The following is a 115,343-nucleotide window of genomic DNA, read 5'->3' on the forward strand; positions in this document are numbered from 1 at the left end:
AACCTGAAACCTGAAACCTGAAACCTGAAACCTGAAACCTGAAACCTGAAACCTGAAACCTGAAACCTGAAACCTGAAACCTGAAACCTGAAACCAAATTCCTTACCAGCTTCCGCCAGAACCGCCGCCAGAGAAACCGCCTCCGCCAAATCCGCCTCCGAAGCCACCGCCTCCGCCACCAAAGCCACCGCCTGATGAACCGCCGAAGCCTCCAAAACCACCACTGCTGCGTCCTAAATTACTCAAAATAATCGCATCCAGAAGACTTGGTCCTCCGCCACTATTTCCAGAATTTCCTCCGCCGCCACGTTTGTTTCTAGACAACAAAATTAATACAATTACCACAATTACAATAAAAGGAAAGATAGGAAAATCTTTTCCTTTACTTTGTTGTTTGCGTTCGCCTTTGTATTTTCCTTTAAAAACATCAATTATAGCTGAGGTTCCTTTATCAAGACCGTTATAATAGCTTCCGGCTTTAAATTCAGGAATGATGATATTTCTTGTGATTTCTCCTCCAATACCAGCTGTTAAACGATCTTCTAAACCGTAACCTGGCGAAATCCAGATTCTTCTTTCGTCTTTAGCCAACAAAATTAAAACCCCATTATCATCTTTAGCTGTTCCTCCAATTCCCCATTGTTGTGCCCATTTAGGAGTAAGAATACCAATATCTTCACCTTTAAGGCTTTCAATCGTAATTACAACAATCTGAGTAGTAGTCGAATCAGAATAACGGATTAGTTTTTCTTCTAATTGTGATTTTTCGCCAGCGCTCAAAACATTTGCATAATCATAAACCGAAGTCTGAAAACTAGGTTTTTCCGGAATTGTAAATTGGGCAAAAATACTTGTAAAAGTAAAAAAGGCAATTAACAGAAAGGATAATCGAAAAATTCCTTTAGAATTTGTGGTATTAGTAGTGGAAAATTTCATTAGTTATCCTTTAGAGATTTCGTTTGATAATTCATTTGTGTCGCCTTCAGACCAAGGAAAATATTTTTTTAATTGTTCTCCGGCACACAAAATACCATCAACTATTCCCTGTTTAAAATTACCGAATTTAAATTGAGCGGTCATTTTATCTTTGGTAATATCCCAAAAATCAGAAGCAACCAAATCGTTAATACCTTTGTCGCCGCAAATAATAAAATTTTTATCCTTTACAGCAAAATAGAATAAAACGCCATTTTTAAGATGGGTTTGATCCATTTTTAATTCATGAAAAACTTCTAAAGCCCTATCAAAATGGACTTTAGAAGTTGTACTTTCTATGTGAACTCTAATTTCGCCAGAAGTATTATTTTCAGCCATACAAATAGCATCAACAATTTCTTGTTCTTCTTGTTTAGTTAAAAAATCTTCTACTTGTGACATACAATTATTTTAGAGTTTAGATTTTAGAATTTAGATTGGCTTTGAATCTAAATCAGAAATCAAAAATATTGAATTTATTAGAATTTTACTTCAACTGGTTTATCAGCACCTGTAGAAGCTTCAAAATATGGTTTTTCTTTGTATTTTCCTAAGAACCAGTTGTTCGGAATTGCTAAAATGTATCCGTTGTATTCTTGTACAGATTCGTTAAAACGAGTTCTTGCCGTCAGGATTTGATTTTCTGTACTTGCCAATTCATCTTGTAATTTCAAGAAATTCTCGTTTGCTTTTAATGTTGGATATTGCTCCACAGAAACCAATAATCTTGATAAAGAAGAAGAAACACCGCTTTGAGCCTGATTGAATTGATTTAATTGCTCAGGAGTTACATTACTTGGATCAATTGTTACAGAAGTAGCTTTTGCACGCGCTTCGATAACGGCAGTCAAAGTAGATTTTTCAAAATCTGCAGCACCTTTTACAGTATTTACTAAATTCCCGATAAGGTCATTACGTCTTTGGTAAGCAGTTTGTACATTTCCCCATTCTTTGTTAACAGCCTGGCTGTATTTTAATCCATTGTTTTTAATTCCAATAGACCAGAAAGCAATAATAGCAATTAAGACTACAATAATTCCTACGGGGATTAACCATTTTTTCATATTTGTTGAGATTTAAGTTGGTTTTTAATTTTGAGAATATGTTATAATTCGTTTTTAATTTCGTTTAATTGTGTTTTTATGGTCTCTAATTTACGTATTATTTCGAATTTATCTAATGTTTTCTTCTGACCTTCTTTTAAATGCGTTTTGGCACCATCGAGCGTAAAACCTCTTTCCTTAACCAGATGATAAATCAATTGCAGATTTGTAATATCTTCCGGCGTAAACATTCTGTTGCCTTTGGCGTTTTTTTTAGGTTTTAGAATATCAAATTCGCTGTCCCAAAACCGAATCAATGATGCATTGACATTAAAAGCTTTGGCAACTTCGCCAATACTATAATATCTTTTATCCTTTGAAAGCTCAATATGCATGATTTGTTTTTTTCTATTTTATTCAAAAATAATACTTTTTACAGTATTAATCTAATGACTGGTTTTCTTGGTTGGCTAAATGTGATATTGCCACATATTCTGCAGCCGAAATATTTCCGTAATAAAAATTCAACGGATTTACGACTTTTCCGTCTTTATGAACTTCGTAATGACAATGCGGTCCTTCAGATCTTCCTGTACTTCCAACATACCCAATCACGTCGCCACGTTTGACACGTTGACCGGGTCTGCAATTGTATTTGCTCAAATGTGCATACAAACTCTCATATCCAAAACCATGCCTGATCACCACATGGTTTCCAAACCCTGACGCTGCGGCATCTGCTCTGTCAACAACGCCATCGCCGGTGGCATAAACAGGCGTGCCGGTGTTGGCACTAAAATCCATTCCGTTATGCATTTTTCGCACTTTCGTGAAAGGATCAGTTCTGTATCCAAATCCGGAAGCCATTCGTTTTAAATTTTCATTTCGAACAGGCTGAATTGCCGGAATCGCAAGCAATAAATTCTTTTTTGTACTCGCCAATTTCAAAATCTCATCTAATGATTTAGATTGAATTGCCAGTTGTTTATAAAGTTTATCAATTCGTTTTGTAGTTTTATATACCAGCTGCGAATTGTTGTAACCTTCTAATTTCGAATATCTTTTAGGATCTTTAAAACCTGCTTTTCGAATAGAATCAGGAATCTCGGATTTATTAAAATAAACTCTGTATATATTATTGTCACGATCTTCCAATGCTTCGGCAACATCATCCATCTCGTCCATTTTTTTATTCAAAATGTCATATTGTAATTTCAAATTCTCGATTTCACGTGCCTGTAGACGATCTTTTGGAGTTTCAAAATAAGGGGTGTTGATTAAAAGCACAAAAACTAAAAATCCAAACAATGCCGAAGCCAGCAAAAACAATAAACCATAACCAATTTTGATTCTTTTTCTGGTTTTTATTTTTGTATAAGCCAGATTTTCTGAGTCGTAATAATATTTTACTTTCGCCATATTTTAAAATACGCTATTTTTGCACCTTGTAAAATGAATTAGTCGGATAAAATTGAAAATGTTTCAGTTCCAGACGACTTTTTTACAAGAACATAGGTTAATTAGATAATTGGGGTAATTAGATAATTAGATAATGCGCAAAATAAGGAATTTATTGTTTTAAACGATTAGTTTTTTATTATCGATTTCGAAATTAATATATTATCAAAATTCACAAATTATCTAATTGTCTAATTATCAAATTGACACATTAAAACAGACACATTTTCTAATTTAAATATGAAATCACAAGACGTACGTAAACAATTTTTAGACTTTTTTAAGAGCAACGGACACTTAATCGTTCCATCTGCTCCAATCGTGCTTAAAGACGATCCAACCCTTATGTTCAATAACTCTGGAATGGCCCAGTTTAAAGAATATTTCTTAGGAAACGGAACACCAAAAAGTCCAAGAATAGCCGATACACAAAAATGTCTTCGTGTTTCTGGAAAACATAATGATCTTGAAGATGTAGGTTTTGATACCTATCACCATACGATGTTCGAAATGCTGGGTAACTGGTCTTTTGGAGATTATTTCAAAAAAGAAGCAATCAACTGGGCTTGGCAATTATTGACAGAAGTTTATAAAATTCCTAAAGAAAATCTTTATGTTTCTGTTTTTGAAGGAAGTAAAGAAGATAATGTTCCGTTTGACCAAGAAGCTTGGGATATCTGGAAAACTTTAATCGACGAAGACAGAATTATCCTTGGAAACAAAAAAGATAATTTCTGGGAAATGGGAGACCAAGGACCATGCGGACCTTGTTCTGAAATTCACGTTGATTTACGTCCGGAAGCTGAAAAAGCTTTAGTTTCAGGAAAGAGTTTAGTGAATAACGATCACCCGCAAGTAGTTGAAATCTGGAATAATGTATTCATGGAATTCAACCGTAAAGCAGATGGTTCTTTAGAAAAACTTCCTGCACAACACGTAGATACCGGAATGGGATTTGAGCGTTTGTGTATGGCTTTACAAGGAAAAACATCTAATTATGATACCGATGTTTTTACACCGCTTATTGAAAAAATAGAACAAATTACAGGTTTAAAATACACGCCTGATGAAGTTAAAAACATCAGCGAAGAACAAAATAAAACCAACATCGCGATTCGTGTTGTGGTAGATCACGTTCGTGCGGTTGCTTTTGCAATTGCAGACGGACAATTACCATCTAATACTGGAGCTGGTTATGTAATTCGTAGAATCTTGCGTCGTGCTATTCGTTACGGATTTACTTTTTTAGGTACAAAAGAACCTTTTATCAATAAATTGGTAGAAGTTTTGGCAAACCAAATGGGAGAATTTTTCCCAGAGATCAAATCACAACAACAATTGGTTACGAATGTAATTCGTGAAGAAGAAGCTTCTTTCTTAAGAACTTTGGATCAAGGTTTACAATTATTGGATAACGTAATTGCAGAAACTAAAGGACAAGAAGTTTTGGGCGCTAAAGTTTTTGAATTATATGATACTTTCGGATTTCCAAAAGATTTAACGGCTTTGATTCTAAAAGAAAAAGGATTCTCTTATAATGAAGAAGAATTTGAAGTTGAATTACAAAAGCAAAAAGCACGTTCTCGCGCTGCTTCTGAAGTTTCTACAGAAGACTGGAAAGTTTTGATTCCCGGAAATGTGGAAACATTTGTTGGTTATGATAAAACGAATAACGAAGTAAAAATTACCCGTATCAGAAAAGTAGATTCTAAAAAAGATGGTATTTTGTACCAAATCGTTTTGGACAATACACCGTTTTACCCAGAAGGAGGAGGACAAGTTGGAGATAAAGGAACATTGGTTTCTGCAAATGAGACAATCGAAATTATCGATACGAAAAAAGAAAACAACTTAATTCTGCATTTCGCAAAACAACTTCCTGAAAATATAGAAGCAGGTTTTGTAGCAAAAGTAAATACCGATTTAAGAACATCAACTTCTAAAAATCACTCGGCTACGCACTTGATGCATTTGGCTTTAAGAAACATTTTAGGAACACACGTGGAGCAAAAAGGTTCATTAGTAAATCCAAATTATTTACGTTTTGACTTTTCTCATTTTAGTAAAGTTTCTGACGAAGAAATTAAACAAGTTGAGGCTTCTGTAAATGCGCAGATTGAAGCGCAATTGCAATTGGTAGAACACAGGAATATTCCAATTAAAGAAGCTTTAGATAAAGGCGCAATGGCTTTATTTGGAGAAAAATATGGAGATAATGTTCGTATGATCGAATTTGGTGACAGTAAAGAATTATGTGGAGGTATTCACGTAAAAAACACTGCTGAAATCTGGCATTTCAAAATTATTTCTGAAGGTGCTGTTGCAGCTGGAATTCGTCGTATCGAAGCAATTACCGGAGATGCAGTGAAAAACTTCTACGTAAATCAGGAAAATACTTTAGCAGAAATAAAAGAAACACTTAAAAATCCACAGGATATTTTAAAATCGGTTGCTTCTCTTCAGGATGATAATGCAAAACTGAAAAAACAAATTGAGCAATTGCTTAAAGAAAAAGTAGGTGCATTAAAATCTGAATTAGAAAAAGATTTCACAGAAGTAAACGGTGTAAATTTCCTTGCAAAACAAGTTGATTTAAGCATGGCTTCGACGAAAGATTTGGCTTCTGCTTTAGGAAGTTCAAAACCAGATTCGTTTGTGTTTTTAGCTTCTGTAGAGGATGGTCAGCCTAATATTCACTGTTATATTGCTAAAGAATTAGTTGCAGCTAAAAGCTTAAATGCCAATGCAGTAATTAAAGAACTAGGAAAATACATTGATGGAAATGGAGGAGGACAGCCTTTCTTCGCTTCTGGAAAAGGTAAAAATGCTGGAGGAATTGCTGAGGCTCTTTCTAAAGCTATTGATTTTGTGAAGTAATTTTTTTAATCTCGCAAAGACGCAAAGACGCAAAGGCGCAAAGTTTTTTAAGCTTTTGCGCCTTTTTTAAGCTTTATAAAATTATATTTGTAAGTTTTTACTTTAATTTTTTTAAGAATGAGCGAGAATGAAATTTCTGCTATTGTAGTAGATGTTTGTTATAAAATACATGTGAAACTTGGACCAGGATTATTAGAATCTGTTTATGAAGCTATTTTATATCATGAGTTAACCAAAAGAGGATTGAGTGTAGAAAGACAAAAAACATTGCCTGTAGTTTGGGATCAAATAAATTTGGATATCGGTTTTAGAGCTGATTTAATAGTTGAAAATAAAGTAATTTTAGAAATAAAATCAATTGAACAACTCACAGACATTCGTGCCAAACAAGTTTTAACTTATCTCAAAATAACAAAAATGAAATTAGGTTTATTGATTAATTTTAATGTTCCAATCATTAAATTGGGTATAAAAAGAGTAGTAAGTAATCTCTAAAAAAACTTTTAAAAAAAAAGAGTCGCAAAGCTAAAAAAAACTTTGCGACTCTGCGTCTTTGCGAGATTAAAAAAGAAAACTTCTACTTACGCTCCCCAATCTGCTGACGCCACATAGCGTAATACAAACCTCTCTCAACAATTAAATCTTCATGTTTACCTTGCTCGATAATTTTACCTTGCTCTAAAACAAAAATTCGATCAGCATGCATAACAGTTGATAAACGGTGTGCGATTAAAACCGTGATTCTGTTTTTATCAGAGATATTTCGAATAGTAGCATTAATTTCTTCTTCAGTGATAGAATCTAAAGCAGAAGTAGCTTCATCAAAAATCAATAAGTTTGGATTCCTTAAGATCGCTCTTGCGATAGATAAGCGTTGTTTTTCTCCACCAGAAACTTTAATTCCGCCTTCACCGATTGTGGTGTTTAGACCATCTTCGGCACGTTTTAAAAGTTTCTCACAAGAAGCTCTTTTTAAAGCATCATATAAATCTTCGTCGGTTGCATTTGGTTTTACAAACAATAAATTTTCGCGGATCGTTCCAGAGAATAATTGTGCATCCTGGGTTACAAAACCTAATTGTTTTCTTAAATCTAGTAAATCAATTTCGGTTGAATCAATTTCATTATAAAAAACCTGACCTTCTGCCGGAACATATAATCCAACTAATAATTTTACTAAAGTTGTTTTTCCGGAACCAGACGGGCCGACAAAAGCAACAGTTTGTCCTTGTTTAATTTCGAAGTTAATATTCTCGACAGCTTTAAATTTTGCTGTTTTATGTTGAAAACTCACATTAGAAAAAAGCAAAGATTGAATTGCTCCAACATGTTTTGGATTTGTAGGGCGAAATTCTTTTGGAGCATTTAATAAAACTCTGAAATTTTCCATAGAAACTTTAGTTTCATTCAATGCAATAATAAAGTTTCCTAATTCCTGTAAAGGGCCAAAAATGAAGAAAGTAAAGAATACCATCGTCAATAAATCTCCGACAATAATTTTTCCTCCAAACAAGAAATAATACAAAGTAAAAACGACACAAGTTCTTAAAAAGTGAACGGTTGTCCCTTGTATAAAACTTAAACTTCGGATGAAACGGATTTTCTCCAATTCAAGATGAAGGATTTTAAACGTATTTAAATTCAAACGTTTTTCTTCCTGATAGGTTAAACCAAGACTTTTTACAAGTTCGATGTTTCTTAAACTTTCGGTTGTAGAACCTGCCAATGCATTCGTTTGATTGACAATTTTCTTAGAAACGATTTTTATCTTTTTACCCAAATAAGAACTAACCAAAGCAATAATTGGCGCTGTAATTAAAAAGATTACTGAAATCCTGTAATCAATTCTCGAAACGTAGAGAATTACAAATACAAACCCAATAATAGTTTGAAAAATCAAAGAAATCGAAAGTGTAATTAATTTTTCTGAATCAGAACGTACTTTGGTTAATTTGCTTAATGTTTCGCCGCTTCGTTGATCTTCAAATTCGGCGTAAGGTAAATCAAGGGATTTTTTAATACCGTCTGTATACATTTGTGCACCAGTTCTCTGAATGACAATGTTGGTAAAATAATCCTGAAAGTTTTTGGTAATTCTGGAAATCATGGCAGCACCAAGAGAAAGTCCAAGCCAAAATGATAAAGATTTGATAAATCCAGCTGCATTTCCTTCATATTTATGCAGTCCTACACCGCAATCCTGCATTAATTTACCGGTAATAATAGAGTCTGATAAGCTGAAACAGATGTTAATAGTAGCCATAATCAAAGCAAAAAACAATAGCATTTTGTGTTTGATTATATAAGAATATAGTAATTTCATAAGTGATTTTAAAAAAATGGAAGATGCAAAAGTAAGCAATTGTTTTAGTTTGTGAATTAGTTTTTAGTTATTAAAAATGTAAATTTTTTGCAAGTAGAATTAAAGCAGTATTTTTTGTATTTCTGTACTATTTTGTTTGTCAATAATGCATTAAAAAGGGCTTAAATTATTTACTATTTGTGTCAATGTGGAATCCCGTAAGGTTTTCATATAAGGTTGTATTACGTTTGCGGTAATAACAAATATCATTAAAAATGAAAAAAATTTTATGCCTTTTTGGAGCTTTGACTCTATTATTAACATCTTGTTCAAGTGATGATTCTTCTTCAAGTTCTGATCTTGTTTTGCTTAAAAAAACAGTTATCACAAGTCCCGAAGGTGATAAAGCTACTATTAACTATAAATATGATGGTAATAAAATAGTAAGTGCAATAGATGATTCTGGATTCTTCAATCTGAATTATACTTATACTGGAGATTTAATTACAAAAATTGATTTCAAACTTCCTAATGGAAAATCAGAGCAAGTAAATACTTTTACATACACTGCTGATGGAAAACTATCAACTTTTGTAAGAGTTGAATATGAAGTAGAGGATGGAAATTCAGTATTAAGAGGCTATAAAGAAGTTTATACTTATAATACTGATGGTACAATTTCAGTAAAAGGATATTCAGGAAATGATATTTCTCAAACTATTGCTTCTGGAACAGGTACAGTTAAATTTGTAAATGGCGAAGTAAGTGAAATTACCAGCACTAATTCACCAACTCATAAGTATACGTATGACACTAAAAATAATCCTGCGAAAAATATTTTAGGAATGGATAAGATTGCATTTGCTGACGGAGAAGGAAATGGAATTAAATTTAACATTTTAACAGATACAGCAGGAAGCAGTATGTGGACAAACAGTACTTTTACTTATAATGATCAAGGATACCCAACTAAAGAAGTTGATAAGGGAACTGAAAGTTTAGGTACTAGTGAGTATTTTTACTAGTATTTAAATTTAATTATAAGTCATATTTACTTCTGTCTTAACAGAATTGATTATTTCTATAAAACAAACTACCCAAATAAAGCATTTTACTTATGCTATATTTGGGTTTTTTGTTTCTAAAAAATAAACGAAATTTGTGTAAAACTATACACAATGCAATTCAGAACTCAAATTCCAATTTCAGTAAGTAAAAGCCCAATCGATTATAATTCGAAAATACTTTCTATTGGTTCTTGTTTTGCAGAAAATATGGCGGATAAATTCGATTATTTTAAGTTTCAGAATGAAACCAATCCATTCGGAATTATTTTTAATCCGGTTTCGATAGAGAAATTATTTGACAGAATCTGCAACGAGAAATTGTTTGAAGAAAAAGATGTTTTCTTTCACAACGAGCGTTGGCAAAGTTTTGAAGCGCATTCCGATTTAAGTAATCCGGATAGACAAGAATTTCTGGAAACGCTCAATAAAGCAGTTACAGAAACCAACAAACAGCTAAAAGAAGCAACACATATTATTATCACTTACGGAACTTCCTGGATTTACAGAAATTTAGAAAGCGAAGAAATTGTTGCCAATTGCCATAAAGTACCTCAAAAGCAATTTTCAAAAGAATTATTATCAGCTGAGGTTATAGAGAAAAGCATTCAAAATACAATCCAATTAATTCAGGGTTTAAATCCTGAAATCAACTTTATTTTTACGGTTTCGCCTGTGCGTCATATAAAAGATGGTTTCGTAGAAAATCAGTTAAGCAAATCACATCTTTTTACAGCACTGCATTCCAATCTAAAATCTATCCCGACGCTTCGGGACAACAATCTAAAATCAGAATATTTTCCTTCTTACGAAATCATGATGGACGAACTTCGCGATTATCGTTTTTATGCCGAAGATATGCTGCATCCCAACCCAATTGCGATAGATTATATCTGGAAGCTTTTCAGCGAAAATTTCATTTCAGAAGATGCCGTTTCTGTAATGAAAGAAATAGATGAAATTCAAAAAAGCCTTCGTCACAGAAGTTTCAATCCTGAATCTGAACAGCACCAAAAATTCCTTGCCAAACTACAGCAAAAGATTAATCTTTTAAAAGAAAAACAACCTCATATTACATTCTAAAAGCTCAACAAGTCGTTTAAAAAACACTGTCTAAATTTTGCTTTTTCAAAAGTAAGAAATTAACTATTTAACAGTGAATTTTAGAATAATTGCAAATAATTATGTAAATTGTTAAGATTAAAATTTTACAATTTTGTAAGATGTCTAATCCCAGCTTTTTCCAAAGCAATTAATCTAATGTGTTTTGTTGACGTATGAATAAGAAAACCACTCATTTTCTAAAAAAAACATTACGTGTACTGCTTTGGTGCGTGGTTTCAGTAGTCTCACTTTTACTTCTTCTTACCGTTTTAATCCAAATACCGTCAATTCAGAATTTCGCTAAAGATAAGGCGATAACGTACCTTCATAACAAAATAAAAACCAAAGTTGCATTAGACAAAATTCTGATCAAATTTCCAAAAGACGTAGTTCTGGAAGGTTTCTATTTTGAAGATCAAAAAAAAGACACCTTGCTGGCTGGTAAACGTTTAGTGGTCGATGTTGATTTGTTTAAACTCGTTAGCAGTGAACTCGAAATCAATTCTGTTTCTTTAGAAGACACAAAAGCTAATATTTCCAGAAATAAAAACGGCGTTTTCAATTTTGATTACATCATAAAAGCATTCGAATCTAAAGAACCAAAAAAGGAAGATCCGGACAGCAAACCTTTTAAAATATCCGTCGTAAAAGTCAATCTGGACAATATCAAATTCAATTTTAAAGACAATTATTCTAAAAATGATATTCGTGTAAATCTGACTCATTTTGATACTAAATTCAAAACATTTGATTTGGACAAAATGGATTTTAATATTCCGAATATTACTCTAGACGGACTTAAATTGGTTTTAAATCAAGATGTTGTAGAACAAATTGCAGTCGTTTCTGTAAAAACCGTTGATACTATTTCAAAACGAAAAGACTTCAAACTAAAACTAGGCAAAATCGCTTTGTCTAAAATCAATATTTTATATGATAACAAAGATTCCAGATTAGATTCTGGAATACAATTAGGAAACTTAAATCTAACAGTAAATGAAATCGATCTTAATAAACAGCTTTTGGATTTTGATACTTTTCAAGTTAAAAATCTTAAAGGAAATCTACGTTTGGGTGCAAAAGATAAGCAGATCAATGCACCAAACCTCGACAGCACAGCAATAAAACAAACAGGCTGGAAAGTAAAACTCAACGATGTTGATCTGGAAAATATCGCGTTTAAATTTGATGATATGCAGTCAAAACCTGTTGTAAAAGGAATTGATTACAAACATCTTGATTTGAATAAATTCAATTTTGAAGCCGAAAAATTATATTACGGAAATGACACCATTTCTGGAAATATAAAAACTTTAACGGTAAACGATAAAAGCGGTTTGCAAATTCAATCTCTGAAAACGGACTTCTTTTACGGTCCAAAAAATGCGTATCTGAATAATTTGTATTTAAGAACACCGCAAACACTGGTTCAAAATCAGATTAAAGCCGGATATCCATCAATTGCATCACTTTCTAAAAACATCGAAAACCTTTCGATAGACGCCAATTTAAAACAATCTAAAATTGGATTTAAAGATATTTTGCTTTTTGTGCCAACATTGCAAAACCAAAATCCATTTAAAAGCAATCCAAATGCAATCGTGTATTTGAATACGCGAGTTAATGGAAAAGTAAGCGATTTGAATATTCCGCAATTTGAAATGAGTGGTATCGGTGCTACAAAAGTGGCCCTTTCGGGGAAAATTAAAGGCTTGCCAGATGCTAAAAAATCCTATTTTGATTTAGACATCAAAAAACTTTCAACTACATCAAAAGACATCAATACGTTTGTGCCGGCGGGAACAATTCCGAAAAACATTCAATTGCCTTCTCAAATAAATTTGACCGGAAAATTTAAAGGTTCGCTTCAGAATTTCAAAACGAATCTGGCTTTAAACAGCAATTTTGGAAATGCAAAAGTGGATGGAATGTTTGATCAGCGCGTAAAAAAACGGGAAGTTTATGATGCTTCTGTTTATCTTTTGGATTTTGATTTAGGACGATTAATCAAAAACGATTCGATCGGAAAAATTACGCTTAAAGCGAAAGTAAAAGGAAAAGGTTTAGACCCAAAAACGGCTGACGCAGCAATTGATGGCTTGGTTCAGAAAGCCGTTTTTAATCGATATACGTATAGAGATTTAGCCTTAAAAGGAAATATAGAAAATGGTTCGTTTGCCGTAAAATCCGGAATGAAAGATCCAAACCTAAATTTTGATCTAACAGCAAGTGGCGACACAAAAGACAAATATCCGAGCATAAAATTAAAATTGAATCTGGATATTGCCGATTTAGAAAAACTAAACCTTCATGCCGGTCCAATGAAATTACGCGGAAATATTGACGCAGATATTGCCAACAGTAATCCTGATTTTCTAAACGGAAAAGTATTTTTGTCTAATATTCAAATCTTGCAAAAAGAAGAACCAATTGTTTTAGATTCGATTAGAGTTTTGGCTTTTGCCAATAAAGACAGCAACAGTATTAAAATTTCGTCTCAATTTTTGAAAGCCGAAGTTGTTGGAAAATACAAATTGACAACACTTACTAATTCAATTAAAAAATCAATTTCTAAATATATTGATCTTCATACTCCAAAAGTAAATAACGAGTCAGACGAACAGCGATTAGCTTTTACATTAAAAGTAGATAATGATCCAATACTTTTTAAATTGGTTCCAAAACTTACAGGTTTAGAGCCTTTTACCATTACTGGAAAATACAACAACAAAACAGATTCATTAGAAGTAAAAGGAGAAATCCCGAGAATTGTCTATGCAGATAATACGATTTCTGATGCCAAAATTAATATCGAAGCAAAAGAAAATGCGCTGGAATATTTGGTTTCTGTTGCCACGATAGAAAGCGGTTCGCTAAAAATTCCGTTTACCAGTTTATCAGGAAAAGTAGAAAATAACATTTTGACTTACGCGCTTGAAGTTCAGGATGCGAAGAAAAAACAACAATATTATATTGCCGGAAATTTAGCAAGCGAAAATGCCAAAAACATCTTTAAAATTGATGCCCAAACTTTTGTACTTAATTATGATCAATGGAACATTGATCCCGAAAATGCAGTAGAGTTTGGAGGAAAAAGACTTTATATCAATAAATTTTATTTGGATAATGCGGGGAATCAATTAAAAATTCAATCTCAGGGAACTCAGGATAATGCGCCTTTGCAAGTTGATTTTGTGAATTTCAAAATTGAAACCATTCTGAATATCGTCAAGAAAGACAAACTATTAATGCAAGGATTAATAAATGGTTCGGCATTGGTAGAAAACGTGATGACAAAACCCACTTTTACCTCTGATTTAAAAATTGATGATTTTACTTTTAAAGGAGAAAAAGTCGGCGATCTTGAAGTAAAAGTCGATAACAAAACCAATAATACACTCGCAGCAAATGTAAAATTAAGCGACGAAGGAAATGATGTAAACCTTACCGGAGATTATAAATTAGATGCCGGAACTTTTGATTTTGATGTCGCTATTAATAAACTGAACATCAAAAGTATTCAAGGTTTTAGCATGGATAATATTACCGAAGGAAGCGGTTACTTATCAGGAAATTTTAAACTTACAGGAAATACTGCAGCGCCAAAAATTAACGGAGAATTAAACTTTAACGATGCTGCATTTAGAGTTACACAGCTTAATTCTTATTTTAAAATCAAGAAAGAAAAAATCAGTTTTAATAACGAAAGCATTTCGTTTGATAAATTCTCGCTTTTAGACGAAAATGACAATGAATTGTTTGTAGACGGAGATATTAAATCAACTGATTTTAAAAATTTCAATTTCGATTTATTAGTTCAGGCAAATGATTTTAGAGCCATAAATTCTAAAGCAAAAGACAATGATTTGTTCTACGGAGATTTATTTCTGGACACCAAATTAAACATTAAAGGAAATCTTGACAGTCCGGTTATCGACGGAACAATTAAAATCAATAAAGAAACCAAATTTACCGTTGTTTTGCCTCAGTCAGATCCATCGATTGCAGACAGAGAAGGAATTGTAGAGTTTGTTGATGAAGATAATATGTATCTGAAACAAACTGTTGCAATGAAAGAAAAACTCAACCAATCGGAGTTGAAAGGTATGAATGTAAATGTTGGAATTACGATTGATAAAGAAGCAGAACTGAATTTGATTATTGATAAAGGAAACGGTGATTACCTAAGATTAAAAGGTGAAGCTGAACTTGTGGGAGGAATTGATCAGTCTGGTAAAACGACTTTGGTTGGTAAATATCTGTTTGATGAAGGTGCGTATGAAATGAATTTCAACGGAATTAAAAGAAAATTCGAACTTCAAAAAGGAAGTTTTATTACCTGGAATGGCGAGCCGACAATGGCAAATGTAAATATTACTGCAATTTATAGAGTAAACACGGCGCCGATAGATTTGTTGGGAAATCAATTAGGAACTGATGATCAGTCTAAAAGAAATACATACAAACAAAAACTTCCGTTTCAGACTTTATTAAAAATGAACGGAGAATTGATGAAGCCTCAAATTTCATTCGGCATTAATTTGCCAGACGGAAATTACGACGTTTCGTCTGATATTGTAGAACTTACACAAACCAAATTAAAACAGCTGGAACAAGATCCAGATGAAATGAATAAACAGGTTTTTGCCCTTTTATTATTAGGCAGATTTGTGGGTGAAAATCCGTTTGCTAGCGAAAGCGGTGGTACTAATGCAGAATCTCTGGCAAGAGCAAGTGTAAGTAAAATTCTTTCGCAGCAATTGAATAATCTTGCCAGCGAATTGATTACTGGTTTTGAAGTCAATTTTGATTTGGAATCTACTGAAGATTACACTTCTGGCGCTATGGAAAACAGAACCGATCTAAATGTTGCGGTTTCAAAAAGATTGCTGGATGACAGGCTTAAAGTAACCGTAGGAAGCAGTTTTGGAGTGGAAGGACAAGACCGCGCCAACGAAGAAAGCACTAATATTGCCGGCGACGTCGCACTGGATTATCAGCTTACAAAAGACGGCAGATATGTGGTAAGAGCTTATAGAAAAAATCAATATCAGGTTGCGGTAGAAGGTCAGGTAGTAGAAACCGGAGTAGCGTTTGTTATCACGATGAGTTACAATAAATTCAGAGAACTTTTTCATCGTTCCGAACAAGAAAAACAATTGATTAAAGAAGAAAAACTTCGTAAGCAAAAACAGAAACAAAAAGAAAAAGAAGATAAAGAAAAAAAGGAAAATCAACCGGAAAATGAAATTAAAGGAAATGAACAAAAAACATAATCATATAGAAACCCAATATGTAAAGTATTTTGTACTGCTGTCCTTATTTTTTGTTTTTGGATGCAGCAATACCAAATATCTTCCGGAAGGTGAATTATTATATACAGGCGGTTCTGTAACCGTAAAAGATTCTGTTATAAAAAAGAAAGACAGAAAAGCATTAGAAACCGAAATGGAAGGTTTACTGCGTCCAAAACCCAATAAAAAAATCCTCGGATTAAGACCAAAATTATGGATTTATAATATTGCCGGCGAACCCAAAAAAGAAAAAGGGTTTAGATATTGGCTTCGAAATAAAGTAGGAGAAGAGCCAGTGCTTTTTAGCAAAGTAGATTTAGATTATAACGCCTCAGTATTAAGAAATTTTGCAGAAAACCGCGGCTATTTTAAAACTCGCGTAAGTGCAGATTCTACGGTAAGAAATAAGAGAGTTACGGCAGAATATACCGTTACACCAAAAAAGCAATACATTATAAAAAGTGTGACTTTTCCAGACGATTCGCTAAAAATGTCTAAAATAATTGCCCGATCAAGCCGACGCAGTTTATTAAAAGTGGGAAAACCTTATGATCTGGAACTCATAAAAGCAGAAAGAGAACGTATTGACGCCAGACTAAAAGAAAAAGGATATTTTTATTTTAATCCGGATTACATTCTGGCAAAAGTGGACAGCAGCAAAGGCGATCATGAAGTTAAAATCAGATTGGTCATAAAAGACGAAGCCCCAGTAAAAGCTTTGACGGCTTATAAAATTGATAAAATCTTTGTTTATCCTAATTATTCATTGTCCAACGACAGTGTGGTTTACAGAAAAAAAGACATTACACAATACAATGATTTTACGATTATTGATACGGCAGATACTTTTAAGCCAAGGATTTTTGACAGAACTATTTATTTTAAAAAAGGCGATTTATACAACAGAAAAGATCATAATCTTACCTTAAACCGATTTGTAAATCTGGGAACATTTAGTTTTGTAAAAAACGAATTTAAACCCTCAGACAGCATTCCAAAAACTTTAGATGCGTATTATTATCTTACGTTACTCCCTAAAAAGTTTATTAGAGTTGAGGTTTTGGGTAAAACCAACTCGGCGAGTTATACCGGTTCTGAAATTAATCTGAATTGGAATAACAGAAACTTTTTTAGAGGAGCAGAATTGTTTACAGCCTCTATTTTTGGCGGTGCTGATTTTCAATTGGGCGGTGAAAATAAAGGGAAAAACATTTATAAACTCGGAGCAGAAACCAGTTTAACCTGGCCAAGATTTATAGTGCCTTTTTTTCATATTCAAGGAAACAGCGAGTTTGTGCCCAGAACCAAAGCCACTTTACGTTATGAATATCAAAAACGAACAGAATTGTATGCGTTGAATTCGTTTAATGCCTCATTTGGTTATTTATGGAAAGAAAACGTTCGTAAAGAACATCAATTAAATGTAATTGATATCACTTATGTAAGCCCAAATAACGTAACGCCGGAATATCAGGAAGATATTTTAGAAGATCCTGCTTTAGGAAAAGTGATCGAAAAACAATTGATTTTTGGTCCAACGTATTCTTACACGTTTACTAATACAATGCAGAAGCGTAAAAAAAATACGTTCTATTTTAATGGAGAATTGGATCTCGCCGGAAATATAACTGGTTTAGTAACAGGTGCAAACGTGGATAAAGGTAAAGAAAAGACAATATTTGATGTTCCGTTTAGTCAATACGTAAAAATTAAAACTGATTTTAGGCATTATTTAAAATTAGGAAAAGAAAGCGAATTGGCGAGCAGGGTAATAGTTGGTATAGGATATGCGTACGGAAATTCGAGTACGCTGCCAGCATCAAAACAATTTGTGGTAGGAGGAACCAATAGTATCCGTGCGTTTAGAGCGAGAACTTTAGGGCCAGGTAGTTATGTGATTCCGCCATCGACGAACTTAAATTATACACCAGATCAATCGGCAGATTTAAAGCTTGAATTTAATACAGAATACAGGGCAAAACTTTTTAGTATTGTACGAGGCGCATTGTTTGTAGATGCCGGAAATATTTGGCTTCTAAATGCCGACCCAAATAAGCCTGGAGCCGAAATCACAAAAGATTTTATGAAACAGCTTGCCGTTGGTGCAGGTGCAGGTTTACGTTTTGATTTGTCATTTCTAGTCTTAAGAACCGATTTAGCATTTCCGCTTAGAGATCCTTCACTTCCAGATGGACAAAGGTGGGTAATTGATAAAATTAATTTCGGAAGCGGCCCGTGGAGAAAAGACAATCTAATTTTGAATATTGCGATTGGATATCCGTTCTAGTTTTTTTGCGATGTTCTTTTGCAACGATTGCACAAATTTCCTCGGATTTTTTTGTTTGTATTATTTCTAATTTCAAAAATAAAATTCGAGAAATTGCATTTTAGATAAAATAAATTAGTGTTAATTAGTGCAATTCGTGGCAAAAAAAGAAATATTTAGTGGCAAACAAAACTAAAAAAATAACTAATTTGGTCTAAATATTTTAGAAGAATGCAAAATTTAATTAAAAGAGTTATAGGGGTAGGAATCATTGTTTTAGTCATAATTTTGGCTTTCAAATATTGTCAGTTCAAAAAAGACGACGATTCTACAATCGATTATAATACCAATTTAATTCAGCAGCAAATCTTAAATGTTGGAAAATTGGTTGTCACCGAAGGACATTTCTCTGAAGTAATCACGTATAAAAATCAACAGAAATATTTAATGGATATGATTTCTTTTGAGAAAAAAGCGCTGATCGTCGTAAATGCCGATGTTACCGTTGCCTACGACCTTCATCAAATGAAATACGATATTGACGAAAAAAACAAAACAATCACCATTCTAAATATTCCAAAAGAAGAAATAAAAATCAATCCTGATATTCAGTTTTACGACGTAGAACAAAGTAAACTAAATCCTTTTACAGGAGATGATTACAATAAAATCAACAAATCTGTAAAAGCAAATCTTGCCAAGAAAATCGAAAAATCTTCTCTTAAAACCAATGCCCAAAACAGATTAATCAGCGAATTGTCTAAGATTTTAATTTTGACAAATTCAATGGGTTGGAAATTGCAATACAATGGAAAAACAATTGAGTCTGATAAGGATTTTTCTAATGATTTGAAGCTTTAAGTAGAGGTTCAAAGGCTCAAAGTAACAAAGCGACAAAGGTTTTTTGCCAATCTTAGTCATTGCGAGGAACAGATTGCATATTAATATATTTATTATCCAATAATAATATACTCATAGTATTGTCATTTCGACGAAAGGAGAAATCACACTAGAAACTCCATATAGTATCATGTCAATCTTTATAGATATACGAGTGTGATTTCTCCTTTCGTCGAAATGACAAAAAAAGCGAGAATCACCTAAATCTGCCAAATCTGCGAGAAACAAAAAAACTTAACGTTTAGTGTCTTTGTGGCAAAACATCATCAAAAATCAAATCCAAACCGCCAGAAATCAAATGCGCGATTTCAGGACGTTTAGACTTCAATACATCCAAATGATTTAAAACTTCCTGCAATAATTGAGTTTCATTAGAATCTTTCAGAAGTTCTGCAATTTCTACAGAAAGCAACCAATCATTAGAATGCTTTTCTTTTAGTTTTTCAAAAACATTTTTAAGTTCAGTTTTAGAGTCTTTATTTTCTCTAATTAAACGAACAGTTTGGTAAAGAACTTCCAAATCATCACGTTCATCAGAATGTTTTGCTTTTATAGTGGTCGTTTTCGGTACATTATTAATCAAATCAAAACTGTTTACATCAGCTGGACCAGAAAATGCCGAAACGACTTTTTTACCAATGGCCATATCGTAATTTCCCCATTCGGGTTTAAACAAAATTTCGTCGCCATGCATAACGGTACAATTTCTAAAACTAATTAGAATAATTTCTCCGTGAAGATTTCTGGAACCCGTAATAATTTCACCTTCAACAATAATATTACCTTCAAATTCCAATTTTACAGTTTCATTTTCAACAATACTATAAGCCTGCAAATCCATCGGACTCATATCTTCAATCGCAAGATTAAAACCTTTCAATTTCCCAATCGGACTTCCAAAACCGTCAGGATGTGTTAAAGTTCCGTGACCAACCAATTCTTTTTCTCGGTACGATAATGCCGTTTTTCCAGTTGCCTGAATATAAACTGGTTTGCCTTCTTCTTCAATCACTTTCGTGAAAACTCCAGAAATCTGCAGACCCGTACTCAATTCAATAGTTCCTAAAGCATTGGACTGAATTAATTTTTTAATTCCGGAAATTCCGCCAGTTCGCAACGCCATTTTATTAGCAAATTCTTCTAAGATCAAACTTAAATGAGAAAAAGTAGGCGTAACATAAAGTTGAGGTTGTAATTGCGTAATATCAAAATTTTGGTTTGCTGCCGAAATATCATAAGGGATTTTCTTCACATTATCCGTCATACACCACGCACTTTCTCCAATTGAAGAAAGTAATCCAGCACCGTAAATTTTAGGATTTTCAACCGTTCCAATCAAACCGTATTCAACTGTCCACCAATGTAGGTTTCTAATTTGGGCCATTTCAGACAATTCGCCCATATTGTTTTGTAAATCAGCAACAGCTTTTTCGGCTTCATCAATTTTTTCCTGAGGCGTATCTTCGGCTTCTTTCAAAATAGAAAGCAGTCGAATCGCTTCGTACATCTGATAATCTTTATGAGAAGAAATCGCTTTACAGCCAATTTCGCCAAAACGACGCAGATATTCAGCATATTCAGGATTAGCTATAATAGGAGCGTGGCCGGCACCTTCGTGAATAATATCCGGAGCGGGTGTATATTCGATATGTTCTAACTGACGAATATCAGAAGCAATAACCAGAACATTATAAGCCTGAAATTCCATAAAAGCATTGGGCGGAATAAACCCGTCAACTGCAACCGCAGCCCAGCCAATTTCGGTCAGGATTCGGTTCATGCCGTACATACTTGGAATCGAGTTAACTTCAATTCCGGTTTTTTTCAATCCATCCAAATACGAATGATGCGCTACTTTAGATAAATAATCAACATTTTTACGCATTACATAGCGCCAAACCGCTTGATTTATTGGCGTATAATCGCTGTAATCCTGAGGTTTGATAAATTGCTTTAAATGCTTCGGAAGTCTTTCTAATAACGGATTAGTTTCAATATTTGGATTCATTTCGAAAACGTTGTAGATTAAAATGTAAAATTACGAATTTACAAGTCGATTTTTCATCAAACATCACAAAATTTTTATTCTAAAGTATCTTTTATTGCGTTATCTGTGATTTTTTATGCAATCATTATATAATTCTGCGGATATAATTTTGTAGGAAAATATATCAATTATTTGTTTAAAAGTACTATATTAGCTAAATACATAGGATTTGTTATACAAATTAATACTTTTTATTATGGCAAAAAAACACGTAGTAGTACAAGGTGCAACCCTTAAATGTCAGTTTAGTGTAGCACCACAAACAGATATTTTAAAAGTCTTGACCCAAAAAAAACATTTTGCAAATGATCACGAAAGCGAAAGTAAACTCATTGCAACTAGTAAAGAAATTGGTCAGACATTAGAGAAGAATACTTTTGGGAAATGTAAAAAACAACCATCAGGAAATGATTATTTGCCATGTGTGGTACAAATTACAAAGTGGAGTAATTTTTATGAAAAAGTCACTTTATCTAATAATGGCAAAATATTGCTTGAAGATAGTAAAGCAACGTGTCCAATGGGAACAACAGATTGCATCAGTATTACAAAAAATGGACAAAAAGCAGAATTAACTAAAACTCATTTTATGAAAGCCAATCCAATGATAAGTAATATTATTAATCCATTAGTGGATATATCTGAATTTAAAAACGAGTTAAACGGAGTACCTGAAGTTGAAAAATAAATAATTATGAGTTTTTATATAAAAGGAGATACAAGACCTGTACTAGGTAAAAATGTTTATACATTAATGTCAACAATTGACCCCCACGTAAAGAAAAAAATTGAACTTTATATTGATCCAAATGCAAATAATACACCAAAAGTAGATCTCTCAAGAATTGTAAAACAACGTTGGGAATTGCTAAAAAAAGGGAAGCAAATCTTAGATTTAGGAAATGATGGAGGAGTTACTTTTAACCAGAGCAGTTTAGGAATAGAATATACAATAAAAGTATTTTTTACAGATGCATTTGGTATATCCAGCAGTACTACACTAGATTTAATTCCTATAGCAGGAAAGCCAAGTATTCAAAATCTTAAATGGCAAGATGAATATTACGAAGATTTAAACGGTAGAGCAATTGCGTATCTGGATAATGTGCGTTTATATATTCATACACTCAACATTCCTGTAGGCGATACACTTGAAGTAACTATTTGGGAAGACGAAGGTCTTGATGGTCATGATAAAAAATCCAGAAATATGGGGACTTGTAAAACAACCCGAGTTGATAGATACGGAAAATCAGAACTGTTTTTTAATAATTTAAAATTGTATCAAAAAATACTTAATGATAAGGATTATATTAATGAAGACATGCATGAGTTTTATGCTGAAGTTAAGTACAAAGGCAAAATTGATGTAATTGAAGATAAAATACAGCTTAAAGTTTTTAACAATTTGGTAAAGAGAGTCGAAAGGCCAAAGAGCAATAGCCCAATGGTTGTTCATATTCCTGACAAACTTAAAAAGCCAGAAAATAAAAAAGGTGTAAAAGTGAATATAAATGTATTTTTTGACGGAACATTAAATAACTCCAATAATACAGATGCAAGATTAGTTTATGAAAAAAAGAAAAAAGGACTCCCATTAACTCCTAAAGAAACAAAAGCTGCAGAAGCGTATAAAAAGAATAAAGAAAATGGCAGTAGTTATGATAATTACTACTCAAATATTGCCATTTTACATCAAATGAATATTGCAGATAATAAAAACAAAGAAATAAAAATATACTTAGAAGGCGAAGGAACGGAAGATTATCAAGTTGATGATACTGATGGTTATGCTTTTGGCAGCGGAAAAACAGGAATTCCCGCAAAAGTGAATAAGGCTTTTGTGAAAATTAAAAATGATATTGAAAAACTAACCGAAAAGAAAATTATAACAGAAAAAGAGTTCATAAAAGAAATAGAGTTAACCGTTTTTGGTTTTAGCCGTGGTGCTGCTGCAGCTCGCCATTTTATTGCGCTTAAATATAAAATACAGGATAAATACGATATAGAATCGTCTAATTTTTCTGTGAAATTTGCAGGTTTATTCGATACTGTTTCGTCTTATCATGATGCGCATAGTTTGGTGACTGGAGCAGTTAACAAAGATTTTGAGAATGATGTCGATGAGTTAAAATTAAAAATGGAAGGCGTTAAGAAGGTCTTTCATCTTACAGCTGCAGATGAGTATAGAGAAAACTTTTCCCTCACTACCATAGAACATTCAATTGCAGCAGGAGTTGGTTATGAGTTAGAAATTCCAGGAGCACACAGTGATGTAGGCGGAGGTTATGGCGAGATAGAAAACGAAACACGGTATTTTAGAGATGAACCCGATTTTAAAAATATCCAAAAAGTTTTACTGGAACAAGGATGGTACACACCAGAACAGCTTAATTACCCAATGAAAAGTGAACAAGCCGGAAAACCTTACGGAGGCACTCGCACAGGCATACCAAACAGTTACCAGTATATTGGGCTGGTTATCATGGTAAAAATGGCGGAGAAACACGGTTTAAACTTTGATAAAACGCTGATAGAAGGAAGTAAAGATGCTATTTATAGAGTGCCTGATGATTTAGTTTTCGCGAAGGAAAATTTAATAAACTATGCTTTAAAAAATGATGGCGCACATAGTTTAAAAGCTACAATTCGGGAAGAGCATCTAAAACCGATCCGCAATAAATACCTCCACCGTTCAACCTCAAACGCTTTAGGTAAAGGAGGACGATATAAAGATGGTAAACCTTATAGAAAACCCATAAAAGGTTAACAGAATATGAAAAAATACAGAAAAATAATAATGGTAGTGCTCTTAATAATTGTTTTGGGCTGTAAAAAACAAGAAAAAGATATGTTTGTAAAAATAGAAAAATTTGAATGGAGTTCGGCAGTAAGCGCCGATGAGTGTTATCCTATGAGAGTAATTAATGGCAGTTTTATACTATCAGACAGTACTAGTGTCTGGATACCAAGCAGAGAAATTCTTAGAGGGACTTGGGGGTTTAGCAACAGTTCTTATGTAGTGGGAGAGGATAATAAAAAAGTACCAGAAAGTATGGAGATAACCTGGTTCTCTTATACCGAGAATAAATTTTATACGGGAGATTTTGAGTTACCTCAAAAAAAGATCTATGAAATATTTAAGAAAGATTATGGCACCTCTTTTTATCCTGATGGCGAAGAGTATAAAAAAGCATATAATACTCTCGAAGTTGGAATTGCCCCACTTGGCATGATAACAGTTTGGATGGGAGGTAGTGCGGGTTATAAAGAAATAGGGACCTATCAAGCACACGAAACTTTTGATGAAGACTGGAACGATTTTAGTAAAAATCTTGACCGCAAAAGTGTTATGAAATCCTACTACAATGATTTTTTACCTTTTGTTCAGAAAGAAATAGATGATAATAAAATAAGCAATACATATTTTAAAAATCTTCTTAAGAGATATCATTATACTATTGGCACCAATAATCCGGACTTTAAAATTTACGATTTTGATATTCCTTTTCTTAATGGTGAAGTAATAGATAAAAGTAATGCAGGTCTAGAGTTTTTGACAGATATAGTATATGGCAAAGGTATCCCAAAGACAATGGCAATTTTTATTAAAGACCGATTCAACAGAAAATTAGAAGTTAGAATCTGGGTTGATTTGTTGGATGGTAAAACGGTTGATGAAAATGATCATCTAAAAGATCCAATGGAAGAACGTGTTTTTAATAATCAATTGATGAATCGTTTCGAATCATTTTTTGAGAAAAATAAAAATGTCGAGCTGTATATAAAATTTGATAAAGAAATTAAAAAAAGTAATATTAATAAACCCGTTTATTGTGGTAAAGTTTGTTTGAAGTCACCAACAAATGAACTTAAAATTCCAAACTCAAAAGTTGAGGTTTATGATGCGCAATAAATTAACTTATTAAGTGCTAATTCTCGATGCTAATAAATCGAGAATTAGTTATCATAAGATTATTACTTTTCAGCATTCCTAAAATATTCAATTTTATGGCTGAACATAAACGCCATATTTGTAGCACGCATTTTCGCCTCTTCAGTAATTGGCCCGACAAATTGAGCATCTATTGTAGTATTAAAAATACTTATCCAACGGTCAAAATGAGTTTGATCTACCGGTAATTGTTTGTGTGGCGGAAAAGGTGTTCCTGAGTAAGCACGAACATCGAATAAAATAGTCTGCCAGAAATTGTACATTTTTTGCAAATGCGGTTCCCAGCGGTCTTGTAATTTATCATTAAAAATAGGACCAATAAGATCGTCTTTTCTAACATTACCATAAAAACTGTTGACCATTTGTTTTATATCTTCTATAGTTGAAATATCGTGAAGTTCCATTCTCGTTTGTATTTTTAAATCCTTTACAAAAGTACGATATAACTCGTCTGCTGTTTTCTGATATTTATCATTTAATGATTTTTTCTGATCTTTTTTTGTTTGTATATAAGGTGCTAAAGGATGTTTTTGAAAGCAATTTGAATACCTCGTCAAGTAGTATGTTTTTTTGAGTTTTGTAAGGGTTGTGTTTTTTATTTATTTTATTGATAATCAATATTTTGTATTTTGTTATGATAAGCTTTTGTAAGGTTTTAAAGCAATTTTGATGTGTATTTGTAAGGTTAATAAAATGTTATATAATTAATATTTAACATAAATTTGATTGTTATTAATAAAATTAATCTTAAAAACAAAGAAAAATTAAATTATCAAAAACTTAAAAACTATGCACAAAATTACCCCAAAAACCACAAAAAGAATAAAATTAATCATAATGATGCAAATCATTATGCTGACTTTATTTATTACTAAAACAAATGCGCAAACTGTTACACCTTGGATAACATCAAGCGATCAGAGCAAACTATTGCAGCAACAATCTACTGTAAGTTTTGGTACAAATTCAGGAACCAATCCGTCAACTGTAACAGTTAATCCATCAACTACTTATCAAACAATGGATGGTTTTGGTTACACACTTACCGAAGGAAGCTGCGAAGTCATATCAGGAATGGCAGCTACACAGCAAAATCAATTATTAAATGATTTATACAATCCGACAACAGGATTAAATGCCAATGTTGTTCGTATTAGTATTGGTGCTTCAGATTTAAGCAGTTCTTCTTATAGTTACAACGAAACTTCCGGGGATACTAATATGAATAATTTTAGCCTTAACGGGCCGGACTTAACGTATTTAATTCCGATTATCAAAAAGATAAAACTAATTAATCCTAACATCAAAATATTGGCAACACCTTGGTCGCCACCGCGTTGGATGAAAACTAATAATTCTTGGTTTGGCGGTTCTTTGCAGACACAATATTATGCTGCGTATGCCAAATATTTTGTAAAATATTTTGATGCAATGGCTGCGCAGGGTATTTCAATTTGGGGAATCACGCCGCAAAACGAACCCGAAAATCCAAATAATGAGCCAAGTATGCTAATGAATTCTACAGAGCAAAAGAATTTCATTAATCAACAACTTGGTCCACAAATGGCAGCAGCAGGTTACGGAGGAATAAAAATCATTGCTTTTGATCATAATTGTGATAATCCTGATTATCCAATTGATGTTCTTAACAATAGTTCTTATGTAGATGGCGCTGCATTTCACTTGTATTTAGGAAATATTTCGAATATGTCAGTAGTAAAAACGGCAACCAATAAAAACGTCTATTTTACAGAACAATATACAGGTTCAGGCGGTAGTTTTGGCGGCGATTTTGGCTGGCACATGCAAAATGTTGTTATCGGAAGTACCAACAATTGGGCTAAAACAGTTCTAGAATGGAATGCTGCAAACAATTCTAGTATTGGGCCGCATACACCAGGTGGCTGTAACACTTGTTTAGGAGCCGTAACAGTTACCAGTAGTACAAGTTATACTAAAAATGTAGCGTATTATATTATAGGGCAAATTTCGAAATTTGTAAAACCAGGCGCACAAAGAATTGGTTCTTCAAGCACAAGCGGCAGTATTCTTTCTGTTGGATTTAAAAATCCTGACGGATCAATTGCTCTTTTGGTTTATAACACAAGCGGATCATCAAATACAATTAAGATTGTTTCAGGATCATCAGCTTTTAATTATGCCGTTCCTGCAAATGCTGCGGTAACTTTCAATTGGACAACAAGTGCTCCGGTAGCCGTTACAGGAGTTACTATGAGTCCGACTTCTGCATCAATTGCAGCTGGATCAAGCACACAGTTAACAGCAACAGTTGCTCCGAGTAATGCCACAAATAAAAATGTAAACTGGAGTAGCAGCAACACAGCCGTTGCAACAGTAAACGGTTCTGGATTGGTTACAGGAATTGCTGCAGGAACAGCCGTAATTACGGTAACAACTGCAGACGGAAACAAAACCGCAACAAGTACTATTACGGTTACAGGATCAGCAGCAACTTTTCCGGGATATTATAATATAATTTCAAGAAACAGTAATAAAGGTTTAGATGTTGCCGATAATTCTACGACAAGCGGAGGAAGAATTCAGCAATATGATATTACAAACGGAGGCGGAAGCAATCAGCGTTGGAAGTTTGTTTCTGCCGGAAGCGGTAATTTTTATATCGTAGTAAAATCGACTCAAATGTATCTGGCGACAGAAAATAACGGTACTGGAGATGGTGTAAAAGTGGTGCAGCGAACAGCTGGAACTTCAAACGAATTTAAATGGACGGTTACAAGTCTTGGCGGAGGTTATTATAAAATTATAAATGTAAACAGCGGAAAATCACTTGATGTTGAGAATGTTTCTACAGTAAACGGAGCCAATATTCAGGTTTGGGCTTACACAGGAGGATTGAATCAGCAATGGCAGTTGGTGCAGGTTGAAACTTCTGCAACTGGAAAAAAAGTTGCTGTAAATACAATAGAAACACCACAAGAAGAGAAACTAGTTATTTATTCAAGTGATAATACGATTAAAGTAAATAGTAATTATTCGACTTATGCTCAGGCAGAATTATATTCATTATCAGGTCAGGTTTTGGCTAAAAAAGAATTTGATTTTTCGAATAATCAAACCAATGAAATTGATATTTCTGCATTGGCGAAAGGAATTTATATCGTAAAAGTTATCGATGAAAAAGGAGTTCACACACAAAAAATTATAAAATAATTAATTTGTAATTCACGTTGGTTTTAAAAGCTGTCTGAGATTTTTCAGACAGCTTTTTTGTTTCCTGCAAGGTTTCCAAAACCTTGTAGGTATTATTCTTTGTAGACTCAAATACCTACAAGGTTTTGGAAACCTTGCAGGAGTTAAACATCTTATAATAGTCAAATTCAGGTTTTAAATTAACCAATCAGCTGCGTAAACAAATCCTGATTATCATTGAGATATTGAAATTCAAAACCATTTTGTGTCATGTTTATTTTGATAGCCATAATATCATCTTTATTTTTCAACTCTAAACCAACCACTACAGAACCTACTTCGCGGTTGTTTTTTTTATGAAACTGAAAATACGTAATGTCATCATCGGGACCTAAAATATTATTTACAAATTCTTTTAAAGCGCCCGGACGTTGCGGAAACTGAATCATAAAATAATGCATCAAACCTTCATAAAGTAAAGAACGTTCCTTTATTTCGGCAGTTCTTTCGATATCATTATTGCTGCCACTCACAACGCAGACAACGGTTTTACCTTTTATTTTATCTTTATAAAGATCTAAAGCTGCAATTGTCAATGCGCCGGCAGGTTCTACAACCATTGCTTCTTCATTATACAATCTCAAAATTGTGGTGCAGACTTTTCCTTCGGGAACGAGAATTATATCTTCCAGATTTTGTTTGCAGATTTCAAAAGTCATATCGCCGACTTGTTTTACAGCGGCGCCGTCTACAAATTTATCAATGGTTTTTAGGGCTGTATTTTTATTTTCTTCAATAGAAGTTTTCATCGAAGGCGCGCCTTTTGGTTCAACGCCAATTATTTTAGTATTCGGACTCAAATGTTTAAAAACTTCCGATAATCCAGAAGCCAGTCCGCCGCCGCCAATCGGAACAAAAACATAATCAATAGGTGCTGCATAAGTTTCTAGAATTTCTAAACCAACAGTTCCCTGACCGGCAATTACTTTTAAATCATCAAAAGGATGCACAAATGTTTTGTGATTTTTAATGGCATCTGCTGTTGCCGAAGCATAAGCATCATCAAAAGTATCTCCGGTAAGAACAATTTCAACAAAAGATTTTCCGAACAATTGTACTTGTTTTACTTTTTGTTTCGGAGTTGTTTTGGGCATATAAATTTTGCCGTTTATCTGAAGTAAATTACAGGAATAAGCAACGCCCTGCGCATGATTTCCGGCACTGGCACAAACAATTCCGTTAGCTTTTTCTTTTTCAGTCAAAGATGAAATTTTGTTGTAAGCACCTCTAATTTTGTATGATCTTACAATTTGTAAATCTTCTCTTTTTAATAAAATAGTTGCTCCAAATTCATCCGAGAGATTCAAATTTTGAGTAAGCGGGGTAGCAGCAACTACGTTTTCTAAATGTTTTTTGGCGGCGAGTACTTCGTTGAATAATTCCATAATGGTTGTTTTTGTTTTTTTGCCACGAATTACACGAATTGCACTAATTTTTTTAGCTCAAACAAAGGAAAAAATTCGAGTAATTGTGTAATTCGTGGCGACTTAAAAATAAAAAACCTCCCAGTTTTGGGAGGTTTCATAAATTGTATGTTTACTTATTTATATAACACCTCGCCATTATTGCGTAATTGCAATAATGCTGATAATAGCGATAATAATGTTATTAAAATTCGTCATTTTTTCTTGTTTGAAAAACAAATGTACTTAAAATTATTTTTTTACAGGCGGATATTGCGCTAAAATTTTAGTTACAAACTCATTAACTTTTTCGTCTTTTTTATCAACGTTTTTAGTTAAGTTTCCGATTCCTTCACCTTGCCAAATCATTTCTTTCTTTTTAGCATCGATTAAATCAATGTATAAAGTTCCTTCTGTAGAAGTAGAAACAGAAGTCTGATTTCCATACATCATGTAAGGATTCCAACCCCAGCCCCAGCCGTAACCCCAGCCAGCGCTAAATTGATTTACATTTACCTGTTCTCTCGATTTAGTAAAAATGTTTACTAATAAATCCGGGTTTTCACTTTTAGTAAAACCTTTGGCTTGCATTTGCTCATCTATGGCACGTAAAATACGTCTTTTATCCAAATCAGAAATTTCGACCTTATCAATTCCGGGCTTAAAAAAAGCATAAGTCTTATAAGGCGCAAAATCTACGTTTTTATCGTAATCAGAATAAACACTAACGGTACTACATGAGGCTAGTATTAAAAGCAAAAAAACTGGGACTAATTTGAATGTTTTCATATTTATAAATATTAATTGTTCTCGTTTTATTAAAAAACTAAAGCAAACTTTCATCCACAAAATTGGGCAAAGTTACCTTTAATAAAGGCTGAACTTCCATTGCACGTTTTATAGCAAAAACAGCACCTTCATTTCGAGCCCAGCTTCGTCTTGAAATTCCGTTGTTAACATCCCAAAAAAGCATTGATGCTAAACGGTTTGAAGCCTCTTTAGAACCATCAAGAACCATACCAAATCCACCGTTTATAACCTCTCCCCAGCCAACGCCGCCACCGTTATGGATTGATACCCAGGTAGCTCCTCTAAAACTGTCCCCAATTACGTTCTGAATCGCCATATCAGCCGTAAAACGGGAGCCATCATAGATATTTGAAGTTTCTCTGTACGGAGAATCCGTTCCCGAAACATCATGATGATCGCGACCTAAAACCACAGCGCCAATTTCGCCTTTAGCAATCGCCTGATTAAAAGCTTCTGCGATCTTAACGCGACCTTCGGCATCAGCATATAAAATGCGTGCCTGAGAACCCACAACCAGTTTGTTTTCCTGCGCGCCTTTTATCCATTTAATGTTATCCTGCATTTGCTGCTGAATTTCGTCTGGAGCGGTTTTCGCCATTTCTTCTAAAACCTGAGAAGCAATTGCATCAGTCTTTACTAAATCTTCCGGTTTTCCAGAAGTACAAACCCAACGGAAAGGCCCAAATCCATAATCAAAACACATTGGTCCCATAATATCCTGCACGTAACTCGGATATTTAAAATCGATATTATTTTCGGACATTACATCAGCTCCTGCACGTGAAGCTTCTAATAAAAAAGCATTTCCGTAATCAAAAAAGTACGTTCCTTTTGCCGTATGTTTGTTAATTGCATCGGCATGACGACGTAAGGTTTCCTGAACTTTTTCTTTGAATAATTCCGGGTTATTGGCCATCATCTCGTTAGCTTCTTCAAAGGAAATTCCAACCGGATAATAACCGCCCGCCCACGGATTATGAAGCGAAGTCTGATCTGAACCTAAATCAATTTTGATATTTTCCTTATCGAAACATTCCCAAACGTCAACAACATTTCCTAAATAGGCGATAGAAACCGTTTCTTTTTTGGCTTTCGCCGAATTGACTCTGGCAACCAATTCTTCTGTTGAAGTTACAATTTCGTTAATCCAGCCTTGTTCGTGGCGGATTTTAGTAATCTTCGGATTTACTTCGGCACAAACCGTAATACAGCCTGCTATATTTCCGGCTTTTGGCTGTGCGCCAGACATGCCGCCAAGTCCAGAAGTTACGAATAAATTGCCTTCGGGATTTAGTTTTATTTTTCTAAAACCATTCAAAACTGTAATGGTAGTTCCGTGTACAATTCCCTGTGGGCCAATGTACATATAACTTCCCGCTGTCATTTGTCCGTATTGCGAAACGCCCAAAGCATTCATTTTTTCCCAATCGTCGGGTTTAGAATAATTCGGAATTACCATTCCGTTTGTTACTACAACTCTTGGTGCTTCTTTATGCGAAGGAAATAATCCCATCGGATGTCCAGAATACATGGTTAAAGTCTGCTCGTCTGTCATTTCAGACAAATATTGCATCGTCAATAAATATTGCGCCCAGTTCTGAAAAACCGCACCATTTCCGCCATAGGTAATCAATTCGTGCGGATGTTGTGCCACAGCATAATCCAGATTGTTTTGAATCATGTGCATAATCGCTTTTGCCTGCAAAGATTTTCCCGGATATTCGTCAATTGGTCTCGCGTACATTCTGTAATCCGGACGAAGACGATACATATAAATGCGACCGTATTTTTCTAATTCTTCCGAAAATTCAACAATTAATTCGGCGTGATGTTGAGGTTCAAAATAACGTAAAGCATTTTTTAAAGCCAGTTTTTTTTCTTCTGCGGAAAGAATTTCTTTTCGTTTTGGCGCGTGGTTTATTGCCAAATCGTATGCTTTTTTTGGAGGTAATATAGAAGGAATTCCTTGTTGTATTTCTTGTTGAAAGGTCATTTTTTTAAAGATGCTGAGTTGCTAAGGTCCTAAGCTGCTAAGATATTTCAGTTAGATTAACAACAGATTAATTTTTTTGTTCTTTGGTTCAAATGCGACCAAAATTTTAATTTATGCAATTTGAATTTAAAATTTATTTAAATTATCTAATTTTCAAATTGTCACATTTTCTAATTAAAGCAACTAAGGATAACGAATATCCGACCTATGATAAGATTTGTGGATTTTAATCCTAAATTTTCTTGAGCGAATATCCATGTATATTTTAGATTTCTGATTTTAGACTTTAGATTGAATTGGAATTTGATTTTAAAAATTATCTAATTTTCAAATGGCCACATTATCTAATTTTCTTTATTTCTCCCGTTTGTTTATCATATCCGTACGGACAATGACGACAGCCGCTTTTACAGCAGTAACCACGTTTAAGATGGTGTTTTTCGGTAAAACATTTATAACCTTCGGGCGTATAATAAAAATCTTCGCCTTCGATTAATTTATTTTCATTACTTTGTTCTTTCATAAACCTGTTTTGTGGCATTGTTTTGGTTTTAATTAAAAAATAACAATCTTGAGATTGGATTTTAATGAAAAACAAACAATTTTGCCTTTACAAATTTATAAATTTTACAGTAAATGTTTCTGATTGTTGCTAAATATTTAATTCCGAAAGGTTATCGTGGCATGACGGTTTATCCCTTTATTTTAATTAAATATTATAAAGACCAGGTAAATGCTGTTTTTTTAAATCATGAAAAAATACATTTACGCCAACAGTTAGAAATGCTTATTCTTCCTTTTTTTATTTGTTATTTTCTGGAATTTTTAATTCGTTTTATTCAATATAAAAACAAAGATTTAGCTTATCGAAACATCAGTTTTGAAAGAGAAGCTTATGCCAATGAAACTGACTTTAATTATTTAAAAAATCGTTCCTTTTTTCAATCTTGGAATTATTTAACTTTAAAACAAAAATAGATTTTGAACCAAGAAATTCATATCGATTTTCCTAATACTATTTCTTTATCCATAAAACGAGAAGACTTGATTCATCCGTTTGTTTCGGGAAATAAATTTAGAAAACTAAAATACAATTTACTTCAGGCGAAAGCCGAAAATCAAGAAACAGTACTGACTTTTGGAGGTGCATTTTCTAATCATATTGCCGCGGTCGCTTATGCAGGAAAAGAGCAGGGTTTTAAAACTATCGGAATTATTCGCGGGGAAGAACTTTTGGATAAAATTGAAGAAAACCCAACGTTAAAATTTGCTCAGGAAAACGGAATGCAATTCGTGTTTGTTTCGAGAGAAGATTATCGACTTAAAAACGAAATTTCATTTATAGAAGATTTAAAACAGAAATTTGGTAATTTTTATTTGGTACCCGAAGGTGGTACAAATGAATTGGCTGTAAAAGGCTGTGAAGAAATCTTAACAGAAGAAGATGCAGATTTTAATTACGTTTGCTGTGCTGTAGGAACTGGAGGTACAATTTCGGGTTTGATAAATAGTGCTTTTCCAAATCAGAAAGTTTTAGGGTTTCCAGCGTTAAAAGGTGACTTTTTAAAGGATGAAATTCGTATTTTTGCAAAAAAAGATAACTGGGATTTAATTTCTGACTATCATTTTGGAGGTTATGGGAAGATAAATTTAGAATTAATTGAATTTATCAATACTTTTTTAGAAGAAAATAAAGTGCCTTTAGATCCAGTTTATACAGGAAAGATGGTTTTTGGCGTTATAGATTTAATTCATAAAAATTATTTTCCTGCGCATTCAAAAATTTTACTCATTCACACCGGCGGCTTACAAGGTATTGACGGAATGAATTTAAAATTGAAGCAGAAGAAATTACCAATACTAAAAAAGAATGTTTAAAAAAATATCGATACTTTTCGCCATCGCAGTGTTAGCAAGCTGTTCTTCCAGTAAGCCTGCAATCGCGACGACTAAAAAAGCGGCAGCAGTTCAAACCAGAACGGCTTCGACAAAAAGAGGCACTCCCGTTAAGCCAATCGGCAAAAATTATCCTTCTACAAATAATACAACTGAGGTTATTCAATCTACTTCAAAAACAGTTGTAACCAGCGATTTAATTAATAATTATGTGTTGCAGTTTAAAGATATTGCAATGAGTAATATGCAGAAATACGGTATTCCGGCAAGTATTATTTTGGCGCAGGGCATTTTAGAATCGGGCGCGGGAAGAGGAGATTTGGCGGTAGAAGCCAATAATCATTTCGGAATAAAATGTCATGCGGATTGGTTAGGAGAAAGCGTTCGTCATGACGATGATTCTTCTCAGGAATGTTTTAGAAAATATCCAGAAGCTTCAGAATCATACAGAGATCACGCTTTATTTTTGGTTGGGAAGAAAAGATACGCGACTTTGTTTACTTACGAAAAAGACGATTATAAGGCGTGGTCAAAAGGTTTGCGTGCAGCAGGTTATGCAACAGATCCTAATTATCCCGATAAATTAATCAGTTATATTGAGCGCTATAATCTGCATCAATACGATTGTCAGGTTACAGGAAAAACCTATGTAGCAATTAATAAAACGGCTCCGATAAGAAATTCATCTTCTACGCCGACATCAAATACAAAAACAAATTCGAACTCAAATTCAAATGATCCTTCTTTGTATGAAGTTCAAAAAGGAGATACTTTGTATTCAATTTCGAAAAAGTTTAATGTATTGGTTGATGATTTAAAACAAAAGAATAATCTTTCGGATAATGCAATTTCGATTGGTCAAAAATTAAAAGTAAAATAGTTTTCAGTTAGAAATAAATCTAAAATCTGAACTCTAAAATCTAAAATAAAAACAATGTTATATAAAAGAAGTAGTCAGCTTTTTGCTGAAGCAGAAAAAGTAATTCCGGGAGGAGTAAATTCGCCAGTTCGTGCTTTTAAAGCCGTTGGAGGAACTCCGATTTTTGTAAAAAGCGCTAAAGGTGCTTATTTGTATGACGAAGACGGAAACAAATTAATTGATTACATCAATTCTTGGGGACCAATGGTTTTGGGTCACGCATTTCAACCTGTTGTTGATGCAGTAATTGAAAAAGCAAAACTGGGAACTTCATTTGGAATGCCGACAGAATTGGAAACTGAAATTGCTGCGTTAGCAGTTTCAATGGTTCCGAATATTGATAAAATTCGTTTTGTAAATTCAGGAACAGAAGCTTGTATGAGCGCAATTCGTCTGGCGAGAGGTTTTACAAAAAGAGATAAAATTATAAAATTTGCAGGCTGTTACCACGGACATTCGGATTCGTTTTTGATTCAGGCTGGGAGCGGGGCCGTAACTTTTGGTTCTCCAAACAGTCCAGGTGTTACCAGCGGCACTGCAAAAGATACTTTGTTAGCTAAATACAATGATTTAGAGAATGTAAAAACGCTAATCGAAGCGAATCAAAATGAAATTTCGGCTATTATTATTGAGCCAGTTGCCGGAAATATGGGCTGTATTCCGCCTCAAAAAGGTTTCTTGCAAGGTTTAAGAGATTTGTGTTCTGCAAACGGAATTTTATTGATTTTTGATGAGGTTATGACGGGTTTCCGTTTGGCAAAAGGAGGAGTTCAGGAATTATATAATATTAATGCTGATATCGTGACTTTTGGAAAAGTAATCGGAGGCGGACTTCCGGTTGGTGCTTTTGCTGCGCGCGAAGAAATCATGAATTATTTAGCACCGCTTGGTCCAGTTTATCAAGCCGGAACATTATCTGGAAATCCTTTGGCAATGGCTGCAGGATTGGCAATGTTGCAAGCTTTAAACAATGACGCAGCAATTTTTACACGCTTAGAAGAAAAAACAGCTTATTTAGAAGCTGGAATTGACCGAGTGCTAAAAGCCAATAATGTTGTATTTACAATCAATAGAGTAGGTTCTATGATTTCTGTACATTTTGATGCAAATCCTGTTACTGATTTTCAAACGGCTGCAAAAGGAGATAATGAAACGTTCAAAAAATTCTTCCACGGATTATTAAACGAAGGTGTTTACATTGCGCCATCTGCTTATGAAACTTGGTTTATTACAGATGCATTGTCTTATGAAGATTTGGATTTTACAATTAATGCGATCGACAAAGTTTCCAAAACATTTTAATAACAAAAAAGAGGCTTTAAAGCCTCTTTTTTTTGATCTCAATTACATTTTATCTTTTCGGTGATCTTTCATTTTGTCTTTGTGCTCTTTCTGAATTGCTGTCCATTTTTTATATTGATCTGCATTCAGAATAGCTTTCATTTTAGCATCATTTGCTTTATGATCTTCTTCCATTTGTTTCTTCATGGCATCTTTTTCAGCATCTGTAGGCTTTGTGTCTTTTCTGCTTTTTTTCAGCATTGCCATTTTAGTACTTCTGTCAGATAAAAGTTCACTCACTTTTTTTTGCTGATCCGCATTTAAGTTTAACTCAGTTGTTAGTTTTTGCAAATGCGCTGCATCACGTTCTTGAGGTGTTTTAAAATCACCTCTGTGATGATTTTTTCCTTTATGATCATGATCTTTTTTAAGCGCTGTCCATTTTGTATATTGGTCAGCATTCAGGATTGCTTTTACTTTTGCATCGTTAGCTGTTTTTTCGGCTTCCATTTGTTTTTTAAAAGCTTCTCTTTCTTCTGCAGTAGGTTTTGTTTTACTGTCTTTTCTGGCATCTCTAAATTTTTCGGCTTTCGCACTTCTTTCTGCCAAGAGCTGTTTAAATTGTTCCTGTTGCTTTTTATCCAAATTCAATTCAGAAGTCAGCTTTTGCAAATGTTTCTCGTTACGTTGCTCAGGAGTTAGTTTTTCTTTTTGATCCTTACCAGTTTTCTGATTGATGTCTTGTGCAAAACTTACTATTCCAACAAATAATAAGACTGCAATAAATATCTTTTTCATAATTAGTTATTTTTAAAGTTTATATCAATTAGACTTCAAAGAGTTTGCTAAGTTTAATTGAATTGTCAGGTTTGTCTTTTATTTAACAGAAAGTATTAAGAAAAACATAATGTGTTTAAAATAAAAAAGAGGCTTAAAAAGCCTCTTCTATATTATTGATTTTCATCTCTGCGATCTTTCATTCGATCCATCATCTTGTCCTTTTTTTCTTGCTGTAAAGTTTTCCATTTTGTGTATTGGTCTGCTTTTAAGATCGATTTCATTTTAGTGTCGTTTGCCGCTACTTCATCTTCCATTTGTTTTTTAACAGCCGCTCTTTCTTCAGCAGTAGGTTTTACATTGCTGTCTTTTTTTGCTTTACGTTCTTCTCTAAGTTTTTCTGCTTTAGCGCTTCTGTCAGCCAAAAGCTGTTTTACCTGAGCTTGTTGATTAGCATCCAGACTTAATTCTGAAGTTAGTTTTTTTAATTGTCTTTCATTACGTTCTTCAGGCGTCATTCTCTCTTTTTGTGGTCTTGCAGGCGGATCTGCATCTTGAGCAAAACTTGCTGCACCAACCAATAACATAGCTGCGATAATTAATTTTTTCATGATTTATTTTTTTTAAGGTTATATCAATTAGACTGTAGGAAATTCATTTGGTTTAATTGACGGAAATAAATGTTGTTTTAATTAACAAATTGAAAATCATTAATCAAACGGATAATTAGATTGTCAGAATTTATCAGTAAATTTATATTAACGAATAAATAACTAATAATATTATGGGTTTGGACGCATCTTTAACTGGAAATAAAATTGCTTTTTTTTCGACTCAGCCTTATGATAAAACTTTCTTTAATAAATACAATGAGTTTGGTTTTGAATTGGATTTTTTTGAAACCCAGCTTAATCCGCAAACCGTAACTTTGATTCAGGATTGTGCTATTGTTTGTGTTTTTGTAAATGATATTGTAAATGAAGCTGTGATAAAACAATTGGCAGAAAAGCAAGTTAAAATTATTGCTTTGCGTTGTGCAGGTTTCAATAATGTAGATTTAGAGGCTGCGAAAAAATACAATATTAAAGTTTGTCGTGTTCCTGCGTATTCGCCTCAAGCGGTTGCAGAACATGCAATGGCCATGATTTTGACTTTAAACAGAAAAACACACAAAGCTTATAATAGGGTTAGAGAACAAAATTTTTCTTTACACGGATTGTTAGGTTTTGATTTATTCGGAAAAACTATCGGAATCATCGGAACTGGAAATATTGGTAAAGCTTTCGCTAAAATCGCTTTAGGTTTTGGATGTAAAGTTTTGGCTTACGACATTGTAACGAATCAGGAAATGGAGAAAGACGGCGTTGTTTTTACCGATTTAAATACAATTTTTAAAGAAAGTGATATTATTTCGCTGCATTGTCCATTAAACGATCAAACGAAACATATAATCAATAAAAGTTCAATCGATTTGATGAAAGATAATGTTATGATCATCAACACAAGCCGTGGCGGATTAATAGAAACTCCTTGCGTTATTGAAGGTTTAAAAGAAGGCAAAATTGGTTATCTCGGAATCGATGTTTACGAGCAGGAAGAGAAATTGTTTTTTAGAGATCTTTCGGCAGATATTATTCAGGATGATAACATTCAACGATTAATGAGTTTTCCGAATGTTTTGGTTACGGCCCATCAGGCATTTTTTACGAATGAAGCTTTGACACAGATTGCTTTGGTAACGTATAATAATATCAAAGAGCTTTTAACTCAAAATAATATCGAAAACAAAGCCGCTTTACTTGTTTAGAAATTAAAAATAGAAACTATGAGAAATATTATTTTAATTGCATTTGTAATTCTATCCGTGTATTCCTGTCAGAAGAAAGATCCTGCAGTCAAAAAAAATATCATTAAAGCCATTATCGAAGATACATTAACCAAAACAGCAGCTGGAACCGCAGATGTAAGTGATGCTCCGGCAAAAGATGATAAAGTGGTTAATATGATTAGGAAACAGCTTTTGATTTTACTTCAAAAAGACGTGCCGGCTATGACAAAAGAAGATCGCTTTTTTTACTACGATGCTGTTGACTTAAATAATGATAAAAAAGACGAATATGTTGTTGGTTTCACTAATTCTTATTTTTGCGGAAGCGGAGGTTGTTCGGGCTACATTTTAAATAATGACGGAAGTGTAATAAGCAATTTCACTGTAACAGAATTTCCAATTTTAATTGCACCGAGTTCTTCAGAAAAATTCCAGGATCTTTTGTTTTCAAGTAAAGGAAAATTTCATTTAATGAAAATGAAAAATGGGAAATATCCGCCAAACCCATCTGTTCAGGAAATTTGGAAAGAAAAAATTCCTGAAAAAGCATTTAAGATTTTAGATATTTATAAAGAGAAATATGAGAAGTTTTCGTTTTAGAATTAAAATACAAAACCCGACAGGTTTTAAAGGTTGTCGGGTTTGAAAATTAAAATTGTTCTTTTAAAATTTTGAAAAGTTTTTTAGGATTTTGACGATTGTCCCAAAAAGCCATTACTATAAACTCACTTTCGGTTACTTTGTAAAAAATATTATAGTGTCCTAATGTTGAGGTACGTATATCAATAAAACTTGTTTTTATATAAATTTCAGGATTGTTAACTAAAAACTGTACTCTTTCTGCAATTTCGATAATTAGTTTTTTCGAGTAGGTTGCAGATTTATTTCTTTTAGTCCAATATATTAATATTTTTCTTCTTTGATTAACAGCAGTTTTTGTCCAGATTATTTTGAAAGCCATTCTAAATCTTCTTTATCTAAATCTTCTTGGGAAATAACTCTTCCATATTTTAAATCCTCTTCGCTTTCTTGCAGCATATCAATTTCATATTGTTCCAATTGATAGACTTTAGATGTATCAGCATTTTTTAATATGCTTCTTATTTTTTCAAGTAAACTTATATCTTCAATGTTTTTTAACTTGTCAAATATTTCTAGTTTTATTTCTAAAGCACCCATAATAATGTAATTTGAATTATCAAAGGTATGTAATTAAAATAAAAAACCCGACAGGTTTTTAAAACCTGTCGGGTTTGAAATATTATAAACTCAATTTTTAGAATTTGGAATTTCTAAAATTGGATTTTTTTAACTTACCCCACCAATTCAACAAATTTAAACTCGCCATCAACAGCAACTTTAGTCAAACCGTGTTTAGATAAGTTTTTCATAGAAGCATCCCATTTTTTACCGCTTAAGTTAGCAGCAACTTTAAGCTGGGCCAATTCCATTTTATTTTCGTTAGCTTTTAATAAAGTAATAATTATTTTCTCTTCATCAGACAATTCAATCTGAGAAAGTTTTTTCTCCGGACGCATTTGTGGGAACAATAAAACTTCCTGAATAGAAGCGTTGTTCGTTAAATACATAATCAAACGGTCCATTCCAATTCCCATTCCAGAAGTTGGAGGCATACCGTATTCAAGAGCTCTTAAGAAATCCTCATCGATAATTCCGTTAGCTTCGTCATCACCTTTTGCAGCCAAACGCATTTGATCTTCAAAACGCTCTCTTTGATCAATTGGGTCATTCAATTCAGAATAAGCATTTGCAATTTCTTTACCACAAACCATTAATTCAAAACGTTCTGTCAATTCTGGATTGTCGCGGTGTTCTTTACAAAGTGGCGACATTTCTTTTGGATAATCAGTAATAAAAGTTGGCTGAATATAATTTCCTTCACATTTAGCTCCAAAAATTTCATCAATCAATTTTCCTTTACCCATTGTTTTGTCAACCTCAATTCCCATTCCTCTGGCAGCTTCAAACAATTCTTCTTCTGTTTTTCCAGAAATGTCAAAACCAGTAAAATGTTTAATAGAATCTGTCATTGTAACGCGTGCATAAGGCGCTTTAAAGTTGATTTGGTGCTCACCAAAAGTAACTTCGCTAGTTCCATTTACAGCAATAGCACAATGCTCTAGCAAACCTTCAGCAAATTCCATCATCCAGTTGTAGTCTTTGTAGGCTACATATATTTCCATTGCGGTAAATTCAGGATTATGCGTTCTGTCCATACCTTCGTTACGGAAGTTTTTAGAGAACTCATAAACACCTTCAAATCCACCAACAATTAATCTTTTTAAATACAATTCATTCGCAATACGCATGTAAAGCGGAATATCTAGCGAATTATGGTGCGTAATAAACGGACGTGCAGAAGCTCCACCAGGAATGGATTGCAAAACTGGAGTTTCTACTTCAATATAACCAGCATCATTAAAATAACCACGCATAGCATTAAACAACTTCGTACGTTTAAGGAAAGTTTCTTTAACGTGTTGATTTACTGTTAAATCTACATAACGCATTCTGTAACGTAATTCAGCGTCATTAAAAGCATCGTGAATATTTCCTTCTTCATCTACTTTTGGTAAAGGAAGCGGACGTAAAGTTTTACTCAAGAAAGTAAAACCACTCACGCGAATACATTTTGCACCAACTTGTGTGGTAAACAATTCACCTTCAATACCAATAAAATCTCCTAAATCGGTTAATTTTTTGAATACTTGGTTGTATAAAGTTTTGTCGTCACCTTCGCATAAAACATCACGATTCACGTACAATTGAATACGTCCTTCGCTGTCCTGCAATTCGGCAAAACAAGCTTTTCCCTGATCACGAACACTCATCAAACGTCCGGCAACGATCACCTTCTTACCTTCTTCAAACGTTTCCTTTATCTGTTTTGAAGTATGATTTACAGGAAAAAGATTTGCTGGATAAGGATTGATTCCTAAGTTGCGTAAGTTTTGAAGTTTTTCTCTTCGAATGATTTCTTGTTCAGATAAGGCCATTATATACTGTTTTTTAAGAGCGCAAAGATAGTTAAATTTGAAAAAACGGCAATTTCTTCATTTGAAAATAATTATAGTTTTTTCAGGGACAGAAAATTCTCAGTATTTTAGCAATTCAAATTTGAGAATCTTCAAAAATATCAATGAAAAAAATAATACTATTTCTGCCTTTCTTTTTTCTTATTAGCTGTCAAATCACAGAAACAATTCATCTAAATTCAGATGGCAGTGGCAATATTGAAGTTAGTGCGCTTCGGGACGAAAACAGTTATTTGCAATTGGCTCACGGAGAATATTCAAAAGAAGAAATATTTAGGGATAGTAGCTATGTTTTTAATGATTATATAACGAAATATGCTGTAAATTTCTCAAAACTTCCTGCATCAGAAAAAGCTATTTTCAATAAATACAAAAATGTAAAATGGCATATAAAAGAGAGTTCGTTTGAGAAAGAATTCAGATGCGAGTTTGAACAGGATTTTATTAACGCAGCGTCAATTCCAGATTTATACAAAACCGAAGAATATGCAGGTGACTTGAAACATAATTATGCATTAAGCGCAGAAGATCATTGTTTTAATATGAGCTATTTTTTTGATGGAACAGTTTTTAAAAGAATTGTAAAAATTACTGACACTGAAGAACTAAAGAAAAAGAGAAAACAAATTGAAGAGTTTAGAAAGCAGATTTCTGGATTTAAATTACTGCATACACTTACTCTGGAATATCATTTTCCCAGGAATATAAAATCTGTTTCTAATGAAAAAGCAATTATGAGCTCAGACAAGCAATCGCTTAAATTGATTTTACAGCTTTTAGATTGTCAGCAAAATCCTGAAATTGGTAATCTTGAAGTGATTTTAGAATAAATATTTAAACTAAAGCTTTTTTACACTTGGCGGTGTCCAATTCCCGTTAAGTATTTCTTGTTTAGGCCAATAAACTCTCAATAATAAATTAAAATCTCCTTTTGGAGACGGCAGCCAATTGGTTTCTTTGCTTTTTTCTGGTGTATTTTTTTGAATGTAAATATCTACAGATCCATCTGCATTGGTTTTTAAATTGCTTCGGTCTCCCAATGTATATCGATTGATATTGTTACTGATAAAATAACCCTCGGGATCATACATTGTGAGCGACCAAAATGCATTAGCCGGCGGTGTTTTACCTTTTTCAAAATGCAATACGTATTTATTTGCGCCATTTAATTTTTTTCCTTCATTATCAAAAAAACAGGAGGGGTAAATTGCATCTTCCCGCAAATTTGCACCGAGACCAAAATAAGCAGTAGAAGCTCTGCTATAATAATCAGTTCCATAACTACCAATTATTTTGCGACCAAGATTCCATCCATTTATTAATTTGTTTGTGATTGATTTTTCTTTACTAAAAGTTTCAAAAACCTGATTCGGAATTTCGTGTATAGCTGTTTTTACTTGTGGTGAAAAAACCTTTAAATCAAATCTTTTTCCCGCTCCAATTCCTAAAGAAGCAAATTTTTCTAAGGTTTTTTTCTCATTTTCAGGAGGAGAATTTTTAGCAAGTAAATCATTTACAAGGTTAAAATATTCTTCAACAGGCATACTTTTTACTAATTGATTCGGATCTCCTTTCGGCATTTCAAATGAGGATGCTTTTGGAGTTATTACATTAGATTTCTTTTCCCAAACACTTAATGAAATAATTTTATATTGCTGTTGTAAAGGAATGACATTTTTTATGCCGTCTTCTTTGCTATTAACTTGTGTTCTTCCAATAATCCAAACCGTATTGGTAGGAGAAGAAATTTGTTTTGAGTTGTCTGGAATTTTGCCTTTCCAGTCCGGACCGTTAATAAAAAGATTTATAGCTTTATTTCCTGTAGTTCTGGTTCCTGGCGAAGAAAATACATTAGAATAAGCATCCATTATTGGCATCATATAATAGCGTCCATGTGTATCAGGAAGTGATAAAATAATAGGTTCTGCAGACAAATCAAGCCATGCAATAGAATAATAAGTGTCTGCATTTGGTCGAACAACATTTTTAAAATTGGCATCTGGAAAATCAGAATTATGTCTAAATTGATTAACAGGTTTGTAATTTTTTCCTGCATCTGGATGTGTCATTTGTCTACGTGTAATATCCATCAAAACCATTGGAAGGCCGTACAAATAAGCTTCTTTTGCAGTTTCTGCAACTGTTGTATCAACCGCTGTTTTTATATCAGTATTATTGTCTTGATTTTTTTTGCAGCTTATCGTAAGAAATAATAGTAAAATCAAAGAAATTTTATACCAGTTCATAATAAGTTATTTTAAAATTTAATGTGTTTTATCGGTACTGTCCATCTCAGTGCTTAGTTCATTTTTAAATTTAATGCGTTCACCTGCAATTCTTTTTTGATATCCTTCACGGTCTATCCATGCTTTAATACCTTCGGCTGCGGCACGATTTCTTTTGTTTTCAAAATCAAAAAAATCTGTATGACAGGAAAGCCAAATATCCGGTTTCAGCATTTCAAGTTTATTCAAAGTGCTTCGGTAATTATTTTCAATCCCTGCGTATGAAGGATTTTTTACAAGTCTGTAGCCCGGATTAATGCTGGTTCCGTCAGGAAAAACCACATTGTATTTTTGTCCGTCTATCATAATATCTGTAACCCAGGTTGTATCTCCTTTAGTGTGTCCCGGCGTGAGATAAGCAGTCATGATTATTTCTCCTAATTTTATCGTATCTCCGTTATGGAGAATTTTATCAGCTTTTACAGGATCAAACCAGAATTCTGGTATTTTTCCGTAATGAAAATCAGTTTTGCCACCACTTTCCAATAGTTCTTTTTCTTCGCTCATTATTGGAGTTTTAGCTCCTGATATTTTTTTTAAATAAGCATGCCCGCCAGCATGATCGCTATGAGCATGACCTGATAAAATGTATTTAATATCAGAAGGCTTAAAGCCTAATTTTTTTATAGAAGATTCAATCATTGGACCAGAGCCGGGCATACCTGTATATAATAAAATAAGCCCCTTGCTAGTAGAAATTAAATAAGAGCCAAGTCCTTTTGTACCTACAAAATAAATTGGACCGGCAATTTGTAAAGGCTCGGCAGGTTCAGTCCACTTTAATGTTTTAGAAGCTAAATTCAAAAACATAACGGGATTTTTGGCAAGAGAATCACGTGTCTGGGCATTTGAATTTATCCAAAAACAAAAAAAAGTTAGCAATAGCAGCATTTTTTTGTGAGTAAATTTTAAAATGATATTCATAATGATATTTTTAAGTTGAAGAATTAGTTTAGGCAGCAACGAAATATCAGATTATGGCGTAGAAAGTTGTATAAAATTAAATATTTTTATTTAAAGTTTTGATTTTTAATGAATTGTATTTTTTGTGATTTGTTTTTGAAATGTATTCATTAAAAAAATGAGCAATTCACAATTCAAAATAGTCTTCGTATCTTTGATAAAAATAATCCACGATGAAATTATATAAATTACTTAGTTTTTCTTTTTTATTAGCTACACTTACAAGCTGCACTTTCACAGAAAATATCAATATAAACGATAACGGAACAGGAAATTTCTCTGTAGATATGGATGGTTCTTCTTTAATGGCAATGGCAGGCGACCAAATTGGCAATCAAATGGGAACTGCTGCAAAAAAAGATATCGATTCTACTTTTACTTTCAAACAATTATTTGAAGACAAAAAAGACAGTATCGCTAAGCTTTCTCCAGAATCTCAAAAAGAACTTAAAAAAATAGAAAACTTTGTAGTGCACACTAAAATGAGTGCTGAAAAAAAAGAATTTGTAATGAATCTTGCTACAGATTTTAAAAATGTAAATGAATTGCAGGATGTTTTACAAACATTGAGCACTTTTCAGAAATTAGAAAAAGGTGGCGGTGCATCGCCTTTTGGAAATAATTTTGGTGATAATAACAGCAAATTAAGTTATACTTATAACGGAAAGAAATTTACGCGTACAGCAGTAATCGATCAGCAAAAACTGGCTCAAAAAGCAAAAGACAGTAGTGCAGATATGTCTAAGATGATTTTTGCTTCGTCTACTTATGTTTTAAAATATCATTTCCCGAAAAAGATCAAAAAAGTATCCAATCCAAATGCTTTGTTTAGCGAGGATAGAAAAACAATTACAATTCAATACCCTTTTACGGATTATATGGAGAATCCGGACAAACTCAACTTTGAAGTAGAGTTTGAAAAATAATAAAAATGAATAAAACAATTCAACTTCAGGATTTAGGTCAAAAAGATTATAAAGAAACTTGGGAATATCAAGAAGAGCTTTTTAAGGACATTGTTGATCTAAAAATAAAAAACAGAAGAGAGGAACTTGATTTAGCAACTCCAAATTACCTCATTTTTGTAGAGCATCCGCATGTTTATACTTTGGGTAAAAGCGGTGATTTTGAAAACCTGCTTTTAAACGAAAAACAACTTGAGGCCAAAGGAGCAACTTTCTATAAAATTAATAGAGGCGGCGATATTACGTATCACGGACCCGGACAAATTGTGGGTTATCCGATTTTAGATTTAGAAAATTTCTTTAAAGATATTCATAAATACCTTCGCTTTCTCGAAGAATCTGTTATTCTAACATTGGCAGAATATGGTTTAGAATGTGGCAGAAGTGAAGGAGAAACAGGCGTTTGGCTTGGTGTTGGCACCCCGTTTGCCCGCAAAATTTGTGCACTTGGTGTACGCGCTTCACGCTGGGTAACGATGCACGGATTTGCCTTAAATGTAAATGTAGATTTAGGTTATTTTGATAATATAATTCCGTGTGGAATTCGCGGAAAAAGCGTTACTTCTTTACAGGTAGAATTAGGTGTCGAAAAAGTAGATGAAGAAGAAGTGAAAACTAAAATCTTAAAACATATGACTGCTTTGTTTGAAGCCGAATTTGTTATGTAATAATTTATTTTAGAAAGAAAATAGAATGAAAAATTCTGAAGGAAATAACGATTACAGAATTGCTGTTCCTTCAGAATTTGAAACTGTTTTTTCTCATTTTTATTTTGCCGAAAATAAAACCGATTTTCCGATCACGAAAACTTTACTGCCCAGTTTTCAGACTATTCTTGTTTTTAATTTTGGAGCAGAAGCTTTTTTAAAATCACAGCAAAACAACATTCTTAAAGCTGAAAAATGTCTTGTTTTAGGACCGATAAAACAGGCTTTTGATTACACTTTAAAGCCAAATGCTGCAATTCTGGTGGCTAATTTTAAAGAAGATGCTTTTTACAGGTTTTTTGGGAATGCACTTTTAACACATTCGCTTCCCATTCATACGGATGCATTAATTCCCGAAAATTGTTTTACGACTTTATGGGAAGAATTAAAAGAGATTCCAGACAATAAACAGCGTGTCGATTATATATTAAAATTCTGTAAACCTTATTTGCGGGAACAAAATAAGATTACAACACTTTTGGCTGATTTTAAGGATGAAGCTTTAAATCCTATAAAAGCAATTGCTTCTTCGACCAATCAAACAGAAAGAAATATTCAGCTTAACCAAAAGAAGTTTTTTGGTTATACCATTAAAGAAGTCAATCGATACGAACGCTTTCTAAAAGCAGTAGAATTGATCCAGAAAAGTGCTGTTGCAACAGAAAAAATAGATTGGATTGCTATTGTTGACGTTTGTGGTTATTACGATCAGAGTCAGCTTATTCACGATTTTAAATATTATATGAATATCTCGCCAACCAAATTTTTAAAATTTCAGAGTGATATCTGTGGTTTTAAAACAGCGTAAATTTCAGATTTCGTTTTCTTACAATTCTACCTTATTGATGCGTTTTACATTTGTCATGTTCAATCTTTAAAAATAGAAACATGAAAAATTTAATTGTTTACGCACATCCAAATTCAAGTAGTTTAAATCATTTCTTCAAAGAAACTATTCTGGAAAGCCTTAAAAAATCTGGACAAGAAGTTGAGGTTCGGGATTTATATCAGCTTAATTTTAACCCCGTTTTTTCTTTGGAAGATATGAATGGACAGCGAATGGGAAAAGTGGCTCAGGAAATACAAACGGAACAGGACTTTATTACATGGGCAGATCGAATAATTTTTGTTTACCCAATTTGGTGGACGGGAATGCCGGCAATTATGAAGGGATATATTGATCGTGTTTTTAGTTACGGATTTGCTTATCGATATGATCAGGGAATTCAAAAAGGTTTGCTGGCAGGAAAAAAAGCTATTATTGTAAATTCTCACGGAAAATCGAATGCTGAATATGAAGCAATTGGTTTAGACAGAGCTTTGGCTTTAACATCTGATACCGGAATTTTTAATTATTGCGGTTTTGAAATTCAAAAGCATTTTTATTTTGATAAAGCCGACAGGGCTTCTTCTGAAAGCATTATTGATTGGGAAAAGCAACTTAAGACTGTTTTTAAACTTACAGATGATGTGTCTGTTTTTGGATAGAAATTTATTTTTGAAAAAGATTATTGCAGAAAACGTAAAAATGATTTTTTTAAAAGGTCTGATTTTAAATTGATAGCAAATTAAAGAATTATGTTGATTTTATAGTGTTTTTATGCTAAATTTGGTTTTATACTTTAATATAAGCTTTTAACTAAATTTAAACTGAATAACTTATGAGAAAAATCTACTTACTCTGCTTCCTTTTTATGCTTAATGGTCTTTTTGCTCAAAAGAAGGATAAATTATACCCAATTTCAGTTTATGAAAAAGTATGGCTGGAACACGGTAGCGATGCGAGACTAAAATTGATAAAAACGATTTGGTTAGACGATAGTACTTTTGAAGATCCTTCTGCATCTATAAAAGGAGCTGTGGCATTAAATAATGTTATTAATGAATTTTATAAAAAATTCCCAGACGCTGTATTGACATCTGGGGCAAAAATAGTAAAAGACAATTATGTGAGCTGGGATTGGAAAATTGTCGATTCTAAAAACAAACTTATAATGGCAGGGCGTGATTTTGCGAGATTGAATGGTAAAGGCCAGGTTAGTAAAATTATTGGTTTTTGGGATACTGCAGCATTAACGGCTGTTCCTGAAGTCGATGTTTTAAAAACTCTTGAAGCTGATAATTTTAAAGTTGTGGCAAAATATTATGAATGTCTCTTTAAAACCAGAGATTTTGATACAATGGCAACTTTAATTGAAGACGGCGCAATTTATAATCAGGCTGTAGGTTTGCCGTACGGAGGAACTTATACCGGTTTTAGCGAATGGACCAAAATGTATGCAAAATCAAGTGAGTTTTTTGATTTGCAAATAGAAAAAGAACCTGTTTATTTTAGTGATGCTTCTAAAAATGAAGTGATTATTTATTTCACTATAAATTGTAAAGCCAAAAAATCAGGAAAATCAATGTCGATGCCAATTTCTGAACATTTTGATTTAAAGAATGGAAAGATTACGGCTATTCGACCATTTTATTTTGATACAAAACAATTTGCGGAATTTTTGAAAAGCAAAAAGTAGAAGAAATTCTCTTTAAAACAAAAAAGACTTATCACATTGATAAGTCTTTTTTGTTTTAAAGATCCAAGCTTAACTGCTCAGGCAGAAGTCTGAAAGTCATTCTATGATAAATCGTACTGCCGTATTTTCTAATCGCATCCCGATGTTCTTTGGTTGGATAACCTTTGTTTTGTTTCCAATTGTACATCGGAAATTCTTCATGAATTTTATCCATATATTCATCCCGATAGGTTTTTGCCAAAACTGAAGCTGCAGCAATACTTAAATATTTAGAATCTCCTTTTATTATGCTTTGATTCGGAATCGATTTTAATAATTCTATTTCAGTTAAAGAAAATTGTTTTCCAAAAGTGTTTTTTAAACCCAATTTTGCATTTAATGCACGATTTCCATCTACAATAATAAATTCTGGCTTCTGATTTAATTTTAAAATACATTCCTGCATTCCTTTCATAGAAGCGTTCAGGATATTTATTTCGTCAATTTCATTCGGATGTAAATGAGTAACAGAAAAGCAAACCGCATGCTGTTCTATAATAGGTTTTAGTTGTCCCCTAATTTTTTCTGATAACTGTTTACTGTCATTTAATGCTTCATTATGAAAATCAGCAGGTAAAATTACGGCCGCTGCAGTTACAGGTCCGGCAAGACAGCCACGACCAGCTTCATCAGTGCCAGTTTCAAAAGCGAATCCAGAGAAATTTCTTTCGAGCATTTTATAATTTTTTCGAAAGGCAAATATATTGCAAATTTTTCAACATCTTATTTTTTGTTTTTTGATGAATATTGTTGGTTTTGTCAAAACCTTAAAATTGATATTGATTTTAACGATCTTCATAAAAGTTGCTACGTTTTTTTATAGGATTAATTAAATTATAACTAAATATGTTAAAATAGAGTTAATTTTAACAATGCAATGAAATACATAAAAATCATATTTTAAGGAATTCTCTCGTTATAAATGAATATTATTTATCTTTTTAGGAGCTACATTAAAATATCATTAAAAAATTAAATTAAATTTAAGTTAAAAATAGTTTGGAGTTTTAAGAAATAATTAAGATGTTTGTCGCATACTAATTCAAAATAAATTAAAATGAAATTAAAATTACAATGGATTTGTACGCTATTATTGGCGTTGTCTATGCAGTTTTCTTTTGCTCAAGAGAAAACTGTTTCCGGAAAGGTGTCTGACCAAACAGGCGTTATTCCAGGAGTAAATGTTGTTGTTAAAGGAAGTAAGGTAAGTACTTATACTGATTTTGACGGGAGCTACTCAATAAAAGCAAAAACGGGAGATGTTTTAGTTTTTACATACGTAGGTATGAGTAACAAACAAGTAACTGTTGGAGCTTCAAATAGTTTAAATGTAACTTTAGAATCTGAGGCACAATTAATGAACGAGGTAGTTGTTGTTGGTTACGGTGTTCAGAAAAGAAAAGAAGTAACCGGTTCTATTTCTAAAATTGCAGGAAAAGACATATCAAATTTGGTGACTCCAAGTTTTGAAGGTGTTCTTGCTGGTAGAGCAACAGGTGTTCAGGTTTTGACTAACACAGGTATTATCGGATCTGCTCCAAAAATTAGAATTAGAGGTATTTCATCTATTTCTGGAAGTACAGAGCCTTTAATTGTTGTTGATGGTATTCCTATTTATTCAGGAGATATCGGAGGAGTTTCTGCTACAAATGGTTTAGCAGACATCAATCCAGAAGATATTGAGTCTTTTGACGTTTTAAAAGATGGTGCTGCAACAGCTATTTATGGATCTAGAGCTGCAAATGGTGTAATTTTGATTACTACTAAAAGCGGTAAAAAAGGTACTTTAAAAGTAACTTATTCAAGTGTTTTTGGTGTTGCTAGTGCAGCTAAAAAATATGATTTACTTCAAACTCCTGATTTTATTACTATTTCTAATGAAAAAAGAACAAATGCAGGACAAACTCCATGGGCTATTGGAAATACATTCAATACAGATTGGCAAAGTGCTGTTTTAAGAAATGCTCCTCAAATGACGCATAATCTTAATTTTAGCGGAGGTTCAGAAAAAACAAAATACTATTTGTCTTTAGGTATGTCTGATTTAGACGGTATCAACTTGGCAAATGATATGAAAAAATATTCTGTAAGAGCTAATATCGATCAGGATGTAAACAAATGGTTAAGTGTTGGTACTAATGTTAATATCAGCAGAACAGAATATAATGGTTTGAATATCAATGCAAGTGGTTTATCTGGTAATATCTTTAATACTATTAGACAATTACCAAACACACCAATTTATGATGCTGCTGATCCAACAGGTTATAATCTTTCACCAAATAATGCAAACGTTGGTCAATGGGATAATACAGATCCTGCAGGAGATAATATTACAAATATTATTTACGTTCTTGATCATAATAAATATAAGTCAACTACAACAAGACTTATTGTAAGTGCATTTGCTAATGCAAAAATTACATCAGACTTAAGTTATAAATTACAAGTAAGTGGTGATAATGCTATGACAGATGGTTATCAATATTGGAATCCAATACATGGTGACGGACGTGGAACAAATGGATATTTATACCAAGATAATACAAATCTTTTGAGATGGAACTGGCAAAATATTTTGAATTACAAACATACTTTTGCTGAAGATCACAATATTGGTTTAACAGGTGTTGCTGAATATCAAAAATCTAGAAGCAAAAACTTCTGGGGTACAGGAACAGATATCTTAAGTGATTTCTTTGATGAGAATTTAGTAACAGGTACTTATAGTACTAAAGATTCTGGTGGTGGTGCTTCAGAAAAAGGAATTATTTCATATTTAGGTCGTTTTACTTACAACTATAAAGAGAAATATTTTGTACAAGCTTCTCTTAGACGTGATGGAATTTCACAATTTGAGAAAGATGTTAGATATCATAACTTCCCTGGAGTTTCTGCAGGTTGGACAGTTTCTAAAGAAAGTTTTATGGAAGGAATCAGTAATACTGTTTCTGACTTGAAATTGAGAGGTTCTTATTCAGAAGTAGGTAACGTTGATGTATTAAATCAAGCAGCTTACCCTTCAAAAGGTCTTACAGTTGGTTCTCCTTACGGTAACTTAAATGGAATTGGATATTACCAATTTGGTAATGATCAATTACAATGGGAAACAAGTAATAAAGTTGATTTTGGTTTAGATTTAGGTCTTTTCAATAACCGTTTAACTTTAGCATTTGATTATTATAAAAATGATATTGATGGAATCGTTTTAGCAGCTCCAGTTGCTCCATCTTTAGGTATTCCGAATAGTATTATCAACTCTAACGTTGGTAAAATGAACAACAAAGGATATGAATTTGCTGTAAGCTTTAAAGCAATAAATACTGCAAACTTTTCATGGGATGTTTCTTCTAACTTAACACTTACTAAAAACGTAGTTACTGGTTTGGTTAATGGACAAGACATTACAGGTGGTTCATCTGCTTTTGGAACTAGTGCTGATATTACTAACATTGCTCCAAATATTATTATCAGACAAGGTGAATCTATCAACTCTTTATACGGATACGAATATTGGGGTGTTAACAAAGCAAATGGTAACCCAGTTTACTACAAAGCAGATGGTACTTTAGTACAAGGAAGAAATCTACCTACAGCAGCTTATTTTGTATTTGATCCTAGCAATCCAACAGATATGAGTAAATCTGCTACTTTGGCAGCTTCTGATAAAAAAGTTTTAGGTAATACTTTACCAACTTACTTCGGATCATTTACTTCTAATATGAAATACAAAAACATTGATTTAGGTTTCATGTTTAGATTTAGTGGAGGAAATAAAATTTTCAATGCTACAAGAAGAGAGTTAATGAACCAAAACTTTAACAATAACGGTACTGAAATCTTAGGAAGATGGCAAAGTGTTGATAATCCTGGAGACGGATGGACACCAAGATTATACGCAAGTTCTAATACTTTTACTAACCTTTCTGGAAGTGCTAGTACTCGTTTTGTTGAAAAAGGAGATTTTATTTCACTTGATAATATTAGTTTAGGTTATACATTGCCTAAAATGTTAATGGATAAAATGGGTGTGGATAACTTTAGAATCTTTGCTCAGGCACAAAATATCTGGTTAATTTCTGATTACAAAGGTATTAATCCTGAAATGGAAACAAATGGAGTAGATATTAATGGTACTCCACGTTCAAAAGTGATCTCAATGGGAATAAATGTAAGTTTATAAAAAAAACATATGAAAAATTTAATAAAAACAATTTTACTTTCTGTAGCTGTACTCGGGATGAGTTCATGTACAGAGGACAAAATACTGGATTTAAATCCAATAAACAATATTTCTGACGCAGCTGCTTTTTCAACTCCTGCTTACATAGCAGCATACATGAATGGTGTTTATAACGCAGCAGCAATCGGACAATATAATGCAGCATCTACAAGTCCAAATGGTGGTAGAGGTTATATTTGGGGAGCAGCCTTCGTAGAACAAGGAGAAGCTAGAGGAGAAGATGTTGTTAATATGGCTACTTTTTACCAATTAACATACACAGCTACTTACGATCCAACAACTGCTAATAACGTTTATTACTGGGTTGATGGTTACAGATTAATTGGTAGATGTAACCTTATGATCGAAGGTGTAAATGATGCCGTTTCTAAAGGTATTATTACTCAGGCTGTTGCTAATGATTATATTGGACAAGCTAAGTTTTTAAGAGCAATTACTCATTTTGAAATACTAACCAATTTTGCACGACCATACAACTTTACTGCTGGTGGAACACATCCTGGTATTCCATACAGAGAAGTAGGTGTTAATACAGTAGCTGAAATTACATCTGAAGCTGCAAAACCAAGAAATACTGTTGCTGAATGTTATGCAAAAGTTTTGGCTGATTTAACAGATGCTGAAAATTTAATTACTACAAAATTAACTGCAAAAGCTTCAAAAGGCGCTGCAATTGCTTTCAAAACGAGAGTTTATCTTCAAAAAAGAGACTGGGCAAACGTAATTGCTGAAGGGACTAAATTAAATGGACTTTACAAGTTAACAGAAGATCCAGCTGCACCGTTTGTATTGGCTAATAATTTAACTAATACGGAGTCTATTTTCTCTATCCAGCATTCTGCAACATCTAACCCTCAGGTAAATGCTGCATTAGCAAGTGTTTTGAAAAACAGAGCTTTAGTTGCAATTAGTCCAATTTTATGGAGAGATCCAAGCTGGTTGGCAGATGATAAACGTAGAGAAGATGGAAAAATGATCTACACTGCTGCTGGAATAAAATATACTAACAAGTATACAGACGTTACAAATATGTCTGACGCTGCACCAGTAATTAGATATGCTGAAGTAGTATTGAATATGGCAGAAGCTCAAGCTCGTTTGTCAAACTTACCTGCTGCTTTAACTTTATTAAACTCTGTTAGAAATAGATCTTTAGCTACTCCTGCGACTCAGGCTTACACAGCTGCTTCTTTTACTACAGATGCTGCTATGGTTGCTGCTATTCTTAAAGAAAGAAGAATTGAGTTTTTACAAGAAGGCCGTAGATGGGCAGATATTCACAGATTACAAGGAGATCCAATAGCTTCTGTTGCTATTAACGGAATTCCTGCAAAAGTTGCTAATGCAACTCCTAATAAAGATGCATATGTATTAGGAAATGGTTTTGTTGTTACTACACCAGTTGCTGCTATTCCAAGTACTGACTATAGATTCTTATGGCCAATACCACAAGTAGAAATGAATACTAATCCAGGTTTAGGACAAAATCCAGACTGGTAGGAAAATAAATATTTTGATTTTTTTAAAACCCCTTGATCACTTTTCTGATTGGGGGGTTTTTGCTTAAATAGGTTTGTTGTAAAAAACTTCTGCACACTGCCAATTTGTTTTTTATTTATACGTTTATATAATTTACCTTTGCTTCATTAAATTGACAGAATAATATCTATATATAATCCAGACAAATGAGAATACTCTTTTTTTTATATCTATTAGTTGTACCAGCATTTTTGTTTTCTCAAGAAAAAAATACTTCTAAAAGTAATTTAGATATGAATACTAAGTATAATAGTATAACAGATACAATAAAAAAGAAAAAAACAAAAATTGCAACGATAGATCAGTATCAGATTATTACACTGGAACACGATACTACTTATGTAGATACTTCATTAACACTAAAAAGTGCCTACAAGCAAAATCACATTAGAAGAGATGAGTTCGGGCTTTTACCATTCTCTAATATTGGTCAGCCATACAATACATTGCAATACAGTTTAAATAGTTTTTCACCATATCCCGAAATTGGTTTTAATGCAAAACATTTTAATTTTATAGAAGCAGATCAAGTTCGATATTATTCTGTAGCAACTCCTTTAACTGAACTATTTTTTAATACAACAATCAACAAAGGACAAAATGTAGATTCGTTTATAACATTAAATGTTTCAAAAAATCTTAATTTTTCTATCGCTTACAGAGGTTTGCGTTCAGAAGGAGATTATATTAATCAATTAGTAAGTTCAGGAAGTTTTAGATTTACAACAAGTTATGCTACTACAAGTAAACGATATGTTTTAAATGCACATTATGTAGGTCAGGATAATATGAACGAAGAAAATGGCGGTATTACAGATCCGGGATTTTTTGAAGGTGACAATAAAGATTATAAAAACCGTCAGAGATTACAAGTATATCTAACAGATGCAGAATCAACATTAAAAGGAAAACGCTTATTTTTTGATCATGCCTTTAGAATAAATCCTACAGCTGGAAATAACAATCTATATATCAATCATCAATTAAACTATGAGTATAAAACATACGAGTACAAACAGCCTACCGTAACTTCTATAATAAACAATAAACAGATACAGCGTTTTGGCGAATCATATGTAACAAATAACATAAGTGATAAAACAAGATTCGAAAAATTATACAATAAAGTTGGACTTGCGTATGAAAATTCTCTTTTAGGAAAGTTTAATTTTTTTATTGATGATTATAGATCAAACTACGAATACAATCGTATTATCGTATATGAAGATAACTCAACAACCCCATCGCATTTATACCAACAGATTAATAATTTTGGAGGACAATATGAATATCAAAAAAATAAATGGAACGGTCGTTTCTTATACACAAGATCAATTACCAAGCAATCTCTTTCTGATTTAGATGCAAAACTAAGATACAATTATAGCGACAAAATCAAATTTGATTTTAGATACAGAAACATAAACAAATTGCCAAACTACAACTATAACCTGTACCAAAGCAGCTGGGTATCTTATAATTGGTCTCATAATTATAAAAACGAAAAAATCAATTTGATAAGTGCAGATATTTCTACACCTTGGGTAAATCTTCAGGCTCAATATACAGTTCTAAAAGATCATTTATATTTTAGCGATGTTTCTAGCGCGACACAGAGACAAAAAGACAGCTTAATTCAAATAATAAAACCAGAACAATATGGTAACGTTATTAATTATTTAGAAATAAAAGCAAACAAAGAATTCAAATTCGGGAAATTTGCGTTGGATAATACCCTTTTATACCAAAAAGTAGATCAAACAGATTTAATTTTAAATGTACCGGATTTTGTAACCAGAAATACATTTTATTATTCAGGGCACTTTTTTAAGAAAGCCTTATTTATGCAGAGTGGTATTACATTTAATTATTTTACAAAATATTATGCCAACGGATATAATCCTGTTATTGGAGAGTTTTTTGTTCAAAATCCTGAAATTGCTCAAAAAATTGGAAATTTTGCTACTTTCGACTTTTTTGTAAATGCAAGAATACGCCAAACGCGATTTTATTTAAAAGCAGAACATCTTAACGCCGCTTTTTCAAAAAGCAATTATTACTCGGCGCCTGATAATCCTTATCGTGATTTTGTTATCCGATTTGGTTTAGTTTGGAATTTCTTCCAATAAATCAAGTTCAAATTCATTTTAAAACCAAATATTAAACTTAAATAAAAATGGACTTTTCAAAGAATATTTTAGAAACAATAGGTAATACACCTTTAGTAAAACTCAACAAAATTGTTGCTGAAATCGATGCATTAGTATTGGCAAAAGTCGAAACATTTAATCCTGGAAATTCTGTAAAAGACAGAATGGCCGTAAAAATGATTGAAGATGCAGAGGCTGACGGGCGATTAAAACCGGGTGGAACTATTATTGAAGGAACTTCTGGAAATACCGGAATGGGACTTGCACTTGTAGCTATTATCAAAGGATACAAATTGATTTGTGTAATCTCTGATAAACAATCAAAAGAAAAGATGGATATTTTGCGTGCCGTTGGTGCCAAAGTAGTAGTTTGTCCAACAGATGTTGAGCCAACAGATCCTCGTTCATATTATTCAGTTTCAAAGCGTTTAGCAGAAGAAACTCCCAATTCCTGGTATGTAAACCAATACGATAATATGTCCAATTCTTTGGCGCATTACGAGCAGACCGGACCAGAAATCTGGAAGCAGACAGATGGTAAAATCACTCATTTTGTAGTTGGAGTAGGAACAGGAGGAACTATTTCTGGAGTTGGAAAATATTTAAAAGAGCAAAACCCAAACATTAAAATCTGGGGAATTGACACCTATGGTTCAGTCTTTAAAAAATACCACGAAACTGGAATTTTTGATGAAAACGAAATCTATTCTTATATCACAGAAGGAATTGGAGAAGACATTCTTCCTAAAAATGTAGATTTTTCTCTAATTGATGGATTTACCAAAGTAACAGATAAAGACGCCGCGGTTTACACTAGAAAAATTGCACTTGAAGAAGCTATTTTTGTTGGAAATTCTGCCGGTGCATGTATAAAAGGATTATTACAGCTAAAAGAACATTTTAAGCCAGATGACGTCGTAGTAGTATTATTTCACGATTCTGGAAGCCGTTATGTAGGTAAAATGTTTAATGACGATTGGATGCGTGAGCGCGGTTTCTTAGACGAAAACGTTACCAAAGCCGAAGATGTAATTAAAGATCATATTGATAAACAATTAATAGTAGTTCGTACAGAAGAATTAGTTTCGCACGCCATCGAGCGTATGCGTAAATATAAGATTTCGCAGATTCCGGTTGTAGATATCAACGGATTTGTGGGTTCTGTAGATGAAACAGATTTGTTTAGAAGTTATGTTGCCGATAAAAATGTTGCCGAAAAACCAATTAAAGAAGTAATGGGCAAGCCATTCCCGATTGTAAAATTAGCAACACCAATAGAAGAAGTATCTAAGTTATTTACTAAAGAAAATGATGCTGTTTTGGTTGATTTAGAAAACGGAAATCATCACATTATAACCAAATATGATATTATCGGAGCGATAAAATAAGAGCATAATAAAAACGCTATAATCCATAAATCTGATTTTGTATAAATTAGATTTATGGATTTTTTTAGCTTTAGAAAATATATAAAAAATGAATTTTACTGCCATAGATTTTGAAACTGCAACCGCTTATCATCCATGTTCTGTTGGTATTGTTACGGTACAAGACGGAATAATTGTAGATGAATTTGTTACGCTGATAAAACCGCCAAATAACGAATACAATTCTTTTACGATTCGTGTACATGGTATTTATCCGAGAGATACTGCAAATGCCAAAACATTTTTACAAGTCTATCCCGAAATAGAAAGAAGGCTAAAAAACAGAGTAGTTGTAGCGCATAACGAAAGTTTCGATCGAAATGTTTTAATGAAATCAATGGCGCTGCATGGTTTGCAATATGAAGATTTGAATATTGCTCCGAAATGGGAATGCACCGTTAAAATTTATAAATCAAAAGGATTTAAGCCAACTAAATTGAGTGACTGTTGCCGCGAAATGAATATTAAACTGAATCATCACGAAGCACTTTCGGATGCCCGGGCTTGTGCAAAATTATATTTGTTGAAATAAAACAATTACAAATTTGTAAGATTAGTATTATTTTTCTTAATTTAGTTTTTGTAAAAAAAATATAAAAACTAAATGAAAGAAGACTTTCTTCATTATCTCTGGAGATTCAAGAAGTTTGAAACTTTAAATTTAAGAACAACCCAAGAAGAGCAGATTACGATTATAAAAACAGGTGATTATTTAGGACTTGCCGGACCAGATTTTTTTAATGCTCAAATTATAATCGGTGATCAAAAATGGGCAGGAAATGTAGAAATTCATTTAAAATCTTCTGATTGGTATTTACATGGACATGAAAAAGATGTAGCGTACGAGAATGTAATTTTGCATGTAGTTTGGGAAAATGATACGGCTATTTTTAGAGAAAATAATACAGAAATTCCTGTTTTGGTTTTAAAAGATTATGTTTCATCCGATACATTATCAAATTACAATTCATTAGCATCTCCAAAATCTTGGATATTCTGCGAAAAACAAATTGTACAAACAGACGAATTTGTCTTTAAAAACTGGTTGGAAAGATTGTTTTTTGAACGTTTAGAACGAAAATCAAAATTCATCTACGATTTATTACAAGAAACAAATTCAGATTGGGAAGCAGTTTTGTTTTGCTTACTGGCAAAGAATTTTGGTTTAAACACCAATGGAAATTCTTTTTTGCAAATTGCTAAATCCATTCCGTTTTCAATAATAAGAAAAGAAAGTTTTGAAGCAGAAAACCTCGAAGCTTTATTGTTTGGAAATGCAGGTTTATTAAACACAGACAAAGAAGATGTTTATTTTAAAGATTTAAAAATCAGATATTTTTATCTTTTGCATAAATATCAATTAGAAAAAATAATTGTAGAGCCAGTTCAGTTTTTTAAACATCGTCCCGATAATTTCCCAACAATAAGACTCTCTCAATTAGCAGGATTGTATAAAAAACATCAAAATTTATTTTCTAAAATTATCGCATTAAAATCTGTAAAAGAAGTTTACCAGATATTGTCAGTTACAGCAAGTGAGTATTGGCAGAATCATTATCAGTTTGATAAAGAAAGTGCTAAAAAAGCAAAAACATTATCAAAATCATTTATAGATTTAGTGATTTTGAATACAATAATTCCAATACAATTTGCTTATGCCGAAAGAATGGGAGAATCTAATTTTGAAGATTTAATTAGTTTTATGAATGAAGTCCCGCCAGAGAAAAATTCGATCATTGATAAATTTGAGTCTTTTGGTATAATTCCTGACAATGCATTTGGAACACAAACTTTAATACAGCTAAAAAATGAATACTGTAATCAAAAAGCATGTTTGAAATGCGCAATAGGAATGGAATTGCTAAAAAATAATTAGATAATTAAGCATTAAAAAATTTTGTAATTTTGTCTAAAATCTAAAATTAAAAATATGTCTGCCATTCTAAAACTAAAATTCTTCTTTGAAAAATACGGATTTCATGTTTCGTCTCGATTAGCAGATAAACTAGGAATGCGCGTTACGAGCGTACGACTGTTTTTTATATACATATCTTTTGTAACCGCTGGTTTAGGATTTGGAGTTTATTTGACTTTGGCATTTTGGATACGTCTAAAAGATTTAATCCGTGCCAAACGCACTTCTGTATTTGATTTATAAAGTTATTTTAAAGCATAAAAAAAAGGATTATAAAGTTTCAAACTCTATAATCCTTTTTTCATTTATAAGAAATACTATTTTTCCGGATTGTTTAATTTACTGTTTTTCTTTCCGTAAACAAAGTAAATAATAATACCTAAAGCCATCCAGATTACAAGTCTAGCCCAGCTTTCGTTTGGTAATGAATACATTAATGCCAAACAGATTACAATACCAGCTACAGGTACAAACGGAACTAAAGGAGTTCTAAAAGCTCTTGGAGCATCTGGCATTTTTTTACGCATAACCATAACACCAATACAAACTAAAACAAACGCTAATAAAGTTCCGATACTTACCATATGTCCTAAATCACTAACAGGAACAAGACCAGCAAATATACTTACGAACACTAAAAAGAATAAATTAGTTTTCCAAGGAGTACGGAATTTTGGGTGGATTGAGCTGAAAAATGGAGGTAATAAACCATCTTTACTCATCGTGTAAAATACACGGCTTTGCCCCATAAGCATTACTAACATTACAGAAGTATAACCAGCTAAAATTGCTATAATTAAACCAGTTTGTAAAAAGTCATAACCTGTAACTGCAAAAGCAGTAGCAGCAGGTTTTGCATCTCCTGCAAATTTATAATAAGGTACAAGTCCCGTCATAACGTGAGAGAACAATACATATAATATAGTACAAATAACTAATGAACCTAAAATACCAATTGGCATTCCTTTTTGCGGATTTTTTGCCTCTTGTGCTGCAGTAGAAACCGCATCAAAACCAATAAAAGCAAAAAATACAGTACCAGCTCCAGCAGCAATTCCAGACCATCCAAATTTACCAAAAACACCAGTGTTTTCAGGAATATAAGGCACATAGTTTGTTGGGTCAATAAATTTCCATCCTAAAACAATAAAGATGATAACTACCGCAACTTTTACTACAACTAATATATTGTTTATTGTTGCAGATTCTTTTGTACCCTTAATTAATAATAAAGAAAGTAAAGAAACAATGAAGATTGCAGGTAAGTTAACAATTCCGCCATTGATTACAGTTCCATTACTTAAAGTTAAGGTTTCCCAGGGCGAACATATTAACGAGGGAGGAAGATGAATATTAAATTTTGCAAGTAATTCTAATAAATACCGCGACCAGCTCACACCCACAGTTGCGGCTCCTAATGCATATTCTAAAACTAAATCCCAACCGATAATCCAAGCCATAAATTCTCCCATAGTGGCATAAGAATAAGTGTAGGCACTACCGGCAACAGGTATCATTGAAGCAAATTCAGCATAACATAGACCTGCAAATGCGCAGCCTACAGCGGCTAAAATAAAAGAAATTGTAACTGCTGGACCTGCATGGTCTGCAGCGGCAATTCCGGTTAGCGAAAATAGTCCCGCTCCAATAATTGCTCCAACTCCAAGTGCAACAAGCGAACGTGAAGATAAGGTTCTTTTTAGTCCTTTTTCAGATTCGGATGCTTCACCAAGCAATACCGAAAGAGGTTTAGTTTTCCAAATTGACATACTATAATATTGGTTTATTGTTATTAAGTTCCAAATGTATTGTTTTTTATAAATAATAAAAACAATTATCATGTTTTAAGTTATAAAATATTTAATTTATTTGTACAACTCGTAATAAAGCTTTTACAGGAAGTAGAATTCATTAATTTAATTGCTATTTAGTAACAGAATAAATAATCTTTCAGAACTCGTGTTTTTACTATTTTTCTGAATAATTCAGTATTTTTTCTCTTAATTTATATTTTTAAATCAAAACAGAAATTTTATTAAACAATGAGTTTTAGAAAAGCAGCGATGTATTTTAAATTTACAAAGCAGCAACGTACCGGGATTTTTTTACTGTTCATCATTATTATTGTATTACAGGCAGTTTACTTTTTTGCTGATTTTAATCCGCCCGTAAAATCTTTCCCTGAAAAAGAACAATGGATGGCTTTACAGTCCGAAATTGATGCAGCAAAATCGGAAAAGAATAATGAGAAACATAAAGTTTATACCTTTAATCCAAACTTTATTTCTGATTATAAAGGATATAAACTCGGAATGTCTGTTCAGGAAATCGATCGGCTTCTGGCATTTCGCAAAGAAAATAAGTATGTAAGCTCTGCCGAAGAGTTTCAACAGGTAACAAAGATTTCTGATTCTTTGTTAAAGGAAATATCTCCTTTATTTAAATTCCCAGATTGGATTAATAATAAGAAGGAGTTTGTAAATTATAAAAAAGACTATAAAGATTACAAAGATTATAAAAACGCATCCAGTCAAACCTTTGCTAAAAAAGAAAAAACCGCATTGCTTGACATTAATCAGGCGACACAGGAGGATTTAGTTAAAATATACGGAATAGGTGAAGCCTTGTCATCACGTATATTAAAGCAAAAAGAGATTTTAGGAGGATTTGTTTCAATGGAACAATTAGCTGAAGTTTGGGGACTTTCGCCAGAAGTTATTTATAAATTAAGCTCCCATTTTAAAATTTATGAAGTGCCGGGCTTTAAAAAAATCCTAATAAATGATGCGTCATTAAAAGAGTTGTCTCAATTTCCCTACTTCAAATATGCATTGGCAAAACAGATCATAACCTATAGAAGTATGAATGGAGAATTTAAAAATATTGAGGAATTATCAAAAATTAAAGGTTTTCCTGTTGAAAAAGCAAAAATAATTAGTTTATATTTGGAGTTCTAAAAACTATACAATGAATTTTGATTACAATGAAATGCAATCAATGATTGCTCAATCTATAAAAGACTTCGCCGAAAAAAATATTAAACCTTATATAATGGAGTGGGATGAAGCTCAGGTTTTCCCAATTTCGTTATTTAAAAAACTAGGCGAGATGGGATTTATGGGAGTCTTAGTACCTGAAGAATATGGCGGATCTGGATTAGGATACCATGAATATATTACAGTAATTGAAGAAATATCTAAAGTAGATCCTTCTATTGGTTTATCCGTTGCGGCTCATAATTCACTATGTACCAATCATATTTTGACTTTCGGAAACGAAGAACAAAAGAAAAAATGGCTTCCAAAATTAGCAACAGCAGAACATATAGGAGCTTGGGGGTTAACAGAACATAATACAGGTTCTGATGCAGGAGGAATGAATACAACAGCAGTTAAAGATGGCGATTTCTGGATCGTAAATGGAGCAAAAAACTTTATTACACACGCTATTTCTGGAGATGTTGCAGTTGTAATTGTTAGAACCGGAGAGAAAGGTGATTCTAAAGGAATGACCGCTTTTGTTTTTGAAAAAGGCATGCCGGGATTTTCATCAGGAAAAAAAGAAAATAAACTAGGAATGCGAGCCAGCGAAACCGCAGAGTTGGTTTTTGATAATTGCCGTGTTCCGGATGCAAATAGGTTAGGAGAAGTTGGCCAGGGTTTTATTCAGGCAATGAAAATCTTAGATGGAGGAAGAATTTCTATCGGAGCATTATCATTGGGAATTTCAAAAGGAGCTTATGAAGCAGCATTAAAATATTCTAAAGAAAGATATCAGTTTGGACAGCCAATTAGCAGTTTTCAGGGAATTTCATTTAAATTAGCAGATATGGCTACAGAAATTGAAGCTTCAGAATTGCTCCTGCATAAAGCAGCTTTCTTAAAACAACAGCATAAACCTGTAACAACAAGCGGAGCAATGGCTAAAATGTATGCTTCAGAAGTTTGTGTAAAAGTTGCAAATGAAGCAGTTCAGATACATGGAGGTTACGGATATACAAAAGATTTTCCTGTAGAAAAATTTTACAGAGATTCTAAATTATGTACAATTGGAGAAGGAACTACCGAAATTCAGAAATTAGTTATTTCTAGAAATTTATTAAAAGAATAAAGAAAATAGAATAAAGAGTATAGATAATAGAATAAAGAATTGTTTTAAAGATCTAATATCTATATTCTATTATCTATACTCTTTATTCTTTCTCAAAAAAATATATAATTTATAACTCATAACTCATAATTAATAATTACATTTGCAACCTTAACGAGAGGAGGTGTCAATATTATGTTAATTATACCAATTAAAGACGGAGAAAATATCGATAGAGCATTAAAGCGCTATAAAAGAAAATTTGATAAAACAGGAACTGTTCGTCAATTAAGAGCACGTACTGCTTTTATTAAGCCTTCTGTAATCAAAAGAGCTCAAATTCAAAAAGCTGCTTACATTCAAAACATGAGAGATGGTTTAGAAAGTTAGTATTTAGCTTTTCAAAAATAATTACCGTTAGTCATCAAGAAATTATAACTTTGATGCTAACGGTTTTTTTATGTCTAATTTTGAAGTTTATAATTATCCTTAAATATAACTAGGTTTTTTGCGTTGTATTAATTAAAGTAAATATTTGTATTTTATGGAATCAAATAAAGAAGCATTTCGTAATTATTTGCAACTGGAAAAAAAATATTCTGTTCATACTGTACATGCTTATTTAAAAGATATCGAATTTTTTGAAGAATTTAATAAAGCTCATTTTGAACAAGAAAATATTGATAAAGCAAATTATAGTCAAATTAGAAGTTGGATTGTTTCGTTAGTAGATCAGGATGTTGCTAATGTTTCGGTAAATAGAAAAATGGCATCCTTAAAAGCGTTTTATAAATTCCTTTTAAAAATAAAACAAATAGAAGTAAATCCAATGCTGAAGCATAAAGCTTTGAAAACTCCTAAGATTGTTCAGATTCCATTTTCTGAAAAAGAACTTACAGATTTAATGCAGGAAGTTAGTAGTCCTGTTGGATTTGAGCAAATCAGGGATAAGTTAATTATTGAATTGTTTTATACGACAGGTATTCGAAGAGCAGAGCTGGTAAATTTAATGATATATAATGTTGATATATCTTCTAGTGTAATTAAGGTTTTAGGAAAGAGAAATAAAGAACGTATAATTCCGGTACTGCCAATTGTTTTAGAGCAGTTCAGTTTGTATTTGAATGAAAGGGCTTCTGTAGAAAGTATCGTTGACGAGAGTTATTTTTTTATTTCAAAAAAAGGGTTAAAATTGAGCGAATCTTTTGTGTATCGATTAATAAATTCATACTTTAGTAGGGTCTCTGAAAAGGTAAAAAAAAGTCCACATGTTCTAAGGCATACTTTTGCGACTCACTTATTAAATAACGGAGCAGATTTAAATTCAGTTAAAGAATTATTGGGACATTCTAGTTTGGCGTCAACACAAGTTTATACGCATAATAGTTTAGCAGAGCTGAAAAAGGTATATGTTAATGCACATCCAAGAAATAAACAGTAATTCTTAAATGTTTAACCCTAAAATTTGTATTATGAAGGTAGATGTTCATGCAGTTAACTTTACTGTTGACAGAAAATTGGTAGATTTTATTCAGGTAAGAATGGATAAACTAGAAAAATATTACGATCGAGTTGTTTCGGCAGATGTTTTTTTAAAAGCTGAGAGAACTAGTGATAAAGAGAATAAGGCAGTAGAGATAAAGATTAATGTCCCGGGAGATGATTTTTTGGTTAAGAAACAATGTAAAACTTTTGAAGAAGCAGTTGAACTTTCTGCAGAATCTTTAGAGCGTTTACTTGTAAAAAGGAAAGAAAAAATAAGAGCACACATATAATTGAAATTTTTTTCAAAAAATGTTTTGATTCAAAGATAAAATAGCTACATTTGCAGTCCGTTAGAAATAGCGGACTTTTTTAATGTAATTGCCAGCGTAGCTCAGTTGGCTAGAGCAGCTGATTTGTAATCAGCAGGTCGTGGGTTCGAGTCCCTCCGCCGGCTCTAAAATTTCAAATGCGATTTGAAATTGTTCATGCAATTATTGATAAAAAAAATATTTATGATAAGAAAAATGTTTTTAGAATTTAATCTAAAATCTACAATTTGAAATCGTAAATTATTTCGGGGAGATACTCAAGCGGCCAACGAGGGCAGACTGTAAATCTGCTGTGTGAACTTCGCAGGTTCGAATCCTGCTCTCCCCACAAAAAAAGGAAGTTAAGATTTTGGATTGTAGATTTTAGATTTAAAAAAATCTGAATCGAAATTCAAAAATCTAAAATCAAAACTCTCTGCCGACTTAGCTCAGGGGTAGAGTGCTTCCTTGGTAAGGAAGAGGTCACGGGTTCAATTCCCGTAGTTGGCTCAAGTAAGTAGGAAATTGAAAATTAATATATAACTAAGATTAAAAATTAAGTAAAATGGCAAAGGAGAATTTTAATCGTTCCAAACCGCACTTAAACATAGGTACAATTGGACACGTGGATCACGGAAAAACTACATTAACTGCAGCAATTACAAAAGTATTGTCTGATGCTGGTTACTGTCAAGCAAAATCGTTTGATCAAATCGATAACGCTCCAGAGGAGAAAGAAAGAGGTATTACTATTAATACGTCACACGTAGAGTATGAAACAGCTAACCGTCACTACGCTCACGTTGACTGTCCAGGTCACGCGGATTACGTAAAGAACATGGTTACTGGTGCTGCTCAAATGGACGGAGCTATCTTAGTAGTTGCTGCTACAGATGGTCCAATGCCACAAACTCGTGAGCACATCCTTTTAGGTCGTCAAGTTGGTATTCCAAGAATCGTTGTTTTCATGAACAAAGTGGATATGGTTGATGATGCTGAATTGTTAGAGCTTGTTGAAATGGAAATTAGAGATTTATTATCTTTCTACGAATATGATGGAGATAATGGTCCTGTTGTTCAAGGTTCTGCTTTAGGAGGATTGAATAATGATCCTGCTTGGGTTCCTAAAATTATTGAATTAATGGAAGCTGTTGATGCTTGGATCGAAGAGCCAGTACGTGACGTTGCTAAACCATTCTTGATGCCAGTTGAGGACGTGTTTACAATTACAGGTCGTGGAACTGTTGCTACAGGTCGTATCGAAACAGGTATTGCTAATACAGGAGATCCAGTTGAAATCATTGGTATGGGAGCTGATAAATTAACTTCTACTATTACAGGAGTTGAGATGTTCCGTAAAATCCTTGATAGAGGAGAAGCTGGAGATAACGTAGGTTTATTGTTAAGAGGTATTGATAAAGAATCTATCAAAAGAGGAATGGTTATCATTAAGCCAGGATCAGTAAAACCACACGCTACTTTCAAAGCAGAGGTTTATATCTTGAAAAAAGAAGAAGGTGGACGTCATACTCCATTCCATAATAACTACCGTCCACAGTTCTACGTACGTACAACTGACGTTACAGGAGTTATTACTTTACCAGAAGGAGTAGAGATGGTAATGCCAGGAGACAACTTGACTATTAATGTTGCTTTGTTAAGCCCAATCGCAATGAGCGTAGGTTTACGTTTCGCTATCCGTGAAGGTGGTAGAACAGTAGGTGCAGGTCAGGTTACTGAAATCGTAGGATAATCCTATAAATAATTATAAAAAGCCAGTTGAATTTCTTAATTGAAATGACTGGCTTTTAATTACGGGCGTAGTTCAAGGGTAGAATAGCGGTCTCCAAAACCGTTGATGGGGGTTCGAATCCCTCCGCCCGTGCAATAAAAAAATCATCAAATGACAAAAGTTACGAATTATTTATCAGAGGCTTTCGAAGAGTTAAAGTCAAATGTTACTTGGCCAGCTTGGGCTGAAGTTCAAAAATTGACAATTGTTGTAGCTGTATTTTCGATTCTATTTGCTTTGGCAACATGGGGAGTAGACGAATTTTTTGCAAAAGCTTTAGCTGGATTTTTTAACTGGTTAAAAGCGTAAATTTTTTTTGTCATGGCAGATAATAATGTGAAGAAATGGTATGTGGTTAGAGCTGTAAGCGGACAAGAAAATAAAGTCAAAGCTTATATCGAAACTGAGATTGCCAGATTAGGTATGGGTGATTATGTTTCCCAAGTTTTGGTACCTACTGAAAAAGTGGTTACTGTAAAAGAAGGAAAAAAAATGTCTAAGGATAAAGTTTATTTCCCTGGATATGTTATGATCGAAGCCAATTTAGTTGGTGAGATACCTCATATTATTAAATCTATCACTAGTGTAATTGGTTTTTTAGGAGAAATTAAAGGCGGAGAACCTGTTCCATTAAGACTTTCTGAAGTTAATCGTATGTTAGGAAAAGTAGATGAGCTAGCTGTAAATACAGACACTCGTGCTATTCCGTTTAACTTAGGAGAAACTGTAAAAGTAATCGATGGTCCATTTAATGGATTTAACGGTACTGTTGAAAAAATCAATGAAGAAAAGCGTAAACTTGAAGTAATGGTTAAGATTTTCGGAAGAAAAACTCCATTAGAATTAAGTTTTATGCAAGTTGAAAAAGTATAATTTTTTGTTACATATATAATAACCATTGTAATCGCTTCCATTGATTACAGTGTAAAATTTTTTAAAAATGGCTAAAGAAATTAGTAAGGTAGTTAAACTACAAGTTAAGGGAGGTGCTGCGAATCCGTCGCCACCGGTTGGACCTGCTTTAGGAGCTGCTGGGGTAAACATCATGGAGTTCTGTAAGCAATTTAATGCTAGAACTCAAGATAAACCTGGCAAAATTTGTCCAGTGCAAATCACTGTGTACAAAGACAAATCATTCGATTTTGTTGTTAAGACTCCTCCAGCAGCAGTTCAGTTAATGGAAGCTGCAAAGCTAAAATCTGGTTCTGGTGAGCCTAATCGTAAAAAAGTAGCTAGTGTTACTTGGGAACAAATTAGAGCAATTGCTGAAGACAAAATGCCAGACTTAAATGCTTTTACAGTAGAAAAAGCAATGAGTATGGTTGCTGGAACAGCTAGATCTATGGGTATAACTGTATCAGGAGACGCTCCTTTTTAATTAAGAAAAAGACATGGCAAAATTAACAAAAAAGCAAAAAGAGGCTGCTTCAAAAATTGAAAAGAACAAATTATACTCTCTAAAAGATGCTGCGGCATTATTGAAAGTTGTTGCTTCTGCAAAATTTGATGAGTCTGTTGATATCGCAGTTCGTTTGGGTGTAGATCCAAGAAAAGCGAATCAAATGGTTAGAGGTGTGGTTACATTACCTCACGGAACAGGTAAAGACGTTAAAGTATTAGCATTGGTTACTCCAGATAAAGAAGCGGAAGCTAAAGAAGCTGGGGCTGATTATGTTGGTCTTGATGATTACTTACAAAAAATTAAAGATGGTTGGACAGATGTTGATGTTATCATCACTATGCCAGCTGTTATGGGTAAATTAGGTCCATTAGGTCGTATTTTAGGACCTAGAGGTTTAATGCCAAACCCTAAAACAGGTACTGTAACTATGGATGTTGCAAAAGCTGTTGCAGAGGTTAAAGCTGGTAAAATTGACTTTAAAGTTGATAAAACTGGTATCGTTCACGCAGGAATTGGTAAAGTTTCTTTTGGAGCTGAGCAAATTGTTGACAACGCACACGAAATTATTCAAACATTAATAAAACTTAAACCAACTGCTGCTAAAGGTACATACATCAAAGGTATCCACCTTACAAGCACTATGAGTCCTGCTATTGCATTAGACCCAAAAGCAGTATAATTGGTAGTTAAAAATTTTTAGTATGACTAGAGAAGAAAAATCAATCGCGATTGAAAATTTAACTGCGCAGTTAGCTGGTACAAATATCATTTATGTATCTGATATTTCTGGTTTAAACGCAGAAACAACTTCAAACTTACGTAGAGCTTGTTTTAAAGCAGGTATCAAATTAGAAGTTGTAAAGAACACTTTGCTTGCAAAAGCAATGGAAGCTTCTTCTAATGATTATGGTGATTTACCTACAGTTTTATCAGGTAACAGTGCTATTTTCATTTCTGATGTTGCAAATGCACCTGGAAAAATTATCAAAGATTTCCGTAAGAAATCTGATAAACCAGTTTTAAAAGGAGCTTACATCAATTCTGAAGTGTATATTGGAGATAATCAATTAGATGCATTAGCAACTATTAAATCTAAAGAAGAACTTCTTGGAGAACTTATTGGATTATTACAATCTCCAGCTCAAAGAATTATTTCTGCTCTTCAAAACAAATTCGCTGGCGAAGAGTCAGAAGAAGCATAATACAAAGACAATGTCTTTTGTGTTATTAAATTCGCACACACAAATAAATTATAATTTTACAAATCATTTTAAACGATAGAAAAAATGGCAGATTTGAAACAATTCGCAGAACAATTAGTTAACCTAACAGTTAAAGAAGTTAACGAATTAGCAACAATATTAAAAGATGAGTATGGTATCGAGCCTGCTGCTGCAGCTGTAGTAGTTGCTGCTGGTGGTGGAGAAGGTGCTGCTGAAGAAGCACAAACTGAATTTACAGTTGTATTAAAAGAAGCTGGTGCTTCTAAATTAGCAGTTGTGAAATTAGTAAAAGAACTTACAGGTTTAGGTCTTAAAGAAGCTAAAGATGTAGTTGACGGTGCTCCAAGTAACGTTAAAGAAGGTGTTTCTAAAGAAGAGGCTGAAGGTCTTAAAAAATCATTAGAAGAAGCTGGAGCTGTAGTTGAATTAAAATAATTCAACTCGGTTTTAAGAACTAGGTTTAGGTCCTGAGTTAACACTCAAAGGCCTAAACCATTTTTCGTATAATAAAATACATTAAATTTTATTATCAAATTAGTTTAAAATACGAAAAAGTTTTTGATCAATACGAAGAAAAAAAATTGAACTGAATTTTAGTTTATTTTTAAAGATGTATTGGTTTTAAAAAAGAAAGTATAAACTACGCAGTGTGTTTTTACACAAAAAATTACTTTTTTTTAATCAAAATTTTGTTCATTGATGATAACAAATCAGACTGAAAGATTGAATTTTGCCTCTACAAAAAATATTCCTGACTATCCGGATTTTCTAGATGTACAGGTAAAATCTTTTAAAGATTTCTTCCAATTGGAAACGAAATCTGACGAAAGAGGCAACGAAGGGTTATACAACACCTTCATGGAAAATTTCCCAATTACAGATACAAGAAATAACTTTGTATTGGAATTCCTAGATTATTTTGTTGACCCACCACGTTATACAATTCAAGAATGTATAGAGAGAGGTCTTACTTATAGTGTGCCTTTAAAAGCCAGGTTAAAACTATACTGTACAGATCCAGAACACGAAGATTTTGAAACAATTGTACAAGATGTTTATCTTGGAACAATTCCTTACATGACTCCAAGTGGTACTTTTGTAATCAATGGTGCCGAGCGTGTTGTAGTATCTCAATTACACCGTTCTCCAGGGGTTTTCTTTGGACAATCATTCCACGCAAACGGAACTAAACTTTATTCTGCAAGAGTAATTCCTTTTAAAGGATCTTGGATAGAATTTTCTACAGATATCAACAGCGTTATGTACGCGTATATTGATAGAAAGAAAAAATTACCTGTAACAACTTTATTCCGTGCAATCGGATTCGAAAGAGATAAGGATATCCTTGAAATTTTCGACCTTGCTGAAGAAATTAAAGTTTCTAAAACGGGTATCAAAAAATATATTGGAAGAAGACTTGCTGCACGTGTATTGAATACATGGCATGAGGATTTCGTTGATGAGGATACTGGAGAAGTAGTTTCTATCGAACGTAACGAAATCATCCTTGATCGTGATACTATTATCGACAAAGATAATGTTGAAGAGATTATCGATTCTAACGTTAAATCTATTTTGTTGCACAAAGAGGATAACAATCAGGCAGATTATGCTATTATCCACAATACATTACAAAAAGATCCAACAAACTCTGAAAAAGAAGCTGTAGAGCACATTTACCGTCAGTTGCGTAACGCTGAACCGCCTGATGAGGAAACTGCTCGTGGTATTATAGATAAATTGTTCTTCTCTGACCAACGTTACAACTTAGGTGAAGTAGGTCGTTACAGAATGAACAAGAAACTTGGCTTAGATATCCCAATGGAAAAGCAAGTGCTTACCAAAGAAGATATCATTACCATTGTAAAATATTTGATCGAATTGATCAACTCTAAAGCAGAGATTGATGATATTGATCACTTATCTAACCGTCGTGTTAGAACAGTTGGAGAACAATTGTCTCAACAATTCGGTGTAGGTTTAGCACGTATGGCTAGAACTATTCGTGAGAGAATGAACGTTAGAGATAACGAGGTGTTTACACCAATCGATTTGATTAATGCTAAAACATTATCATCGGTTATCAACTCTTTCTTTGGAACTAACCAGTTGTCTCAATTTATGGATCAAACGAATCCATTAGCTGAGATTACACACAAAAGAAGACTTTCTGCACTTGGACCAGGTGGACTTTCGAGAGAGAGAGCTGGTTTCGAGGTTCGTGACGTTCACTATACACACTATGGTCGTTTATGTCCGATTGAAACTCCAGAGGGACCAAACATTGGTTTGATTTCATCTCTTGGTGTTTATGCAAAAGTTAACGGAATGGGTTTCATCGAAACTCCTTACCGTAAAGTTACAGATGGTGTAGTTGATTTAGAAAGTACTCCTGTATATTTAAGTGCTGAAGAAGAAGAAGGTAAAATGATTGCTCAGGCAAACATTGAAATGGATGCTTCTGGTAAAATTACAGCTAGCAATGTTATTGCTCGTGAAGAAGGTGACTTCCCGGTTGTTGAGCCAAATGTAGTACATTATACAGACGTTGCTCCTAACCAGATCGCTTCGATTTCTGCTTCGTTGATTCCTTTCTTGGAACATGATGATGCGAACCGTGCGTTGATGGGATCTAACATGATGCGTCAGGCGGTTCCTTTGATTCGTCCTGAAGCTCCGATTGTTGGTACAGGTTTAGAGCGTCAAGTAGCTTCAGATTCTAGAGTATTGATTAATGCTGAAGGAGATGGAACTGTAGAGTATGTAGATGCTAATATCATTACTATTAAATACGACCGTACTGAAGATGAAAGAATGGTTAGTTTTGATGCTGATGAGAAAACTTACAACTTAATTAAATTTAGAAAAACCAATCAAGGTACAAGTATCAACTTGAAACCAATCGTAAGAAAAGGTGACAGAGTGGTTCTTGGACAAGTATTATCAGAAGGATATGCTACTCAAAATGGTGAATTAGCTTTAGGTAGAAACTTAAAAGTTGCGTTCATGCCATGGAAAGGGTATAACTTTGAGGATGCGATTGTAATTTCTGAAAAAGTAGTTCGTGATGATATTTTTACTTCTATCCACGTTGATGATTATTCATTAGAGGTTAGAGATACTAAGTTAGGAAACGAAGAATTAACAAACGATATTCCTAACGTTTCTGAAGAAGCTACTAAAGATTTAGATGAAAACGGTATGATCAGAATTGGAGCAGAGGTTAAACCTGGCGACATTTTGATCGGAAAAATTACTCCAAAAGGAGAATCAGATCCTACTCCGGAAGAGAAATTGCTTCGTGCAATCTTCGGGGATAAAGCAGGTGATGTAAAAGATGCTTCATTAAAAGCTTCTCCTTCTTTACATGGTGTAGTTCTTGACAAAAAATTATTTGCAAGAGCCGTAAAAGATAAACGTAAACGTACTCAGGATAAAGATGCTTTAGGAGCTCTTGAAATGGAATTTGAAACTAAATTTGTTGAATTAAAAGACAGATTGGTTGAAAAATTATTCCTGATCGTTAACGGAAAAACATCTCAAGGTGTAATGAATGATTTGGGTGAAGAAGTTTTACCAAAAGGTAAAAAATATACTCAAAAAATGCTTTACGCAGTAGAAGATTTTGCTCACTTAAGCAAAGGTCAATGGGTTGCTGATGATGCTACTAATAAAATGGTTAATGATTTGATTCATAACTATAAAATTAAGCTAAACGACTTACAAGGATCTTTAAGAAGAGAAAAATTCACTATTACAGTTGGTGATGAATTACCATCTGGAATCTTGAAATTAGCGAAAATTTACATCGCTAAAAAACGTAAACTGAAAGTAGGGGATAAAATGGCAGGACGTCACGGTAACAAAGGTATTGTTGCAAGAATCGTTCGTCATGAAGATATGCCTTTCCTTGAAGACGGAACACCAGTAGATATCGTATTGAATCCACTTGGGGTACCTTCACGTATGAACATTGGTCAGATTTATGAAACTGTTCTTGGATGGGCTGGTATGAACTTGGGTAGAAAATTTGCTACTCCAATTTTTGACGGTGCTTCTTTAGACCAAATCAATGCTTTGACTGATGAAGCTGGAGTACCACGTTTCGGACATACTCACCTTTATGATGGTGGTACTGGAGAGCGTTTCCATCAAGCAGCGACTGTGGGTGTAATTTACATGCTTAAATTAGGACACATGGTTGATGATAAGATGCACGCACGTTCTATCGGACCATACTCATTGATTACGCAACAACCTCTTGGAGGTAAAGCGCAATTTGGAGGTCAGCGTTTTGGAGAGATGGAGGTTTGGGCACTTGAGGCTTATGGAGCATCAAGTACTCTTCGTGAAATCTTGACTGTTAAATCTGATGACGTTATTGGTAGAGCTAAAACTTACGAAGCTATCGTTAAGGGAGAATCTATGCCAGAACCAGGTTTACCTGAATCATTCAATGTATTGATGCACGAATTGAAAGGTCTTGGACTTGACATTCGTTTAGAAGAATAAAAAAAGTTTGCAGTTACAGTCTCAGTTTCAGCTTATCGCTGAAGCTGGGACTTAAACTGTTTAATAAATTAAAGTTTTTAAGGATTTATACCCGTAACCCGTTCCGATTTTTTATATGCTTTATATAATTAGCACTTCAAATTCATTTTGAGGTTTAGAGAAGTAACCCGAGGTAGTAGCTGAATGATTAACTCTTTTCTTTTTAAAGAGTAGATTATAAATCTCAAATCAATTTTTTAATTGCAAATAAATCAATAGTAAAAACTATGATGAATAATAGAAACAATAATAAAGATAAAAATCCAGTAAAAAGATTTAACAAAATCTCTATCGGATTGGCTTCACCAGAATCTATCTTGAAAGAATCAAGAGGAGAGGTTTTAAAGCCGGAAACAATCAACTACAGAACGCACAAGCCAGAACGTGACGGACTTTTCTGCGAAAGAATCTTCGGACCTGTTAAGGATTTTGAGTGTGCTTGTGGTAAATATAAAAGAATTCGTTACAAAGGTATTATCTGTGACCGTTGTGGTGTTGAAGTTACGGAGAAAAAAGTACGTCGTGATAGAGTAGGACACATCAACCTTGTTGTACCAATTGCTCATATCTGGTATTTCCGTTCTCTTCCAAATAAAATTGGTTATATCCTTGGTCTTCCATCTAAGAAATTAGATATGATCATTTACTACGAAAGATACGTAGTTATTCAAGCTGGTATTGCTAAAAATGCAGATGGAGAATCATTACAAAGATTAGATTTCTTAACTGAAGAAGAATATTTGAATATTTTAGATACTCTTCCGCAAGAAAACCAATATTTAGATGATATGGATCCTAATAAATTTGTTGCCAAAATGGGAGCAGAGTGTATTATGGATTTATTAGCTCGTATTGACTTAGATGAGTTGTCTTACCAACTAAGACACAGTGCTAACAACGAAACATCTAAACAACGTAAAACTGAAGCTTTAAAAAGATTACAAGTTGTTGAGTCTTTCCGTGAGTCTAACTTAAACCGCGAAAACCGTCCAGAATGGATGATTATGAAAGTGGTTCCAGTTATTCCACCAGAATTACGTCCGCTTGTGCCGCTTGATGGAGGTCGTTTTGCAACTTCAGATTTAAATGACTTATACCGTCGTGTAATCATCCGTAACAACCGTTTGAAAAGATTAATGGAGATTAAAGCTCCAGAAGTTATCTTAAGAAACGAAAAACGTATGTTACAAGAATCTGTAGATTCATTATTTGATAACACTCGTAAAGCTTCTGCTGTTAAAACAGAATCAAACAGACCATTAAAATCATTATCTGATTCCTTAAAAGGTAAGCAAGGACGTTTCCGTCAAAACTTACTTGGAAAACGTGTGGATTATTCTGCTCGTTCGGTAATTGTTGTTGGTCCTGAGTTAAAATTATTCGAATGCGGATTGCCAAAAGATATGGCATCTGAATTATACAAACCTTTCGTTATCCGTAAATTGATAGAAAGAGGTATTGTGAAAACAGTAAAATCTGCTAAGAAAATCATTGACAAAAAAGAGCCTGTAGTTTGGGATATCCTTGAAAATGTAATTAAAGGTCACCCAGTATTACTTAACCGTGCTCCTACTTTGCACAGACTTGGTATTCAGGCATTCCAACCTAAATTAATTGAAGGAAAAGCAATCCAGTTACACCCATTAGTATGTACGGCATTCAACGCCGATTTTGATGGTGACCAGATGGCGGTTCACTTACCATTAGGACCAGAAGCTATTTTAGAGGCTCAATTATTAATGTTGGCTTCTCATAATATCTTGAACCCTGCAAATGGTGCTCCAATTACTGTACCTTCTCAGGATATGGTCTTGGGTCTATATTATATGACCAAAGAGCGTATTTCTACAGAAGACCACATTATTTTAGGTCAGGATTTGACTTTCTATTCTGCTGAAGAAGTAAATATTGCATTAAACGAAGGAAGATTAGAATTGAATGCTCGTGTGAAAATTAGAGCAAAAGATTTTAATGACGCTGGAGAATTAGTGTACAAAATTATCCAAACAACTGCAGGACGTGTATTATTTAACGAAGTAGTACCAGAAGCAGCTGGATATATTAATGACGTATTGACTAAGAAAAACCTTAGAGATATTATCGGACACATTTTAAGTGTGACTGATGTGCCTACAACGGCTGCTTTCTTGGATAATATGAAAGATATGGGTTATAAATTCGCATTTAGAGGAGGTTTATCATTCTCTCTTGGTGATATTAGAATTCCGGAACAAAAAACTAAATTGATTGCAGATGCCAGAGAGCAAGTTGAAGGTATCTCAACCAACTATAATATGGGTCTTATCACTAATAACGAGCGTTACAACCAAGTTATTGACGTATGGACTTCTGCGAATGCACAGCTTACTGAGTTAGCAATGAAAAATATTAGAGAAGACCAACAAGGTTTCAACTCTGTATATATGATGCTTGACTCTGGAGCGAGGGGTTCTAAGGAGCAGATTCGTCAGTTAACAGGTATGCGTGGTTTGATGGCTAAGCCTAAAAAATCTACTGCCGGTGGTGGTGAGATTATTGAAAACCCGATTCTTTCTAACTTTAAGGAAGGTCTATCGATCCTTGAGTACTTCATTTCTACTCACGGTGCTCGTAAAGGTCTTGCGGATACGGCTCTTAAAACGGCCGATGCTGGTTACTTGACAAGAAGACTTCATGACGTTTCTCAAGATGTTATTGTTAACATCGAAGATTGTGGAACTCTTAGAGGTGTTGAAGTATCTGCATTGAAGAAAAATGAGGAAATCGTTGAGTCATTAGGAGAGAGAATTTTAGGACGTGTTGCTTTACAAGACGTAATTAATCCTCTTACTAACGAAGTAATGGTTCAATCTGGTCAACAAATTACTGAAGCAATTATGAGAACTATTGAAGCTTCTCCAATTGAAAAAGTAGAGGTTAGATCTCCATTAACTTGTGAAGCTACAAAAGGTATTTGTGCTAAATGTTACGGTAGAAACTTAGCTACTGGTAAAATGACACAAAGAGGTGAAGCTGTCGGAGTTATTGCTGCTCAGTCTATTGGTGAGCCAGGTACACAGTTAACACTTCGTACGTTCCACGTTGGAGGGGTTGCAGGAGGTATTTCTGAAGAATCTAGTATCATTACAAGATTTAACGGTAGACTTGAGATTGAAGATTTAAAAACTGTAAAAGGTGAAGACAGCGAAGGTAATGCGGTTGATATCGTAGTATCACGTTCAACTGAATTAAAATTAGTTGATGAGAAAACTGGAATCGTTTTAAATACACATAACATTCCTTATGGTTCTAGTATTTTTGTTAATGATGGAGACAGCGTAGCAAAAGGAACTGTAATTTGTAAATGGGATCCATATAATGGTGTAATTGTTTCTGAATTTACTGGTAAAATTGCTTACGAAGATTTAGAACAAGGACAATCATTCATGGTTGAAATTGATGAGCAGACAGGTTTCCAGGAGAAAGTAATTTCTGAAGCTAGAAATAAAAAATTAATCCCAACTTTATTGGTTTACGGTAAAGAAGGTGAATTGATTCGTTCGTACAACTTACCAGTAGGTGCACACTTAATGGTTGAGAATGGTGAGAAAATTAAAGCAGGTAAAGTATTAGTAAAAATTCCACGTCGTTCTTCTAAAGCAGGCGATATCACGGGAGGTTTACCAAGAATTACTGAGCTTCTTGAGGCTCGTAACCCTTCTAACCCAGCAGTTGTATCTGAAATTGATGGTGTTGTATCTTTCGGTAAAATCAAAAGAGGTAACCGTGAGATCGTTATCGAATCTAAATTTGGTGAGATTAAAAAGTATTTAGTTAAACTTTCTAGCCAAATCTTAGTACAAGAAAATGACTTCGTAAGAGCGGGAGTACCATTGTCTGACGGTGCAATTACACCAGATGATATCTTAAGAATTCAAGGACCAGCTGCTGTTCAACAGTACTTGGTAAATGAAATTCAAGAGGTTTACCGTTTACAAGGGGTGAAAATTAATGACAAGCACTTTGAGGTAGTTATTCGTCAAATGATGCGTAAAGTAAGAGTTCAAGATCCAGGAGATACATTATTCTTAGAAGATCAATTAATTCACACTAAAGACTTTATCGTTCAGAATGATAAATTATATGGCATGAAAGTAGTTGAAGACGCTGGAAATTCTGCTGTATTAAAACCAGGTCAGATTATTACACCTCGTGAATTGCGTGATGAAAATTCATTATTGAAACGAAATGATAAAAATCTTGTTGTAGCAAGAGACGTAATTACTGCAACTGCAACGCCAGTTCTTCAAGGTATTACAAGAGCTTCGTTACAAACTAAATCATTCATTTCTGCGGCTTCATTCCAGGAGACAACGAAAGTACTTAACGAAGCTGCAGTAGCTGGTAAAGTAGATGATCTAGAAGGATTAAAAGAAAATGTAATTGTTGGACACAGAATTCCTGCAGGAACTGGTATGAGAGAATACGATAACACTATCGTAGGATCTAAAGACGATTACAACGAAATGATGGCTAATAAAGAAGAATATATTTATTAATTAGGAAACTATGAGTAATCCGAAACAACAAGAGCAAATTAATATTGAGTTAGACGAAACTATTGCAGAAGGAATTTATTCTAATCTTGCGATTATTAATCACTCATCATCAGAATTTGTTTTAGATTTTGTGAGCATTATGCCCGGTATTCCTAAAGCCAAGGTAAAGTCAAGAATTGTCTTGACACCACAACATGCTAAAAGATTATTAAAAGCAATTGGTGAAAATATTCATCGTTTTGAAGCAGCCCACGGCGAGATCAAAGACACTGAACAAGCTCCAATACCACTTAATTTTGGTCCAGCAGGACAAGCATAAATTATTAAAGCCTCTTTTTTTAAAAGAGGCTTTTTTATTATACAGAGCATTTATAAAAGTGTAGTTTGTCTGATTTTAATTCATTTCGTCGACTATATTTCTTTTGTCAACGTGATTTTTTTACTTTGGCACAGCAATTATGAAAAAGAATTAATTTTTAGAATATAATGACTACTTAGTAAGGTTGATTTAATTCAAATTTTAGAAAAAGCGCTAATGAAAATTAGCGCTTTTTTTGTACCTATTATTTTGATCAATAGTAGTTGATTGTAAAATAAAAATAATTTTGAGTTTGTTCCCAACCTTTTTATAAAAAAGATACTCTATATAAGTAAGAATCATTTTGAAGGATTTTAACTTAAATTAGTATAGTATGAAAAAGACATTCACTTTAGAAATAGCAAGCCCTTGTTCTGAAAATTTTGATAAAATGATTCCTAATGCAAATGGTTCATTTTGTAATTCTTGTGCAAAAAATGTAATTGATTTAAGTAGAAAAACAAATTCAGAAGTAGCTACGTTTATTTCAAAAAATAAAGACAAAAATATTTGTGCTAGGTTAAAAGCTACTCAGCTTGAAGAAGAATTTCAATATAATGAAGTTTCAAAATTTGGTAATTTAAAATATGCAGCAGTTGCGGCCTCAATTTTAATCGCGTCAAATGTTGCGGGACAAGAAAAGACACCAGTTAAAACTGAAATAAACCAACCAATTCAGCGTCATATTATTGGTAAAGTTGCATACAATCAGAGTATTTCAGTAACAATAAAAGGCAGGTTGCTAGAAGTTAAAACAAATAAACCACTCAGTAAAAAGGATTATCCCAATCTAACTCTTTCCGTTAATGGCTCTCAAAATGAGGTAAAAGTAAATTCTAAAACTGGAGATTTTTCAATTCCGGTTGAGATTTTAAAAAACAGCAAAACTTTTGAAGTCACGATTAAAAGTGAATATAATATCTTTTCAAAAACAATACCTTTTGATGTAAATAACATTAAGGGAAATATATTAACTCAAAATATAATTATTGATGAATCAGATTTGTCTAAAGTAGAAGTTATGATGCTAGGCGGATTAGGAATTAATTATGTAGAGGATAAGAAATCTTCTAAAAGCTAGAATGAATGAATATCTAAACGCAAAAAAGGCTGTCTAAATTTTAGACAGCCTTTTTTGTAGTTTTACTTAAATATATTAATCAAACTCTGAAGTAAAATATAATTTCACACTTGGATATTTTGTTTGCGTCATGTGAATTGTAAAATCAGAATCGGCTAAAAATACCAATTGACCGTATTTATCATGAGCTAAGAATTTTTGCTTGATACGTTTAAATTCTTTGAATTCTTCATTTTTAGCATCATCAGGTTTTACCCAGCAAGCTTTATGTACGGGAAAGTTTTCGTAAGTACATTTTGCGCCATATTCGTGCTCCAAACGATATTGAATTACCTCATATTGAAGCGCTCCAACGGTACCAATTACTTTACGATTGTTCATTTCTAAAGTAAACAACTGCGCAACACCTTCATCCATTAACTGGTCAACACCTTTATCAAGCTGTTTTGCTTTCATAGGGTCAGCATTATTAATGTATCTAAAGTGTTCTGGAGAGAAACTCGGAATTCCTTTAAAACTCATTATTTCACCTTCCGTTAAAGTATCTCCAATTTTAAAATTTCCTGTATCGTGTAAACCAACAATATCACCTGGATAAGAAATATCTACAATCTCTTTCTTCTCTGCAAAAAAGGCATTCGGACTTGAGAATTTTAGGTTTTTCTTTTGGCGAACGTGGAAATAAGGTTTGTTTCTTTCGAATGTTCCAGAAACAATTTTGATAAAAGCCAAACGGTCTCTATGTTTAGGATCCATATTAGCGTGGATTTTAAAAACAAATCCACTCATTTTTTCTTCTTTTGGATCAACTAAACGAGTTTCAGAATCCTTTGCTCTTGGAGAAGGCGCAATTTTTATGAAGCAATCTAAAAGTTCACGAACTCCAAAATTATTCAAAGCCGAACCAAAAAACACCGGCTGAATTTTTCCATCTAAATAATCCTGACGATCAAATTTTGGATAAACTTCATCAATTAATTCTAATTCTTCTCTAAGTTTATCAGCAGCTTTTTGTCCTACAATTTTATCCAGTTCAGGATTGTTCTGAACGTCAGAAAAAGCGATCGTTTCTTCGATGTTTTTACGAGAGTCTCCGCTAAAAATATTGATATTTTCTTCCCAAAGATTGTAAATTCCCTGAAAATCATAGCCCATTCCGATAGGAAAACTTAATGGTGTAACTTTTAAACCAAGTTTTTGCTCTACTTCATCCATCAAATCAAAAGCATCCTTACCTTCACGGTCTAATTTGTTGATGAAAACAATCATCGGAATGTTTCTCATTCTACAAACTGCAACCAACTTTTCAGTTTGTTCCTCAACCCCTTTTGCAACGTCAATTACAACAATAACACTATCAACAGCAGTTAAAGTTCTAAAAGTATCTTCTGCAAAATCCTTGTGTCCGGGAGTATCAAGAATATTGATTTTTATGTCTTTATAATTAAAAGCAAGTACAGAAGTCGAAACCGAAATACCTCTTTGGCGTTCGATTTCCATGAAATCACTCGTTGCTCCTTTTTTAATTTTATTGTTTTTTACAGCACCAGCCTCTTGAATAGCTCCTCCAAACAACAATAATTTTTCTGTTAATGTTGTTTTTCCGGCATCAGGATGCGATATAATTCCAAACGTTCTTCTACGTTCAATTTCTTTTAAAAAGCTCATATTTTGTATAAATAGGTTTGCAAAAGTACTATTAATTACGGCTTAATAAAAATATTCAGTTCTTAAATTAAACTCAATCTACTACATAATAGGTGTAAAACAAAAAGGCTGCTCAAAAGAACAGCCTTAAGAATAGTCATTTTTGAAATTACTGATTAATTGACCAAACTGAATATCCTTTTGGAGGACATTGTATTTTTACCCATTGGTCTCCTTGTGTAGTTGGATACCAAGTTGAGTTTCCTGTAAAATCTTTGATTTGAGTATTAGCCCAATTGGTCTGAATCCATCTTTCCTGCCAGGTTGTAGAATTATTAATGTAAACTACCAATCCAGGATTTCCGTTATATCCGTTTCTTCTGGCAACATATTCGTCATTATCAGAATATAAAATCGAAGTTGTTCCAGTTGCTTTGTTGTTATGAATCCAGATTAAATTATTCAACTTGTTTTTATCAAGCCATTCTTCATAATCTCTATAGAAAATTGTTGGATAACCTTCGTGGGTTAATATATAGGAGTACGCCAATAATTTATTTGAAATTTCGTCTGTATCATGATTGGTTACAAAAGTTACTGCTTTGTACGGATTTCGTTTCCACATCATATCATCATTTAACAATGCTAAATTATTTCCATCAAAAGCATCATTCATTTTATAATAACAAGCAAAATCAAAAACAGAACTATTCGCATTATTTGCCCACCATTCTAATGTATTTACATTTGCATCCCAATATTCTCCAACAGAAAATCCGCCAACATTTGCATTCCAATCATGAACCACCCATGGAGCAAAACCTTTTACATAGTCAAATCTCCAGCCGTCAAACTTCATGGTGTTTTTGTAATATTTACCAACTCCGTCAGCTCTAAGCCAAAGCCAATCCTGCACGTTTGGTGCAGCGTGGCATAAGTCCGGAAATCCACCAAACGAACCTTCGTCATTATTACCGAAGCTATTTTTATAGAAATCATTATAAGTTCTTTTGAATTTTCCAGAAGCTATTCCGGTAAAATTTGTCCACGTATTTGTTCCCGTAAAAGGATTCGCTTCAGATTGGCCACCGCTATTATGATTGATAACTATGTCAGCATAAACTTTCATGTTTTCTGTGTGTGCTTTTGTGATCAAGCTGACCAATTCTGTTTTTGATCCAAATCGTGTTTCTGTAGTTCCGTTTTGGTTGTAATCTCCAAAATCAAAATAATCTGTAGGATCATATCCCATTGAGAAAGCTCCGTTTTGCGCCTTAGAAGCAGGAGGAAGCCATATCGAGCCAATTCCGGCATTAGACCACGCAGTTACTTTGCCATTTACAACATCCCACCAAGTCCCGCCAGCAGGAACATCCCAATAAAATGCCTGCATCATAACGCCGCCACCAGGATTGTCGACATATTTTCCTGTTGAAGATGATTTAACATCTCCGGTACTGAATGGTTTGCCATCATGTGTTACATTGATGATCTTAAATTGCTCACTCTCAGCTTTTGTGTTTACTTGTTCTGTTTCATTTTGCGAACACGAGTATAGGAATACTGTAAACGCAGTCATAAAATAAATCTGTAGATTAGATTTTTTCATAGTAGTGATTTGGTTAAAGGTTAGATAAGTTTAATTATCTGCTTAAATGGTTTTAAAATCAATTAATTCATAATTTTAACACCTTAAAAATGATAATTATTTATCTAAAGTATGTTTTTTTTGACTAGTTGTTATTTATAAGAAAATATTTATATCACGAAAACGTTGTAGTGTTGAAAACTTTTAATTTTAGAAAAGAAAACGCTCTTTATAAGTAGTTATAAATTAATGATATACAAGGTTAATTTTTAATTGGTTTTTGAAATTTTAGAAAAGATGATATCCGAAAAGACGACTTTATTTATTGTGTTTAAAAACTATCCTATAATTTTTTGTTAATAGTATAGCTGATAGTTGTATTATGTAATTGAATTGTTATTTTTGTTCGTTATAAGTTAAAATGAACTAGAACTTAATTATTTAGTGTTTTAAGAACAATTTCTAAAAAATGCAGATTGAATTAATTTTAGTTTAAGAGGAAATTCTAAAGCAAGATCTTTACATTCAAATTAAATTTAAAATAATGTTATTAAAAAAATTACAGCTAAAAACAATTGATTACAAGCTAGTCTTAACAATATGTTTTTTACTTTTTTTCAACTCAATTATTTCCGCTCAGGAAGTTATCAAAGATGCTGTAGCTGAGAAACCAGTTGAAGCTCCAAAAACAGGTAGACAGAAGATTGATGGTATTATTGCTACTGTTGGAGATTATATTGTTTTAGATTCTGATATTGATAAAGGATATTTGGAGATTGCAAGTCAGGGAGGTTCTGTAAAAGATATTACAAGATGCCAAATGCTTGGTAAACTTTTAGAAGATAAATTATATGCGCATCAGGCCATTCAGGATAGTATTATCGTTAGTGATGCCGAAGTAAGAAGCATGATGGACGATCGTTTGAATTATATGATTCAACAAGTTGGAGACATCAATAAAGTTGTAGAATACTATAAGAAAAGTTCTGTAGAAGAGTTTAAAACTTATTTTGCTGACATCTTGAAAGAGCAAAAATTATCTTCAGAAATGAGAGATAAAATTGTAAAAGATGTTGAAATTACTCCAGAAGAGGTTCGAAATTTCTTTAAAAAGATTCCAAAAGATGAATTGCCGACTTTTGGTGCAGAAATGGAAGTAGCACAAATTGTGGTTGAACCTAAAGTTTCTAAAGATGACAAACAAAAAGTAATTGACAGATTAAACGCTATTAGAAAAGACGTTTTAGAAGGTTCTAGTTTTGCTACAAAAGCAGTTTTGTATTCGCAGGATCCAGGATCGGCTCCAAATGGTGGTTATTATAAAATGACAAGAAAAACTCCTTTTGTAAAGGAATTTAAAGATGTAGCTTTTAGTTTGCAGGAAGGTGAAATTTCAGCTCCGTTTGAAACCACTTTTGGATACCATATTATTATGGTTGACAAGATAAAAGGACAGGAAGTTGAATTACGTCATATATTAATCTCTCCAACAGTTTCTGAAGATGCTTTGAAAGAAGCAAAAGAAAGAATTACAAATGTTAGAAATAAAATAGTAAGCAAAGAAGTAACTTTTGCTGATGCTGCAAGAACAGAATCTGATGAAAAAGAAACAAGAGCAAACGGAGGTACTTTGGTAAATCCGAATACTCAGGACACTCGTTTTGAATTGACAAAAATGGATCCGACATTATACAGTCAGGTTTCTAATTTAAAAGATGACGAAGTTTCTCAGCCGCTTTTAAATACAGATGATAAAGGTAAAAAAACATACAAGTTAATTACTGTTACTAATAGAATTGACGAGCATACAGCAGATTACGCTAAAGATTATACTAAGATTAAAGAATTAGCATTAAAAGAAAAACAAATCAATGCAATTGCAAAATGGTTTGATGCTAAAATAAAAGATACTTACATCAAAATTATTGGAGAATACAGAGATTGTACTTTTGCTAATAACTGGTTGAAAAAATAATTTTTATTAAATAAAGAAAAGAGTTAGTTTTATGATTTCATACAACTAACTCTTTTTAATTTAAAATACATTCATAAATGTCTGACGTAACAGCAATTCACAATTTAGTTCAAAAAAGAAACGAATTAAAAACCGAGATAGCAAAAATCATTGTAGGGCAGGACGCCGTTGTAGATCAAATTTTACTTTGTATTTTTTCTGGAGGACACGCACTTTTAATTGGTGTTCCCGGTCTGGCAAAAACCTTAATGATAAATACTTTATCTCAAGCTTTGGGATTAGATTTTAAAAGAATTCAGTTTACACCGGATTTAATGCCTTCTGATATTTTAGGAAGTGAAATTTTGGACGAAAACAGACAATTCAAATTTATAAAAGGGCCAATTTTTTCTAATATCATTCTTGCGGATGAGATTAACAGAACACCGCCAAAAACGCAAGCTGCGCTTCTTGAAGCAATGCAGGAACGTTCTGTAACTATTGCAGGACAAAATTATAAATTAGATCTTCCGTATTTTGTATTAGCAACTCAAAACCCGATTGAGCAAGAAGGAACATATCCGTTGCCAGAAGCACAGTTGGATCGTTTTATGTTTGCAATAAAATTAGAATATCCAACTTTTGAAGAAGAAGTACAGGTTGTAAAACGCACCACTTCTGATGCAAAAACAAAAATAAACCCTTTGTTTACAGCACAGGAAATTATAGATTTCCAACATCTAATCCGCAGAATTCCTGTGGCTGATAATGTTATTGAATACGCTGTAACTTTGGTAAGTAAAACAAGACCAGACAATGCTTTGGCAAATGATTTTGTTAAAAATTATCTGGATTGGGGAGCAGGACCAAGAGCCTCTCAAAATTTAATTTTAGCGGCAAAAGCACATGCCGCTTTTAATGGTAAATTTTCGCCGGATATAGAAGATGTAAAAGCAGTTGCGACCGGAATCTTGAGACACAGAATCATCAAAAATTATAAAGCCGATGCAGAAGGAATTACAGAAGAAATCATTATTCAGAAGCTGATGTAGTTCTTTATTAGAAATAAATAAAACCCAAAACAGTATTTACTGTTTTGGGTTTTTTAGTTTCATTTATTTTGTGGTTTCGTTTATCAGAAAGATAGGTTGATTGTAGATTAATTTTATAAGCATAACCTCGATCATTGAAGTGTATTTTTTATCTCCACATTGATACCACCAGTACGAGTTGTAATTTTGACCGTTTTTCTCCATTTTATTCAACCATATTTCTTCATTATTGATAATGATTTTTTTTGATTCGATAATTGTATAACCATTGCCTGTCCAGCATATTAATGGATTGTGCGCAGGAGTTTTAATATAAGTTAACTTATTATTGTCTTCAATTTTAAAAACTTCATCGTTTACCCAAACGCCTTTTATGGAGCCAAATTTTGAGTTTAGATCTTGACGAAATCCGTTATTCTTCTCGTTTATAATTTTTATGCTGACTGCAAAAAGAATCACAAATGATAGAATTAAGATATTTGTTTTTGATTTAATGTTGATTGAATCATTATTTACGAATTTTGGTTTTATGTACTTTACAAGCAATAACATTGGAATGATTTGATAAACTGTAAAGCAAATCAAGCCGATGCAATGATGTAAGGCGTTTTCTTGTGTACAATTAAAAATAACCAATGTTATAATTCTAAAATAATTTGACACAACATTGAGTACAATAATCAAAAAGCAGAATTGCAGTATTTGAAAAATTCCGTAATACTGTTTCTGTTTTCTTTCTTCTAAAGTCATTAATATGGCACCAGATAATAATCCGGTTTTAAACATAGACAATCCCATGCATGCAGTGTCTATTGTTATCTTAGAATTGTTGATGAAAAAATTAACGCCTTCTATTTTGTCTATTGTTATAAAATTTTTCATCGTAAGATAAACAACGTAACAAAGACCTTGTTTTATTTCTGCTGTTAAGTGTGTAAAAAAAGAACTAAAAAGTGTCGAAAATAAAATGATGCAGATAAAAGCAATAAAAGAGAATTTTGCAGTAAAATGATGAAATACCAAACACAACAGTATAATTATAGCCAGAAAATGAACTGATTTTGTGTGCAGTCTATAAGTGACAAATTCTAAAATTAGAATAGAAATAAAAAGAAAATAATTTATTTTATAGTTTGTTTTTCTTCCTCCAATAACAAAAAGGGAACAAGAAACTATTATCCCAATGAAATCTGTGTTTAGTACAGAAAATAATGTCTTACCGTTTATTGCAAGAAGTATTAAAACTGCAAAAACGGCAAGGATTATTTTATTCTCTGAAATAAGTTTTTTCATTAATTAGCTAATTTTTGTTTTCTGTAGTAGAACAAAATCACCGATAAACCAATAAGGAGCATTGCCCATTCGTGTGGTTCAGGAACCGCGCCGTCATTGTTAATAGAGGCATTTCCTAAAGTATTGATGTTTTTCTCAATTCCGTTTTTAGCGTAATCTTCATCCGTTTCTAAAACGATAAGAGATGAAATCGGAGTTACAATATTGGCGTCTTTTGCAAGATCAACATATTTATTTTGTGCTAGTGTATCATTTTGAATTTCGACTTGATCGTTTAAAACTTTTCCGAAACAAAACATTCTGTATAAATGATTAGAACCTTTTCCTGTTGCTTTCTGCGCCACAGGATTTTCATAAATAGAAATGCCGGCAGGTTCTACATTAATACTGTTTTCTGTTGTTTTAAATTTTATAAAGTTATTTTGCTGAACAAGTTTTACGCAGTTCTCTATATCAGTTTTAAAATAATCAACATATTTCTGTTCTTTTACAGTCTGCCAAAAAGGATTTATTTCATCAGAAATATTGATAACCTTTAGGTTCTTTTCTTTTGTTCCTTTTTTTAATTTTTTCAAATAATCAGAAGATTCCAATTCTTCAAAGTTGGACGAAAATGTACCACATTTGGTTATGATCAAACTGTTTTTCTCTAAATCATATAATGGAAGCAGGGAATAATTCAATTCATTAAATTGAGAAAATATATTTTCGTAATTAGAATTATTGATTTCTTGTTTTATATTGTTAATGACAACAAAAAACTTTTTGTTTTGAAGGTTTAAGATTTCTTCAAGTTCGCTTAATTTCCAATTATTATTTAAATCTAAAATAATGTCGCTTGGGGTAAAAACAATTTTTTCTTTAATGATTGGCTTGATTTCGTAGCTTTTATTCTTCCAGATAAATGCACTATTGACAGGTTTGTTAGTCAAAGGAAATTGAGCTTTCCATTCGTCCAAACCTTTAGAATTGTTGATATAATAGTTGTTTACAAAATCAAAATCTTTTGTCGCGTTAAATTCGGTGTTTCCGCTGACCTGAATTCTCGATACAGTAGAAGCGTTATTAATATTTGGTCCTTTTATACTAAGACTTTGATAGTTTATTTTACCATTTGTTACTGTAAGAGGCGTTGTAAAACCGCATTTAAAAGTTCTTGGTAATTCATTTGTAACAGGAAAAATGCGTACCGTTACTCTGTTTCCTTCTTTCCATTGCAACAGCGACGGGTCACGCGCCTCAACACCGACAACTTGGACGTATGCTTTTTTTGCTTTTTCTTTTGTAGTCAAAACGCCTTTTCGTTCAATTCCATTAACCCATAATGACAGCGATGTTGCAACAGATCCTTCGGGAAGCTGAAAAGAATAAATAGCTTCGTTTTGTCTCCAGCTGTTTTCATTACAGGCAACATCCATTGTAATTTCGGTATAAGCCAATCTGTCGTTTGGATAAATTTTTATGTCTTCTTTGATGTTTTTGGTTATAAGATCTTCACCGCTCCACAATTGTTCTTCGGTTTCAAGTCTTTTATCAAAATTAGATTGCAGGATATTTATTTTATCATCATCACTCAAATCAATGTCCTCAGAAAAATGATAAGCTATATTTAAAAAAGGATCATGGATTTTTCGTTCATTATATTGTTTCTTATTTCCAAATCCATCCAGGCCTCTAAATTCAAAGAAATTATCAGTATTAATATATACAATACCTTTTTTAAGTAGAATTTCATTCAGGAAATTGGGTTTTAAATTTTGGGAAATTACAATATACGACGGCAGTTCATTATTTTGTTCGAATGTCTTTGTGATACCAAATTTGTTTATTTTTTTGCTTTCAATATTCAAAAAAACGGTAAAGAGAATCACAGAAGTCAAAACCAGTCCGATACCGGAAAGAAATGCATATACATTTTTTTTGCCTTCCATAATTTTATTATAAAGGATAAGCGTATGAACTATAAGTACAATTCCTGGTACCAAACCATAAAAACCTATCCCTATTACAATAATTCCGATTACTGAAATGACGCTTATTGGAATTAGAAAAACGGCATAATAAAGAATCAACAAACAAGAACATCCATTTATAAAATAAGAAACAATATTGATGCGCTCGTTTTTTACATCATTGTAAATTATAAAGTTGGAGAAACAAAATAAGAAAGTAGTGCAATACACCCAAATTGGCAGATTTTCGAAAATATTGATAAAAAAATTGGCCGAAAAACACCCTATAAACCAATTAAGAAATAAAAAAGGCAGAAGATGCAGGTACTTTTCTCTTTTGCGGAACACTTTTAATGTGAGAATGGCGCCATAAGGAAGCTGTATGATCAGGTTGATAAAGGCAAACTTTTCGAAGTTTTCATAATCGTATCTGCCTCCTATTAATGACAGGATCAGTATTGTTGTGCTGATTAGTGTAATTATGCAACTAATTTTTACACCAATCTTGTTATTCAAAAAATCATTTATTTCGGTTGTTTTCATATAAAGTTATTTTTTATTAAAAGTACTTTGTATTGCAAAGTTATAATAATTGTTGAATTATCAAATTATTTTTTTCTTTTTTTGAATTAATGATTTCTTAAAAACTATTTAATGTGTTTTTAGCTTGAATAGATTAAAAATGATAGAAAAACAATTAACTATAACGTTATAAATTCTTATTTAGAAAGATTCTTTGCTAAAATAGATGTAAAATCTCACTTAGTCTGTCACATTAAATTTCGACTTTGTTAAAGAAAAGATTTTAAAATATCAATAATTCATTTTTTTAATACTAAATTAAATTTTCAGCAAAAACAAGCAATGAAAATCGTTTTTTAACAATAATAATTTTTGAAAAGGCTACTTCTATTATATTTTTTTTAATTCTCGGCTTTAATCTTTAAATTTGCCGTACAAAAAAATAAAAAAAAACCTTTACAAGAATATGAGTATTTATAACGATTATCTTCAAGAGATTGAAGACCGAAAAAAATTGGGTCTTCACCCAAAACCAATTGATGGTGCTGAATTATTAAGTGAAATAATCTCGCAGATTAAAGATTTAAATAATCCAAACAGAGAAGAATCTCTTAAGTTTTTTATTTACAATACTTTACCTGGAACTACAAGCGCTGCTGGAGAGAAAGCAGAGTTTCTTAAGGAAATTATTTTAGGTGAATCTGAAGTAAAAGAAATTACACCTGCTTTTGCATTTGAGTTGTTATCGCACATGAAAGGTGGACCTTCTATTAAGGTATTGCTTGATTTAGCTTTAGGTAATGATGCTGCTATTGCACAAGAAGCTGCAAAAGTTCTTAAAACTCAGGTTTTCTTATATGAAGCAGATACAGATCGTTTAGTTGAAGCATACAAAAATGGTAGCGAAATTGTTAAAGATATTCTTGAAAGTTATGTAAAAGCGGAGTTTTTTACAAAATTACCAGAAGTAGCAGACGAAATTAAGGTTGTTACTTTTATTGCTGGTGAAGGTGATATTTCAACAGATTTACTTTCTCCAGGTAATCAGGCGCACTCACGTTCAGACCGTGAACTTCATGGGCAATGTATGATTACTCCTGAGGCTCAAGACAGAATCAAAGTATTACAAACACAATATCCTGATGCAAGCGTAATGCTAATTGCAGAAAAAGGTACAATGGGTGTAGGTTCTTCTAGAATGTCTGGTGTAAACAATGTGGCTCTTTGGACAGGTAAACAAGCAAGTCCATATATTCCATTTGTAAATATTGCTCCAATTGTTGGAGGAACAAATGGTATTTCTCCAATTTTCCTTACTACTGTTGATGTTACTGGTGGTATTGGTCTTGACCTTAAAAACTGGGTGAAAAAATTGGATGCAAATGGAGATCCAATTCGCAATGAAAATAACGAACCAATTCTAGAAGAAGCATATTCTGTTGCTACTGGAACTGTTCTTACAATCAATATAAAAGAGAAAAAACTTTATAAAGGAGACGAAGCGTTAATTGATATTTCTAAGGCATTCACGCCTCAAAAAATGGAATTTATCAAAGCTGGCGGATCGTACGCAATTGTATTTGGAAAAAAACTTCAAACATTTGCAGCTAAAACTTTAGGAGTTGATATTCCGGCTGTATATGCTCCATCAAAAGAGATTTCTCATGATGGTCAAGGTCTTACAGCGGTAGAAAAAATATTTAACAGAAATGCTGTTGGTAATACTCCAGGAAAAATATTGCATGCAGGTTCTGATGTTCGTGTAGAAGTTAATATCGTAGGTTCGCAAGATACTACAGGTCTTATGACTGCTCAGGAATTAGAATCTATGGCGGCTACAGTAATTTCACCAATCGTAGACGGTGCATACCAATCAGGTTGTCACACTGCTTCGGTTTGGGATAAAAAAGCACAGGCAAACATTCCTAAATTAATGAAATTTATGAATGATTTCGGTTTGATCACGGCTCGTGATCCCAAAGGTGTTTATCATGCAATGACAGACGTTATTCATAAAGTACTTAACGATATTACGATAGACGAATGGGCGATCATCATTGGTGGTGACTCTCATACAAGAATGTCTAAAGGTGTTGCTTTTGGTGCTGACTCAGGAACTGTTGCTCTTGCACTTGCTACTGGTGAAGCTTCGATGCCAATTCCAGAATCTGTAAAAGTTACTTTCGTAGGAGATATGAAAGAATACATGGATTTCCGTGATGTGGTTCACGCTACACAAGCGCAAATGCTTCAAAAATTTGGTGGAGAAAATGTATTCCAAGGTAGAATTATTGAAGTTCATATCGGAACTCTTAATGCCGATCAAGCCTTTACATTTACAGACTGGACTGCAGAAATGAAAGCAAAAGCTTCTATCTGTATCTCTGAAGACGATACTTTAATCGAGTCATTAGAGATCGCGAAAGGAAGAATCCAGATCATGATTGACAAAGGAATGGACAACGATAGACACGTTCTTCAAGGATTGATCAACAAAGCAGATAAGAGAATTGTTGAAATCAAAACAGTAGAGAAGGCAGCTCTAACTCCAGATGCTAATGCTAAATATTATGCTGAAGTTGTTGTTGATTTAGATCAGATTGCTGAGCCAATGATTGCAGATCCAGACGTTAATAATATTGATGTTTCTAAAAGATATACTCACGATACTATCAGACCATTATCTTTCTACGGTGGAGATAAAAAAGTAGATCTAGGATTTATTGGTTCTTGTATGGTGCATAAAGGTGATATGAAAATCCTTGCTCAAATGTTGAAAAATGTTGAAGCACAACAAGGTAAGGTTGAATTTAAAGCACCACTTGTTGTTGCGCCTCCTACTTACAATATCGTAGATGAACTTAAAGCTGAAGGTGACTGGGAAGTTTTACAAAAATACTCTGGTTTCGAATTTAATGACAATGCTCCAAAAGGTGCTGCACGTACAGAATACGAAAACATGTTGTATCTAGAGCGTCCGGGATGTAATCTTTGTATGGGTAATCAGGAAAAAGCAGCAAAAGGAGATACTGTAATGGCAACTTCTACGCGTCTTTTCCAAGGAAGAGTTGTAGAAGATACAGAAGGTAAAAAAGGAGAATCATTACTTTCTTCTACGCCAGTAGTAGTTTTATCAACAATTCTTGGTAGAACTCCAACCATCGAAGAGTATAAAACTGCTGTAGAAGGCATCAATTTAACTAAGTTTGCACCTTCTAATAAACAATTAGTACTATAATCGCAAGATTGTCAATAATAATTCAAAAGCCCGAGCAATAAACTCGGGCTTTTCTTTTCTGGGTACTCTATTTTTTGTAACTTGTCGTGTTCAAAAAAACAATAAAAACAATAATATAAAGCTTATGGCATTTGATATTGAAATGATTAAAAAAGTGTATGACAACATGCCAAGTCGTGTTGACAAAGCACGCGAAATTGTTGGTCGTCCACTTACTTTAACGGAGAAAATTTTATACAATCACCTTTGGGACGGAAATCCGTCTCAGGCGTTTGGAAGAGGAGTAGATTATGTTGATTTTGCACCAGATCGTGTTGCATGTCAGGATGCAACTGCTCAGATGGCATTATTACAATTTATGCACGCAGGAAAATCAAAAGTTGCAGTTCCTACTACGGTACACTGCGATCACTTGATTCAGGCAAAAGTAGATGCTGTAACCGATTTGGCGAGAGCAAAAACACAAAGTAACGAAGTTTTCGATTTCTTGTCGTCAGTTTCTAATAAATACGGAATTGGTTTTTGGAAACCAGGAGCCGGAATTATTCACCAGGTAGTACTAGAAAATTATGCTTTCCCTGGCGGAATGATGATTGGTACCGATTCTCATACTGTAAATGCAGGTGGTTTAGGAATGGTTGCTATTGGTGTTGGTGGTGCCGATGCTGTAGACGTTATGTCTGGTATGGCTTGGGAATTAAAATTTCCTAAATTAATTGGTGTAAAACTAACTGGTAAATTATCAGGATGGACTGCGCCTAAAGATGTTATCCTAAAAGTTGCCGGTATTCTTACTGTAAAAGGTGGTACTGGTGCAATCGTTGAATATTTTGGAGAAGGTGCAACTTCTATGTCTTGTACAGGAAAAGGTACTATTTGTAACATGGGAGCTGAAATTGGAGCGACAACTTCAACTTTTGGTTATGATGATTCTATGAGCCGTTACCTGCGTTCTACAAACAGAGCCGATGTTGCAGATGCTGCAGACAAAGTAGCTTCTTACTTAACAGGAGATCCAGAAGTTTATGATAATCCAAACGAGTATTTTGATCAGGTTATCGAAATTGATTTATCTACATTAGAACCACACTTAAATGGTCCTTTTACTCCAGATTTAGCTACTCCAATTTCTAAAATGAAAGAAGAAGCAATCAAAAACAACTGGCCATTACAAATTCAGGTTGGTTTAATTGGTTCATGTACAAACTCTTCTTACGAAGATATTTCGCGTGCAGCCTCATTAGCGAGACAAGTTGCGGATAAAAATTTAAAAACAAAATCACAATTTACAATTACTCCAGGATCAGAAGTAGTTCGTTCTACAATTGAAAGAGACGGATTTATTGATACCTTTCATAAAATTGGAGCTACGGTTTTTGCTAACGCTTGCGGACCATGTATTGGTATGTGGGATAGAGACGGAGCGGAAAAAGAAGAAAGAAACACAATCGTTCACTCTTTTAACCGTAACTTCTCAAAACGTGCCGATGGTAACCCAAATACATTAGCTTTTGTAGGTTCTCCAGAATTGGTGACTGCTATGGCTATTGCAGGAGATTTAGGCTTTAATCCATTAACAGATAAATTAATCAATGAAGATGGAGAAGAAGTAATGCTTGATGCTCCAACAGGAGACGAGCTTCCTTCTAAAGGTTTCTATGCCGAAGATCCAGGTTTTCAGGCTCCCGCTGCAGATGGTGCAGGAGTTCAGGTTGTAGTTAGTCCAACATCAGAACGTTTGCAATTATTAGCTCCGTTTGATGCTTGGGATGGTAAAAACATTACTGGTGCTAAATTGTTAATCAAAGCATTCGGAAAATGTACAACGGACCACATTTCTATGGCAGGACCGTGGTTGCGTTTCCGCGGACACTTAGATAATATTTCTAACAATATGCTAATTGGCGCAGTAAATGCATTCAACCAAAAAACAAATTCAGTTAAAAATCAATTAACAGGAGATTACGATGCAGTTCCTGCTGTAGCACGTGCATACAAAGCTGCAGGAGTTCCGTCTATTGTTGTGGGAGATCACAATTATGGCGAAGGTTCTTCTCGTGAACACGCTGCAATGGAACCTCGTTTCTTAGGTGTTAAAGCGGTATTGGTGAAATCTTTTGCACGTATCCACGAAACCAACCTTAAAAAACAAGGTCTTTTAGGATTGACTTTTGCTAATGAAACAGATTACGAAAAAATTCAGGAAAACGATACCATTAACTTTACTGATTTAACGGAATTTGCTCCAGGAAAACCATTAACATTAGAATTTGTTCACGCAGATGGTTCTAAAGATATTATCTTGGCGAACCACACTTACAACGCAGGACAAATCGGATGGTTTGTAGCAGGTTCAGCATTAAACTTAATTGCTGCCGGAAAAGCTTAATCTTTAAGATTTAACTATACTAAAAACGCTCTGTTATTACAGAGCGTTTTTTATTTACTTGAAATGTATTTTATGTATAAAAGAATAAACTTTAAATATATTTTATAAAACTCTAATGCTTTTGGGTTGTGTACTTGTAAACTCATCAAGAGAAATATTGTACACGCCAGAAGAAGGTGTTTCAGAATAATAATTATCAAGATAGCCGCCTACGATGTACAACTTATTATTATAAAAGTACATTCCTGAATTTTTCAACTCTAGTGCAACATCAAATTCTTTAAGTTGTTTCGAATTTATATCATATTGATACAGTTTTCTGTTTTCAAAAATATAAATAATAGAATTAGAATATGCTAACGCAGGTTTTTCTAATTCCGAAAGTAATTTCCCTTCCGTTTCCCATTTTCCTGTAATCAAATCAAAAGTTTCGATTTCAGATAAAGGTTTGCCGTTATTGCCTCCAATCAGATAAATTTTATTGCCAATTAAAATGCCGTTAGCTTCTTTAGCGGTTGGCATATCTGCAAGTTCGTACCAATATCCAGAAGTAATATTGTACATATGTACTTTGTTAGAATATTGTTTAACGTCTTTTTGATTCATTTTGGTAGAACCTCCCATTACAATTATATTGTCTTTATAAGTAAAAGAAGCAAAGTTTACAGCCTGATGCGGATTTGTTTTATCAATACTAATGGTTTGTTTATTAAGATCAAAAACTTCAATTTGATCTTCAAGATATTGAAAAACCCCGTTTAAAGAAGTCTTTTTTCCTCCTAAAACATAGATAGAATTACCGTAAGAATTAAGATTTAAATAAGCTCTTTTCTTGAATTTTAATTCAGAAGTTTCCCAAGTATCCGTTTTGATATTGTAAATAAGTAATTTGTCTTTGTAAAATTGAGTATCCCCCTGAAACTGTAGTTCTCTCATATAATCAGCCATTGTAAAATCAGGCCTTTCCATCCTAATTTTATCCCAAGCATTTACTTTATAGCTTGCGTCGCCGCCAATTACATAAATTTTATCCTCTTTTAATAAAGAACCAAACGAAGAAATTCCATATTTTAAAGAAGCTGCTTTATCAAAATGAAGTTTAGATTTCAGGTGTATTTTTTGATTTGCTTTTAGAGTTAATCCTTCTAAATTTTCAACATCTTCTGAAAGTGAAATAATAAAATTCATTTTTTTTAAGTCATTAACAGCAATTTTTAAAGGCGTGTAGCCGATATGAGAAATTTGAAGTGTATCGCTTTCCTTTGAAGTAAGCTGAAGTGAAAATTCTCCTTTATCATTTGTTAATGTGCCTGTTTTATTGACCATCGCAAAGACATTTACATCGTCTATTGTAGAATTGTCTGTTTGAGATACAACCGTACCTTTAATTGTTTGAGCAACCGAAAAAAATGGAAAAATAGCTAAAATTAAAAGTAGTTTTTTCAATGTGGTATTAGGTTTAAGTTAATCTTTGAATTGAAAATAGTAATTTTCGTATAAAAATGTATCTTTGAAAATTCTGATCAATTTTTATGCCGATTTTGTTAATTTGAACTTAAAGAGTTGTTAAAAAAAGTGCTATTTTTATTTTAAAAAATTAAATTCGCTTTATCAGTATAGAATTGTGTTGAATGGCAATAAAACACAAAATTGAGAATAAAAAAATCCCCCCAAATAATGATTTTTAGATTAACATTCGTATTGTTCTTATTAAGTTTAAGTGGTTTTTCTCAGGAAAAATACATCAAACACAAAATCTCAAAAGGAGATAATTTATCGGTAATCGCCCGGAAATATGGCGTAAAAACAAAAGAAATTCAAGAAGCAAATCCTACTGCTCCTAAAGTTTTAAAACTGAATTCGATTTTGTTAATTCCAAATAAAAACCAAACAGCTTCTTCAAAAATTGCATCAACTGCAGTTAATAATAGTACGCCAAATATTCCAGGTTCTCATGAAGTTCTGGCCAAAGAAACACTTTGGGGAATAGCAAAAAAATACAATGTTTCGGTAGACGATTTAAAAAAGGCCAATCCGCTTTTGGAAACAGAAGGTTTAAAAATAGGACAGCAGATTAATATTCCATCAAATGAAGCTCTTTCCAATATTGCTGCAACTACTGAAAAAGCAATATATAAAACTACAGATAAAATTGCTGAAAAACCGATAGAAAAAAATGCAGAAAGTTCTGTGAATTCTAATGAAGTTGAGGTTTTTAGGGAAGTTTTGCCAAAAGAAACAAAATACGGAATTTCTAAAGAATATGGTATTACGGTAGCAGAATTAGAACGACAGAATCCGGCAATAAAAGGAAAAACACCAGCAGGTTTTCTTTTAAAAATTCGTATTCCTAAAGAAAAAGCAGATGCTATAGAAGCTGCAAAATCGGGGCAAATAGTAAAAGATTCAACAACTGTATCTTCGGGATCAATAGCAGAAAACAATCCTGTTGTTAAAAAGGATTCAACTTATGTAAGAACTGGTAATAGTTCTTATTTAGCAGATCAGTTAATTGAAAGCGCAACACAAAACATAGGAACCCGATATCGATCGGGTGGAACTACAAAAGCAGGTTTTGATTGTTCGGGATTAATGATTTGTACTTTTAATAATTTTGATATAAAACTACCTAGAAGTTCTATAGAACAATCCCGAATAGGAACTGTTGTTAATACCAATGAAGCGCAAAAAGGAGATTTGATCTTTTTTAGAACAAACGGAAGACGCCAAATAAACCATGTTGGGATGGTCGTTGAGGTAATTGATGGAGAAATTAAGTTTGTTCATTCATCGACTCACGGAGGCGTTATGATTTCTTCAACAAGAGAACCTTATTACGAAAGAACTTTTACGCAGCTAAATCGTGTTTTAAATTAATTCTATTAGGCTGACTTGGCATTGAAGTATATTTTCTTTTTAAATTCGTCAATAGGAAAAGGTTTGCTCAATAATTCTTTTACATAATTGTTTTGCTCAATTTCTTTAATTTCATCAGGATCTAAAGTAGAAGAAAGTACATAAATTTGAGTTTGTTTTTTAAGCTCGTCACTTAGTTTATCGTATTCATTCAAAAATTCAAGACCATTCATAACAGGCATTTGAACGTCTAAAAGAATGATAAGTGATTGATCTGTGGGTTTATAGTTATTCAGCCATTGAATTCCTTCTTTTCCATTATTGGTCACGGCAACATTACGCGCATCAAGAACTTTTTTTAAAAGTTCCTTCGTAACAAGTTGATCTATTAAATTGTCTTCAATAAGTAAAAAAGAAAGATTAGACTCCATAAGCATTAGGTATTGCAACAATAAATTTACTGCCAATAGTATTTTCAGACAAAACTTCGATGCTTCCCCTTATGTTTTCTACAGCTTCTTTTACAATGTAAAGACCTAGTCCAGAACCTTTATTTTTGTTTGTACCAAAATACATTTCAAAAATATGATCTCTAAATTCGTCTTTAATGCCAATACCGTTATCTGAAATTTCGATATTATGAAAGCCTTCTTTAAAATAAGTTTTAATAGAAATCATCATTTCTTGTTTGTTTACGTCAGCATATTTTATTGCGTTTGATATTAGATTGTTAATAATAATTTTTAGGCGTAGGCTGTCACTCTGAATTTCGTCTATTAGTAAATCTTTGGTAATCGTAATTTTGCGGGCATTTTCTATGTGCATCATTTGAGAAATCGCTTCATCAAAAAGTTCTCTTAGGCTTACCGGCTCAATTATAATTTGTTTTCTTTTATTTTTAGAATAATCTATAATATCGTTAAGAAATTGATCTTGTTTAGTTAAGCTCTGACTCATTAAATGCAGATAATCTCGAATCTGATCAATATTGTTTTCTAACTGCGTAATTTCAATTAAACCTTGTAATGATGTTATAGGCGATCGCAAATCATGTGACGCGCTGTACACAAATCGATCAAGTTCATGATTGGCTATTAAAAGATTTTCATTTTTTACTTCGATTTCTTTTTTAGAAATAATAAGTCTTTTTACCATTATCGAGTAATAAGAACTCACACTGCATACAATAATCAAAATAAAAATAATGTTGACAAAAACCAGCCAGCCCTTGATTTTTCGTGTTCCTTCTCCCAGCGTATTCGAAAAATTACGTTCATTAATAGTAAGCTTGTCACTAATAAGGCTAATTTGTTTCAGAAATCTTTGCTGATCATTTACGGTTAAAATATGGCGTTTAATCTTTGCATCAACTTGTGTTCCAATAACAAACAATTCATCAATTAATTGATCACCCTGTTCCCATTCATGAATAGCTTTTGCTAAAAAAGAAACCTTTTTAAAATTTACAAACAGCCAAACAAGATCATTTAGATCATCGGTATGATTTCGTCCAATTAGAAAGCCCTTCCTCGCAACTTCATTATCTCCAACTTTCAAAAGTGTTTTCCTTGCAATACCATCTCCTTGAGGAACTTTTAATTCCTCGATATACAATTTCCATTGTTCAGACTCCTGAGTGTACAAATAAGTAATCAGATGTCTCGCTGCATCTTTTTGTCCTTTTGAATAATGAGATTCTCCATTTACATACGCTCTATTGGCAGACAAAATTTTTATTGTAAAAAAATTGATGCAGATTAATAAAGCACATGAAATAAAAACAATCAGTAAGAGAACGAAAACATTTGGCAATCGCAGTTTTCCTAAAATTTTGCCTATAGACATAATTTTTCTATTAGTAGGTTAATAATAAAATGCGTTACATGCCGATTTGTTTGCAATATAAATAAGCTTTGGGGGAAAGATTATTTATGGTTTAAAATTAAACATTTGTTAAAATATTATCTTTCAAATAGAATGTTGTAAAATTGATTGAACCAAATATATAAAATTTATCTTATAGATTTTAAAAAAAATGATGGTAGTTTTGAATTTTTTTTCGTATCATCATTTTTTATTTAAACAATTGCAAATCAATTATTTAAGCTTTGTTGTTTTTGTTTTAGATAGACTGGTTTTAATTTTTAGCATATGTTTTTTATAAAAACAGAAAAAAAACTACATCTGAGATCAATGTGAGTTTTTAAAAAATTATGTTAAAATTAATGCTTTTTTGTTTAACTAATCTATAGAAGTGAATAAGATGATTTTTGAGGTTGGAGATAATTAAAAAGAAGCATATAAAATCAATCGTTTAAAAGCATAGATCGATGGAACTACAGGAAAATGTTTATCAATTCTGTTCTTAAACTCAAGAGATAATTCCTGAAATTCATTCTCTTTTAAACGTTCCTGATAAACCGTGAGAGCAGAACCAGAAATAAAATCAAAAAAATCATCTTTTTTATTAGAAATAAGCGGATATACTTTTTCATATAAAACCAGATCTTTTCCTCCATTATCAAAAAGAATTTTGGCATATTCGTCTAAAGTAAGAACAGGAGAAGGCCGAGTCCAATTCTTTAGATAAGAAGCATATGGTTCTTCCTGAACCAAATTAAAAAGTATTTTGTTTAATACATTTTCGTTTTGCTGAGGCATTTGTACAACGAGCTGACCTCCGGGATTAATACGGGATATTATTTTAGTAAAGAGTTCATTATGATCATCAATCCATTGCAAGGCAGCGTTAGAAAATATCAAATCCCATTTAGTATCTTCTTTCAGTTGATCTGTGATCGATAATTGCTTGAACTTTAGATTTTCCTGATCTGAGATTTTTGCCAGCATTTCTGGCGAAGAATCGATGCCTAATATAATGGGATCTGTAAGGAGCTGAGTCAGCTTTTGTGTAAGTTCGCCTGTGCCGCATCCTAAGTCAATAACCTTTAGATTGGGTTTATCAATAATATGACTCGTAAGATCTGCAAAAGGTTTAAAACGATCTTCTTTAAATTGATTGTATTTGTGAGGATCCCAAGTCATAATTATGGTTTTAGATGAAAATAAGAATTCTTATTCTTATAAAATTAAGCTATCTAATTTAAAAGACTCTTGGTTTTAAAATATAATTAGTAAACTTATTTTAATTTATAAGCTCTTTTTTCACCAATTACTTTCCCTTCAATATCATATGCCGAAAGCGGATATTTGCCGTCAACTTCTTCTTTAATAACAATTCTATCATTTTCATAATAAGATGTACTTATATAAAGATCTGAAAAATAAGAATTTAAATCTCTGTCATACATAGTTACACTTTCTCTATAATTGCCGTTTTTCTTTTCGTAGATAAAGAAGAAATCTTTAGAGCAGTTATCTTTGTTTAAAGTAAAAGGATAACACCTTACATCGGTTGGATATGCAAGAACTATTTTATTTTTTTCAACGTCAAAAATCCAGGAAGATTGGTTGTAAATCGTACACATGGCAAGATTGTCAGTTAATTTTTTAATATCACGAGGATCTTCTTCAGGCATTTTTACCATTTCGTTTTTCACAATGTTATATAGAAATGCATTTCTATCTTTCTCTAAAATCCAGAAACTATTATTAAAAGGCGTTGCTTTGTCAGGATTAACCCCTTTTTGAAAAACCATCTTTTTGTTTTTTACATCATAGTAATTTCGGGTATAAGTTTTAACATCATAAATGCCGTAGATATATAAATTGCCATTATCTCTAAAAGCATCATCAATCCTTTCAAAAGAAAATGGAGCGAGTTCTTTATTAGTTTTAAAATCAACTATTGTGGACAAATTATTTTTATAGACAACATGACCAATAGTATCTCCATATTTAATTAATAACTTTTTGTCGATTTTATCGTATTCAAAAGGAATAATAGTTTTCCCAGATGTAATATTTACGACACCATAATGATTTTCGTCCTTACTGCAGATAATATTGTCATTAACAACATACAGATAATTGATTTCGCCCGGAGTTGGAATTGTAAATAAGGAACTATAATCTACTTTATACTTAAAATTTTCTTTAAGGAGAGGATTTCCGTTTGCATCTATTACTTGTAAATCATTACCTGTAAACGCAACAGCTTGACCTTTAGAGTTAAAACCGTTTATGTGATTGTAAGTAGGAGGAATAATGATTTTTCCGTCAGTATTGATCAATCCAATTTTTCCATCTGGTCCCTGAAGATTGTATAAATTAGAATATTTATCATAATTTTTTCCAAATTGAAAAATAATTTTATAACCATTTAGTTCTGTTTCCTTTATTATATTTCCTTCTAGATCTATTATCTTGAGGTCTTTAACTCCGGCAAGATAACCACCTCCACCATCACTTGGGCCAACTATGCGGTTTCCTGCAATAAAAAGTAATTGCTGAGAAGGCTCTGAAACGTATTCAAACTTTCTTTTAAGCTTCTTTATTTGTTTCTCATTATTTTGCTGCGCAAAACTTAAAAGAGAGGTTAAAGAAATTAAAGCAGTAAAAAATATTTTTTTAGACAAAGTAATTTTTCTGATCATAGTTTAGTGAAAAATGAATTGTTTTTTGATTGGGATTTCTTCTTACCCCGTCTAGCGTTTTAAAATTAAAGGCAAAGAATGTCCCATTTGTTTAAAAGTTCCGGTAATAACTTGATTTTTGTCAAGAACACCTTCATATTCTATCGTTAGATTTTTTACACTAAATTTTAGAGTTGAATTTTCAAATGTTGTTTCGGTAACAGGAATTCCTAATGCTTTTTGATCAATACTGTCCAAAATTGCACTTAGTCCGTTGTCAGTTTTTGTTATGTGTAATACAAGATGAAGTTCTGCTCCTGGAACTTGTAGACTTCCTTTCCAATCACCTGTAACATCCTGCGCAAAGGTATTTAGCGCAGCAAAAAAGAAGAAAAATAACAAAGTGATTTTTTTCATGGTTTTTGATTTTTAGAATGAAATTTTAAGTAAAGTTAAGAGGAATACTTTATTACACCTTTAAAAAACTGAATCCCGCCAAATACAATAGCGCCCCAAAATATAAAACCAATATGGGAAAGCGTTAAAATAGTACCGCCAACACACCATAATGCGCCATAAAGCATATCTTTTTTAGCCTGCCCTTGTGTAGCTTCATATTCTGCTTCCTGTATTTGAAGTTCTAATTTCTCAACAAGTGTTGAAGCCAATTCTGTACTTAATCCTTGTTCGATAAGTGCATTTTTAGTTTCGTATCCCGATTTTCTTTGGTTTAAAAGAAGATTTGCAGCAAAATTGTAATGTTGATTCATCAATTCCTGCGATTCAATAGTAGTGATTTCCATGCTGGTTAATTTTGGTTTTGGTTAGTTTTTGGTTGTTTGATTGAGATTGAAACCTTATATTTTTGATTTTCAAATATAAAGGGTTGGAATTTTATATTGTTACGGGAAGACGTAAAGACCAAAATTTTAATTTTATATTATAAAGAATCAATCAAATAATAATCTAAAATCTACCGTCTAAATTCTAAAATTTCTAAAAAAAGTATATCTTTAACCAACCCAAAACCAAAAAATATGCAAGAAAACAACCATGAACCTGAACATTTTAAAAGAGAACTAGGATTATTAGACGGAACCATGCTTGTGGTAGGGTCTATGATCGGTTCTGGAATATTTATCGTAAGTGCCGATATTGCCCGACAAGTTGGCTCAGCTGCATGGCTGACACTTATTTGGCTCGTTTCAGGATTAATTACAATTATCGCTGCGGTGAGTTATGGCGAATTAAGCGCCATGTTTCCAAAAGCCGGCGGACAATACGTATATCTAAAAGAAGCGTATAATAAGCTAATTGCCTTTTTGTATGGCTGGAGTTTTTTTGCGGTTATTCAGACCGGAACAATTGCCGCCGTTGGGGTAGCGTTCTCTAAATTTGCTGCCTATCTTTATGAGCCTTTTAGCGATGAAAATATATTGTATGAGTTAGGTTCTTTTAAACTCAATGCAGCACAGCTGGTTTCTATTTTTACTATTATTTTACTAACGTATGTGAATAGCCGTGGTGTGAAAAATGGAAAAATTCTGCAAACGGTTCTTACCATTATCAAAATTTTATCCCTGCTTGGTTTAATCGTTTTTGGATTAACGCTCGCTGCTAAAGCTTCGGTTTGGAATGCAAATTGGGCTGATGCCTGGACTCCTCACTCTTATAATGCCGATACTGCTTCTTGGCTGCCAATTAGCGGAAAGGCTTTGATAACAGGAATTTCTGCAGCAATGGTTGGATCTTTATTTTCAAGCGATGCCTGGAACGGTGTTACTTTTATTGCAGGCGAAATTAAAAATCCAAAACATAATGTTGGTCTGAGTTTGTTTCTTGGAACTTTTATTGTGACGATTATTTATGTTTTGACAAATTTGATGTATTTGGCTGTGATTCCTATGGATGAAATTGCAACTGCAAAATCTGATCGTGTGGCGGTTGTAGCTTCGCAATATATTTTTGGAGATATCGGAACTTTGATTATCGCAATCATGATTATGATTTCGACTTTTGCCTGCAATAACGGATTAATTATGGCTGGAGCAAGAGTGTATTATACAATGGCAAATGATGGTTTGTTCTTCAAAAAAGCAGCCGTTTTAAACGAATCTAGTGTTCCTGCATGGGCACTTTGGGCGCAATGTATCTGGGCTTCGGCTTTATGTCTTACCGGAAAGTATGGAGATTTATTAGATTTTGTAATTATCATTGTTTTGATTTTTTACATTTTAACGATCTACGGAATTTTTATCCTACGCAAGAAAATGCCAGATGTAGAGAGACCGTATAAAGCCTTCGGATATCCATTTTTACCAATGCTGTACATTATAATCGCAACAGCAGTTTGTATCTCTTTATTATTTACAAAATTTTCAACTTGTGGTTGGGGTGTTTTAATAATGCTGGCCGGAATTCCGGTTTATTATTTAACGAAACCGAAGTCATAATTTTGTTTCGGGTTTCAAGTTTCAAATTGAAACTTTGCGATTCTGCGACTTTACGAGAGAGTAAAAAATATAAAAAGCCTTCTTTTATAGAAGGCTTTTTAATTTAATATATAATAACTAAAATAAATCCGCTCAATCTGCAAAATCTGCGTGCTAAAAACAATCTGCAAATCATAAAAAAAAACGATACCACTTAAAAAAGTAATATCGTTTTAATTAAATCAAATTAAAGTTGAAGTAAATTAAACCGCTTCAGACTCAACAGAAGATTTTATTGAATTAATAATAGACATAGTAAGCGGATCTAATTCGCCAGAGAAAAAAGCATCCAATACATTTTGAAATATAGGATTAGTATTTTCTACCAAGAAAAACAGCGTCATACAAGAACGTAATTTACGAGCATCTAAATCTCCTAAAATAGCCTCGGCAGATTTTCTGTTAAAGGTTAATAAAAGTTCTGAAATTTCAATAAGATGCTTTCCTAATATCGGATGCTCCAGAAATTCAGCAGCTTCTTTAAGATCGTTAATGGCGTAATAATTTGCAGTATCGCTCGTGCCCAATCCTTTAATCTGCGGAAAAATAAACCACATCCAGTGCGTTTCTTTTTTTCCTTTATTAATTTCAGAAAGAGCAGTAAGATAAAGTTTGTTCTGCGCATCTAAAAAACGCATTAAATCATTGTTTGAATAAGCCATTTTGGTATTGTGTATATATAAAAAAAGGTTGCAAAATTACTAAAAAATTTGGGTTTGCCTATTAAAAGGTTCATTCAGTGCGTGTTTTAACTTTTGAAGCAAGGAATCTCTTACGCTTTATTTTAGTGTAAAATCCACTTTTATCATTTTTGTAAAACTTTAATAATCATTACTTTAGGTCTGTAGTTCTAAAAGTAAGATTAATGCGCGGGAGAACATTTCGTGCCGTTTTTGGAACTTGATGCTGCCAAAAGCTATTCGTAGTTCCTGCCATTAATAAGAAAGATCCATGATGAAGCGGAATCTCAATTTGACCAATATCTTTCCTAAATTTATGACGCAGCTTGAACATTCTGGTTTCACCAAAAGTAACCGAAGCAATAATTGGATCTTTACCCGAATTGTTTTCCTTGTCGCTGTGCCAGCCCACGCCATCTTTGCCGTTTCGGTACAAATTTAGAAGCAGACTATTAAAATCAATTTGAGTTTCTTTCTCTACACGACTTCTAATAGTTAGTAATTCATAAGTCCAATTCGGACCGTTTTGATCGGCTCCCACATTATCTTTATCTTCATACCAGGAAATCATTCTGGGTACGGTAACCGTTTTATCAAAAATTTCCATTTCATGTTCTCTCCATTTGGTTTGATGAAGCAGTTTTTCATAATAATAATCCGATTCCTCTTTCGTGAAAAAGTTGTCAATCAGAATAAGTTCAGTATCTGGAAGATCAAATATTTTTTTTCCTCCAAGTCCGGTGGTAAATAGTTCGGTATCGCTAAATAGTGTCATAAGTCTTTTTTTAGGTTGTAATAGCTAATAGCAAAAAAGAGAGTGAATTAATAATTAGAATATTTAAACTTTAATTGTGATTACATCTTTAAGTGAAGTAGAAAATTTTGGAGACAATCTGTTTTGTTTCATTTTCCATTGCCGTCCCAAAGACTGAACTCCGAATTTAATTTTATTCTCGCCATAACTCCGATTCATCTTGTCAATAACACGCATCAAAGGTTGATGTTTTGGATTAGACGCTTCAAATAAATTGAGCTGCGTTTCAGTATTCGGCGTTAAACCCATTACAATTACGCCTGCTTTTTTGTAACGATAACCCGCTTTAAAAATAGCTTTGAAACCTTGTTGAGCAGCCTGATTAAGTTCTATTGTAGAATTAGTTGGAAAATCGGTATTGATGGTAATACTTCTGGAATATTGCGATTCTTTACCTCCAACAAAATCAGTTTGAATAAATACAGTAACCATATTACAATGACAATTTTGGTTGCGTAATTTTTCGGCACAAGACGCTGTAAACGTGCTGATACGTTCTGAAATCTGCTCAAATGAAGTATATCTTTTTTCAAAAGAACGTGTCGTTGCAATCATTTTTCGGTCTTTTGCTTCTTCCAGATCTAAAGTTGGTTTACCCTCTAAATCATGTTTTAACCGAAGTCCCACAACAGCCATTTCTTTTCGTACCCACGCATCAGGAAGCTGGGTAAATTGATACGCAGTGGTTATATTTTTTAATTTTAAACGTTTGGCATGTTTCCTTCCAATACCCCAAACATCTTCAATTTTAGTCCATTTTAAAGCTTTAATTCTTTTTTCTTCAGAATCAATGCAATAAACGCCTTGTGTGCGATCAAAAAATTTGCGTGCAATTTTATTAGCCGCTTTAGCCAGTGCTTTAGTAGGAGCAAAGCCAATACTAACCGGAATTCCAGTTCCTCGCGTTACTTCTTTTCGCATTTTTAAGCCAAGCTCATTCAAGTCAAATAATTCGTAACCAGAAAATTTCAGGAAAGCCTCGTCGATACTGTAAATTTCGATTTCCGAAGTATAAGTTCGAAGTAAATTCATTACTCGATTACTCATATCCCCATAAAGCGGATAATTAGAAGAATAAACAAAAATATTTTTCTCCTTAAAAATGGCCTCATATTTAAAAGCAGGAATAGCCATCGGAATGCCTAACGCTTTGGCTTCATCAGAGCGCGAAATAACACAACCATCATTATTAGAGAGAATTACTATAGGTTTTCCTCTTAAATGCGGTTCAAATACCCTTTGGCAAGAAGCATAAAAATTGTTACAATCAACTAAAGCAAACATTTTAAATTATATTATTTATTTTATTTCTGTTGTCCCTGAGCGAAGTCGAAGGGTACTCCAATTGTCACGTGATCTTCGACTTCGCTCAGACTGACATATATTTAAAAAGATTTAATACTGTGTATTACAATTCCCCAAATCAAAAAATTATTTTCGGGAGTAACTTTTATAGGTTTATAATCTTCATTTTCGGCGATAAGCCAAATAATATCCTTTTCTATTTTAATGCGTTTTACAGTAAATTCCCCATCAATCTGGCAAACAGCGATTTTGTTATTTTGAGGCTCCAGACCTTTGTCTATAATTAATAAATCGCCATCATGAATTCCAACATTTTTCATTGAATGTCCTTTCACTTTCGCAAAATAAGTAGTATCCTTATTTTTAATGAATTCTTTATTTAGGTCAATCGTCAATTCGAGAAAATCATCAGCAGGAGAAGGAAATCCCGCACTGATACCCACATCAAAAAACGGTACTTCTATTTTAGAACTATCATCCGGAAGATAAAAATCCATAGCTTTTGTTACACCTGCATCGCTCATTTTCATAACTATAGTAAAATTTTATTTTTTACATTTAGACAAAATTAGTACAGATTATAACAAGAATAACTATATTTGCTGTTCCAAATTATAACAAATTAATTATGTCCTTATTTTCAGACAACATCAGAGCATTAAGGGTTAAGCATAAAATATCTCAGGAGAAATTAGCTGAAAACCTTAGCATTACCAGAGGAAGATACGTGAAATACGAAGACGGAACTTCGGAAGCACCGTATGACATTTTAAAGAAGATTGCATTATATTTTCATATGAGTATCGACTTGATATTATCGGTCGATATTCGCAAAATTGATGTGCAAAATTTGATAAAACTGGAAGGTAACCGACTTATTCTGCCGATACAAGTGGATAGTTTTGGAGAAAATTTTATTGAAATTGTCTCTCAAAGAGCAAAAGCAGGTTACTTAAACGGTTATGCCGATCCGGAATATATTGAGAGTTTACAGCAGATTACGCTTCCGTTTTTAGGCCCTGGAAAACACCGCGGATTTCCTGTTGAAGGAGATTCGATGCCGCCACACGAAGACGGCTCGATTATTATTGGCCGTTACGTAGAAAAATTGGGAGAAGTTATGGATGGTAAAACGTATATCCTGATTACCAAAAATGAAGGAATGGTCTACAAACGTCTCAATAAAAACAAAAAGAACGCTTTGGTTTTAGAATCGGATAATAGCTTTTATCCGAATTATGAAGTGAAAGCTTCTGATATTTTGGAAATTTGGGAATATGAATGCAACATCGGCCGTTCAGACAAAAAACAAGAATTGTCTGAAACCGGAGCGATGAAAGATTTACTTTTAGAATTGAAACGTGAGGTTAGAGAGATTAAGAATAATACGTCGAATACATAGTTTTTGAAGACTAATTCCCTTTTACAAGAGCCGATGCAATTTGTCCGCAATGATGAGAATTGTGAAAAAGAATTATTGAAAATAATCTGATTCTCTGAATTGCTCCAAAAAATGGCGCTTCAATTTCTTCTAACCAATCAGTATCAGCAGAATTTTGAATAGCTTCTTCGAGCATTGTATAACTTTGTTCGATAAGTTGATGACTTGTCTGAAGATCATAATTTTTTCCTGTGTCCGATTGTCCGATAGTGGTGTTTTCAACATTGGTTTCAAATCCGAAAGACTGACCTAATATATTGGCAGTTTCACCAATATGTTGGTAGATAAATCCAACCGAAGCTGTTTTTTCGGTCAGTCTAAAGTGAATATTTTCTTCATTTATATGTTTAAAAGTAGCGTGACAACCTTTGCGATTTTGGTCTAAAAGGCTCAGTAAGATTTCTTTTTGCATGATTTTAATTTTTGAATTAATCTTTTTTTCTGTTTAAAATAGTTTCCAGTTTGCTGAGTTTGTTTTCCCAAAACTGATCAAAATGACTGATAAGCGCTTTCACATCATTAAAACCTTTTTGGTTTAAAATACAATGACGTTCCCGTCCGATTTCCTGAATTGAAATAAAGCCCGCTTGCTGTAAAATTTTTATATGTTTGGAAACAGCAGGACGGCTCATATCAAAATTTTCAGCCAGAGCATTTATGTTATGCGACTCTTTAGTAAGTAATTGCAAAATCTGCCTGCGACTCGGATCTGCAATTACTTGTAAAGCATCAAGATTTGGTATTGACATTATTTTTCATTTAACAAATTACCTATTTTTTCCAGTTTTTTCATCCAGCCATCCGTCATTGAATCGAAGATTGCAATATTTGCTTCTTTAAATCCAGTATGAAGAAGGTGAAGTTCGGTGCCGTTATCTTTCTTTTCCAATGTCCATTCTACAATGGTATCCATTATGATTTCATTATTTTCAGATTTGCCCATCCAGCTGTAAATCAATTTTTGGGATGGAATAATTTCTAATACTTTACAGTGAAAAATTCCATCAAGATTTAAACTCGGAACCGGATTTATGCGAAATGTAAAATCATGACCTAAAACAGGTTTAAAATCATTTGGCATAAGCCAAAGTGCAATTAAATCTGGATCTGTGAGATAAAGCCAGACTTCTTCGGGAGATTGGCTGTAAAACCATTTTTGTTTAATTTCTGTTTTCATATTTAAGTAACTTTAAGGTTACGTAAATATATATGTAACTTTTAAATTACGCAAGTAATTCGTATTTTTTTTTATATTAATAATTTTAAAGAGAAGTATTTAACTTTGTCGGAATTAAATATTCAAAAGAAAATGAACATCCAAAAAGCCAAACCAGAAGATCATATTCGTTTAACGGAAATCACAAAAAAGTCAAAAGCATTTTGGGGATATTCTGAAGAACAAATTTTAGCTTGGGATATTCAACTCACAATTACTTCAGCTTATATCCAAAATAATCCTGTCTTTAATTTAGTTGAAGACAATAAAATTATGGGTTATTACTCCTATATAATAGAAGAAAATAATCAAGTGAAATTAGACAACTTATTTCTTCTGCCGGAATATATTGGAAAAGGTCTTGGTATTTATTTAATGAATGATTTTCTGCAAAGAATGCGAAATGAAAAATGCAAAAAAATCATTTTAGATTCTGAACCAAACACAGAACAATTTTATCAAAAACTTGGATTCAAAAAAGTTGGCGAATTTGAAACCTCAATAAAAAATAGATTTATGCCGATTATGGAAATGAATCTTTAAAAAACCTTCACAAAACTCAATCCATATTGCTGACCATTATAAAAAGGAGCAACCATCGAAGTTGATTTATTTTCAGAAGAAGATTTAAAAAGTTTTTTGGTAATATACGGCTGCATCCAATAGGCGATTTTGGTACTCATAATCCCGATTCCGGCTCCGGCTGCAACGTCGGTTAACCAGTGACGATTGTTGTAAATTCTGAAAAGTCCGGTTCCGGTTGCTACGGCATAACCAGCAATTCCGTACCAAATGGATTTGTCTTTGTATTCCTGCCATAAAAACTCTGCGCCGGCAAAAGCAGTTGCCGTATGTCCGGACGGAAAAGAATTATTAGAACTTCCGTCTGGTCTTTCTTCATGAACTATCGACTTTAAGCTTAAAACAGTTGAAGCCATAATAACATACGAAGTCACAAATATGACAGATCGGTCTCGCAGATTATTTTTTCCTTTTACGCCAAAAGCATTTAAGGCGTAAACCGATGCTGCAGGTGCGTATTGAGAGAAATCATCAATAGTGATTTTCTCGTCAATATCTTCGGTAACCTCTTTTGTAATCTGAGAATTAAAACTCAAAAGCTGATCACTTTCTAAACCAATTACGCCGTAACCAATTAACACAGATGGAATAATTAATTGCTTGTAATTGAATTTTAAATGATGTGAAGAAGTACTGTCAATTTTTGTAATAGAATCATTTTGCTGTGCATTTGCAGAAAATAATCCGAATAGAAATAGCAGAGCAATCGTTTTGTAAAACATTTTCGTTGTCGTTATATATTGCAAAGATAACGAGCGATTTACCAAACTATTTTTGACTTAATTCAACCTTAAGCGAATATTAATTGATTCAATATCAATGACAATATCAATGACAAATTTCAATTAAAAAATGCAACTGTCACCCTGAGCGGAGTCGAAGGGCGCTCCAATTGGCAGGTGGTCTTCGACTTCGCTCAGACAGACAATAGTTATTTAAACCTTCAAAGCAAACCAAAAAGTACTTCCCAATCCCAAATTACTTTCTACGCCAACACTTCCATTTTGGGCTTCGATAAATTCTTTACTGATTGCCAATCCCAATCCCGTTCCTGATTTTGGACTTCCAGGAATCTGAAAATATTTATCAAAAACTTTGTCTTTGTATCGCGGTTCGATTCCTTTTCCGGTATCAATAACCTGAAAAACGATCTGATTATTTTCTTCTTTTAATTTAATGAGAATTGTACTTTTTTCAGACGAATACCGAATCGCATTTGATAAATAATTAATTAAAACCCAACCAGTTTTTTCACTGTCAGCTTTTACATCTTTTAGGTTTTCATCGGCATCAATAATTAACTGAATCTGTTTTTGATCTGCTTGTACTTTTACCGCTTCAACGGCATAATTTGCAATCGTGTACGGATTGCTTTTTTCGATATTCAACTGAATATTTCCCGTTTCTAATTGTGAAAGATTCAGTAATTCGCCTGTAATTTTTAATAACCGCTGACTATCGTCTTTTATACTTTCAACCAATTGTTTTTGGTCGTCGTTCATATCGCCGGTTTTGGCATTTTCAAGTAATTGTAAACTTAATTTTATAGAAGCAATAGGCGTTTTTAATTCGTGCGAAACTGTTGCAATAAAATTGGTTTTAGCAAAATCCAGTTCTTTAAACAAAGTAATATTGCGAAGAATAATCACATCGCCAATATTAATTTCTTTTTCCTCGCCTGTTGGTGTTATGGTAATATTGATAGTTTCTTTTTCGAAATAACTTTCCT

General features: G+C 33.1%; 95 protein-coding genes and 4 tRNA genes (1 of these 99 running past the window's edge). 58 read left to right on the forward strand and 41 right to left on the reverse strand.

Annotation, left to right across the window (positions count from 1 at the left end; all coding sequences use genetic code 11):
* Window positions 1–102 precede the first annotated feature (102 nt).
* From EV144_RS23235 to EV144_RS23255, 5 genes are all read right to left on the reverse strand, one after another.
* Window positions 103–936 (reverse strand): TPM domain-containing protein, encoded by an 834-nt coding sequence (locus tag EV144_RS23235; RefSeq protein WP_134151537.1) that lies wholly within the window; start codon window positions 934–936, stop codon window positions 103–105.
* A 3-nt stretch (window positions 937–939) separates the two neighbouring features.
* Window positions 940–1,377 carry a TPM domain-containing protein gene (locus tag EV144_RS23240; protein WP_134151538.1) on the reverse strand — a complete coding sequence of 146 codons (438 nt, stop codon included), beginning with the start codon at window positions 1,375–1,377 and terminating at the stop codon, window positions 940–942.
* A 77-nt stretch (window positions 1,378–1,454) separates the two neighbouring features.
* A complete protein-coding gene (locus EV144_RS23245) occupies window positions 1,455–2,039 on the reverse strand; it encodes a LemA family protein (protein ID WP_134151539.1) in 585 nt (194 codons plus the stop codon).
* Between the two features lie 41 nt (window positions 2,040–2,080).
* Complete coding sequence (locus EV144_RS23250; protein ID WP_134151540.1) at window positions 2,081–2,413, reverse strand: MerR family transcriptional regulator; 333 nt, start codon at window positions 2,411–2,413, stop codon at window positions 2,081–2,083.
* A gap of 46 nt (window positions 2,414–2,459) precedes the next feature.
* Window positions 2,460–3,437 (reverse strand): M23 family metallopeptidase, encoded by a 978-nt coding sequence (locus EV144_RS23255; RefSeq protein ID WP_134151541.1) that lies wholly within the window; start codon window positions 3,435–3,437, stop codon window positions 2,460–2,462.
* Window positions 3,438–3,716: 279 nt separating this feature from the next.
* Between EV144_RS23255 and alaS the strand changes: the two genes are divergently transcribed.
* On the forward strand, window positions 3,717–6,353 hold the full coding sequence (alaS, locus tag EV144_RS23260; protein ID WP_134151542.1) for an alanine--tRNA ligase: 2,637 nt from the start codon (window positions 3,717–3,719) through the stop codon (window positions 6,351–6,353).
* Window positions 6,354–6,470: 117 nt separating this feature from the next.
* Entirely contained in the window at window positions 6,471–6,848 is a 378-nt protein-coding gene (locus tag EV144_RS23265; protein ID WP_134151543.1) for a GxxExxY protein, read from the forward strand.
* An 82-nt stretch (window positions 6,849–6,930) separates the two neighbouring features.
* On the opposite strand, the gene EV144_RS23270 is transcribed toward EV144_RS23265, so the two are convergent.
* Entirely contained in the window at window positions 6,931–8,676 is a 1,746-nt protein-coding gene (locus EV144_RS23270; protein ID WP_134151544.1) for an ABC transporter ATP-binding protein, read from the reverse strand.
* A gap of 254 nt (window positions 8,677–8,930) precedes the next feature.
* On the opposite strand from EV144_RS23270, the gene EV144_RS23275 reads away from it, so the two are divergent.
* From EV144_RS23275 to EV144_RS23295, 5 genes are all read left to right on the forward strand, one after another.
* Entirely contained in the window at window positions 8,931–9,680 is a 750-nt protein-coding gene (locus EV144_RS23275) for a hypothetical protein (protein WP_134151545.1), read from the forward strand.
* A 153-nt stretch (window positions 9,681–9,833) separates the two neighbouring features.
* Window positions 9,834–10,802 carry a GSCFA domain-containing protein gene (locus EV144_RS23280; RefSeq protein WP_134151546.1) on the forward strand — a complete coding sequence of 323 codons (969 nt, stop codon included), beginning with the start codon at window positions 9,834–9,836 and terminating at the stop codon, window positions 10,800–10,802.
* A 194-nt stretch (window positions 10,803–10,996) separates the two neighbouring features.
* Window positions 10,997–16,099, forward strand: a complete 5,103-nt coding sequence (locus tag EV144_RS23285; protein ID WP_134151547.1) for a translocation/assembly module TamB — start codon at window positions 10,997–10,999, stop codon at window positions 16,097–16,099.
* Complete coding sequence (locus EV144_RS23290; RefSeq protein ID WP_134151548.1) at window positions 16,083–18,404, forward strand: BamA/TamA family outer membrane protein; 2,322 nt, start codon at window positions 16,083–16,085, stop codon at window positions 18,402–18,404. Before EV144_RS23285 ends, EV144_RS23290 begins: the two co-directional genes overlap by 17 nt.
* Before the next feature lie 210 nt (window positions 18,405–18,614).
* The gene (locus EV144_RS23295; protein ID WP_134151549.1) at window positions 18,615–19,244 is read left to right on the forward strand and encodes a DUF4230 domain-containing protein; all 630 of its coding nucleotides are present in this window, start codon (window positions 18,615–18,617) and stop codon (window positions 19,242–19,244) included.
* A gap of 280 nt (window positions 19,245–19,524) precedes the next feature.
* On the opposite strand, the gene EV144_RS23300 is transcribed toward EV144_RS23295, so the two are convergent.
* On the reverse strand, window positions 19,525–21,291 hold the full coding sequence (locus EV144_RS23300; protein ID WP_134151550.1) for an aromatic amino acid hydroxylase: 1,767 nt from the start codon (window positions 21,289–21,291) through the stop codon (window positions 19,525–19,527).
* A gap of 235 nt (window positions 21,292–21,526) precedes the next feature.
* On the opposite strand from EV144_RS23300, the gene EV144_RS23305 reads away from it, so the two are divergent.
* Genes EV144_RS23305 through EV144_RS23315 form a run of 3 tightly spaced genes read left to right on the forward strand, consistent with a single transcriptional unit; the run spans window position 21,527 to window position 25,246 of the window.
* Window positions 21,527–22,018 (forward strand): DUF4280 domain-containing protein, encoded by a 492-nt coding sequence (locus EV144_RS23305; protein WP_134151551.1) that lies wholly within the window; start codon window positions 21,527–21,529, stop codon window positions 22,016–22,018.
* Between the two features lie 6 nt (window positions 22,019–22,024).
* A complete protein-coding gene (locus tag EV144_RS23310; RefSeq protein ID WP_134151552.1) occupies window positions 22,025–24,100 on the forward strand; it encodes a phospholipase effector Tle1 domain-containing protein in 2,076 nt (691 codons plus the stop codon).
* A gap of 6 nt (window positions 24,101–24,106) precedes the next feature.
* Window positions 24,107–25,246: a DUF2931 family protein gene (locus tag EV144_RS23315; protein ID WP_134151553.1), complete on the forward strand. Its 1,140-nt coding sequence runs from the start codon at window positions 24,107–24,109 to the stop codon at window positions 25,244–25,246.
* 62 nt (window positions 25,247–25,308) lie between these two features.
* Here the strand turns inward: EV144_RS23315 and EV144_RS23320 are convergent, their stop codons facing one another.
* On the reverse strand, window positions 25,309–25,689 hold the full coding sequence (locus EV144_RS23320; RefSeq protein ID WP_134151630.1) for a group III truncated hemoglobin: 381 nt from the start codon (window positions 25,687–25,689) through the stop codon (window positions 25,309–25,311).
* Between the two features lie 385 nt (window positions 25,690–26,074).
* On the opposite strand from EV144_RS23320, the gene EV144_RS23325 reads away from it, so the two are divergent.
* Window positions 26,075–28,477 (forward strand): RICIN domain-containing protein, encoded by a 2,403-nt coding sequence (locus tag EV144_RS23325; RefSeq protein WP_166670628.1) that lies wholly within the window; start codon window positions 26,075–26,077, stop codon window positions 28,475–28,477.
* A 179-nt stretch (window positions 28,478–28,656) separates the two neighbouring features.
* Here EV144_RS23325 and ilvA read toward each other — a convergent pair whose 3' ends face one another.
* The 4 genes from ilvA to EV144_RS23345 all read right to left on the reverse strand — a co-directional run bounded on the left by ilvA (window position 28,657) and on the right by EV144_RS23345 (window position 33,245).
* A complete protein-coding gene (gene ilvA / locus EV144_RS23330; protein ID WP_134151554.1) occupies window positions 28,657–29,901 on the reverse strand; it encodes a threonine ammonia-lyase IlvA in 1,245 nt (414 codons plus the stop codon).
* A 270-nt stretch (window positions 29,902–30,171) separates the two neighbouring features.
* Window positions 30,172–30,708, reverse strand: coding sequence for a DUF4136 domain-containing protein (locus EV144_RS23335; protein ID WP_134151555.1), 537 nt, complete (start codon window positions 30,706–30,708; stop codon window positions 30,172–30,174).
* 37 nt (window positions 30,709–30,745) lie between these two features.
* The gene (locus EV144_RS23340) at window positions 30,746–32,722 is read right to left on the reverse strand and encodes a urocanate hydratase (RefSeq protein ID WP_134151556.1); all 1,977 of its coding nucleotides are present in this window, start codon (window positions 32,720–32,722) and stop codon (window positions 30,746–30,748) included.
* A gap of 340 nt (window positions 32,723–33,062) precedes the next feature.
* Window positions 33,063–33,245, reverse strand: a complete 183-nt coding sequence (locus EV144_RS23345) for a DUF5522 domain-containing protein (RefSeq protein WP_134151557.1) — start codon at window positions 33,243–33,245, stop codon at window positions 33,063–33,065.
* A gap of 113 nt (window positions 33,246–33,358) precedes the next feature.
* On the opposite strand from EV144_RS23345, the gene EV144_RS23350 reads away from it, so the two are divergent.
* Genes EV144_RS23350 through hemL form a run of 4 tightly spaced genes read left to right on the forward strand, consistent with a single transcriptional unit; the run spans window position 33,359 to window position 36,839 of the window.
* The gene (locus EV144_RS23350) at window positions 33,359–33,700 is read left to right on the forward strand and encodes a hypothetical protein (protein WP_134151558.1); all 342 of its coding nucleotides are present in this window, start codon (window positions 33,359–33,361) and stop codon (window positions 33,698–33,700) included.
* A gap of 3 nt (window positions 33,701–33,703) precedes the next feature.
* On the forward strand, window positions 33,704–34,600 hold the full coding sequence (locus tag EV144_RS23355) for a 1-aminocyclopropane-1-carboxylate deaminase/D-cysteine desulfhydrase (RefSeq protein ID WP_134151559.1): 897 nt from the start codon (window positions 33,704–33,706) through the stop codon (window positions 34,598–34,600).
* Window positions 34,593–35,498, forward strand: coding sequence for a glucosaminidase domain-containing protein (locus EV144_RS23360; protein ID WP_134151560.1), 906 nt, complete (start codon window positions 34,593–34,595; stop codon window positions 35,496–35,498). Before EV144_RS23355 ends, EV144_RS23360 begins: the two co-directional genes overlap by 8 nt.
* 54 nt (window positions 35,499–35,552) lie before the next feature.
* Window positions 35,553–36,839, forward strand: a complete 1,287-nt coding sequence (gene hemL, locus EV144_RS23365) for a glutamate-1-semialdehyde 2,1-aminomutase (protein ID WP_134151561.1) — start codon at window positions 35,553–35,555, stop codon at window positions 36,837–36,839.
* Window positions 36,840–36,881: 42 nt separating this feature from the next.
* On the opposite strand, the gene EV144_RS24395 is transcribed toward hemL, so the two are convergent.
* Both EV144_RS24395 and EV144_RS23375 read right to left on the reverse strand, forming a co-directional pair.
* A complete protein-coding gene (locus tag EV144_RS24395; protein ID WP_243854741.1) occupies window positions 36,882–37,616 on the reverse strand; it encodes a hypothetical protein in 735 nt (244 codons plus the stop codon).
* A 152-nt stretch (window positions 37,617–37,768) separates the two neighbouring features.
* Window positions 37,769–38,206, reverse strand: coding sequence for a hypothetical protein (locus tag EV144_RS23375; RefSeq protein WP_134151562.1), 438 nt, complete (start codon window positions 38,204–38,206; stop codon window positions 37,769–37,771).
* 179 nt (window positions 38,207–38,385) lie between these two features.
* Here EV144_RS23375 and EV144_RS23380 point away from each other — a divergent pair, with 179 nt between their 5' ends.
* Complete coding sequence (locus EV144_RS23380) at window positions 38,386–39,402, forward strand: 2-hydroxyacid dehydrogenase (protein ID WP_410501180.1); 1,017 nt, start codon at window positions 38,386–38,388, stop codon at window positions 39,400–39,402.
* An 18-nt stretch (window positions 39,403–39,420) separates the two neighbouring features.
* Window positions 39,421–40,023, forward strand: coding sequence for a hypothetical protein (locus tag EV144_RS23385; protein WP_134151564.1), 603 nt, complete (start codon window positions 39,421–39,423; stop codon window positions 40,021–40,023).
* 49 nt (window positions 40,024–40,072) lie between these two features.
* Here the strand turns inward: EV144_RS23385 and EV144_RS23390 are convergent, their stop codons facing one another.
* From EV144_RS23390 to lysS, 3 genes are all read right to left on the reverse strand, one after another.
* The gene (locus tag EV144_RS23390; RefSeq protein ID WP_134151565.1) at window positions 40,073–40,384 is read right to left on the reverse strand and encodes a type II toxin-antitoxin system RelE/ParE family toxin; all 312 of its coding nucleotides are present in this window, start codon (window positions 40,382–40,384) and stop codon (window positions 40,073–40,075) included.
* Window positions 40,369–40,602 carry a hypothetical protein gene (locus EV144_RS23395; protein WP_134151566.1) on the reverse strand — a complete coding sequence of 78 codons (234 nt, stop codon included), beginning with the start codon at window positions 40,600–40,602 and terminating at the stop codon, window positions 40,369–40,371. The genes EV144_RS23390 and EV144_RS23395 overlap by 16 nt, the downstream gene beginning before the upstream one ends.
* A gap of 134 nt (window positions 40,603–40,736) precedes the next feature.
* Complete coding sequence (lysS, locus tag EV144_RS23400) at window positions 40,737–42,440, reverse strand: lysine--tRNA ligase (RefSeq protein ID WP_134151567.1); 1,704 nt, start codon at window positions 42,438–42,440, stop codon at window positions 40,737–40,739.
* A 143-nt stretch (window positions 42,441–42,583) separates the two neighbouring features.
* Here lysS and EV144_RS23405 point away from each other — a divergent pair, with 143 nt between their 5' ends.
* Window positions 42,584–43,309 (forward strand): hypothetical protein, encoded by a 726-nt coding sequence (locus EV144_RS23405; protein WP_134151568.1) that lies wholly within the window; start codon window positions 42,584–42,586, stop codon window positions 43,307–43,309.
* Between the two features lie 9 nt (window positions 43,310–43,318).
* On the opposite strand, the gene EV144_RS23410 is transcribed toward EV144_RS23405, so the two are convergent.
* On the reverse strand, window positions 43,319–44,725 hold the full coding sequence (locus tag EV144_RS23410) for a DUF1254 domain-containing protein (RefSeq protein ID WP_134151569.1): 1,407 nt from the start codon (window positions 44,723–44,725) through the stop codon (window positions 43,319–43,321).
* A gap of 18 nt (window positions 44,726–44,743) precedes the next feature.
* Window positions 44,744–45,688, reverse strand: a complete 945-nt coding sequence (bla, locus tag EV144_RS23415) for a subclass B3 metallo-beta-lactamase (protein ID WP_134151570.1) — start codon at window positions 45,686–45,688, stop codon at window positions 44,744–44,746.
* A 212-nt stretch (window positions 45,689–45,900) separates the two neighbouring features.
* Here bla and EV144_RS23420 point away from each other — a divergent pair, with 212 nt between their 5' ends.
* The 5 genes from EV144_RS23420 to EV144_RS23440 all read left to right on the forward strand — a co-directional run bounded on the left by EV144_RS23420 (window position 45,901) and on the right by EV144_RS23440 (window position 49,918).
* Window positions 45,901–46,653, forward strand: coding sequence for a hypothetical protein (locus EV144_RS23420; RefSeq protein WP_134151571.1), 753 nt, complete (start codon window positions 45,901–45,903; stop codon window positions 46,651–46,653).
* A gap of 5 nt (window positions 46,654–46,658) precedes the next feature.
* Window positions 46,659–47,360 (forward strand): lipoyl(octanoyl) transferase LipB, encoded by a 702-nt coding sequence (lipB, locus tag EV144_RS23425; RefSeq protein WP_134151572.1) that lies wholly within the window; start codon window positions 46,659–46,661, stop codon window positions 47,358–47,360.
* Between the two features lie 25 nt (window positions 47,361–47,385).
* Window positions 47,386–48,207: a DUF6597 domain-containing transcriptional factor gene (locus tag EV144_RS23430; protein WP_134151573.1), complete on the forward strand. Its 822-nt coding sequence runs from the start codon at window positions 47,386–47,388 to the stop codon at window positions 48,205–48,207.
* Between the two features lie 80 nt (window positions 48,208–48,287).
* Entirely contained in the window at window positions 48,288–48,887 is a 600-nt protein-coding gene (locus EV144_RS23435) for an NAD(P)H-dependent oxidoreductase (RefSeq protein WP_134151574.1), read from the forward strand.
* A 173-nt stretch (window positions 48,888–49,060) separates the two neighbouring features.
* The gene (locus tag EV144_RS23440) at window positions 49,061–49,918 is read left to right on the forward strand and encodes a nuclear transport factor 2 family protein (RefSeq protein ID WP_134151575.1); all 858 of its coding nucleotides are present in this window, start codon (window positions 49,061–49,063) and stop codon (window positions 49,916–49,918) included.
* Between the two features lie 55 nt (window positions 49,919–49,973).
* Here EV144_RS23440 and EV144_RS23445 read toward each other — a convergent pair whose 3' ends face one another.
* Window positions 49,974–50,633: a ribonuclease HII gene (locus tag EV144_RS23445; protein ID WP_134151576.1), complete on the reverse strand. Its 660-nt coding sequence runs from the start codon at window positions 50,631–50,633 to the stop codon at window positions 49,974–49,976.
* A gap of 381 nt (window positions 50,634–51,014) precedes the next feature.
* Between EV144_RS23445 and EV144_RS23450 the strand changes: the two genes are divergently transcribed.
* The 7 genes from EV144_RS23450 (at window position 51,015) to EV144_RS23480 (ending at window position 61,474) form a co-directional block, all read left to right on the forward strand.
* A complete protein-coding gene (locus tag EV144_RS23450; protein ID WP_134151577.1) occupies window positions 51,015–54,140 on the forward strand; it encodes a SusC/RagA family TonB-linked outer membrane protein in 3,126 nt (1,041 codons plus the stop codon).
* A 9-nt stretch (window positions 54,141–54,149) separates the two neighbouring features.
* The gene (locus EV144_RS23455; protein ID WP_134151578.1) at window positions 54,150–55,700 is read left to right on the forward strand and encodes a RagB/SusD family nutrient uptake outer membrane protein; all 1,551 of its coding nucleotides are present in this window, start codon (window positions 54,150–54,152) and stop codon (window positions 55,698–55,700) included.
* 185 nt (window positions 55,701–55,885) lie between these two features.
* The gene (locus EV144_RS23460; protein ID WP_134151579.1) at window positions 55,886–57,868 is read left to right on the forward strand and encodes a putative porin; all 1,983 of its coding nucleotides are present in this window, start codon (window positions 55,886–55,888) and stop codon (window positions 57,866–57,868) included.
* 47 nt (window positions 57,869–57,915) lie between these two features.
* Window positions 57,916–59,277 carry a pyridoxal-phosphate dependent enzyme gene (locus tag EV144_RS23465; protein WP_134151580.1) on the forward strand — a complete coding sequence of 454 codons (1,362 nt, stop codon included), beginning with the start codon at window positions 57,916–57,918 and terminating at the stop codon, window positions 59,275–59,277.
* An 88-nt stretch (window positions 59,278–59,365) separates the two neighbouring features.
* Window positions 59,366–59,848, forward strand: a complete 483-nt coding sequence (locus tag EV144_RS23470) for a 3'-5' exonuclease (RefSeq protein WP_134151581.1) — start codon at window positions 59,366–59,368, stop codon at window positions 59,846–59,848.
* A gap of 72 nt (window positions 59,849–59,920) precedes the next feature.
* Complete coding sequence (locus EV144_RS23475; RefSeq protein ID WP_134151582.1) at window positions 59,921–61,192, forward strand: DUF2851 family protein; 1,272 nt, start codon at window positions 59,921–59,923, stop codon at window positions 61,190–61,192.
* A 54-nt stretch (window positions 61,193–61,246) separates the two neighbouring features.
* The gene (locus EV144_RS23480) at window positions 61,247–61,474 is read left to right on the forward strand and encodes a PspC family transcriptional regulator (RefSeq protein WP_007810860.1); all 228 of its coding nucleotides are present in this window, start codon (window positions 61,247–61,249) and stop codon (window positions 61,472–61,474) included.
* 74 nt (window positions 61,475–61,548) lie between these two features.
* Here the strand turns inward: EV144_RS23480 and EV144_RS23485 are convergent, their stop codons facing one another.
* On the reverse strand, window positions 61,549–63,000 hold the full coding sequence (locus EV144_RS23485) for an amino acid permease (protein WP_134151583.1): 1,452 nt from the start codon (window positions 62,998–63,000) through the stop codon (window positions 61,549–61,551).
* A 273-nt stretch (window positions 63,001–63,273) separates the two neighbouring features.
* On the opposite strand from EV144_RS23485, the gene EV144_RS23490 reads away from it, so the two are divergent.
* The 20 genes from EV144_RS23490 (at window position 63,274) to EV144_RS23585 (ending at window position 82,058) form a co-directional block, all read left to right on the forward strand.
* Window positions 63,274–64,188, forward strand: a complete 915-nt coding sequence (locus tag EV144_RS23490) for a ComEA family DNA-binding protein (protein ID WP_134151584.1) — start codon at window positions 63,274–63,276, stop codon at window positions 64,186–64,188.
* A gap of 10 nt (window positions 64,189–64,198) precedes the next feature.
* Window positions 64,199–65,341, forward strand: a complete 1,143-nt coding sequence (locus EV144_RS23495) for an acyl-CoA dehydrogenase family protein (RefSeq protein WP_134151585.1) — start codon at window positions 64,199–64,201, stop codon at window positions 65,339–65,341.
* A 174-nt stretch (window positions 65,342–65,515) separates the two neighbouring features.
* Complete coding sequence (gene rpsU, locus EV144_RS23500; protein ID WP_026985791.1) at window positions 65,516–65,710, forward strand: 30S ribosomal protein S21; 195 nt, start codon at window positions 65,516–65,518, stop codon at window positions 65,708–65,710.
* A gap of 154 nt (window positions 65,711–65,864) precedes the next feature.
* Window positions 65,865–66,761, forward strand: a complete 897-nt coding sequence (locus tag EV144_RS23505; protein WP_134151586.1) for a tyrosine-type recombinase/integrase — start codon at window positions 65,865–65,867, stop codon at window positions 66,759–66,761.
* A 31-nt stretch (window positions 66,762–66,792) separates the two neighbouring features.
* Window positions 66,793–67,095 (forward strand): ribosome hibernation-promoting factor, HPF/YfiA family, encoded by a 303-nt coding sequence (gene hpf / locus EV144_RS23510; protein ID WP_134151587.1) that lies wholly within the window; start codon window positions 66,793–66,795, stop codon window positions 67,093–67,095.
* Between the two features lie 90 nt (window positions 67,096–67,185).
* A tRNA-Thr gene (locus EV144_RS23515) sits at window positions 67,186–67,259 on the forward strand.
* A 122-nt stretch (window positions 67,260–67,381) separates the two neighbouring features.
* A tRNA-Tyr gene (locus EV144_RS23520) sits at window positions 67,382–67,462 on the forward strand.
* A gap of 89 nt (window positions 67,463–67,551) precedes the next feature.
* Window positions 67,552–67,623: transfer RNA gene (locus EV144_RS23525), tRNA-Thr, on the forward strand.
* Between the two features lie 55 nt (window positions 67,624–67,678).
* Window positions 67,679–68,866 (forward strand): elongation factor Tu, encoded by a 1,188-nt coding sequence (tuf, locus tag EV144_RS23530; protein WP_031456758.1) that lies wholly within the window; start codon window positions 67,679–67,681, stop codon window positions 68,864–68,866.
* A 61-nt stretch (window positions 68,867–68,927) separates the two neighbouring features.
* A tRNA-Trp gene (locus EV144_RS23535) sits at window positions 68,928–68,998 on the forward strand.
* Window positions 68,999–69,016: 18 nt separating this feature from the next.
* Entirely contained in the window at window positions 69,017–69,214 is a 198-nt protein-coding gene (gene secE, locus EV144_RS23540) for a preprotein translocase subunit SecE (protein WP_035684955.1), read from the forward strand.
* A 12-nt stretch (window positions 69,215–69,226) separates the two neighbouring features.
* The gene (nusG, locus tag EV144_RS23545; RefSeq protein ID WP_029273444.1) at window positions 69,227–69,778 is read left to right on the forward strand and encodes a transcription termination/antitermination protein NusG; all 552 of its coding nucleotides are present in this window, start codon (window positions 69,227–69,229) and stop codon (window positions 69,776–69,778) included.
* A 67-nt stretch (window positions 69,779–69,845) separates the two neighbouring features.
* A complete protein-coding gene (gene rplK / locus EV144_RS23550) occupies window positions 69,846–70,283 on the forward strand; it encodes a 50S ribosomal protein L11 (protein ID WP_026713295.1) in 438 nt (145 codons plus the stop codon).
* 13 nt (window positions 70,284–70,296) lie between these two features.
* Window positions 70,297–70,986, forward strand: a complete 690-nt coding sequence (gene rplA, locus EV144_RS23555; RefSeq protein WP_017496725.1) for a 50S ribosomal protein L1 — start codon at window positions 70,297–70,299, stop codon at window positions 70,984–70,986.
* A gap of 22 nt (window positions 70,987–71,008) precedes the next feature.
* The gene (gene rplJ / locus EV144_RS23560; RefSeq protein ID WP_134151588.1) at window positions 71,009–71,509 is read left to right on the forward strand and encodes a 50S ribosomal protein L10; all 501 of its coding nucleotides are present in this window, start codon (window positions 71,009–71,011) and stop codon (window positions 71,507–71,509) included.
* A gap of 84 nt (window positions 71,510–71,593) precedes the next feature.
* A complete protein-coding gene (rplL, locus tag EV144_RS23565) occupies window positions 71,594–71,965 on the forward strand; it encodes a 50S ribosomal protein L7/L12 (protein ID WP_007807437.1) in 372 nt (123 codons plus the stop codon).
* Between the two features lie 264 nt (window positions 71,966–72,229).
* On the forward strand, window positions 72,230–76,042 hold the full coding sequence (gene rpoB, locus EV144_RS23570) for a DNA-directed RNA polymerase subunit beta (RefSeq protein WP_134151589.1): 3,813 nt from the start codon (window positions 72,230–72,232) through the stop codon (window positions 76,040–76,042).
* Between the two features lie 266 nt (window positions 76,043–76,308).
* Complete coding sequence (gene rpoC / locus EV144_RS23575) at window positions 76,309–80,619, forward strand: DNA-directed RNA polymerase subunit beta' (RefSeq protein WP_134151590.1); 4,311 nt, start codon at window positions 76,309–76,311, stop codon at window positions 80,617–80,619.
* A gap of 10 nt (window positions 80,620–80,629) precedes the next feature.
* Entirely contained in the window at window positions 80,630–80,938 is a 309-nt protein-coding gene (locus EV144_RS23580; protein WP_134151591.1) for a DUF3467 domain-containing protein, read from the forward strand.
* Window positions 80,939–81,311: 373 nt separating this feature from the next.
* A complete protein-coding gene (locus EV144_RS23585) occupies window positions 81,312–82,058 on the forward strand; it encodes a hypothetical protein (protein ID WP_134151592.1) in 747 nt (248 codons plus the stop codon).
* 75 nt (window positions 82,059–82,133) lie between these two features.
* Here EV144_RS23585 and EV144_RS23590 read toward each other — a convergent pair whose 3' ends face one another.
* A complete protein-coding gene (locus EV144_RS23590; protein ID WP_134151593.1) occupies window positions 82,134–83,726 on the reverse strand; it encodes a peptide chain release factor 3 in 1,593 nt (530 codons plus the stop codon).
* Between the two features lie 148 nt (window positions 83,727–83,874).
* Window positions 83,875–85,314 (reverse strand): alpha-amylase, encoded by a 1,440-nt coding sequence (locus tag EV144_RS23595; protein WP_134151594.1) that lies wholly within the window; start codon window positions 85,312–85,314, stop codon window positions 83,875–83,877.
* 523 nt (window positions 85,315–85,837) lie between these two features.
* On the opposite strand from EV144_RS23595, the gene EV144_RS23600 reads away from it, so the two are divergent.
* Both EV144_RS23600 and EV144_RS23605 read left to right on the forward strand, forming a co-directional pair.
* Window positions 85,838–87,268, forward strand: coding sequence for a peptidylprolyl isomerase (locus EV144_RS23600; protein ID WP_134151595.1), 1,431 nt, complete (start codon window positions 85,838–85,840; stop codon window positions 87,266–87,268).
* 77 nt (window positions 87,269–87,345) lie between these two features.
* Window positions 87,346–88,299: an AAA family ATPase gene (locus tag EV144_RS23605; RefSeq protein ID WP_134151596.1), complete on the forward strand. Its 954-nt coding sequence runs from the start codon at window positions 87,346–87,348 to the stop codon at window positions 88,297–88,299.
* 63 nt (window positions 88,300–88,362) lie between these two features.
* On the opposite strand, the gene xrtN is transcribed toward EV144_RS23605, so the two are convergent.
* A complete protein-coding gene (gene xrtN, locus EV144_RS23610) occupies window positions 88,363–89,592 on the reverse strand; it encodes an exosortase N (protein ID WP_134151597.1) in 1,230 nt (409 codons plus the stop codon).
* Window positions 89,592–92,087, reverse strand: coding sequence for an XrtN system VIT domain-containing protein (locus EV144_RS23615; RefSeq protein WP_134151598.1), 2,496 nt, complete (start codon window positions 92,085–92,087; stop codon window positions 89,592–89,594). The genes xrtN and EV144_RS23615 overlap by 1 nt, the downstream gene beginning before the upstream one ends.
* Window positions 92,088–92,532: 445 nt before the next feature.
* Between EV144_RS23615 and EV144_RS23620 the strand changes: the two genes are divergently transcribed.
* Window positions 92,533–95,304, forward strand: coding sequence for a bifunctional aconitate hydratase 2/2-methylisocitrate dehydratase (locus EV144_RS23620; RefSeq protein ID WP_134151599.1), 2,772 nt, complete (start codon window positions 92,533–92,535; stop codon window positions 95,302–95,304).
* Window positions 95,305–95,428: 124 nt separating this feature from the next.
* Entirely contained in the window at window positions 95,429–97,693 is a 2,265-nt protein-coding gene (locus EV144_RS23625) for an aconitate hydratase (RefSeq protein WP_134151600.1), read from the forward strand.
* A gap of 102 nt (window positions 97,694–97,795) precedes the next feature.
* On the opposite strand, the gene EV144_RS23630 is transcribed toward EV144_RS23625, so the two are convergent.
* Entirely contained in the window at window positions 97,796–99,139 is a 1,344-nt protein-coding gene (locus EV144_RS23630; RefSeq protein ID WP_134151601.1) for a carboxypeptidase-like regulatory domain-containing protein, read from the reverse strand.
* A gap of 231 nt (window positions 99,140–99,370) precedes the next feature.
* Between EV144_RS23630 and EV144_RS23635 the strand changes: the two genes are divergently transcribed.
* A complete protein-coding gene (locus EV144_RS23635) occupies window positions 99,371–100,570 on the forward strand; it encodes a C40 family peptidase (protein WP_134151602.1) in 1,200 nt (399 codons plus the stop codon).
* A gap of 5 nt (window positions 100,571–100,575) precedes the next feature.
* Here the strand turns inward: EV144_RS23635 and EV144_RS23640 are convergent, their stop codons facing one another.
* The 6 genes from EV144_RS23640 to EV144_RS23665 all read right to left on the reverse strand — a co-directional run bounded on the left by EV144_RS23640 (window position 100,576) and on the right by EV144_RS23665 (window position 105,887).
* The gene (locus EV144_RS23640) at window positions 100,576–100,980 is read right to left on the reverse strand and encodes a response regulator (protein ID WP_134151603.1); all 405 of its coding nucleotides are present in this window, start codon (window positions 100,978–100,980) and stop codon (window positions 100,576–100,578) included.
* A complete protein-coding gene (locus tag EV144_RS23645; RefSeq protein ID WP_134151604.1) occupies window positions 100,970–102,394 on the reverse strand; it encodes a sensor histidine kinase in 1,425 nt (474 codons plus the stop codon). The genes EV144_RS23640 and EV144_RS23645 overlap by 11 nt, the downstream gene beginning before the upstream one ends.
* Window positions 102,395–102,835: 441 nt before the next feature.
* Window positions 102,836–103,594, reverse strand: coding sequence for a methyltransferase domain-containing protein (locus tag EV144_RS23650; protein WP_134151605.1), 759 nt, complete (start codon window positions 103,592–103,594; stop codon window positions 102,836–102,838).
* Window positions 103,595–103,689: 95 nt separating this feature from the next.
* Entirely contained in the window at window positions 103,690–105,105 is a 1,416-nt protein-coding gene (locus EV144_RS23655) for a WG repeat-containing protein (RefSeq protein WP_134151606.1), read from the reverse strand.
* A gap of 51 nt (window positions 105,106–105,156) precedes the next feature.
* Window positions 105,157–105,501: a hypothetical protein gene (locus EV144_RS23660; RefSeq protein WP_134151607.1), complete on the reverse strand. Its 345-nt coding sequence runs from the start codon at window positions 105,499–105,501 to the stop codon at window positions 105,157–105,159.
* 35 nt (window positions 105,502–105,536) lie between these two features.
* Window positions 105,537–105,887: a hypothetical protein gene (locus tag EV144_RS23665; protein ID WP_134151608.1), complete on the reverse strand. Its 351-nt coding sequence runs from the start codon at window positions 105,885–105,887 to the stop codon at window positions 105,537–105,539.
* 234 nt (window positions 105,888–106,121) lie between these two features.
* On the opposite strand from EV144_RS23665, the gene EV144_RS23670 reads away from it, so the two are divergent.
* Window positions 106,122–107,537: an APC family permease gene (locus EV144_RS23670; protein WP_134151609.1), complete on the forward strand. Its 1,416-nt coding sequence runs from the start codon at window positions 106,122–106,124 to the stop codon at window positions 107,535–107,537.
* 242 nt (window positions 107,538–107,779) lie between these two features.
* Here EV144_RS23670 and EV144_RS23675 read toward each other — a convergent pair whose 3' ends face one another.
* The 4 genes from EV144_RS23675 to EV144_RS23690 form a co-directional block, all read right to left on the reverse strand.
* Window positions 107,780–108,238, reverse strand: coding sequence for a DUF1810 domain-containing protein (locus EV144_RS23675; RefSeq protein ID WP_134151610.1), 459 nt, complete (start codon window positions 108,236–108,238; stop codon window positions 107,780–107,782).
* Window positions 108,239–108,407: 169 nt separating this feature from the next.
* Window positions 108,408–109,031 (reverse strand): alpha-ketoglutarate-dependent dioxygenase AlkB family protein, encoded by a 624-nt coding sequence (locus EV144_RS23680; protein WP_134151611.1) that lies wholly within the window; start codon window positions 109,029–109,031, stop codon window positions 108,408–108,410.
* Between the two features lie 63 nt (window positions 109,032–109,094).
* On the reverse strand, window positions 109,095–110,354 hold the full coding sequence (locus EV144_RS23685) for a Y-family DNA polymerase (protein ID WP_134151612.1): 1,260 nt from the start codon (window positions 110,352–110,354) through the stop codon (window positions 109,095–109,097).
* Between the two features lie 101 nt (window positions 110,355–110,455).
* Window positions 110,456–110,905: a LexA family protein gene (locus EV144_RS23690; RefSeq protein ID WP_134151613.1), complete on the reverse strand. Its 450-nt coding sequence runs from the start codon at window positions 110,903–110,905 to the stop codon at window positions 110,456–110,458.
* A gap of 98 nt (window positions 110,906–111,003) precedes the next feature.
* On the opposite strand from EV144_RS23690, the gene EV144_RS23695 reads away from it, so the two are divergent.
* Entirely contained in the window at window positions 111,004–111,777 is a 774-nt protein-coding gene (locus tag EV144_RS23695; protein ID WP_134151614.1) for an XRE family transcriptional regulator, read from the forward strand.
* Window positions 111,778–111,787: 10 nt separating this feature from the next.
* On the opposite strand, the gene EV144_RS23700 is transcribed toward EV144_RS23695, so the two are convergent.
* From EV144_RS23700 to EV144_RS23710, 3 genes are read right to left on the reverse strand one after another with little or no spacing between them, the layout of a single operon-like run.
* Window positions 111,788–112,228 carry a DinB family protein gene (locus EV144_RS23700; protein WP_134151615.1) on the reverse strand — a complete coding sequence of 147 codons (441 nt, stop codon included), beginning with the start codon at window positions 112,226–112,228 and terminating at the stop codon, window positions 111,788–111,790.
* Window positions 112,229–112,244: 16 nt separating this feature from the next.
* Window positions 112,245–112,565: an ArsR/SmtB family transcription factor gene (locus tag EV144_RS23705; RefSeq protein ID WP_134151616.1), complete on the reverse strand. Its 321-nt coding sequence runs from the start codon at window positions 112,563–112,565 to the stop codon at window positions 112,245–112,247.
* A complete protein-coding gene (locus EV144_RS23710) occupies window positions 112,565–112,993 on the reverse strand; it encodes an SRPBCC family protein (RefSeq protein ID WP_134151617.1) in 429 nt (142 codons plus the stop codon). Before EV144_RS23710 ends, EV144_RS23705 begins: the two co-directional genes overlap by 1 nt.
* 132 nt (window positions 112,994–113,125) lie before the next feature.
* Here EV144_RS23710 and EV144_RS23715 point away from each other — a divergent pair, with 132 nt between their 5' ends.
* Entirely contained in the window at window positions 113,126–113,575 is a 450-nt protein-coding gene (locus EV144_RS23715) for a GNAT family N-acetyltransferase (RefSeq protein ID WP_134151618.1), read from the forward strand.
* Here EV144_RS23715 and EV144_RS23720 read toward each other — a convergent pair.
* Window positions 113,572–114,336, reverse strand: coding sequence for a phosphatase PAP2 family protein (locus tag EV144_RS23720; RefSeq protein WP_134151619.1), 765 nt, complete (start codon window positions 114,334–114,336; stop codon window positions 113,572–113,574). The genes EV144_RS23715 and EV144_RS23720 overlap by 4 nt on opposite strands.
* Window positions 114,337–114,549: 213 nt before the next feature.
* Window positions 114,550–115,343, reverse strand: partial view of a sensor histidine kinase gene (locus EV144_RS23725; RefSeq protein WP_134151620.1) — the end only. Its footprint extends 925 nt past the window's final position; 794 of the gene's 1,719 nt are visible here — the last part of the coding sequence; its start codon lies beyond the right edge, outside the window — the gene reads right to left on this strand; the stop codon is at window positions 114,550–114,552.

The organism is Flavobacterium sp. 270 (genome assembly GCF_004368785.1).
Classification (GTDB): domain Bacteria; phylum Bacteroidota; class Bacteroidia; order Flavobacteriales; family Flavobacteriaceae; genus Flavobacterium.

Coding starts and splice junctions, on each gene's coding strand:
- EV144_RS23235 (WP_134151537.1), bottom strand. CDS start 936: ATGAAATTTTCCACTACTAATACCACAAATTCTAAAGGAATTTTTCGA.
- EV144_RS23240 (WP_134151538.1), bottom strand. CDS start 1,377: ATGTCACAAGTAGAAGATTTTTTAACTAAACAAGAAGAACAAGAAATT.
- EV144_RS23245 (WP_134151539.1), bottom strand. CDS start 2,039: ATGAAAAAATGGTTAATCCCCGTAGGAATTATTGTAGTCTTAATTGCT.
- EV144_RS23250 (WP_134151540.1), bottom strand. CDS start 2,413: ATGCATATTGAGCTTTCAAAGGATAAAAGATATTATAGTATTGGCGAA.
- EV144_RS23255 (WP_134151541.1), bottom strand. CDS start 3,437: ATGGCGAAAGTAAAATATTATTACGACTCAGAAAATCTGGCTTATACA.
- alaS (WP_134151542.1), top strand. CDS start 3,717: ATGAAATCACAAGACGTACGTAAACAATTTTTAGACTTTTTTAAGAGC.
- EV144_RS23265 (WP_134151543.1), top strand. CDS start 6,471: ATGAGCGAGAATGAAATTTCTGCTATTGTAGTAGATGTTTGTTATAAA.
- EV144_RS23270 (WP_134151544.1), bottom strand. CDS start 8,676: ATGAAATTACTATATTCTTATATAATCAAACACAAAATGCTATTGTTT.
- EV144_RS23275 (WP_134151545.1), top strand. CDS start 8,931: ATGAAAAAAATTTTATGCCTTTTTGGAGCTTTGACTCTATTATTAACA.
- EV144_RS23280 (WP_134151546.1), top strand. CDS start 9,834: ATGCAATTCAGAACTCAAATTCCAATTTCAGTAAGTAAAAGCCCAATC.
- EV144_RS23285 (WP_134151547.1), top strand. CDS start 10,997: ATGAATAAGAAAACCACTCATTTTCTAAAAAAAACATTACGTGTACTG.
- EV144_RS23290 (WP_134151548.1), top strand. CDS start 16,083: ATGAACAAAAAACATAATCATATAGAAACCCAATATGTAAAGTATTTT.
- EV144_RS23295 (WP_134151549.1), top strand. CDS start 18,615: ATGCAAAATTTAATTAAAAGAGTTATAGGGGTAGGAATCATTGTTTTA.
- EV144_RS23300 (WP_134151550.1), bottom strand. CDS start 21,291: ATGAATCCAAATATTGAAACTAATCCGTTATTAGAAAGACTTCCGAAG.
- EV144_RS23305 (WP_134151551.1), top strand. CDS start 21,527: ATGGCAAAAAAACACGTAGTAGTACAAGGTGCAACCCTTAAATGTCAG.
- EV144_RS23310 (WP_134151552.1), top strand. CDS start 22,025: ATGAGTTTTTATATAAAAGGAGATACAAGACCTGTACTAGGTAAAAAT.
- EV144_RS23315 (WP_134151553.1), top strand. CDS start 24,107: ATGAAAAAATACAGAAAAATAATAATGGTAGTGCTCTTAATAATTGTT.
- EV144_RS23320 (WP_134151630.1), bottom strand. CDS start 25,689: ATGGAACTTCACGATATTTCAACTATAGAAGATATAAAACAAATGGTC.
- EV144_RS23325 (WP_166670628.1), top strand. CDS start 26,075: ATGCACAAAATTACCCCAAAAACCACAAAAAGAATAAAATTAATCATA.
- ilvA (WP_134151554.1), bottom strand. CDS start 29,901: ATGGAATTATTCAACGAAGTACTCGCCGCCAAAAAACATTTAGAAAAC.
- EV144_RS23335 (WP_134151555.1), bottom strand. CDS start 30,708: ATGAAAACATTCAAATTAGTCCCAGTTTTTTTGCTTTTAATACTAGCC.
- EV144_RS23340 (WP_134151556.1), bottom strand. CDS start 32,722: ATGACCTTTCAACAAGAAATACAACAAGGAATTCCTTCTATATTACCT.
- EV144_RS23345 (WP_134151557.1), bottom strand. CDS start 33,245: ATGAAAGAACAAAGTAATGAAAATAAATTAATCGAAGGCGAAGATTTT.
- EV144_RS23350 (WP_134151558.1), top strand. CDS start 33,359: ATGTTTCTGATTGTTGCTAAATATTTAATTCCGAAAGGTTATCGTGGC.
- EV144_RS23360 (WP_134151560.1), top strand. CDS start 34,593: ATGTTTAAAAAAATATCGATACTTTTCGCCATCGCAGTGTTAGCAAGC.
- hemL (WP_134151561.1), top strand. CDS start 35,553: ATGTTATATAAAAGAAGTAGTCAGCTTTTTGCTGAAGCAGAAAAAGTA.
- EV144_RS24395 (WP_243854741.1), bottom strand. CDS start 37,616: ATGAAAAAGATATTTATTGCAGTCTTATTATTTGTTGGAATAGTAAGT.
- EV144_RS23375 (WP_134151562.1), bottom strand. CDS start 38,206: ATGAAAAAATTAATTATCGCAGCTATGTTATTGGTTGGTGCAGCAAGT.
- EV144_RS23385 (WP_134151564.1), top strand. CDS start 39,421: ATGAGAAATATTATTTTAATTGCATTTGTAATTCTATCCGTGTATTCC.
- EV144_RS23390 (WP_134151565.1), bottom strand. CDS start 40,384: ATGGCTTTCAAAATAATCTGGACAAAAACTGCTGTTAATCAAAGAAGA.
- EV144_RS23395 (WP_134151566.1), bottom strand. CDS start 40,602: ATGGGTGCTTTAGAAATAAAACTAGAAATATTTGACAAGTTAAAAAAC.
- lysS (WP_134151567.1), bottom strand. CDS start 42,440: ATGGCCTTATCTGAACAAGAAATCATTCGAAGAGAAAAACTTCAAAAC.
- EV144_RS23405 (WP_134151568.1), top strand. CDS start 42,584: ATGAAAAAAATAATACTATTTCTGCCTTTCTTTTTTCTTATTAGCTGT.
- EV144_RS23410 (WP_134151569.1), bottom strand. CDS start 44,725: ATGAACTGGTATAAAATTTCTTTGATTTTACTATTATTTCTTACGATA.
- bla (WP_134151570.1), bottom strand. CDS start 45,688: ATGAATATCATTTTAAAATTTACTCACAAAAAAATGCTGCTATTGCTA.
- EV144_RS23420 (WP_134151571.1), top strand. CDS start 45,901: ATGAAATTATATAAATTACTTAGTTTTTCTTTTTTATTAGCTACACTT.
- lipB (WP_134151572.1), top strand. CDS start 46,659: ATGAATAAAACAATTCAACTTCAGGATTTAGGTCAAAAAGATTATAAA.
- EV144_RS23430 (WP_134151573.1), top strand. CDS start 47,386: ATGAAAAATTCTGAAGGAAATAACGATTACAGAATTGCTGTTCCTTCA.
- EV144_RS23435 (WP_134151574.1), top strand. CDS start 48,288: ATGAAAAATTTAATTGTTTACGCACATCCAAATTCAAGTAGTTTAAAT.
- EV144_RS23440 (WP_134151575.1), top strand. CDS start 49,061: ATGAGAAAAATCTACTTACTCTGCTTCCTTTTTATGCTTAATGGTCTT.
- EV144_RS23445 (WP_134151576.1), bottom strand. CDS start 50,633: ATGCTCGAAAGAAATTTCTCTGGATTCGCTTTTGAAACTGGCACTGAT.
- EV144_RS23450 (WP_134151577.1), top strand. CDS start 51,015: ATGAAATTAAAATTACAATGGATTTGTACGCTATTATTGGCGTTGTCT.
- EV144_RS23455 (WP_134151578.1), top strand. CDS start 54,150: ATGAAAAATTTAATAAAAACAATTTTACTTTCTGTAGCTGTACTCGGG.
- EV144_RS23460 (WP_134151579.1), top strand. CDS start 55,886: ATGAGAATACTCTTTTTTTTATATCTATTAGTTGTACCAGCATTTTTG.
- EV144_RS23465 (WP_134151580.1), top strand. CDS start 57,916: ATGGACTTTTCAAAGAATATTTTAGAAACAATAGGTAATACACCTTTA.
- EV144_RS23470 (WP_134151581.1), top strand. CDS start 59,366: ATGAATTTTACTGCCATAGATTTTGAAACTGCAACCGCTTATCATCCA.
- EV144_RS23475 (WP_134151582.1), top strand. CDS start 59,921: ATGAAAGAAGACTTTCTTCATTATCTCTGGAGATTCAAGAAGTTTGAA.
- EV144_RS23480 (WP_007810860.1), top strand. CDS start 61,247: ATGTCTGCCATTCTAAAACTAAAATTCTTCTTTGAAAAATACGGATTT.
- EV144_RS23485 (WP_134151583.1), bottom strand. CDS start 63,000: ATGTCAATTTGGAAAACTAAACCTCTTTCGGTATTGCTTGGTGAAGCA.
- EV144_RS23490 (WP_134151584.1), top strand. CDS start 63,274: ATGAGTTTTAGAAAAGCAGCGATGTATTTTAAATTTACAAAGCAGCAA.
- EV144_RS23495 (WP_134151585.1), top strand. CDS start 64,199: ATGAATTTTGATTACAATGAAATGCAATCAATGATTGCTCAATCTATA.
- rpsU (WP_026985791.1), top strand. CDS start 65,516: ATGTTAATTATACCAATTAAAGACGGAGAAAATATCGATAGAGCATTA.
- EV144_RS23505 (WP_134151586.1), top strand. CDS start 65,865: ATGGAATCAAATAAAGAAGCATTTCGTAATTATTTGCAACTGGAAAAA.
- hpf (WP_134151587.1), top strand. CDS start 66,793: ATGAAGGTAGATGTTCATGCAGTTAACTTTACTGTTGACAGAAAATTG.
- tuf (WP_031456758.1), top strand. CDS start 67,679: ATGGCAAAGGAGAATTTTAATCGTTCCAAACCGCACTTAAACATAGGT.
- secE (WP_035684955.1), top strand. CDS start 69,017: ATGACAAAAGTTACGAATTATTTATCAGAGGCTTTCGAAGAGTTAAAG.
- nusG (WP_029273444.1), top strand. CDS start 69,227: ATGGCAGATAATAATGTGAAGAAATGGTATGTGGTTAGAGCTGTAAGC.
- rplK (WP_026713295.1), top strand. CDS start 69,846: ATGGCTAAAGAAATTAGTAAGGTAGTTAAACTACAAGTTAAGGGAGGT.
- rplA (WP_017496725.1), top strand. CDS start 70,297: ATGGCAAAATTAACAAAAAAGCAAAAAGAGGCTGCTTCAAAAATTGAA.
- rplJ (WP_134151588.1), top strand. CDS start 71,009: ATGACTAGAGAAGAAAAATCAATCGCGATTGAAAATTTAACTGCGCAG.
- rplL (WP_007807437.1), top strand. CDS start 71,594: ATGGCAGATTTGAAACAATTCGCAGAACAATTAGTTAACCTAACAGTT.
- rpoB (WP_134151589.1), top strand. CDS start 72,230: ATGATAACAAATCAGACTGAAAGATTGAATTTTGCCTCTACAAAAAAT.
- rpoC (WP_134151590.1), top strand. CDS start 76,309: ATGATGAATAATAGAAACAATAATAAAGATAAAAATCCAGTAAAAAGA.
- EV144_RS23580 (WP_134151591.1), top strand. CDS start 80,630: ATGAGTAATCCGAAACAACAAGAGCAAATTAATATTGAGTTAGACGAA.
- EV144_RS23585 (WP_134151592.1), top strand. CDS start 81,312: ATGAAAAAGACATTCACTTTAGAAATAGCAAGCCCTTGTTCTGAAAAT.
- EV144_RS23590 (WP_134151593.1), bottom strand. CDS start 83,726: ATGAGCTTTTTAAAAGAAATTGAACGTAGAAGAACGTTTGGAATTATA.
- EV144_RS23595 (WP_134151594.1), bottom strand. CDS start 85,314: ATGAAAAAATCTAATCTACAGATTTATTTTATGACTGCGTTTACAGTA.
- EV144_RS23600 (WP_134151595.1), top strand. CDS start 85,838: ATGTTATTAAAAAAATTACAGCTAAAAACAATTGATTACAAGCTAGTC.
- EV144_RS23605 (WP_134151596.1), top strand. CDS start 87,346: ATGTCTGACGTAACAGCAATTCACAATTTAGTTCAAAAAAGAAACGAA.
- xrtN (WP_134151597.1), bottom strand. CDS start 89,592: ATGAAAAAACTTATTTCAGAGAATAAAATAATCCTTGCCGTTTTTGCA.
- EV144_RS23615 (WP_134151598.1), bottom strand. CDS start 92,087: ATGAAAACAACCGAAATAAATGATTTTTTGAATAACAAGATTGGTGTA.
- EV144_RS23620 (WP_134151599.1), top strand. CDS start 92,533: ATGAGTATTTATAACGATTATCTTCAAGAGATTGAAGACCGAAAAAAA.
- EV144_RS23625 (WP_134151600.1), top strand. CDS start 95,429: ATGGCATTTGATATTGAAATGATTAAAAAAGTGTATGACAACATGCCA.
- EV144_RS23635 (WP_134151602.1), top strand. CDS start 99,371: ATGATTTTTAGATTAACATTCGTATTGTTCTTATTAAGTTTAAGTGGT.
- EV144_RS23640 (WP_134151603.1), bottom strand. CDS start 100,980: ATGGAGTCTAATCTTTCTTTTTTACTTATTGAAGACAATTTAATAGAT.
- EV144_RS23645 (WP_134151604.1), bottom strand. CDS start 102,394: ATGTCTATAGGCAAAATTTTAGGAAAACTGCGATTGCCAAATGTTTTC.
- EV144_RS23650 (WP_134151605.1), bottom strand. CDS start 103,594: ATGACTTGGGATCCTCACAAATACAATCAATTTAAAGAAGATCGTTTT.
- EV144_RS23655 (WP_134151606.1), bottom strand. CDS start 105,105: ATGATCAGAAAAATTACTTTGTCTAAAAAAATATTTTTTACTGCTTTA.
- EV144_RS23660 (WP_134151607.1), bottom strand. CDS start 105,501: ATGAAAAAAATCACTTTGTTATTTTTCTTCTTTTTTGCTGCGCTAAAT.
- EV144_RS23665 (WP_134151608.1), bottom strand. CDS start 105,887: ATGGAAATCACTACTATTGAATCGCAGGAATTGATGAATCAACATTAC.
- EV144_RS23670 (WP_134151609.1), top strand. CDS start 106,122: ATGCAAGAAAACAACCATGAACCTGAACATTTTAAAAGAGAACTAGGA.
- EV144_RS23675 (WP_134151610.1), bottom strand. CDS start 108,238: ATGGCTTATTCAAACAATGATTTAATGCGTTTTTTAGATGCGCAGAAC.
- EV144_RS23680 (WP_134151611.1), bottom strand. CDS start 109,031: ATGACACTATTTAGCGATACCGAACTATTTACCACCGGACTTGGAGGA.
- EV144_RS23685 (WP_134151612.1), bottom strand. CDS start 110,354: ATGTTTGCTTTAGTTGATTGTAACAATTTTTATGCTTCTTGCCAAAGG.
- EV144_RS23690 (WP_134151613.1), bottom strand. CDS start 110,905: ATGAAAATGAGCGATGCAGGTGTAACAAAAGCTATGGATTTTTATCTT.
- EV144_RS23695 (WP_134151614.1), top strand. CDS start 111,004: ATGTCCTTATTTTCAGACAACATCAGAGCATTAAGGGTTAAGCATAAA.
- EV144_RS23700 (WP_134151615.1), bottom strand. CDS start 112,228: ATGCAAAAAGAAATCTTACTGAGCCTTTTAGACCAAAATCGCAAAGGT.
- EV144_RS23705 (WP_134151616.1), bottom strand. CDS start 112,565: ATGTCAATACCAAATCTTGATGCTTTACAAGTAATTGCAGATCCGAGT.
- EV144_RS23710 (WP_134151617.1), bottom strand. CDS start 112,993: ATGAAAACAGAAATTAAACAAAAATGGTTTTACAGCCAATCTCCCGAA.
- EV144_RS23715 (WP_134151618.1), top strand. CDS start 113,126: ATGAACATCCAAAAAGCCAAACCAGAAGATCATATTCGTTTAACGGAA.
- EV144_RS23720 (WP_134151619.1), bottom strand. CDS start 114,336: ATGTTTTACAAAACGATTGCTCTGCTATTTCTATTCGGATTATTTTCT.